The organism is Streptomyces fragilis (genome assembly GCF_003112515.1).
Classification (GTDB): domain Bacteria; phylum Actinomycetota; class Actinomycetes; order Streptomycetales; family Streptomycetaceae; genus Streptomyces; species Streptomyces fragilis.
Map to the genome: position 1 here is coordinate 224841 of NZ_BEVZ01000003.1, position 114924 is coordinate 339764.

Below are 114924 nucleotides of genomic sequence, written 5' to 3' on the forward strand. Positions count from 1 at the left end.
ATCGACTGGCATTCCGAACAAGAGAAGCGCTTATCTCTTGTTCCGTCCTTCTTTCGTCGTGCGTTTGGGTGCTTACACTCGCCGTTAGTCTCGATGCTCTCAATGAGCCGTTGGCACCTCTCGTTCTCTCGGTAAGCCTTGGCAGCCTCAATCCATTCATTGTTTAGTGCATCCCTGTTCAGCATTCTTGTTGTTCTCCTAATCTATTAGCGTGTAGTTCGATTCACCATGCGTCAGTATCTACAAGGGTCCTTGTATCCCTGAGAGGGATAGAAAGCTCTTCAACGTTCTCAGCCGCATACGTGTATCGCATATTGAAGTTGTTTCCCCAAAGGTCGTATTCTTCCTTGGCTGCTTCCTCTGCTACGGCAAGGATGTAAGCGTAAGGGTGTCCCTTTCGGTAAGTGATTCCATAAGCGGCAACGTTCTTGCTTACCTCTGCAATGTCATCACGCTTAAACCAAGCCTCAATGTCTAGCGGCTGGTCTTCCTCAATAGGCATGGTTTCCTCTTCCTTCTGTTCGTCGGTTGCTTCGTGGTCCGTATCGTCAGAGCAAGGCTGAGAAGGTGTCTCAGTGGCCGTCTGAGCCTCTGTCGTTCCTTCCTGGTCTTCCTGTACCTCTGTTGATTCCTGGGGGCTCTCAGCCTTTACCAGGGAGACAGGCTTAACCAAGCCATCCCAATCCCGCTTGATGCCGTGATGAACGCAAGAGGATGAAGCCTTAGCGCTTCTCTGTACGTCGTTGCCATGAAAGACCAGACACCTAACGGAAGATTCCTTAGTAAAGAATCCTTCCTCAATGGCAACCTTGATTGCCTTACAAATGGTGTTCTGTGAGGGATACCGAATCTCACCGGTCTTACGGTCTACGGTTGGTAGAAGGCTTTCTAGCTCACCCGTCGCAAATTCGGCATGACCAATACGGTTCATGCGTGCTTCGGCAAGAAAGACCAGTCGGGCAAAGAGTGGAAGTCTCATGCTTCCGGCTAGCCTCTGGTTAAATGAATCTGATACAGCGGCCCATCTCTGGTTACCGCCAAAGTTAATGTTGTTCTGCATATTTAGTCCTTAGTCCTTAGTCTCAGTGTTTTGTGCAAAAGAAATAGCCCCAAGGAAGGGACTAGCTTCCTTGGGGCTAAGAACACTGAGTAAGAACGCAAGGGAATATGCGCCTAGCTTGTAATTCTTCGAAAACCCTCCTGTCGGGCATCTAGTCCATGTCCGTTTGGCTTCTTTCGACTACTCTTTAAGTATACCACATTCTGTGGTTAGAGGAAGGCTTATCGAACCTTCTTCAATGTCACAACAAAGTAACAACTACTAACCTCCCACCACCCTTTGCCTCTTTATTCTTTGAGTGTTCTAACGCGTGCCGCGAAGCGGTATGCGTCATCCTTTGGATTGTCCAACTACTAAAAGATAGATACAGAGCACATTTCGGTTTCGCCTAGGGATAGAGCCATCGTTATATCCCTCAGAGGGATTGGCCGTATCCCTCACAGGGATATATCCCTCAGGAGGATAGATGAAGCCTTATCTCTAGCTGTTGTTGATTGGTTCAACCTTAGCATCCGAGAAGCCCTCTTGTCGAATATCCAGAGGCTTATTGATAAACGGCCCAATTTTTGCCGGCCTCCGGTTATGCCGGGAAATTAAAGCATTCCATCTGACGTTTTCTGAGGGCTTCCCTATGGGTCTGTGCTAACCTCTTGCCTCACGCAAGCAGAGAAGGGGGTCACAGTGGCCACTCACGCGGTACCCGTTGACGCATCCAAGAAGGATGAGCCGGGGGTCAAGGAAGTCACGACGCACATTCCTGGGGTTGGGCCTGTTCAGGCTTACTTCAAGGTGGTCACGACTGACGACTACGACGGAAAGACCGAGAAGGACGTAGAGACCTTCCGCTTCTCTTCCCCCATCCTGCTTGAGTCTGAGCAGGAAGTCATTGGGGAAGATGGAGAGCCGGAAAAGAATGACGACGGTTCTACCAAGCTTGAAGTGGTCAAGCTCTGGAAGACCGTTGCCTATGAAATCGACTTGGGAGAAGGAAGCCGAGACAAGCTCGTTGCTGCCCTTGCTCCGTTTGTCGAAAAGGCAAGAGAGGTTGCGGCTCCCATCACTGCCACTCCTGTGAGGCAGACGTCTTCCGGCCCTTCTCACGATTTGAACGCCATTCGTGAATGGGCCAAGAGTGCCGGGCACGACGTGAAAGACAAGGGCCGAGTTGCCGCTAAGGTGATTGAGGCTTACTACAACAGCACGGGTAAGCCCAACCCGGAAAGCACTTCGCGCCTTCTCTAAGCTAAAGGCGCAAAAGGAAAAGGCCCTAAGGAATCAAATCCTTAGGGCCTTTTCTGTATTCGCTTATCATTCGGGGACCTTAACCACAAAGGTTCCCTTGTTGGCCAGGGTCACCACCAGGCCGCGCTCCCGCAGCTCCTGTACGGCCCTTCTGGCCGTTCCTGGTGCCACGCCGTACTGAGACCCCATGTCCCGCTCGTTCGGCAGTCTCGCGCCGACTGAGAGCCGTCCGGCCCTGATGTCTGCCTCTACGGCGTCGGCAACGCGCACGTACACGTATCCGATGCTGTCGCTCATGGGTTGGACGCTAGGGCGCTGACCAGCACCATGCTTCCCTGGGTGGCTCCATGTGGCGCTATGGGGTGCCCTGTAGTGGCCTATAGCGGTAGCCTCTGAGCTGCACGAACGTAAGCGGCCCGGCAACCGAGCGACCGGCTACCGGGCCTAGTCCACGCTGACTAGGAGCGCAGACAGGTGCAGCATATCCAGGCTTTGAGGTGGTTCTAGTGACCACCATCGAAAACGGGAACATTCCCGTTCACGAGGTTGCCCGCAAAGAATGGGGTTGGCATCAGACCCCGGCATCGGTGAAGTTGGCCCGGCGGATTCTCCGTAAGTGGCTGGCTTCTCATCAGGTCAAGTTCTTTGAGGATGAAGCGCTTCTGTGCTTCTCGGAACTGCTGACCAATGCCATTCGTATTCCGTCGCCGGATGGTTGGACGGATACGGTTTGGTCGCTCTATCCGGATAGGCTCAGGATTCAGGTGAAGGACTATTCGCCTGATGCCCCTAAGGTCTGCTATCCGGATGATGAATGCGAATCCGGGCGGGGATTGTCTCTCGTTCATCTCGTGTCGGATGACTGGGGATATGAAACCTGCACCTTCCTTGACGGGAAAGGCGGGTATCTCCCCGGAAAGTACGTGTGGTTTGAGTTGAACGGCTAGCCACACAACCAAAGACCAGTAACCCCCGGATTTCCACGGTTCCCCCCGTCCGGGGGTTACTGCTTTTCTGAAAGGACAATGATGGAGCTGATAGGCATAGCCTTAGCCCTTTGGGTCTCTTACAAGTGGGGCCAGAAAGAGGCTTACCGAAAGGGATTTGCGGAAGGGGTGAAGAAAGCCAAGAACTACACCCTTGAGGTAAGCGTCAAGGAAAAGAAGTAGATACAAAGCCAGAGGCCCGGTTACCCATGAATCAGGTAACCGGGCCTCTGTGTTGCCCTGTGAGCCTCTGTCAGACCCTCCTAGGTCTCTCCGTACCCCTGAGGGCTCCTAGGCTGTCTGAGGGCCGCTCAGGCGAACCTAGCCATGACTGACTCGATGTCAGCCTCTTGGGTCTGGACGTAGTACCGGAGCGAGACGGCTACGTCGTGGTGCCGCATCTGCCGCCTCAGGACTTCCGGGGGTGCCCCCAGCTTCACAAGGTTCGTGGCGAACAGGTGACGCAAGGCATGGGGGTTCAACTCGATGCCCAATTCTTTCTTGGCCCGTCGCTTTACGCCCCTGTAGACCGTGGCGTGATTGATGGCTCCCAGTTCGTACGTGGCGTACTCCTCCGCAAACCATTCCGGCACAAAGACAGGGCCGGTGGTCTTAGCGGGGGTGATGTGATTCTGTGGAGTCCTCTGGCGGTCAATGTTGATGACATTGCCCTTTAGAGTCTGCTTGACCAGAGACTCACCAATCCTCATTCCGGCGAACGTCATGCCGTAGACGTGAGGACGGTATTTCGAATCCGCGAAAGCTTCCCTGACTTCCTGCACGGTCGGAAGGTCATAGACCTTTTGCTTCGGTGCAGGAGTAGGCACCTTGATTCCAAGACAGGCTTGGAGATTAACCGCGTGCTTCCTACGGGTGCTTGCGGTGATGATTCCCGAGAGTCGCCTACTCAGTTCCCGAACGGTTGCTTCCTTGACGGGAAGGTCTTCAATCTCCAAAACCCTGAGAGTCTGGAGATAAGACCGATAGGTGTTGTCCTTGATTGCCCGCTCTTCCAGCCGCTTATAGGCCAGAGCCAAACAGGTTCCACGCTTAGCCTGTCGAAGTTCCACGTCTACTACGAACCTTCCGCGACAGCGAATCCGCCGTGCACGAGTTCGAGCTGTACTACGACATCTAAGAACCGTGCAGGTCAGAGCCGGTGCGTAGGGCTCTGGACCGTAACATGACCGTGGGCCGTGTCCTTCCCCTGACGGGAAGGACACGGCCCACGGTCATGTGGGTGACCGCTTGCCGCGCGGTGGCCGTGCCGCCCCGCGGCCGAGCGGGTCAGCAGGTCCCGTCGTGCGAGTCCCGAAAGTGCCTCCAGTGGCCGCCGGAGACGACCTCGACGGTGCCGCCGGTCACCTTGACGGCGGTGTCGTCGTCGATCGCGTACGCCGGGCCCCGGAGGCCGGCGGCCCATTTCTCGGCCTCGGCCATGGTGTTCTCCGGCAGGTTCTCGTGGTCGAGATGCGGAAAGAGCGAGAAGTCGACAACGCCCAGCGTGCTGTTGTCGCCGGTGGGTGGCTTCCAGCTGTAGGACTCGACGAAGTCCTGCCCGATGTCGGGGGTCATCACCATGCTCCCGGCGCTCGCTCCGACGTAGACCGTCCCGTGCAGGGACGGCAGGAGGCGTTCCAGTCCGGATTGCCGCATCCAGTGGCACAGGTACAGGGCGTCGCCGCCTCCCACCAGCAGGGCGTCGGTCTCCCGGACCAGCGGGACCCACTGTTCCTCGTCGATGCTCGGAAGCGCGGTGAGCTCGAGCACCCCCAACGACTTCCAGCCCAGTTCGCACAAGGTGATGACGGACTGCCCCGTGATCAACCGGTACGCACTGCCGGGGCCGCCGGCCATGGCGTACGCCGCGGTGGGGACGCAGAGGGCGGAGGCCTCGGCGATCGGCTTGCCCAGCAGGTCGACCAGGGCGTTCTCGATGCTCGGGTTCGTGATGCCGGCGGACGTGAGCAGAAGTTTCAAGTCTCCTCCAGATGCGGGCGCGACGGGGCTCCGACGGGTAGACGCGGGATCGTCCCGGAACTCATCGCCGAGCCGGAGGTGACCGCGTCAGGCTGCCGCACGTTCGTCGCCGGACGGCGCCGGGTCGCGAGAACCGCACCGAAGCCCGTTTCTCGTGGCTCGGACGGTGGTCGTCGAGCCGGCAGCTCGCGCCGTCTGCGAAGGGCCTGCGCCGTGGCGCTCGGCGGGGTTGCGCAAACGAACCGAAAGTTTCGGAATGCGGCCGCTGCCTCGGAGGTCCGGTTGGGCGAAGATCAACGATCTTGATGAGAAGGAGGTCGCCCGGGAGGGGTCTAATCCCGTTGTGGGAGGGGTGGTTGAGGCGGGCTTCATCCTCGAATGTTTTCGAAACTTCGACCGAAACAATTGACACGGATCCACGTCTCTCCACACTGGTCATCAGTCGCCATCCCCCCACCCCTGAAGGAGGATTGACGGATGAACAGTCGCGTTCACCCCGTCGGCCGCACACGCCGCAGAGTCCCCAACGCGGTCCGCAGTGCCGCCATTCTCATCGTGGCTTTCTTTGCCTACGTGGCCGGCTTCGCCCCGGCGAACGCTGCCACGGTCGTCACGTCCAACAGCACCGGCACCCACGAAGGCAACTTCTACTCGTTCTGGCAGGAGGCCAGCGGCGGGTCCATGACCCTGAACTCGGGTGGCAACTACAGCGTCACCTGGAACAGCAACGCGAAGAACATCGTCGTGGGCAAGGGCTGGAACCCGGGCAACGCGACCGACTCCGTCACGTACTCGGGCTCGTTCAACTGCAACGGCAACTGCTACCTCGCCCTGTACGGGTGGTACCAGAACCCGCTGGTCGAGTGGTACATCGTCGAGAACTGGGGCAACTACAACCCCAGCACCGGCGCCACCCGGGTGGGCTCGGTCCAGTCCGACGGCAGCACCTACGACCTGTACAAGGCCACCCGCACCAACGCTCCGTCCATCGAGGGCACCAAGACCTTCACCCAGTACTTCGCGGTCCGTCAGGCCAAGCGCACCGGCGGCACCATCACCAAGTCGACCATCTTCAACGCCTGGAGGAACGCCGGCCTGCAGTTCGGCTCCGCCAACTACGAGATCATGGCCACCGAGGGTTACTACAGCAGCGGCAGCTCCAACATCACGGTGAGCCGTGGCGGCTCCAGCGGTGGCGGTGGCGGCGGTGGCGGCACCACCCCGCCGCCCACCAACCCGGGCAGCTGCGTGGCGACCCTGTCGGCCGGCGACAAGTGGAGCGACCGGTACAACCTCAACGTGTCGGTCAGCGGCGCCAGCACCTGGACCGTCACGGTCAAGGTCCCGTCGCCGGAGAAGGTCCTGTCCACCTGGAACATCTCGGCGAGCTACCCCGACGCCCAGACACTGGTGGCGAAGTCCAACGGCAGCGGCAACAACTGGGGCATGACCATCCAGACCAACGGCACCTGGACCTGGCCGACGGTCAGCTGCAGCAGCGGCTGAGCGACGGCCGAGCAGCGACCCGGCGCCGGCGGCGCGCCGGCCGGGTCCTGATCACCGAGCCGCCGGGCCCGACCAGGAGGCGGGCCCGGCCCGCCTGAGGAAAGGTGCCACCGTGGAGGGGCCGTCCGGGTGCTCGCGCACCCGGGCGGCCCTTACCGCCTGACCCGGCGCCACGCCCCCACAGACCAGTCCCGACCAGGAGACCCGCACATGCGCCATCCCTCCCCGCAGGCCGACCCGTCCGGAAGGGCCGGCGCCCGCGACGGTTACGTCGCCCTCACCTTCGACGACGGGCCGTCGCACCGGACCGCCGCGCTGCTGGACGCGCTGCGGGAGGCCGGGCTGCGGGCCACCATGTTCAACCAGGGCAACCACGCCGCCGAACGTCCCGACCTGGTGCGGGCGCAGGTCGCCGCCGGGATGTGGGTCGCCAACCACAGCTACAGCCACCCGTACATGACCGGGCTGGAGCCGGCGGAGATGGAGTCCGAGATCACCCGCACCCAGGAGGCCCTCGCGGCCGCGGGCGGCGGCACCCCGCGGCTGTTCCGCCCGCCCTACGGCGACACCGACGAGACCCTCGCGGCCGTGGTGGCGAAGGCGGGACTCACGGAGATCTGCTGGGACGTCGACACGCGGGACTGGGACGACGCGAGCGCCGACGCCATCGTGGAGGCGGTCGGCCGGCTCACCGACGGCCAGGTCGTCCTGATGCACGACTGGCCGCCCAGCACGCTCGAGGCGATCCCGCGCATCGGCGAGGTGCTGCGGGCGAAGGGGCTGCGCACCGGCATGATCTGCCCCGACACCGGCCGCGCTGTCGCCCCCGGGAACCGGGACGGGGCTGGGAACGGGGCCGGGAACGGGGACGGTGACAGGGCCGGGGACGGTGCCGGGAACGTGGACAGGGCCGAGGGCTGAGGGCCAGCGCACGACGGCACCCACCCCCGCACGGCGGCCGCCCCACACCCCCACGGGGGTGCGCCCCCACGCACGGGGGCGATCCCACACCCCCCAAAGGGGAGCGCCCGCACACACAGGGGCGGCCCCACACCCCGTACGGGGCAGCGCGGGGCCGCCGCAGGACCGGCCCGCGCTACGCCGCCCTCGGCCGCGGCACCGGCTCCCCGCGCCGCACCCCCGTGCCGGTGCGCAGGTCCCGCAGGATGGCCGCCGAGGCCCGGTGACCGGAGTGCAGGGCACCCTGCACCGTGCCGGTGTCGCGGTGGTCGCCGCAGACGTACAGCCCGGCCAGCAGCCGCACCGAGCGCCTAAGACCGTTCGACGGCCGCATGACGGGCACCGCCTCCACCGTGCGGTGCACCGCGAGCGTCTCCCAGGCCCGCGTCGAGACCCCGTACAGTCGCGCCAGATGGTCCCGGGCCGCTCCGTCCACGTCCTCGGGCGGCGTGCCCAGCAGGGTGGAGGAGATCAGCGCCCGGCCGGCCGGCGCACGGGTCGGGTCGACCTGGCTGACCACCGCCGTGTGCGCCACCGGCCCGCCGCGCTCGGCGTCCAGGAGCAGGAAGGCACCGGTGTCCGGCGCCTGGGTGGTGGTGTGGTGGACCACCGTGACCTGGTGGAAGTCCGGTACGCGCAGCCCCGGCAGCAGCTCCGCGGCGGTCCGCGCGTCGGTGGCCAGCAGCACCGCCCGGCACCCGAACTCGCCGTGCTCGGCCGTGGTCACCGAGGTGGTGGAGACGGACGTGACCCGCACCCCGGTGTGCACCGTGCCCGGCGGCAGGGCGCGCGCCAGCAGCTCCGGGAGCACCTCCGCGCCGCCCTCCGGCACGCACAGCCGCCCGGTCGCCCAGGCGCGCAGGGCCAGGTCGGCGCACCGGCTGGACCCGGACAGCTCCGGATCGCAGAGCAGCGCGGCCAGCAGCGGGCGCAGGAAGCCGTCCACGGCGGACGCGGGGACGCCGCGCGCCGTCAGGGCCTCCGCGGCCGGCATCCCGGCACGGCCCAGCAGCCGTTCCACGGGTGCGGCGGCGATCCCGGCGAGCGCCGAGGCGAGACGGGCCCGGTCACCCGCGCCGACGAGCGGCCCGGACCCGGCGGGCGGGACGGGCGTGTGCCACCCCGGGCGCGGACGGAGCCGGCCCAGGCGGGGCCGACGGGCCCGCAGGCCGGTCATCCGGATCGCGGCCACCGCCCCGGCGCGCGTCCTCGCCACAGCCGCGGGCCGGGTGGGCTGCGCGGGGAAGACGGGCGGCGCGGGGGGCGCGACCGTGGCGAGCGCGCCCCCCAGCCCCGAGGCCGCAGCGGGAACCTTCCACCGGCCCCGGTCCACGGCCGCCGTCCCGCCGTCGGCGCCCTCGCGCTCCCCTTCGTGCGCCTCGCACGCCTCCCGCGCGCCCCCCAGGACTCCCTCGGGTCCGCCGGCGTGATGACGGCGGCCCGCGCCGTGCACCAGGACCCCCGGTGCGAAGGGGCGCAGCACCAGGCCGTCCAGACCGGGGGTGGTGCACAGTTCGGGATACGAGGTGAACAACAACTGACCGATCCGGTCCAGTCGGAAGCCGTCGACCTTCTCCGTCGACATCCTGCCGCCCACGAACGGGGCGGCCTCCAGGACTGCGGTGCTGACGCCTGCCGCGGTCAGCCGCAGAGCCGCCGACAGTCCGGCGACTCCGGCTCCCACGACGACGACATCCGCCTTCTGTACGGGCTGAAGCACGTGCCCCTCCTCGAGGTTGCGCGGCCGCTGGAGACGTGATGCCCCCAACTTCCTCCCGGAATACCCGAGTTCGGTCCCAATCGAGGTTAGGTCCGGCCGTTCTCGAGCGCGCTGTGCGCACGGACCGGGCACGGTGGCACGCCGGTGGCACGCGCACGCGTACGCGCGCCCCGTCCCGCACCGGCCCTCGGTCCCGCCCCGGCCCCCGGTTCCCGCTCCGGGGCTCAGTCCCTCAGCGCCGCCCGTACCGCCGACTCCACGTCGGGGCAGGAGAAGGAGAACCCGGACTCCAGCAGCCGCGCCGGAACCACCCGCGCGCTGCCCAGCACGTCCTGGCTCATCCCGCCCAGCACCGTCCGCAGCACCGGGGCGGGCACCGCGAACACCGCCGGCCGCCGCAGCACCTTCGCCATCGCGGCGGTCACCTCCCGGTTGGTCGCCGGGGCGGGGGCCGTGAGGTTGAACGGGCCCTCGAGACCGGGGGTGAGGAGCAGGTGCCGCAGGGCGTCGATCTCGTCCCGCAGCGCCACGAACGACCAGTACTGCCGGCCGTCGCCGAGCCGTCCGCCGAGTCCCGCCCTGAACAGGGGGAACAGCCGCCCCCAGGCGCCGCCCTGCCGGGCCACCACCAGCCCGGTGCGGGCCAGCACCGTCCGCACCCCCGCCGCACGGGCCGGCTCGGCGGCGGCCTCCCACTCCACGGTCAGCTCCGGCAGGAAACCGCGTCCGGGCGGGGCGCCCTCGTCCACGGCGCGGTCGCCGGTCTCGCCGTAGTAGCCGATCGCGCTGCCGTTGAGGAACACCTCGGGCGGGGTGTCCATCGCGGCGATCGCCCCCGCCAGCGCGGTCGTCCCCCGCACCCGGCTGTCGCGGATCTCCCGCTTGTAGGCCTCCGTCCAGCGCCGGTCGCCGACGCCCGCGCCCGCCAGGTTCACCACCGCGTCGCAGCCGGCGAGCGCGGCGGGGTCCAGCCGGCCGGAGCTCGGGTCCCAGCGGATCTCGTCCCCGCCCCGCGGCTCCCGCCGCACCAGACGCCGCACCCGGTGCCCGTCCGCCTCGAGGGACCTGGCCAGCGCGCCGCCGATCAGGCCCGATGCCCCCGCCACGGCGACGGTCCGGCCGCGTTCCGTCCCGCCCTGTCCGCCTGCTCCACTCGCTTCCATGGGGCCATCGTGCAGGACGGGAGGCGCCCTGAGCCGTAGTCACGCCGGGAACCGCTTTCCCGGGGCGGCGGGTGCCGCCGTAGCATGCGGCCATGTCAACCAGCGCTGACCGCGGTCCCCTGATCCGTCCCGCCCGCGCGGAGGACGACGAGGCGTTGTCCCGTCTGGACCGCGAGACCTGGTCCACCGTCCACGCCGTGACGCCCCCGCCCCCGCCCGGCCGCCCCTTCTTCGGCGAGCGGCAGCCGGTCGGCGACATCCTGGTGGGCGAGCTCCACGGCGAGGTCGTCGGTTACGTCCGGGTGAGCCCCTCCACCCCGCTGGAGGCCAACGCCCACGTGCAGCAGATCCAGGGCCTGGCCATCGCCGAGCGGGCCCGCGGCCTGGGACTCGGCAAGGCCCTGATGCGCGCCGCCGAGGACCTGGCCCGCCGCCGCGGCGCCCGTCGCCTCACCCTGCGCGTCCTCGGCCACAACGCCCGTGCCCGCGCCCTCTACTCCTCCCTCGGTTACGCGGTCGAGGGCATCCTCCCCGAGGAGATGCTGCTCGACGGCAAGTACGTCGACGACGTCCTGATGGGCCGCTTCCTGTGAGTCCGCGCCACTGCCGACGTCAACGGGTCGTGGACTTCGGGCACAGGTCGTCGGCCCCGCGGAGGGCGCTCGGGCGCCGAACGCCGCATGGCCCTGCCGGGGCGGCAGGGCCATGCGTACGCGTCCGTCGACGTGTCAGTGGGAGTTGTCGTGGGGTTCACGGCTTCCGGACTTGGCCAGTCCACGGCTGATCATGTAGCCGACGGTCAGGATCACGACGTAGAGCCATGCCTGATCCGCGCGGAAGTAGTCGAGGTGGCCGTCCTCGGAGCCCACGACCAGGGAGGCGATCAGGACCGCCACGACGGAGGCGAGATAGGCGAAGAACTCCGTCGTCTTCAGCGCCGGCTTCGTCTCGGTCGACAGTCGGCGGGGTCGGGCGGCGGCGGGGTCCACGCCCGCGTGGTGGGTCGGACCGCCGGCCGGGTTCACACTGCTCATGGGGTGTGCATCCTGTCTGTCGCGCAAAGTACCTGATGCACTTCACCGGGGAGCGCGTCGGAATCGATGCTGTCCCTCCCGCAGATACCCGGGCCCAGGCAGATAAACGGAGCATAAGAATCCGGCTGGCGGGCAGCGGTGGCCGCGCCCTCCCGTCGCGTCGACCGGGCCCCCACCGGGATCACCGGGCACCGCCACACCGGAGACGTGCCCCGGCCGCCGCGCCGAGGCCGGTTCACCCGCGCGGCCCTCACCGATCGCGTCGGTCCCGGGCGGCGCGGAGAGTGGACGCATGCGCGCCTCCCGTATATCCGCCGAGGTCGTGGCCCGTGTCCGGGAGCTGGTCCGGAGGCTGGGCCAGGGCCAGGGGTCCCGTGGGCCGAGGCGGCGCGGCGGGCGTGGCGGGAGGCGGGGGCGGCCGAGCGCCGAGGTGGTGGCGCCGCCGCTGATCGCCGTGATGGTGCTGCTGTTCGTGCTGGCGCTGCAGGGGCAGGGCGAGGACCGGGCGATGCCGCGCGGGCCCGCCGCACCCAGCGGGCCCCGGTACGGGGCGCCCCAGCCGAAGATCGTGCCGCGGTCGGCCTGGCTGAAACCGGGCGACGAGCGGCACGCCCGGGAGGCCGGACAGGACCGGAAGCGGGAGCGGACCAAGCCGCCGCCGAAGTACGACGACAAGGTGGTCGCCGTCTTCGTGCACCACACCGACTCGCCCAACGGCTACGACTGCGCCGACACCCCCGGCATCATCCGCGCCATCAGCGCCGACCAGACGGCCGGCCGGCACTGGGACGACATCGGCTACAACTTCCTGGTGGACCGCTGCGGGACCCTCTACGAGGGCCGGGCCGGCGGCTCCGGGCGGGCGGTGACCGGCGCGCACACGCAGGGGTTCAACCACCGCACGGTCGGCGTCGCCGCCATCGGCACCTTCACCCAGGGCGCCGAGGTGCCGGAGGCGATGACCGAGGCCATCGCGCGGCTCGCGGCCTGGAAGCTGGGGCTGTCCGACATCGACCCGCGGGGCGACGTGCGGCTGGTGTCCAGCAACGGGCAGAGCCGGTTCGACAAGGGCGAGACGGCGGAACTGCCGGCGATCGCGGGCCACGACGACGGTTACCGGACGACCTGCCCCGGGGCGGCGCTCAAGGCGCACCTGCCGCTGATCCGGGAGCGCGCCGCGCAGCTCCAGGGGCGGCAGTCATGAGGACGGCGGGCGGCGAGGCGGCCCGCGGGACCACGGCGGGCGGGACCACGGCGGGCAAGAAGGCGGCCCGCGGGGTAGCGGCCGGCGCGAGTGCCGCCCGCGTGCGGGGCGGCGCCCTCACGACGCCCGCGAGTGCCGCCCGCCTGCGGGGCAGCGCCCTCACGACGCCGCGGGGACGGCCCGCATGAGGACGGCCCTCGGCTTCAGCCCTCGTCCCCCTCGACGAAGCGGTCCCACAGGCGCGGGAACCGCTCCGCAAGGGCCTCGTCGTCCCCCAGGTCGAGCGGCTCGCCCTGGGGCCGCGGGGGCGGGGCGGACAGGCCGAGGTCGGGGGTGACCAGACCGGTCAGCTGCTCGTACGCCTCGTCCGCCGCGTAACCCAGCTCCTCGCCGTCGCCGTCGACCTCCTCGTCGAAGTCGTCGAGGAGGTCGGCGAGGGCGTCCGGGTCGTGCAGCGCGCCCTCGAACACCTCACGGCCCTGGCCGATGAGCCAGCAGCGGAACCGGTCGAAGGCGTCGTCGTCGGCGCCGTCCAGCAGGATCGAGGCGGCGCCCCACAGGTCCTGACGGTAGGCCCGGTCGTAGCGCGACTCGAAGTGGCGGGCGAAGTCGAGCACCGCCTCCGGGTCGAGCCGCACGAGCCGCTCCACCAGGAGGTCGGCCTGCTCCTCCGGATCGCCCTCGGCCTCCTCGCGGGCGCCGTCCACCAGTTGCCAGAACTCCGCTTCGTCCATCACGGAACCAGCATCGTCCCTGGAACCGCCGGTCGCACCCGGGCACGACGGAGGGGGACGGCGGAATCCCGCCGTCCCCCTCCGTCGTCACTCGGTCAACCCCTGACCGGCACCGGACCTTTACAGGCCGTACCGCTCGCGGGCCTCCTTGACGGCCGTGGCCTTGACCTCGCCGCGGCGGGCGAGCTGGGCCAGCGCGGCGACCACGATCGACTCGGCGTCGACGCCGAAGTGGCGGCGGGCCGCGTCACGGGTGTCGGAGAGGCCGAAGCCGTCCGCGCCCAGCGAGGACCAGTCCTGCTCCACCCACTGCGCGATCTGGTCCGGGACCTGGCGCATGTAGTCGGACACGGCGAGCACCGGGCCCTGGGCGCCGGCCAGCGCCTGGCGGAGATACGGCACCCGCTCCTCGCCGCGCAGCAGGGCCTCGTCGGCCTCCAGCGCGTCGCGGCGCAGCTCCGTCCAGGAGGTCGCGGACCACACGTCGGCGGCCACGCCCCAGTCCTCGGAGAGCATCCGCTGGGCCTTGAGCGCCCAGTGGATCGCCGTGCCGGAGCCCAGCAGCTGGATGCGCGGGGCGTTGGCCGCCGGGGAGAGGCCGGCGGACTCCGCCGTGTTGAAGCGGTACAGGCCCTTGACGATGCCCTCGTCGATCCCGCCGACGGCCGGCTTGGCCGGCTGCGGCAGCGGCTCGTTGTAGACCGTCAGGTAGTAGAAGACGTCCCTGTCCTCACCCGGCGCGGCCTCGCCGTACATCCGGCGCAGGCCCTCCTTGACGATGACCGCGACCTCGTAGGCGAAGGCGGGGTCGTACGTCAGGGCGGCCGGGTTGGTGGCCGCGATGACCGGGGAGTGGCCGTCGGCGTGCTGCAGGCCCTCACCGGTCAGGGTGGTGCGGCCGGCGGTGGCGCCGACGAGGAAGCCGCGGCCGAGCTGGTCGCCGAGCTGCCACATCTGGTCGGCCGTGCGCTGCCAGCCGAACATCGAGTAGAAGATGTAGAACGGGATCATCGCCTCGCCGTGCGTGGAGTACGCGGTCGCGGCGGCGATGAAGTCGGCCATCGAACCGGCCTCGGTGATCCCCTCGTTGAGGATCTGGCCGTTCTTGGCCTCCTTGTAGTACATCAGCTGGTCGCGGTCGACCGGCTCGTACGTCTGCCCCTTGGGGGAGTAGATGCCGAGCGACGGGAAGAGCGACTCCATGCCGAAGGTGCGCGCCTCGTCGGGGACGATCGGCACCCAGCGCCGGCCGGTCTCCTTGTCGCGGACCAGGTCCTTGACCAGGCGGACGAACGCCATCGTGGTGGCGACGTTCTGCGAGCCGGAACCCTTGTCGAAGGAGGTGAACGCCTTCTCCGCCGGGGCCGGCAGCGGGGCCAGCGGGTGGACGCGGCGGGCCGGAGCCGGACCGCCGAGCGCCGCGCGGCGCTCCTGCAGGTAGCGCACCTCGGCGGAGTCGGCGCCCGGGTGGCCGTAGGGGACGACGCCGTCGACGAAGTCGCTGTCCTTGATCGGCAGCTCGAGGCGGTCGCGCATCGCCTTGAACTCGTCGGTGGAGAGCTTCTTCATCTGGTGGTTGGCGTTCTTGGACGCGAAGCCCTCGCCGAGCGTGTGGCCCTTGACCGTCTGGGCCAGGATCACCGTCGGGGCGCCCTTGAACTCCACGGCGGCCTTGTAGGCGGCGTACACCTTGCGGGGCTCGTGGCCGCCGCGGGAGAAGTGGAAGACGTCGAGGATCTTGTCGTCGCTCAGCAGCTTCGCCATCTCGGCGAGCGCCGGGTCCTTGCCGAAGAAGTCCTCGCGGATGTAGGCGGCGTCCCGGGTCTGGTACGTCTGCACCTGGGCGTCCGGCACCTCGCGCAGCCGGCGGACCAGCGCGCCCGTGGTGTCGAGCTGGAGCAGCTCGTCCCAGGCGGAGCCCCACAGCGACTTCACGACGTTCCAGCCGGCGCCGCGGAACTGGGCCTCCAGCTCCTGCACGATCTTGAAGTTGGCGCGGACCGGGCCGTCGAGGCGCTGCAGGTTGCAGTTGATGACGAAGGTCAGGTTGTCCAGACCCTCGCGGGCCGCCAGCGCGAGTGCCGCCGTCGACTCCGGCTCGTCCATCTCGCCGTCGCCGAGGAACGCCCACACGTGCGAGGCGGAGACGTCCTTGATCCCGCGGTTGGTCAGGTAGCGGTTGAACCGCGCCTGGTAGATCGCGGAGAGCGGGCCCAGGCCCATGGAGACGGTGGGGAACTCCCACAGCCAGGGCAGACGGCGCGGGTGCGGGTAGGAGGGCAGGCCCTCGCCGCCGGACTCACGCCGGAAGTTGTCCAGGTGCGCCTCGGTGAGGCGGCCGTCCAGGAACGCACGGGCGTAGACGCCGGGGGAGGCGTGGCCCTGTACGTAGATCTGGTCGCCGGAGCCGGGAGCCTCGGGGGACTCCTTGCCCTTGAAGAAGTGGTTGAAGCCGGTCTCGTAGAGCCAGGCCGCGGAGGCGAAGGTGGCGATGTGGCCGCCGACGCCGTACTTGCTGCCGCGGGTCACCATGGCGGCCGCGTTCCAGCGGTTCCAGGCCGTGATCCGGGCCTCCATCTCCGGGTCGCCGGGAACCTCGGGCTCCGCGGCGGTCGGGATGGTGTTGATGTAGTCGGTCTCGAGGAGCTTGGGCAGCGAGACCCCGGCCCCCTCTGCGCGCTCCAGGGTGCGGCGCATCAGGTACGCGGCACGGTGCGGGCCGGCCGCCTCGGCGACCGCGTCCAGGGAGGCCTGCCACTCGGCGGTCTCCTCGCGGTCACGGTCCGGGAGCTGGTCCAGCGCGCTAGGGGCGATGGCGTGGGGGTCGGTCATGTCGCCGCCTTCCTCAGTCGAAGGGGTGCGGTGCGCGCGGGTGCGCGCGGATGCGGGGTGCCCTTGGGTCTTTGGCAGGACAGGGCAGGGTGGAACCTCGGGTAAGAGGCCCGCGGCGACTGTAACCCCCTGATCGATGATCGATCAAAGGGATGAGCGGTAAAACTTGCCGAACCGGCGAAAGTCGGCACGCAGTGCCACGACATTGGCAGGGTCCACGACACCCGGTGCCGTGGAATCGCAGGTCAGAAGGGGTGGAGAACCGCTCGAATGGGGAGTGGGGTGCTCAGGCGGCGGCGTCCGGGCGGGGTGCGCAGCCCAGGACGTGGGCCTTCACGAGGTCGGCGATCCGGGGGTCGCGGCGGCGGAAGGCGGCCACCAGCTCCTCGTGCTCCTCCGCGAAGGACTGCTGCACGGTCCCCAGCCAGCGGATCGACAGGGCCGTGAACACCTCGATGCCCAGCCCCTCCCAGGTGTGCAGCAGGACCGAGTTGCCGGCCGCCCGCACCATCTCGCGGTGGAAGGCCACCGTGTGCCGCACCTGGCCCGCCGCGTCGGCCAGCCGGTCGGCCTCGTGCAGGGCCGCCACGTGCGGCTCCAGGACCGAGCAGTCGTCCCCGAGGCGCTCCGCCGCCAGTTCGGCCGCGATGGCCTCCAGGCCGGCCCGCACCGGGTAGCTCTCCTCCAGGTCGGCGGCCGTCAGGCTCCGCACCCGCACGCCCTTGTTGGGGGCGGACTCGATCAGCCGCAGCGACTCCAGCTCCCGCAGGGCCTCGCGGACCGGGGTCTGGCTGACCTCCAGCTCGGTGGCGATCCGCCGCTCCACGATGCGCTCGCCCGGCTTCCAGCGGCCGCTGACGATTCCCTCCACGATGTGCTCGCGGATCTGTTCGCGCAGCGAGTGGATGACGGGCGCGGTCATGGGGGCTCCTTCGGGCAGGGGCGACCTGCGGCCAGGGCCCCCGGGGGCGTGAGACGCTTAGACAATACGGCTGCGGAGCGTGTCTGCCGAGGCACATCCGGGCGCTGAGACGCAGGTGAGACGAGGCTTACACCACGCGACGGGCGCTGTGGCGAGGATCCCCCGGCCGCCCGGGAGCCCCCTTGACCCGCCTTTGACGTGCGCTTCACCCGGGCTTCACGCGACGGCGCCCCCGCCCGGAATCCCGGGCGGGGGCGCCGTCAGGCACGGGGCGTGGTCACAGGCCGAGCTCGACCTCGAACTCGCCGGCCTCCAGGATCGCCTTGACCGCGGTCAGGTAGCGGGCGGCGTCGGCGCCGTCCACCAGACGGTGGTCGTAGGAGAGCGTCAGGTAGGTCATGTCGCGGACCGCGATGACCGGACCGTCCTCGGTCTCGATGACGGCCGGACGCTTCACCGTGGCGCCGATGCCCAGGATGGCGACCTGGTTCGGCGGAACGATGATCGTGTCGAACAGCGCACCGCGCGAACCGGTGTTGCTGATCGAGAAGGTGCCGCCGGCCAGCTCGTCCGGGGTGATCTTGTTGGCGCGGACCTTGCCCGCCAGCTCCGCCGTGGCCTTGGCGATGCCGGCCAGGTTGAGGTCGCCGGCGTTCTTGATGACCGGGGTCATCAGGCCCTTCTCGGCGTCCACCGCGATCCCGATGTTCTCGGAGTCGAAGTAGGTGATCGTGCCCTCGGCCTCGTTGATCCGGGCGTTGATGACCGGGTGGGCCTTCAGCGCCTGGGCCGCCGCCTTCACGAAGAACGGCATCGGGGAGAGCTTGACGCCCTCACGGGCCAGGAAGGCGTCCTTGGCCTGGTTGCGCAGGCGCATCAGGCGGGTGACGTCGACCTCGACCACCGAGGAGAGCTGGGCCTGCTCGCGCAGCGCCTTGACCATGTTGTCGCCGATGACCTTGCGGATCCGCGGCATCTTCACGGTCTGACCGCGCAGCGGGGACGCCTCGAGGGCCGGGGCCTTCTTGGCGGCCGGCGCGGCCGGGGCGGCGGCGGCCGGAGCCTGCGCCGCGGCCTTGGCGGCCTCGGCGGCGGCCAGGACGTCCTGCTTGCGGATGCGGCCGCCGACGCCGGTGCCCTTGACGGAGCCCAGGTCGACGCCGTTCTCGGAGGCGAGCTTGCGCACCAGCGGGGTCACGTAGGCGTCGCTCGCACCGGTGCCGGAGGGCGCGGCCGGGGCCTGCGCGGCGGGGGCCGGAGCGGCCGGAGCCGGGGCCGGAGCCTGAGCCGGGGCGGCCGGGGCCGGAGCCTGAGCGGCCGGGGCCGGCGCGGGGGCGGCGGCCGCGGGAGCCGGGGTGGGCTCCGGGGCCGGGGCCGGGGCGGGAGCCGGGGTGGGCTCCGGAGCCGGGGCCGGGGCGGCCGGGGCCTCGGGAGCGGCGGCGGCCGGGGCCGAGCCCGGGGTGCCGATGACGGCCAGCTTGGCGCCGACCTCGGCCGTCTCGTCCTCGTTCACCACGATCTCGAGCAGCGTGCCGGAGGCGGGCGCCGGGATCTCGGTGTCGACCTTGTCGGTGGAGACCTCGAGCAGCGGCTCGTCGGCCTCGACGGACTCGCCGACCTGCTTCAGCCAGCGGGTGACGGTGCCCTCGGTGACGGACTCGCCGAGCGCCGGGAGCACCACGTCGGTGCCCTCGGCGGAGCCGCCGCCGGCCGCCGCCTCGGCGGTCGGGGCGGGGGCCGGCTCGGCCTGGTCCGGGGAGGGGGTGGTCTCCGGGGCCTGGACCGGCTCGGCGGCCGGCGCGGCCTCCTGGGCCGGGGCGGCCTGCTCGGCCGGGGCGCCGGAGCCGTCGTCGATCAGGGCCAGCTCGGCGCCCACCTCGACGGTCTCGTCCTCGGCCACCTTGATGGAGGACAGGACGCCGGACGCGGGCGAGGGGATCTCGGTGTCGACCTTGTCGGTCGAGACCTCGAGCAGCGGCTCGTCGGCCTCGACCCGCTCACCCTCGGCCTTCAGCCAACGGGTGACGGTGCCCTCGGTGACGCTCTCGCCGAGCGCCGGAAGGGTTACGGAAACCGCCATGGTTTCGGTTGCTCCTAACGAAAGTACGGAAGTCTGTTCGCGGTCGTCCGGCGGTGATCAGTCGTGAGCGTGCAGCGGCTTGCCGGCCAGCGCGAGGTGGGCCTCGCCCAGCGCCTCGTTCTGCGTCGGGTGCGCGTGGATGAGCTGCGCGACCTCGGCCGGCAGCGCCTCCCAGTTGTAGATCAGCTGGGCCTCGCCGACCTGCTCGCCCATGCGGTCGCCCACCATGTGGACGCCGACCACGGCGCCGTCCTTCACCTGGACGAGCTTGATCTCGCCCGCGGTCTTGAGGATCTTGCTCCTGCCGTTGCCCGCCAGGTTGTACTTGAGGGTGACGACCTTGTCCGCGCCGTAGATCTCCTTGGCCTTGGCCTCGGTGATGCCGACGGAGGCGACCTCCGGGTGGCAGTACGTGACGCGCGGCACACCGTCGTAGTCGATCGGGACGGCCTTGAGGCCGGCCAGACGCTCGGCCACCAGGATGCCCTCGGCGAAGCCGACGTGCGCGAGCTGGAGGGTGGGCACCAGGTCGCCGACCGCGGAGATGGTCGGGACGTTGGTGCGCATGTACTCGTCGACCAGGACGTAGCCGCGGTCCATCGCGACGCCCTGCTCCTCGTAGCCCAGGCCCTGCGAGACCGGGCCACGGCCGACGGCGACGAGGAGGACCTCGGCCTCGAACTCCTTGCCGTCCGCCAGGGTGACCTTGACGCCGTTCTGGGTGTACTCCGCCTTCTGGAAGAAGGTGCCCAGGTTGAACTTGATGCCGCGCTTGCGGAAGGCGCGCTCGAGCAGCTTGGAGCTGTTCTCGTCCTCGACCGGCACGAGGTGCTTCATGCCCTCGATGATCGTGACCTCGGAGCCGAACGACTTCCAGGCCGAGGCGAACTCGACGCCGATGACGCCGCCGCCCAGGATGATCGCGGACTGCGGGACGCGGTCCAGGACCAGCGCGTGGTCCGAGGAGATGATCCGGTTGCCGTCGATCTCCAGGCCCGGCAGCGACTTCGGCACGGAGCCGGTCGCCAGCAGGACGTGGCGGCCCTGGATCCGCTGCCCGTTCACGTCGACCGAGGTCGGGGAGGAGAGACGGCCCTCGCCCTCGATGTAGGTCACCTTGCGGGAGGCGACCAGGCCCTGCAGACCCTTGTACAGGCCCGAGATGACCTCGTCCTTGTACTTCATGACGGCCGGGACGTCGATGCCCTCGAAGGTCGCCTTGACACCGAACTGCTCGCTCTCACGCGCCTGGTCGGCGATCTCGCCGGCGTGCAGGAGAGCCTTGGTCGGGATGCAACCCTTGTGCAGGCAGGTGCCGCCGACCTTGTCCTTCTCGATCAGGGCGACGTCAAGGCCCAGCTGAGCCCCGCGCAGCGCCGCGGCGTACCCGCCGCTACCGCCGCCGAGGATCACTAGGTCGAAAACGGTGCTGGCGTCGTTCGCCACGTCACGTCCTCCATGCATGTGCGCCACGCCGGTCTCGTCCGACCGGTCGGCGGCTGGTCACGGCCGCTCTAAGTGCTTCGGCCCGGGTGGGGCCCTGTCCTGCCAAGGGTCCATCTTTGCACTTGTCGGAGCCCAACCGGACGCGGGGCCGTGTTGTGAGACGCGGCACAGTCCCCGGCGAGGCGGGTTCCGCATACCCCGCCACCGGACGCCCAAGGGGGTGGGGAGGGGTCCCGCGCCGCGGAACCCCTCCCCACCCCCGGTGGGTCGCGCCGGTCAGACCAGGTCGCCCGCGGCGGCCCGCTCGGCCAGACGGACCAGCGTGCGCACGGCGCTGCCGGTGCCGCCCTTCGGCGTGTAGCCGAACGGCTTGCCCTCGTTGAAGGCCGGGCCGGCGATGTCCAGGTGCGCCCAGGCGATGTCCTCGCCCACGAACTCGCGCAGGAACAGACCGGCCACCAGGCCGCCGCCCATCCGCTCGCCCATGTTGGCGATGTCGGCCGTGGCCGAGTCCATGCCGGCGCGCAGGTGCTCCGGCAGCGGCATCTGCCAGGCGTCCTCGCCGCTCTCCTCGGCCGCCTCGTGCACCAGGGCGCGGAAGGCGTCGTCGTTGGCCATGACGCCGAAGGTCCGCGACCCCAGGGCGACCATCATCGCGCCGGTCAGCGTCGCCACGTCGACGATCGCGTCCGGCTTCTCCAGCGAGGCGGCCCACAGGCCGTCGGCCAGGACCAGACGGCCCTCGGCGTCGGTGTTGAGGACCTCGACGGTCTTGCCGCTGTACATCCGCAGCACGTCACCCGGACGGGTGGCGGAACCGGACGGCATGTTCTCCGCCAGGCAGAGCCAGCCGGTCACGTTCGCCTCGATGCCCAGGCGCGCCGCCGTCACCACCGCGGAGAGGACCGCGGCGGCGCCGGACATGTCGCACTTCATGGTCTCGTTGTGACCGGCCGGCTTCAGGGAGATGCCGCCCGAGTCGTAGGTGATGCCCTTGCCGACGAAGGCCAGGTGCGTCTTCGCCTTCGACGAGGTGTACGACAGCTTCACCAGCCGCGGCGGACGGGACGAGCCGCCGCCCACGCCGAGGAGGCCGCCGTAGCCGCCCTTGGTGAGCGCCTTCTCGTCCAGCACCGTCACCTTGAGGCCGTGCTCCTTGGCGGCCTTCTGCGCGATCTCCGCGAAGGTGGCGGGGAACAGGTCGTTCGGCGGCATGTTGATCAGGTCGCGGGCGTGGTTCATCTCCTCGGCCACCGCGACGCCGCGCTCCACGGCCGCCTTGAAGGCGCGGTCGCGCGGCTTGCCGCCGAGCAGCACCGCCTCGCCCAGCGGGCCCTTCTTCGCGGCCTTGGAACCCTTGCCGCCCTTGGCGTCCTTGCCGGACTCCTTGTAGGCGTCGTACGTGTACGCGCCCAGCAGCACGCCCTCGGCGACCGCGCCGGCCGCCTCCGCGTCCTCCAGCGGGAGCGCGAACGCGGCCTTGGCCACGCCGGTCAGCGCACGGGCGGCCGCACCGGCGGCCCGGCGCAGCGCCTCGGCGCCCCAGGCCTCGTCCTTCTCCGGCTGCGCGCCCAGGCCGACGGCCACCACCAGCGGGGCCTTGAAGCCGGACGGGGCGGGCAGCTTGGTCACCTCGCCCTCGGCGCCCGAGGCGCCCAGGGTCTCCAGCAGGCCGGCCAGCGAACCGTCGTACGCCTCGGCGACGGCCTCGGCGCCCGCGGTCACGACAGGGCCGCCGTCCGGCTGCGCGCCCTTGGCGACACCGACGACGATCGCGTCGGCGCGCAGGCCGGCGACGGCGGCGGTGCTGAGAGAAAGATCAGTCACGGTGGTGATGTCTCGCTTCCGTTGAGAGTGGTGTGCGTCCGCAGGGCCGAGAGGATGGGCTCGGCCGGGCCCTGGGCTTCTGGGAGGAGCCTACGCGCGGGCCCGCGCCCGGGTCAGCCCAGGCACGGTCACCCCACGCACAGCACCAGCAGCGAGACGGTCGCCGCGGTCTCCGCCAGCGCGCCCAGCACGTCTCCCGTTACCCCTCCGAAGCGGCGTACACAGCGCCGCAGCAGCAACTCGGCCGCCAGACACCCCAGCAGCACCGCCGCCGCGGCGCCCAGCGCCGCGCCCGCGCCGTCCAGCAGCGCCCCGGCGGCGGCCGCGGCGAGGGTGACCGCGACGGCGACCGCGGCGGCCGCCGCCCGGGGCACCGTCCCGGCGACCACCGCGCCCAGCCCCTCCGGCCGGGCCGCGGGCACCCCCGCCCTGGCGCCCAGGGTCAGCGCCAGGCGCGCGGTCACGGCGGACAGCAGCGCGGCGAGCGCGCCCGGCGCGGGGGAGCGGCCGAAGGCCTCGGCCAGCGCCGCGACCTGCGCGGCCAGCGCCAGCAGCAGGGTGACCACCCCGAACGGGCCGATGTCGGAGCGCTTCATGACGCGCAGCGCCTCGTCGGCGGGTTTGGCGCTGCCCAGGCCGTCGGCGGTGTCGGCGAGGCCGTCCAGGTGCAGCGCCCGGGTCAGCACCGCGGGAACGGCGACGGCCACGACGGCGGCGAGCGGCGGGGCGAACCCGGCGGCGAGAGCGGCCACGCCGGCCAGGGCCGCCGCGGCTCCGACCGCCAGCCCGGCGAGCGGGGCGCAGAGCATGCCGTGACGGGCCGCCGTCCGGTCCCAGCGGCGCACCCGCACCGGCAGCGTGGTGAGGGTGCCCAGGGCGAACCGCGGTCCGTCGAGGACGCCGGGGCGGCCGGCGAGGCGTGAGGGGGTGGGGTCGGACATGCGGCGTGACGCTACCGGCCCCGCGCCCGCGGTCACCCGGCGGGGCGGGGACCGCGTCCCGGCCGGCGAACCGGGCCGGCCGGGAACCGGGGTCCCGGGCGGGGAGCGCGTCTCAGCCGGGGATGAGGCCCTCGTCGGTGAGGAGGGCGCGGACCTCGTCCAGGGTGGCGTCCGGGGCCGGGAGGATCAGCTCGGACGGCTCCAGGGAGTCGTCCGGCAGCGGTTCCCCCAGCTCGCGGACCTTGTCCAGCAGGGCCCGCAGCGTCCGGCGGAAGCCGGGGCCGTCGCCCTGCTCCATCTCCGACGACAGTTCGTCGTCCAGCGCGGAGAGTTCGGCCAGATGGCTGTCGGACAGCCGGACCTGACCCTCACCCATGATCCGAACGATCATCCCGGGCCTCCCTGAAAGCGGTCGGGGCTACTGCTCCTTGTGGAACCGAGGGGTGTCCTGCGGCTGCTCCTGCGTCCGGCCGCCGCCCTCGATGGCCTGCTGCTGCTCGGCGGGACCCGACAGCTCGGCCTTCATCCGCTGCAGCTCCAGCTCCACATCCGTACCACCGGAGAGCCGGTCCAGCTCGGCCTGGATGTCGTCCTTGGCGAGCCCGGACGGGTCCTCGAGCGCGCCCGAGGCGAGCAGCTCGTCGATCGCGCCGGCCCGCGCCTGCAGCTGCGCGGTCTTGTCCTCGGCGCGCTGGATGGCCAGGCCGACGTCGCCCATCTCCTCGGAGATGCCGCTGAACGCCTCGCCGATCCGGGTCTGCGCCTGGGCCGCCGTGTAGGTGGCCTTGATGGTCTCCTTCCTGGTGCGGAAGGCGTCCACCTTCGCCTGCAGCCGCTGGGCCGCAAGAGTGAGCTTCTCCTCCTCGCCCTGCAGGGTGCTGTGCTGCGTCTCCAGGTCCGTCACCTGCTGCTGCAGCGCGGCACGCCGGGTCAGCGCCTCGCGGGCCAGGTCCTCACGGCCCAGCGCCAGCGCCTTGCGGCCCTGCTCCTCCAGCTTTCCGGACTGCGAGCGCAGCTGGTTCAGCTGGAGCTCCAGACGCTTGCGGGAGGTCGCCACGTCGGCGACCCCGCGCCGCACCTTCTGCAGCAGCTCGAGCTGCTTCTGGTACGAGTAGTCGAGGGTCTCGCGAGGGTCCTCGGCCCGGTCCAGGGCCTTGTTCGCCTTCGCGCGGAAGATCATCCCCATACGCTTCATGACACCGCTCATGGGCTTCGCGCGCCCCCTTCTGACGACTTCCAGCTCCAGCTACTGCCGACACAACCCACGGTAAGGGCTGTCTCTCCATTACCGCACTGTCCGGCGGGCGATCCGGTCCTCCGCGAGGACGACCACGGACACGTCCGGTCCGGCCCAGGGAGGAGATCGTCCCCCCGGGTGTCAGGACGCGGGCCGTTGCGGGATCGTTCCCACCGGGGCGGTGGTCCATGCCTGGCGCCACCCCGTACCCTTGGGTTTTGTGTTCCGAAGCCGTGCCAACGCCGAGAAGGCCAAGGACGCCGCGCAGTCGCCGGTGAGCCAGGCCAAGCAGCCCCGTGACCCGCAGGCCCCGAAGGGCAGGCCGACTCCCAAGCGGAGTGCGGCCCAGTCCCAGCGCCGCAGCGTCGCCAACACGCCGACCAACCGCAAGGAGGCGGCGAAGCGGCAGCGCGAGGAGCGCCGGTCCGCCATGGAGCGCCAGCGCCAGGCACTCGCCTCCGGCGACGAGCGGTACCTGCCGGTGCGCGACAAGGGCCCGGTGCGGCGTTTCGCCCGGGACTACATCGACTCCCGCTGGTGCGTGGCCGAGTTCTTCCTGCCGATGGCCGTGATCATCCTGGTCCTGACGATCATCAGGAACCAGCAGGTCCAGTACATCGGCATGCTGCTCTGGCTGGCGGTCATCGTGATGATCGTCCTGGACTCGCTGGTGACCGGCCTGCGCCTGCGCAAGCGGCTCGCCGAGAAGTTCCCGGACCAGAACCGGCGCGGCGCCGTCGCCTACGCGCTGATGCGCTCGCTGCAGATGCGCCGGCTCCGGCTGCCCAAGCCCCAGGTCAAGCGCGGGGAGCGGCCCTGACCACCACCGGCTCCGACCGCGGCTCCGACCGGGTGCCCCGACAGGCGGCGCCCTTCGACTCCGACGCGGCCCGCGCCTGGCTGGGCAAGCTGGGCGGGCTGCGTGACGTCGTCCGCCAGGAACTGGTGGCGCGTCAGCTCGACGAACAGATCATCGGTCACTTCCCGGTCGGGAAGCGGCTGCGCGTGCTGGACGTCGGCATGGGCCAGGGCACCCAGGCGCTGCGGCTCGCCCGCGCCGGGCACCAGGTCACCGGCGTCGAGCGCGACCCCCTCATGATCGAGGCCGCGCGCCGGGCCCTGGAGGACGAACCCGCCGGGATCCGCGAACGTGTCCGGCTGGTGGAGGGCGACGGTCAGGAGACCGGCGTCCACTTCCTGCCGGGCGCCTTCGACATCGTGCTCTGCCACGGCGTGCTGATGTACGTCGAGGACCCGGACGCGCTGCTCGCGGGCCTGGGCCGGATGCTGGCCCCCGGCGGACTGCTGTCACTGCTGGTGCGCAACGGCGACGCCCTCGCCATGCGGCCGGGCCTGGCCGGGGACTGGGCCGGCGCGGTCGCCGCCTTCGACAGCGTGGACTACCGCAACCGGCTCGGCGTGAACGCCCGCGCCGACCGGCTCGACGCGCTCACCGAGTCGCTGGCCGGCATCGGCGCGCCACTGCGGGCCTGGTACGGGGTCCGCGTCTTCACCGACCTCGCGCCCGACGGCACCACCGTGCCCCCCGACCTCGAGGACCTCCTCGCCGCCGAGGAGCGCGCCGGCCGCACCGACCCCTACCGCCAGGTCGCCGCCCTGCTCCACCTCTGCGGCTCCCGGGGTCTCCCGGCGGCCTGAACCCCGGCAGCGGGCCCGTTCGGGGGTACAGGACGGGCCGCGGCCGGCCGGGGCGACGAGACTCGTCGGCATGGACGCATCCCCCACGCGCCGCGCCGGGACCGCACTCGCCTGCCTGCTCGCCCTCGCCGTCCTGCCCGCCTGCCAGGCGGCCGTCCCGCACACCGCACCGGGCCGCGGCCAGCAGGCGCGCGCCCCGCACGCGCCGGGGGACCTGGAGAAGGGCTACATCCGGGTCGTCCGCGACGTCCTGCCCTCCGTCGTCCAGGTGCAGGCCGCCGGCGACCTCGGCTCCGGCATCGTCTACGACGACCAGGGGCACATCGTCACCAACGCGCACGTCGTCGGGGACGAACAGCGGTTCCGGGTGACCACCGCCCAGGCCGGCGCGCCGCTGACCGCGCGGCTGGTGTCGTCCTTCCCCGAGCAGGACCTCGCGGTGATCAAGCTGGAACGGATGCCCGAGGGGCTGCGTCCCGCGAAGTTCGGCGACTCCTCCGAGGTGCAGGTCGGGCAGATCGTGCTGGCGATGGGCTCGCCGCTGGGCCTGTCCTCCAGCGTGACCCAGGGGATCGTCTCCGCCACCGGACGGACCGTCAGCGAGACCCCGGACGGCGGCGGCACCGGCGCGACCATCCCCAACATGATCCAGACCTCCGCCGCGATCAACCCCGGCAACAGCGGGGGAGCGCTGGTCGACCTGGACGGGGAGGTCATCGGCATCCCCACCCTCGCCGCCTCCGACCCGAGCCTCGGCGGCGACGCGGCGGCCGGCATCGGCTTCGCCATCCCGGCGTCCATGGTGCGCACGGTGGCCGACCAGATCATCGAGCAGGGGCGGGTCACCCACACGGGGCGGGCCGCGCTCGGCATCGTCGGCCGCACCGTGGTCGACGGGAACAACCGGGCCACCGGCGTCGCCATCGTCGAGGTGACCCGCGACGGGGCCGCGGCCGATGCCGGGCTGCGGGCCGGGGACGTCATCACCCGGCTGGGCAGCCGTCAGATCACCACCATCACCTCGCTCACCGAGACGCTGGCCACCATGCAGCCGGGCGACGAGGTGACCGTCGCCTACCGGCGGGACGGCGACGACCGCACGGCGCGGGTGACGCTGGGGGAGCACTGACGCTCCGGAGGGAGAGAGGCAGGGGGAGGGGGAGCGGCGGGAGCGGCCGTGGCCGCCCCCGGCCGTCCTGCCGGGCCGTCAGGCGCCCGCGTTCTCCGTGCTCGCGGCGTTCCCGCCGTCCGCCGCGTCCCCGGCCTCCTCGGCGCGCAGGCTCATCGGGCCGTAGATCTCCGCCTCGTCCTCGAAGAGCCGCACCTGCTCGGCGCCGCCCTCCAGCAGGTCCCGCCAGTGCTCGCCCAGCCAGGACTCCGCGTCGCCCTGGGTGGTGAACTCCTCCGGCTCCACCGCGGGGTCGACCTCGGTGCCGTCGGCCTTCTCGAACCGCCAAATCCATGCCACCACGTGCGCCTCCAGGGGTGCGGGTCCGTCGTGTGATGCCGTCGTCAGGAGCTTAGGGGGTGTCCAGGTCCTGATCGTTCCCGGCCGCGGGGCTCCTGCAACATCAGCCCCGTCACCGGGCGCGCCCGCACCCGGCGGAGGACGCCGCGCCGCCGAACAGACGGTGTGCGGGCGCGCGGTACGCGCGGCGGACGGGACAATCGGTACGTGGACGTCACTCTGCTCGGCACCGGAGCCCCCAGCGGGCTGCCCCGCCCCGGCTGCCCCTGCGCCGCCTGCGCCGTCGCCCTCGGCCCGGACGCCCGGGCCGCGACCTCGGTGCTCGTGGACGGCACCCTGCTGCTCGACCTGATCCCCGGGGCGGCCTTCGCCGCCGCCCGTTCGGGGCATTCGCTGAACGGGGTGCGGCAGGTGCTGCTCACCCACCCGCACGACGGCCCCGCCGTCGAGGTGCCGCCGGGGCTTCCGCAGCCCGGCCGGGTGCCGGACGGGCGGGAGCTCGCACTGCTCACCGGGCACCGGGTGCGGGCGCTGGCCATGGACGCCCCGGGCACCGGCTACGCGGTGACCGGGCCCGACGGGCACCGGCTCCTGTACCTGCCGCCGGGGTGCGCGCCGGCCGGGCTGGAGGAGACCGCCGAGCCGTACGAGACGGTGCTGGCCGACGTGGTCGGCCGCCCGGACGCGCTGGCCCGCCTGAGGGCGGCGGGCGCGGTCGGCCCCACCACGGACGTGATCGCGGTGCACGTCGACCACGACGTGCCGCCCGGTCCCGAACTGCGGCGCCGGCTGGCCGCGGCGGGGGCGAGGGCGGTGCCGGACGGGGAGACGCTGACGGTGGGGACGTACGGGAGCGTGCCGGACGTGCCGCGGCGCACGCTGGTGCTGGGCGGCGCGCGGTCCGGCAAGTCGGTCGAGGCGGAGCGGCGGCTCGAGGCGTTCCCCGAGGTGGTGTACGTGGCCACCGGCGGGACGCGGGGCGGCGACTCCGAGTGGGCGGAGCGGGTCCGGCTGCACCGGGACCGGCGGCCGGCGTCCTGGCGGACGCTGGAGACCTGCGACCTCGGTCCGCTGCTCGAGGACCACGACGGGCCGCCGCTGCTGATCGACTGTCTGGCGCTGTGGCTGACCGACGCGATGGACGCGGTCGGGGCGTGGGACGACGCCGAATGGGCGGGCGGCGGCCAGCGGGAGCTGCGGGCGCGGGTGACCGGGCTGGCGGAGGCGCTGCGGGCGACGCGGCGGACGGTGGTGACGGTCTCCAACGAGGTCGGCTCCGGGATTGTGCCGGCGACGGCGTCGGGGCGGCGGTACCGCGACGAGCTGGGGCGGCTGAACGCGGCGGTCGCCGCGGAGTGCGAACACGTCCTCCTGGTCGTGGCCGGCCAGCCCCTCCCGCTCCGCGGCGCCTTCTAGGGCCCGCCGGGGCGGGCAGGACCTCCCGCGTCACCCCGGGAGGCGGGCGCGCCCGGGCAGGCAGGGCCTTCCGCGTCAGCCCGGGAGGTGGGCGAGGAGGGGGTGCCAGGGGGTGGGGCGGCGGAGCGGGTGGTAGCCGGTGGCGGTCAGGGCGGTGGGAGCCTCGGGGGAGGGGTCGACCAGGAGGTGGCCACCGGGGCGGAGGAGCGGCCGGAGGGCGCGGAGTGCGGCCGGCCGGGGGCGCGCCCCACGAAAGCTGACCACGTCGTAACGACCCTTCAGGCGGAGGAGTACGTCGGTGTCCCCCGGCGCCCCCCGGTGCGCCTCCTCCACCCGCCCCGCCCGCCACGCCGCCTCCACCCGCGCCCCGACGTCCAGCCCGTCGAACGAGGTGTACGGGAACCAGGCCCGCGCCGCCTCGCAGAAGCGCCCGTACCCGCAGCCGACGTCCAGCCAGCTCTCCGGCTCCGGCGCGACCGCGAGCACCGCCCGCGCGGCGAGGCGGTACCGCAGCCGCTCGAGGGGCCCCGGCGGCCGGTCGCCGGGGGCCTGACCGGGCAGTGCCTCGCCCCGGCCGCCCGGCCCCACCGGTTCCTGCGACTGCGGTGCGGCGACCTCGGCCACGGCGGCTCCTCACCTCGGCGACGACGGTAGGAAGGACGGGGAACACCACGGGGGATCCCCCAGAACGAAAACGGGCAAACCGGAACGTAGGGCGTCCCGCTCCCGGGTGCAACGACGCCGCCCCGACGGGCCGGTACTGTTCCGCCAATGAGCTCGCTTAATCTCGACGACTTCACCGACCGGATCCAGCGTCCCCACGGCAGCGTGCGCCGTGACGCGGAGGCGCGCCGGGAGCGGCTGGCCGTTCCGGCCGGGTCGCTGGGACGTCTGGACGAACTGGGGGAGTGGCTCGCGGCCGCCCAGCACGCGGTGCCCGTGCGCCCCCTGGACCGGCCCAAGGTCGTGCTGTTCGCCGCCGACCACGGCGTGGCCGCGCTCGACGTGTCCGGGCGCCCGGCCGGCACCGCCTCCTGGCTGGTGCGCGACGTCCTGGAGGGCGTGAGCCCCGTCGCCGTCCTCGCCCGCCGCCAGGGCGTCCCGGTGCGGATCGTGGACATGGGCCTGGACTGCGAACCGGAGGCGCTGCCCGCCGAGGTGACCGCCCGTCGGGTGCGCGGTGGCAGCGGCCGGATCGACATCGAGGACGCGCTCACCGCGGAAGAGGCCGAGACGGCGTTCCGCGCGGGGATGGAGATCGCCGACGAGGAGGCCGACGCCGGCACCGACGTGGTCGTCCTGGGCGACCTCAGCGTCGGCGGCACGACGCCCGCCGCCGTCCTGGTCGCGGCGCTCTGCGGCACCGACGCCTCGGTGGTCACCGGGCGCGGCGGCGCCGGCATCGACGACCTGGCGTGGATGCGCAAGTGCGCCGCGATCCGCGACTCGCTGCGCCGGGCGCGTCCGGTGCTCGGCGACCAGCTGAAGCTGCTGGCCGCGGTGGGCGGGGCCGACCTGGCCGCGATGACCGGCTTCCTGCTGCAGTGCGCGGTCCGCCGCACCCCGGTGATCCTGGACGGAGTGGTGTCGGCCGCCGCCGCGCTGGTCGCCCAGCGGGCCGCCTTCCGCGCCCCCGACTGGTGGCTGGCCGGCCACAGCAGCGGCGAGCCGGCCCAGGCGAAGGCGCTGGACCGGATGGCGCTCGAGCCGCTGCTGGACCACGGCGTGACGGTCGGTGAGGGCGTGGGCGCGCTGCTGGCGCTCCCGCTGGTGAGGGCCGCCGCCGCGTTCGCCGCCGACCTGCCGGAGATCGGCGAGTCGCCCGCCCCCGCGAAGCCGGCGGAGCCCGGGGAGCCCGGGGAGTCCGCAGACCCCGCGGAGCCCGCGGAGCGCACCAGCGGGTGAGTCCGCAGGCCCCGCTCCCGGCGGAGGGCCCCGCGCGGGCGGGGCGGTGAACGTGGTGTCGCCTCCTCCGAGGGCGGTCGGGATGTCCGACCCTAGGAGGATGTGACGCTCGTCAAATAGGACCATGGGGTTACCGGGTCCCGACGAGCCATGGGTCAGGATGGAGGCGGCGGCGGTCCCGCCCCATGCCGGCGCCTCCCACGCACCGTGCCCTCACCTCGTAGAGAGACCCTGACCCTTATGTCCTGGCTGTCGAAATTCAGCCTCGCGCAGCGGGCCCTGATAGGGCTGATGTCGCTCATCGCGCTGCTCTTCGGAGTGATCGCGATCCCGCAGCTCAAGCAGCAGCTGTTCCCCTCCATCGAACTGCCCATGGTCTCGGTCATCGCGCCGTACCAGGGCGCGTCCCCGGACGTGGTGGAGAAGCAGGTCGTCGAGCCCCTCGAGAACGGCATCAAGGCCGTCGACGGCGTCGAGAGCCTGACCTCCACGGCGAGCGAGGGCAGCGCCGTGATCATGGCCTCCTTCGACTACGGCCCGGACACCAAGCAGCTGGTCGCCGACATCCAGCAGGCCATCAACCGGGCACGGAACACGCTCCCCGAGGGCGTCGACCCGCAGGTGATCGCCGGTTCCTCCGACGACATGCCCGCCGTGGTCCTCTCCGTCACCGCGGACATGGACCAGCAGGCGCTGGCCGACCGCCTCGACACCGCCGTGCTGCCCGAGCTGGAGAAGATCGAGGGCGTCTCCCAGGCTTCGGTCAACGGCGTGCGCGACATGCAGGTGACGATCACCCCCGACGACGCCAAGATGGCGCGCGCCGGGCTGAGCGCCGCCTCGCTGACCCAGGCGCTCCAGGCGGGCGGCGCGACCGTCCCGGCCGGCGCCTTCGACGAGGACGGCGCCAACCGCACCGTCCAGGTCGGCGGCGGCTACACCTCGCTGCAGCAGATCAAGGACCTGCGGATCGCCGGCCAGGCACAGGGCGCGGGTGCGGGCGCGGCCGCCGGAGCCGCCGGTCAGGGCGGCGGCAAGGCGGTCAAGCTCTCCTCGGTCGCCAAGGTCGAGGAGAAGCCGGCCGCGACCAACTCCGTCACCCGGACCAACGGCAAGCCCAGCCTGTCCGTGATGGTCACCATGGACCGCGACGGCAGCGCCGTCACCATCTCGAACGCCGTCGAGGACAAGCTCGACGACCTGCGCGCGTCGGTCGGCAAGAACGCCGAGATCACCGTCGTCAGCGACCAGGGCCCGGCCGTCGCCCAGGCGATCTCCGGCCTCACCACCGAGGGTGCGCTCGGTCTGCTCTTCGCCGTCGTGATCATCCTGGTCTTCCTGACCTCGGTCCGCTCGACCCTGGTCACCGCGGTCTCCATCCCGCTGTCCGTGGTCCTCACGCTGATCTTCCTGTGGACCCGCGACATCTCGCTCAACATGCTGACGCTGGGCGGTCTCACCATCGCCATCGGCCGGGTCGTCGACGACTCGATCGTGGTGCTGGAGAACATCAAGCGGCACCTCGGCTACGGCGAGGAGCGCAAGGAGGCCATCCTCAAGGCGGTCCGCGAGGTGGCCGGCGCGGTCACCTCCTCCACGCTGACCACCGTCGCGGTCTTCCTGCCGATCGGCCTGGTCGGCGGCATGGTCGGCGAGATGTTCAGCGACTTCAGCATCACCGTCACGGTCGCCCTGCTGGCCTCGCTGCTGGTGTCGCTGACCGTGGTCCCGGTCCTCTCCTACTGGTTCCTGCGCGCGCCCAAGGGCAGCCCGGACGACGCCGAGCAGGCCCGCGTCCAGGCGGAGGAGGCCGAGCGCCGCAGCCGCCTGCAGCGCCTGTACGTCCCCGTGCTGAAGTTCGCCACCCGCCGCCGCCTCACCAGCGTGCTGATCGCGGTCGCCGTGTTCGTGGGCACCCTGGCCATGACCCCGCTGCTCAAGGTCAACCTGTTCGACCAGAGCGACCAGGACGTCATCTCCGTCACCCAGAAGCTCGAGCCCGGCACCAGCCTCGCCGCCACCGACAAGGCCGCGGCCAAGGTGGAGAAGGCGATCGAGGACGTCGAGGGCGTCAAGAACCAGCAGGTCACCGTCGGCAGCTCCGGCTGGATGGCGGCCTTCGGCGGCGGCACCGGCACCAACCAGGCCAGCTTCCAGGTGATGATCGAGGACGACGCCTCCTACGAGGACGTCCAGAAGAAGATCGAGAAGAGCCTGGCCGGCCTCGACGGCGTCGGCGAGACCGAGATCGGCGGGGCCCAGATGGGCCTCGGCAGCCAGAACCTCGCGGTGGTCGTCAAGGCCGCCGACCGGGACGTGCTGGCCGACGCGGCCTCCGAGGTCACCGACGCGGTCAAGGGCATGGACGACGTCACCGAGGTCACCAACGACCTCGCGCAGTCGGTGCCGCGCATCCAGGTCCGCGCCAACGAGAAGGCCGCGGCCGCCGGGTTCACCGACCAGACCCTCGGCGGCATCGTCGCCCAGGCCGTCCGCGGCAACACCGTCGGCAAGGCCACGCTGGACCAGGCCGAGCGCGACATCGTCATCAGGGCCGCCAAGCCGGCCGACACGGTGGCCGAGCTGAAGAACCTGCGCCTCGGCCAGGTCAAGCTCTCCCAGGTCGCCGACGTCGAGCTGGTCGACGGCCCGGTGTCGCTGACCCGCATCGACGGTCAGCGCGCCGTGAACGTCACCGCGCGCCCGACCACCGACGACACCGGCTCCGTCGGCATCGAGCTGGCCAAGGTGCTCGACGAGCTGGACCTGCCCGCGGGCGCCACCGCCGAGATCGGCGGCGTCGTCGACCAGCAGGAGGAGGCGCAGACCAACCTCTTCCTGGCCATGCTCGCGGCCATCGCCATCGTGTTCATCCTGCTGGTGGGCACCTTCCGGTCGCTGGCGCAGCCGCTGATCCTGCTGGTGTCCGTCCCGTTCGCCGCCACCGGCGCGCTGGGCCTGCTGATCGCCACCGGCACCCCGATGGGCGTCCCGGCGATGATCGGCATGCTGATGCTGATCGGCATCGTGGTCACCAACGCCATCGTGCTGATCGACCTCATCAACCAGTACCGGGCCCAGGGGTACGGGGTCGTCGAGGCGGTGATCGAGGGAGGCCGGCACCGTCTGCGGCCCATCCTGATGACCGCGCTGGCGACCATCTTCGCCCTGGTCCCGATGGCGCTGGGCGTCACCGGCCACGGCGGCTTCATCGCCCAGCCGCTGGCGGTCGTGGTGATCGGCGGTCTGATCACCTCCACGCTGCTCACGCTGCTGCTGGTGCCGACGCTGTACGCCATGCTGGAGCTCCGCAAGGAGCGCCGCGCGGCCAAGCGGGCCGCGAAGCGGGCGGAGCAGGCCCCCGGCGACGGCGGCGACGACACGCCCGCCCCGACCGCGGAGCCCGAGCCCGTCCGGGCCTGACGCACCGCGACACGAAAGGCCCCCGGCGCCACTGGCGCCGGGGGCCTTCCCCGTGTCCCGGGACCTCGCGCGGGCACGCGCGGACCGCGCCTCAGCCGAGGTTCTCGCGGACCCCTCAGCCGAGGTTCTTGCGGACCTCGGAGGCGGCCTCCTCGCCGTAGGCCTCGGCGAAGCGGTCCATGAAGTGGGCCCGGTGCAGCTGGTACTCCTGGGTGCCCACCGTCTCGATGACCAGCGTCGCCAGCATGCAGCCGATCTGCGCCGCGCGCTCCAGCGAGACGCCCCAGGCCAGGCCGGAGAGGAAGCCGGCGCGGAAGGCGTCGCCCACACCGGTCGGGTCGGCCTTGCGGGTCTCCTTCGGCACGGCGACCTCGATCGGGGACTCGCCGTGCCGCTCGACGCGCACGCCGCGCGAGCCCAGCGTGGTCACCCGGTGACCGACCTTGGCGAGGATCTCCTCGTCGGACCAGCCCGTCTTCGACTCGATGAGGCCCTTCTCGTACTCGTTGGAGAAGAGGTACGTCGCCCCCTCCAGCAGGATGCGGATCTCCTCGCCGTTCATCCGCGCGATCTGCTGCGAGAAGTCCGCGGCGAACGCGATGCCCCGGGCGCGGCACTCCTCCGTGTGGCGGAGCATCGCCTCCGGATCGTCGGCGCCGATGAGGACCAGGTCGAGACCGCCCACCCGGTCGGCGACGGTCTTCAGCTCGATCAGCCGGGCCTCGCTCATCGCGCCCGTGTAGAAGGAGCCGATCTGGTTGTGGTCGGCGTCCGTGGTGCACACGAAGCGCGCGGTGTGCAGCGTCTCGGAGATGCGCACCGAAGAGGTGTCGACGCCGTGCCGGTCGAGCCAGGCGCGGTACTCGTCGAAGTCCGCGCCGGCCGCGCCGACCAGGACCGGGTTCGTGCCCAGCTGGCCCATGCCGAAGGCGATGTTGGCGCCGACGCCGCCGCGGCGGACGTCGAGCTGGTCGACCAGGAAGGAGAGCGAGACCGTGTGCAGCTGGTCCGCGACGAGCTGGTCGGCGAACCGGCCCGGGAAGGTCATGAGGTGGTCGGTGGCGATGGAGCCGGTGACTGCGATGCGCACGGCGGATTCTCTCCTGGCTGGCGGCGTGGTGACCTACCGATGGTAGGCGGCTCGGGCGGCCGGTTCGTCCCGAGTGCCCCTCCCGGGGGAACCGGGTCCTCCCCGCGCACGTCCCACCGGGGACTCCTGATGAGGGGCAGGGCCTGCGAGGGCCTACGAGGAAGAGGAGCAACGAGGTGAAGGACGACGCGCTGCCGGCCGGCGGCCCGGACGACGGCCGCGACCACGAACCGCACGACGTGACGGCGCCCCGCGACGGGGCCCGCCCGCACGGCGACACCGCCCCCGGACCACGGCACGACCCGCAGGGCGACACCGCACCCGGACCACCGCACGAGGCGCAGGGCGACACCGCCCTCGCACCACGGCACGACCCGCCGCGCAGGCGGCTCGCGGTGGCCGCGGTGGCGGCGGCGGTGCTGGCCGTGGCGGGCATCGGCACGTACGCCGCCTCCTCCACGGGCGGCCCGGCCGCCGCCTCGCCCGCCGGCCCGCCGGAACCCGAGCCCCTGGTGCTGGACGGCTACGGCGCCGTGCCGCAGGGCCTCACCTTCCGCGCCGCCGGGGAGCTGCCCGACGGCCCGGACACCGCCCCCGTGTACCGGCCCGAGGGCCAGGTCCCGCGGCAGCGGGTGGCCGCGCTCGCCGAGGCCCTCGGACTCGAGGACACGCCGCGCGAGGAGGGCACGGTGTGGAAGGCGGGGGAGGAGCTGACCGTCGACAGGAGGGCCCCCGCCTCCTGGACGTTCCACCGCGACCCGTCCGGCGGGAAGACCCCGGTGGACCGGGGGCGGGCGGAGCGGGCCGCCGCCCCCGTGCTGAAGGCCGCCGGACAGAGCGACGCCAGGGTGGCCGCCGGCGGCACCTTCGGCGCCGAGCGCACCGTCGACGCCGACCCCGTCGTCGGCGGGCTGCCCACCCACGGCTGGACCACCGCCCTGCGGGTGGGGCCGGACGCCCGGGTGACCTCGGGCGCCGGAGCGCTCGCCGACCCGGTCCGCGGCGACTCCTACCCGCTGGTGGACGCCGAGGCGGCGCTGAAGGACCTCGACCGGCTGAGCTCCGGGATCGGCCGGGCCCCGGAGCCCGGCTGCGCCAGCGCCGTGCCCGCGGAGCCCGGCGGCGACACGGCGCAGGAAGGCCCCGCGGGCCGCCCTTCCGCCGTGCCGCCGGCCCACGAGTGCACCCCCGAGGCGCCCCTCAAGCGGCGCACCGCCACCGTCGAGAGCGCCGAGTTCGGCCTGGCCGCGCACCTCGTGGACGGCCGGCAGACGCTGGTGCCGTCCTGGACGTTCGCGGTGCGCCTCCCCGACCGGGGCGGCCTGCTGCGCCTGTCCCACCCGGCCGTCGACCCCGCCTACCTGACCACGGGCGAGGAGCCGCCGGCCGAGCGTCCCAGCCCCCGCCCCACCGGCCCGGACGACGGAACGGCCGCCGGCCGGGCCCGGGTCACCGGCTACCGCGCCGAGGACGGCCGCCTCACCGTGGCCTTCGAGGCCGGCGTCTGCTCCGACTTCACGGTCCGCACCGAGGAGAAGGCCGGCCGGGTCGAGGTCACCGTCCTCGACAAGCCGTGGCCCGACCGGGTCTGCATCATGATCGCGAAGATCCACCACCGGACCGTCGAGCTCGAGCGCCCGCTCGGCGACCGCGCGGTGGTCGACTCCGACGGGCACCCCGTCCCCCGGGAGAAGGCCCCGCGCCCGACGCCGCGCTGACGCGCCACCGCCGTGGAACGCCCGAGGGCGGCGCCCCCGTCAGGGGAGCGCCGCCCTCGGTGCCGAGCCGGGTTACCGGCTCAGTTGAACGAGTCGCCGCAGGCGCAGGAGCCCGTGGCGTTCGGGTTGTCGATCGTGAAGCCCTGCTTCTCGATGGTGTCGACGAAGTCGATGGACGCGCCGCCCAGGTACGGGGCGCTCATGCGGTCGGTGACGACCTTCACGCCGTCGAAGTCCTTGACCACGTCGCCGTCGAGCGAGCGCTCGTCGAAGAACAGCTGGTACCGCAGACCCGAGCAGCCACCGGGCTGGACGGCGACCCGCAGCGCGAGATCGTCGCGGCCTTCCTGGTCGAGCAGGGCCTTGACCTTGGCCGCGGCGGCGTCGCTCAGGACGATGCCGTCGGTGACGGTGGTCTTCTCGTCCGATACGGACATCTATCTCTCCCGGGGTGTACGGAGACTGCTTGCCGACGATTCAACCCGCCCGGCCGCGGATTCATTCCGGGCGGCCCGGACGGACAGGCAATGCCTCGTCCTTCCCTCATGCTCGCACACGCCCGGTGCCCGACACAGTGCCCACCGGGCCGCCGGGGACGACCGGGATTCACGTCACATCGACGCAATCGGCCTGCCGGAAAGCGGGCGGCAGCGGTTATGATAGATAGCGTCATTTCGACGAAAAGGCTCGACCCGTCTCCCCGTCCGGGGAAACCCGCAGAACAGAAAGGGTGCGTGTAGTGACCACCGCCCAGCCCCAGGAGCTCGACGTCCAGCCGACTCCGCTCGCGCTGCTCCTCCTCGGCCGCGAGGCCGACCCGCGGAGCGAGCGGGGCGTCGAGTGCCCCGGCGACCTGCCGTCGCCGTCCGACCCGGACCTGGTGGAGCGCGCCCGCGCGGCCAAGGAGAAGCTCGGGGACAAGGTCTTCGTCCTCGGCCACCACTACCAGCGTGACGAGGTCATCCAGTTCGCCGACGTCACCGGCGACTCCTTCAAGCTCGCCCGCGACGCCGCGGCCCGCCCGGAGGCCGAGTACATCGTCTTCTGCGGCGTGCACTTCATGGCCGAGTCGGCCGACATCCTGACCAACGACGACCAGAAGGTCGTGCTGCCCGACCTCGCCGCCGGCTGCTCCATGGCCGACATGGCGACGGCCGAGCAGGTCGCCGAGTGCTGGGACGTGCTGACCGAGGCGGGCGTGGCCGAGCAGGTCGTCCCCGTCTCGTACATGAACTCCTCCGCCGACATCAAGGCCTTCACGGGCCGGCACGGCGGGCTGATCTGCACGTCGTCCAACGCGAAGCGGGCGCTGGAGTGGGCGTTCGAGCAGGGCGACAAGGTGCTCTTCCTGCCCGACCAGCACCTCGGGCGCAACACCGCGGTGCGGGACATGGGGATGTCGCTGGAGGACTGCGTCGTCTACAACCCGCACAAGCCGAACGGCGGGCTCACCGCCGAGGAGCTGCGCGCGGCGAAGATGATCCTGTGGCGCGGGCACTGCTCGGTGCACGGGCGGTTCAGCCTGGACTCGGTGAACGACGTGCGGGAGCGGATCCCGGGCGTCAACGTGCTGGTGCACCCCGAGTGCCGGCACGAGGTCGTCGCGGCGGCGGACCACGTCGGCTCGACGGAGTACATCATCAAGGCGCTGGAGGCGGCGCCGGCCGGGTCCAAGTGGGCCATCGGCACGGAGCTGAACCTGGTGCGGCGGCTGGCGAACCGGTTCGCCCCGGAGGGCAAGGAGGTCGTCTTCCTGGACCGGACGGTGTGCTTCTGCTCGACCATGAACCGGATCGACCTGCCGCACCTGGTGTGGGCGCTGGAGTCCCTCGCGGAGGGCAAGCTGGTCAACCGCATCCAGGTCGACCGGGAGACCGAGACCTACGCGAAGCTGGCCCTCGAGCGGATGCTGGCCCTGCCGTAACGGCCCGCGGGGGGCTCACGTCGGAGTGGCGTGAGCCCCCCGCCCCGCCGTCATCGTTCGCGGCGGACGAGGTAGGCGGTGCCGCCCTCCGGCCAGGGGGACTCGCCCAGGTACTCCTGGCCCCGCATCTCGCACCACGCCGGGACGTCCAGCCGCGCCGCCTCGTCGTCGGAGAGCACCCGCACCAGGCCCCCCACCGGCACGTCGCCGATCACCTTGGCCAGCTCGATCACCGGGATCGGGCACCGCCGCCCCAGCGTGTCGACGACCAGCACCGCCTCCTGCTCCGAGGTCCCGGAACCGGTCCCGGCGGGAGGGACCGCGACCGCCTCGTCCCCGCCCGCCGGCGCCCCCAGCTGCGCGCGGACCCGCGAGACCGCGTCGGGGAGCGCGTCGAGGAAGGCGTCCACGTCGGCCTCCGTCGTCCCCGGCGGCAACGACACCCGCACGTTCCCCTCGCTCAGCACCCCCATCGCCTTCAGCACGTGACTGGGCACCAGCGTGCTGCTCGTGCAGGAGGAACCGGAGGAGACGGAGAAGCCCGTCCGGTCCAGCTCGTGCAGCAGCGCCTCCCCGTCGACATAGAGACAGGAGAAGGTCACGGTCCCCGGCAGCCGCCGCACCGGATCGCCCACCACCTCCACGTCCGCCACCAGCTGAGGCACCCGCGCCCGGATCCGCTCCGTGAGCTCCCGCAGCCGCGCCGCCTCCGCGGCGGCCTCGGCCCGCACCGCCCGCAGCGACGCCGCCGCGGCCACCACCGCCGGAACGTCCTCGAACCCCGGCGCCCGCCCCGACTCCCGGTCGTCCGACGGTCCCGGCGCCGAGAAGCGCACCCCCTTGCGCACCGCCAGCAGCCCGACGCCGGCCGGCCCGCCCCACTTGTGCGCGCTCGCCGCCAGCAGCGACCACGGCCCCTCCACCGGCCCCCAGGCCAGCGACTGCGCGGCGTCCACCAGGAGCGGAACCCCGGCCTCCCGGCACGCCCCGGCCACCTCGGCCACCGGCTGGAGGGTGCCCACCTCGTGGTTGGCGGACTGCAGACACGCCAGCGCGGTGTCCTCCCGCAGCGCCGCCGCGAACGCGGAGGCGTCGACCCGGCCGCCCCGGTCCACCTCCACACGCGTCACCTCGCCACCGTCCGCCTCGTGCGACTCGGCGGCGTGCAGCACGCAGGAGTGCTCGACCGTTGACACGATCAGGTGACGTCCGGCCCGCCGTCGTCCGGCGAGCGCGCCCGCCACGCCGGTGTGCACGGCCCGGGTCCCGGAGGTGGTGAAGGTCAGCTCGTCCGGGCGGCAGCCCACCGCCTCCGCGGCGGCCTCGCGCGCGGCGTCCAGCAGCATCCGGGCCCGGCGGCCCTCCCGGTGGAGACGGGCCGGATCGGCCCACCCCTCGTCGAGCGATGCGAGAAGCGCCTGGCGGGCGACGGGATGGAGGGGGACCGCGGAGGCGGCGTCGAAGTACGGCACGCCCGAACGCTACCGGGCCGTCCGGCCCCGATCCACGAGGCCGGACGACCCCGCCGGACGGCCCCCGGAGCCACCCGCCACCCCTCGCCGCACCCGGGCGAAAGACCGTCGAACGGGTGAAAACGACGCGCCGTCACGGGCCCGGTGACACGACATCCGTCCACGTCGCCACCCCTTCGGGGTGTCGGGCGGCGCGTTGGGGGACCCTCCTCGCGCGACCCCAAAAAGCGTCCAGTAGGGTTTGGTCCGCATAAACATCCAAACCCCTGCCCGACGCAGGACGGCGACCGACCAGCGTTAAGGCCGCAGCCAACCAGCGCGGGCGAGACTCTCGGGAAGGCGCTACGTGAGTCCCAACGGCTCCGACCGCTCGCCGCGGCGCCCGATGCGGCGGAAGCTGCTGCAGGCACTGACTGCGGGCCTGGTCCTGGCGACCGCGACTGGTTGCACAACTTGGAGGGACTTCCCTCGCCTGGGCATGCCCACCCCGACCACCGACGAGGCCGAGATCGTCCTCTTCCTGTGGCAGGGCACGTGGGCCTCGGCGCTCGCCGTCGGCGTGCTCGTGTGGGGACTGATCCTGTGGAGCGCGTTCTACCACCGGCGCAGCCGCACCAAGGTGGAAGTACCTCCGCAGACCCGGTACAACATGCCTCTCGAGGCGCTGTACACGGTCGTCCCGCTCATCATCGTCTCGGTGTTCTTCTACTTCACCGCCCGCGACGAGGCCAAGCTCCTCGAGACCGCGGACAAGCCCGACGTGACGGTCAACGTCGTGGGCTACCAGTGGAGCTGGGGCTTCAACTACATCGAGGACGTCCCCGGTGTCACCGGTGACGCCAAGACCGACAAGAACCTGGACGCCATCCCGGAGAAGTTCCGGAAGGCGTTCCCGGACAACGCCGGCGGTGTCAACGACTTCGGCATCCCCGCGACCCGGAACGAGCAGACCGGCAACCCCGGTCCGACCCTCTGGCTGCCCAAGGGCCAGAAGGTCCGCTTCGTCCTCACCTCGCGGGACGTCATCCACTCGTTCTGGACCCTCCCGTTCCTGATGAAGCAGGACGTGATCCCGGGACACACCAACGTCTTCGAGGTGACTCCGAACAAGGAGGGCACCTTCCGGGGCAAGTGCGCCGAGCTCTGCGGCGTCGACCACTCCCGCATGCTGTTCAACGTGAAGGTCGTCTCCCCCGAGCGCTACGAGCAGCACCTCAAGGACCTCGCTGAGAAGGGGCAGACCGGTTACGTTCCCGCTGGCATCGCTCAGACGAGCCACGAGAAGAACCGGGAGACGAACGTACTGTGAGCATCCTCAACCAACCCCAGGGTGCCGCGCCGGGCTCGTACTACCAGGACGAGCTGCCGGTCCGCACCAAGAAGCCGGGCAACGTCGTGGTCAAGTGGCTCACCACCACCGACCACAAGACCATCGGCACGATGTACCTGGTCACCTCGTTCGTGTTCTTCCTGATCGGCGGCCTGATGGCGCTGCTCATGCGCGCCGAGCTGGCCCGCCCGGGCACGCAGCTGATCTCGAACGAGCAGTTCAACCAGGCGTTCACGATGCACGGCACGATCATGCTGCTGATGTTCGCGACGCCGCTGTTCGCCGGTTTCGCGAACTGGATCATGCCGCTGCAGATCGGCGCGCCCGACGTGGCGTTCCCGCGGCTGAACATGTTCGCCTACTGGCTCTACCTGTTCGGTTCGTCGATCGCGGTCGGCGGCTTCCTCACGCCGCAGGGCGCGGCGGACTTCGGCTGGTTCGCCTACAGCCCGCTGTCCGACGCCATCCACTCGCCGGGTCTCGGCGGTGACCTGTGGATCATGGGTCTGGCCTTCTCCGGCTTCGGCACCATCCTCGGCTCGGTCAACTTCATCACCACGATCATCTGCATGCGCGCCCCCGGCATGACGATGTTCCGCATGCCGATCTTCACGTGGAACGTGCTGCTGACCGGTGTCCTGGTCCTGCTCGCCTTCCCGGTCCTCGCCGCCGCGCTCTTCGCGCTGGAGGCCGACCGCAAGTTCGGCACCCACATCTTCGACGCCGCCAACGGCGGCGCCCTGTTGTGGCAGCACCTCTTCTGGTTCTTCGGGCATCCCGAGGTGTACATCATCGCGCTGCCGTTCTTCGGCATCGTCTCCGAGATCATCCCGGTCTTCTCCCGCAAGCCGATCTTCGGCTACATGGGTCTGGTCGGCGCGACCATCGCGATCGCGGGTCTCTCGGTGACGGTGTGGGCGCACCACATGTACGTCACCGGCGGTGTGCTGCTGCCGTTCTTCTCCTTCATGACCTTCCTGATCGCGGTCCCGACCGGTGTGAAGTTCTTCAACTGGGTCGGCACCATGTGGAAGGGCTCGCTGTCCTTCGAGACGCCGATGCTCTGGTCGGTGGGCTTCCTGGTCACCTTCCTCTTCGGTGGCCTCACCGGCGTGATCCTGGCCTCGCCGCCGCTGGACTTCCACATCTCCGACTCCTACTTCGTGGTGGCGCACTTCCACTACGTGGTGTTCGGCACCGTGGTGTTCGCGATGTTCGCCGGCTTCCACTTCTGGTGGCCGAAGTTCACCGGCAAGATGCTCGACGAGCGTCTGGGCAAGATCACCTTCTGGACGCTGTTCGTGGGCTTCCACGGAACCTTCCTGGTGCAGCACTGGCTGGGCGCCGAGGGCATGCCGCGCCGTTACGCGGACTACCTGGCCGCCGACGGCTTCACCGCCCTCAACACGGTCTCCACCATCGGCTCGTTCATCCTCGGCCTCTCCTTCCTGCCGTTCATCTACAACGTCTGGAAGACCGCCAAGTACGGCAAGCCGGTCGGCGTGGACGACCCGTGGGGCTACGGCCGTTCGCTGGAGTGGGCGACCTCCTGCCCGCCGCCGCGGCACAACTTCCTCACCCTGCCGCGGATCCGCAGTGAATCCCCGGCGTTCGACCTGCACCACCCCGACCTCGCGGCCTACGACGAGCTCGAGAACCGCGATGTCGAGTCCGCTGCTCTTGCTGGTGGAAAGGAGGCCGGCAAGTGAAGATCCAGGGCAAGATGTTCATCTGGCTGAGCGTCTTCATCCTGGCCGTGGCTGTCGTCTACGGTCTGTGGTCGAAGGAGCCCGCGGGCACCACGGCGCTCTTCCTGGCCTTCGGCCTGTGCCTCATGGTCGGTTACTACCTGGCCTTCACGGCCCGGCGGATCGACACCCTGGCGCAGGACAACAAGGAGGCCGACGTCGCGGACGAGGCCGGCGAGCTCGGCTTCTTCTCCCCGCACAGCTGGCAGCCGCTGCTGCTCGGCCTGGGCGGCGCCTTCGCCTTCGCGTCCGTCGCGATCGGCTGGTGGCTGATGTACTTCTCGGCCCCGTTCATCCTGGTCGGCCTCTTCGGCTGGGTGTTCGAGTACTACCGCGGTGAGAACCGCACCCAGTGAGTCCCCGTCTCCCCGGAGGCGGCCCCGCTGAGCACTCCCGGCGCCCCGGGTCTCCGCACGGAGGCCCGGGGCGCCTGCGTGTCGCGCCGCGCCCGGCGTCCGGCCGTCACCCGGAAGGAGCAGCACGCGCTGCCCGTGACCGCGCCGCTCCCTAGCGTGGTGGCATGAACCACACGACCGCGTCGCGCACCCGTCCCCGTGCCGCAGCCGGCGTCCTGCTGGCCACCGCCCTCTCGGTCACCAGCGCAGCCTGCGGTTCCCCCGACGAACAACCCCTCGCCGCCCCGGAGGCCTACCAGGCGGCCAACGGCATCGTCCTCAAGGGCCCGATAGGCAGCGGGCGCAAGGCCGACCCCGACAAACCCGTCGAGCTGACCGCCGACTCCTTCGAGGGCCGCATCACCGACGTCACCGCCGTCGACGCGGCAGGCCGGTACCTGGCCGGCGAGCTCTCCGCGGACGGCCGCCGCTGGCACAGCACCACGCCGCTGGCCGGCAACGCCCGGTACACGGTGCGGGTGAGCACCGTGGACGAGGACGGCGCGCCCGGACGCAAGGTGCTGAACTTCGCCACCGGCAAGCCGACGGCCAAGCACCTCCTGAACGTGAAGTTCGGCCCCAGGACCGGCACCTACGGCGTCGGGCAGCCCGTCACCGCCGAGCTGAACACCCCGGTGAAGAGTCCCGCCCAGCGGGCCGTGGTGGAGCGCGCCCTGCGGGTGGAGTCCACGCCCGCCGTGGCGGGCTCCTGGCACTGGGTGGACGACAAGGAGCTCCACTTCCGCCCCAGGGAGTACTGGCCCGCCCACGCCACCGTCCGGGCGCGCAGCAACCTCGAGGGCGTCAAGGTCGGCGACCGGCTGTGGGGCGGCCGCGGCGAGCCGGTGGAGCTCACCATCGGCGACAAGGTGGTGGCCGTCACCGACGCGGGCTCCCACCGGATGACCGTGTACAAGAACGGCGAGGAGATCAAGAGCCTCCCGGTGACCACCGGCAAGCCCGGCTTCGACACCCGCAACGGCGTCAAGGTGGTGCTCGCCAAGGAGCGCTTCGTACGCATGCGCGGCACCAGCATCGGCATCGCCGAGGGCAGCGCCGAGTCGTACGACCTGCCGGTGCACTTCGCCACCCGGGTGACCTGGAGCGGCGAGTACGTGCACGCCGCGCCCTGGTCGGTCGGCTCGCAGGGCGTCGACAACGTCAGCCACGGCTGCACCGGCATGAGCACCGAGAACGCCGAGTGGTTCTTCGACAACGTCAAGGAGGGCGACGTGGTCGAGGTGGTCAACTCCCAGGGCGACATGATGGAGACGTTCGGCAACGGCTTCGGCGACTGGAACCTGGACTGGGACAAGTGGAAGTCCGGCTCCGCGCTCGGCGGCTCCGCCGGCGCCCCCACCCCGGCGGACCGGGCGCGGCTGTCCCCGCAGTCGCTCTGACGGCACACGCGGCGCCGGGAGGCCGCGGAACGCGGAAGGGGTGGCCCCGGCCGTGACAGGCCGGGCCACCCCTTCCCGTGGTCCCGAGGGCCGCGCTCAGCCCGCCAGGGCCGCCCGGCGGCGCAGCAGACCGGCCAGCGCGTCCGCCAGCTCCACCGGGTCGACCGGCATGGTGACCGCCGCGTCGGCCCGGCTCCAGGTGGCCAGCCAGGCGTCCTGGGGGCGGGCCATCAGCAGCAGCACCGGCGGGCAGCGGAAGATCTCGTCCTTGATCTGACGGCAGACGCCCATCCCGCCCATGGGGACGGCCTCGCCGTCCAGGACGCAGACGTCGATCCCGCCGTTGTCGAGCTCACGCACCACCGCCTCCGGCGTGGCGCACTCGACGAACTCCACGAGCGGCACGTCCGCGGCCGGCCGGCGTCCGGCGGCGAGCCGGACCTGCTCCCGGGTGTTGGCGTCGTCGCTGTAGAGCAGCACCGTCGCGGTCGCCTGCATCCGTGCCTCCGCAAGATTGGGAACGTCGGGTACCGATGCCGCGGATGCTACTCCTCACCACCCCCTCGCGGCACCGCTCTTCACACGTGTTCGCGACGGCCGCCGCGCGCCGCGCCGGGTCGTGCGAGCGGGCCGTACGGCTCCCACCACCGGGCCGTACGGCCCAGTCCTGGGGCCCAGACACTCCGAACGGCACCCCCGGGAGTGAGGGCGGGATAAGCGACCGACATAATGTCGGTCGTGGCGACAGCAACGACAGTAGAAACCGGGCACGCGCACCCGTCGGTCAACCGGCCGAACCTCACCAGCGTCGGAACCATCATCTGGTTGAGTTCCGAGCTGATGTTCTTCGCGGCCCTCTTCGCGATGTACTTCACCCTGCGATCGGTTACGGGTACCGATCACTGGACGGAAATGGCCGACCTGCTGAACTTCCCGTTCTCGGCGGTCAACACCACGATCCTGGTGCTCTCCTCGCTCACCTGCCAGCTCGGCGTCTTCGCCGCCGAGCGGGGCGACGTGAAGAAGCTCCGCTCGTGGTTCATCGTCACCTTCATCATGGGTGCGATCTTCGTCGGCGGTCAGGTCTACGAGTACTCGGCCCTGGTGGCGCACGAGGGCCTGACGCTCTCGTCCGACCCGTACGGCTCCGTGTTCTACCTGACCACCGGCTTCCACGGACTTCACGTGACAGGCGGCCTCATCGCCTTCCTGTTCGTCCTGGGCCGTACCTACGCGGCCCGGCGGTTCACCCACGAGCAGGCGACGGCCGCGATCGTCGTGTCCTACTACTGGCACTTCGTCGATGTCGTCTGGATCGGCCTCTTCGCCACGATCTACATGATCAAGTAGTCGGGCGGGCCGTACCCGGCCGCTCCCATTCCAGAAGCATCGACGCAGAAGATCCTGACACCGGGGTAATCCGTGAAAAAGCTCTCCGCACGACGACGCCATCCGCTGGCGGCGATCGTCGTCCTCATCCTCGCGCTGGCGGCCACTGGGGGGCTGTACGCCGCGTTCGCGCCCGCGGGCGAGGCGCAGGCCGAAGAAACAGCCCAGTCCCTCGCCATCGACGAGGGCAAGAAGCTCTACACCGTGGGCTGCGCCAGCTGCCACGGCACCGGCGGTCAGGGCACCTCCGACGGTCCTAGCCTGGTCGGCGTCGGCGCGGCCGCCGTCGACTTCCAGGTCGGCACGGGCCGCATGCCCGCGCAGCAGCCCGGCGCCCAGGTCCCCGACAAGCCGGCCCTGTACGACCAGGCCCAGATCGACCAGCTCGCGGCGTACGTCGCGTCGCTGGGCGCCGGCCCGGCGGTTCCGACCACCGAGCAGTACGACCCCGCGGGCGCGGACGTCGCCCGGGGCGGTCAGCTGTACCGCACCAACTGTGCCCAGTGCCACAACTTCACCGGTGAGGGCGGCGCCCTGACCCACGGCAAGTACGCCCCGGACCTCTCGGGCGTGGCTCCCAAGCACATCTACCAGGCGATGCTGACCGGCCCGCAGAACATGCCCTCCTTCCCGGACACGACCATGCCGGAGCAGGAGAAGAAGGACATCATCGCGTACCTCCAGGCGGTCAACGGCGAGGACTCCGTGAGCCCCGGCGGTCTCAAGATCGGTGGCTTCGGTCCCGTCGCCGAGGGCCTGTTCGGCTGGGTGTTCGGTCTCGGCGCCCTGGTCGCCGTCGCCATCTGGGTCGCCGCTCGGACCGCAAAGGCCAAGAAGTCATGAGTAGCCACGACATTTCCGAAGACAACCTGCCCCACAAGCAGGCCCACGCACACGGTGCGCTGGGGGTGGCGGACAAGGACAATCCGTTCGCCGACCCAGGGCTCCCGCCCCACGAGCACCGCATCCAGGACATCGACGAGAAGGCCTCGAAGCGCTCCGAGCGCATCGTCGCCGCCCTCTTCACCCTGTCGATGCTGGCGACCATCGGCTTCATCGCCGCCTTCGTGGCGCTGCCGGTCGACAAGATCGTCTACATCTTCCCGCTGGGTCACATCAGCGCGCTGAACTTCTCGCTGGGCATGACGCTGGGCGTCGCGCTCTTCGCGATCGGCGCGGGCGCGGTCCACTGGGCCCGCACCCTGATGTCCGACGTCGAGGTCGCCGCCGAGCGCCACCCGATCGAGGCCTCCCCGGAGGTCCGCGAGCAGGTGTTCTCCGACTTCCGTGACGGCGTCACCGAGTCCGGCATCGGCTTCGGCCGGCGCAAGCTCATGCGCAACACGCTGCTGGGCGCGCTGACCCTGGTCCCGCTCTCCGGCGTCGTGCTGCTGCGCGAGCTCGGCCCGCTGCCCGGCGAGAAGCTGCGCCACACCATGTGGTCCAAGGGCAAGCTGCTCGTCAACGTGAACACCGACGAGCCGCTGCGTCCCTCGGACATCGCGGTGGGCTCCCTGACCTTCGCCATGCCGGAGGGTCTGCACGAGCACGACCACGACTTCCAGAAGGAGATCGCCAAGGCGGCCCTGATGCTCGTCCGGCTCGAGCCGAACGACATCAAGGACAAGCGCGAACTCGAGTGGTCGCACGAGGGCATCGTGGCGTACTCCAAGATCTGCACCCACGTGGGCTGCCCGATCTCGCTGTACGAGCAGCAGACGCACCACGTGCTGTGCCCCTGCCACCAGTCCACCTTCGACCTCGCCGACGGCGCCCGAGTCATCTTCGGTCCCGCCGGTCACGCCCTGCCGCAGCTCCGCATCGGCGTGAACGACGAGGGGTACCTCCAGGCGCTCGGCGACTTCGAGGAGCCCGTCGGTCCGGCCTTCTGGGAGCGCGGAGAATCATGAGTAATGCAGCCAGCAACGAGTCCTCCCGCTCCCGCGGGAAGGCCCCGGCCGGCGAGCGCGTAGCCGACTGGGCCGACGGCCGGCTGGGGATCTACTCCCTGGCCAAGGCCAACATGCGCAAGATCTTCCCCGACCACTGGTCGTTCATGCTCGGCGAAGTGTGCATGTACAGCTTCATCATCATCATCCTCACGGGTGTGTACCTGACGCTGTTCTTCCACCCGTCGATGGCCGAGGTGGAGTACCACGGCTCGTACGTGCCGCTGCAGGGACAGCTGATGTCCCAGGCGTTCGAGTCGACCGTGAACATCTCGTTCGAGGTGCGCGGCGGTCTGCTGATCCGGCAGATCCACCACTGGGCGGCGGTCGTCTTCATCGCCGGCATGCTCGTCCACATGATGCGCGTCTTCTTCACCGGCGCGTTCCGCAAGCCGCGTGAGGTCAACTGGCTGTTCGGCTTCCTGCTGCTCGTCCTGGGCATGTTCACCGGTTTCACCGGTTACTCGCTCCCGGACGACCTGCTCTCCGGCACCGGTATCCGCTTCATGCAGGGTGCGATCCTGTCCATGCCGATCGTCGGCACGTACCTGTCGATGTTCCTCTTCGGCGGGGAGTTCCCGGGCACCGACATCATCGCCCGGTTCTACTCGATCCACATCCTGCTGCTGCCGGGCATCATGCTGGGCCTGATGGTGGCCCACCTGATCCTGGTCTTCTACCACAAGCACACCCAGTTCGCGGGCCCCGGACGTACCGAGAAGAACGTCGTGGGCATGCCGCTGCTGCCGGTGTACATGGCGAAGGCCGGCGGCTTCTTCTTCCTGGTGTTCGGCGTGATCGCGGCCATCTCCGCGATCGCGACGATCAACCCGATCTGGAACATCGGCCCCTACCGGCCGGACCAGGTGTCGACCAACGCGCAGCCCGACTGGTACATGGGCTTCTCCGAGGGCCTGATCCGCATCATGCCGGGCTGGGAGATCAACTTCTGGGGCCACACCCTGGTCCTGGGCGTCTTCATCCCGCTGATGGTCTTCGGTCTGGTCCTGGTCGCGATCGCGGTCTACCCGTTCGTCGAGTCCTGGGTCACCGGCGACAAGCGCGAGCACCACATCCTGGACCGCCCGCGCAACGCCCCGACGCGCACCGCGTTCGGCGCCGCCTGGATCGCGCTGTACTTCGTGCTCCTCGTCGGCGGTGGCAACGACCTGTGGGCCACCCACTTCCACCTGTCGATCAACGCGATCACCTGGTTCGTCCGGATCGGCATGTTCGTGGTGCCGGTGCTGGTGTTCATCGCGACCAAGCGCATCTGCCTCGGCCTGCAGCGCCGGGACAGGGAGAAGGTGCTGCACGGCCGCGAGACCGGCATCATCAAGCGCCTGCCGCACGGTGAGTTCATCGAGGTGCACGAGCCCCTCTCGCAGGAGCAGCTGCACACCCTCACCGCGCACGAGCAGTACAAGCCGGCCGAGATCGGCCCGGCGGTCGACGAGAACGGCGTGGAGCGCAAGGTCAAGGCGTCGGAGAAGCTCCGCGCCAAGCTGAGCCACGCCTACTACGGCGAGGGCAACCAGATCGAGAAGCCCACGCTCGAGGAGTTCAAGGAGATCGAGGCCGGCCACGGTCACCACTGAGTGACCAGGCCCGCCACCCCGGTCGCCGACTGATCAACTGATCGCCACGGCAGGAGCCCCGTCCGTCACCCGGACGGGGCTCTTCGCCGTTCCCGGGATCGATAGGGTGGGAAGTGCCCCGTGGACCGGGGCGCCACGTGAACCCGCGGTCCCGGGCGGGCCGCAGGACCGAGACGATCAGGAGCGGCAGATGAGCGCTGTGACCCCCGCTGGAGGCGACAACGCGGCGGGCCGTTCCTGGCCGGCCGTCCTCAACGGCCTGCTGGAGGGCCGCGACCAGAGCGCCGAGGACACCTTCTGGGCCCTGGACCGGATCATGCGCGGCGAGGCCACCGACGCCCAGATCGCCGGCTTCGCGGTCGCGCTGCGGGCCAAGGGCGAGACGGTCGAGGAGATCACCGGCCTGGTGCGGGCGATGTACGCGCACGCCCGGGTGATCGACGTGGCCGGCCCCACCGTGGACATCGTGGGCACCGGCGGCGACGGCGCCAAGACGGTCAACATCTCCACCATGTCCGCGATCGTGGTGGCCGGCACCGGGGTGAAGGTGGTCAAGCACGGCAACCGGGCGGCCTCCTCCGCGAGCGGTTCCTCGGACGTGCTGGAGAAGCTCGGCGTCAACCTGGAGCTGACCCCGCAGCGGGTCGCCGAGGTGGCGGACGAGGCGGGCATCACCTTCTGCTTCGCCGTGAAGTTCCACCCGGCGCTGCGCCATGTGGCCGCCGCCCGCGGCCAGTTGGGGATCCGCACCACCTTCAACTTCCTGGGCCCGCTGACCAACCCGGCCCGCGTCAAGGCGCAGGCCATCGGCGTCGCGGACCTGCGGATGGCGCCCATCATGGCGGGCGTCTTCGCCGAGGCGGGCAACTCCGCGCTGCTCTTCCGCGGCGAGGACGGCCTGGACGAGCTCACCGTCACCGGTCCCTCCCGGGTGTGGGTGGTGCGCGACGGGCAGGTCCGCGAGGAGCTCTTCGACCCGCGCGAGGTGGGCGTCGAGTACGCGCCGATCGAGGCGCTGCGCGGCGGCGACCCGTCGCACAACGCGGACGTCGCCCGGCGTCTGCTGGCCGGCGAGCGGGGCCCGGTGCGCGACGCCGTCCTGCTGAACTCCGCGGCCGCACTGGTCGCCCTGGAGCCGGGGCAGGGGACGCTCGCCGAGCAGATCCGGGCCGGCATGGACCGGGCCGCGCACTCCCTGGACTCCGGCGCCGCCCGGCAGACCCTGGAGCGGTGGGTCATGGCCAGCAACGCCTGAGCCCGCCAGGGGAGTTGGGGGCACATTCGTACGAGGCGCGGTCCGCATGGCGGACCGCGTCTCGCGTGTGTGCGCGGGCTGTGGCAGGATGCGGACCAGGTCATGAGTGACAGCCATCAGGCCCCGGCCGGCTGTCCGGCAACCCTCCGTCCGTGGCGGGGTGCCCCGGGTGAGGACCAGGCCGTGGACAGCAAGGTCCACGGCAAGCGCGGACCTCTCGCGATTTCAGGGGTCCTGGTCGCCGAGGAGTTTTCCATGAGCCGACGAATGCGACGGGCCTGACCGGCCGGGGCGCGCCCTTCCACACCGCTGTCCGCGCCGCGCCCCGTCGGCAGGCCTTCGAGCCCTGTCCTCCCCCTCTTTCCGCGTCCGCGCCCGCCGGCCTGTGCCGCCGCCGAGCCGGCCGGGACGCCGTCCACCGGCGACCCGGCCGCCGCTCGCGTGCCGCCGCCCGCCGAGGCCGCGGACTGGCTCACAGGAGTTCGCCGTGTCCGCTTCCGCCACCACCGCCGTCCGCCCCGCCCGCCGTTCCGTCTCCGCCGCCCGCTCCGCCGCCGCCGTCCGGGCGGCCTCCGCCGCCACAGCCGCCACCGCCGCGCCCGCCGGGGAGCTCGCCGGGCTCCCCGAGCCGCTGCCGGTGCTGGGGCTGGACGTCACCGTGCCGCTGGCCGACGGCCGTCGCCTGCAGTACGCGGCGCTCGACCAGGCCGCCAGCGCGCCCGTGCTGCGGCAGGTGTGGGACGAGGTCGCCGAGTACGTGCCGTTCTACGGCAGCGTCCACCGGGGAGCGGGACACCTGTCCCGGCTGTCCACCGAGCTCTTCGAGGACGCCCGCGAGAGCGTCGCCCGGTTCCTCGACTGCCGCGAGGACGACCAGGTCGTCTTCACCCGCGCCACCACCGACTCCCTCAACCTGCTGGCCTCCGCCCTGCCGGAGGGCTGCCGGGTCTACGTCTTCGAGACCGAGCACCACGCGGCGCTGCTGCCCTGGCGCGGCGCCGAGGTGACCTTCCTGGACGCCCCCGCGTCCCCCGCCGAGGCCGTGGCCCGGCTGCGGGAGGCGCTCGCCGCCCGCGAGGACGACGGCCCCGCGCTGGTCTGCGTGACCGGCGCGTCCAACGTCACCGGTGAACTGTGGCCGGTGCGCGAACTCGCCGCCGCCGCGCACGCCCACGGGGCGCGGATCGTGCTGGACGCGGCCCAGCTGGCGCCGCACCGGCCGGTGTCGGTGCGCGAGCTGGACGTGGACTGGGTGGCCTTCTCCGGGCACAAGCTGTACGCCCCGTTCGGCGCGGGCGTGCTGGCCGGGCGGACCGACTGGCTGGACGCCGCCGAGCCCTACCTGGCGGGCGGCGGGGCCAGCCGCCGGGTGCTGCGGCGGGAGGACGGCGGCCTGGACGTCGAGTGGCACACCGGGCCGGCCCGGCACGAGGCCGGCTCGCCCAACGTGGTCGGCGTGCACGCACTGGCCTCCGCCTGCCGGGCGCTCGCCGAGGCGGACCTCGCCGTCCTCGCCGCCCGCGAGGAGGCCCTGCTCGGGCGGCTCCGCGAGGGCCTGGCCGCCCTGCCCCGGGTGCGGGTGCTGTCGCTGTTCGGCGACCAGGCGCCCCGGGTGGGCGTGGTGTCCTTCGTGGTGGACGGCCTCGACGGCGCGGACGTCGCCGAGCACCTGGCCGCCTCCCACGGGATCGGCGTGCGGGCCGGGCTGTTCTGCGCCCACCCGCTGGTGCGCCGCCTGCTCGGGGAGGGCCCCGACGCGGCCGCGGAGTGCGGGGCGGGCGGCGCCTCGCCGCTGGACGCCGTCCGGGCGAGCTTCGGCGTGGGGACGCCGGTGGAGCACGTGGACCGGCTGCTGGGAGCGCTGGCCGAGCTGACCGGCGCGACGTCCTGACGGCCGCCCCGCGCGGGGGCGGGCCCGACCCGCTCCCGGCCGCCGGGGGCCTGCGTCAGGAGTCGAGGCCGATGGCGAACGCGGCCTCCAGGTCGTGCTGCGAGTAGGTGCGGAACGCGACGTGGGTGTCGGTGCCCAGGACGCCGGGGATCTTGCTGATCCGCCCGGGGATGACCTCCGCGAGGTCGTCGTGCTCACGCACCCGCACCATGGCGATCAGGTCGTAGGTGCCGGTCACCGAGAAGACCTCGCTGACGGATTCCAGGGAGGCGATGTCCTGCGCGATCTCGGGGATCCGGTCCACGCTGGTCTTGATGAGCACGATCGCGGTGATCACGGTTGGTTCTCTCCCTGGGTGGCCGTCGCTGGTGGATTCACTGTAGTCGTCCCCCGGAACGCCGTCCGGGCGGCGGCGAACCCCAGCCCGAAGCCCACCAGGTGCGCCAGGTACGCCACCCCGGGCCCCTCCCCGGCGCGCTCCGCGCCCAGCCACTGCAGGGCCGCCCAGAACGGCAGCACCACCCAGGCGGGCAGCCGCACCGGCAGGAAGAAGAGGAACGGCAGCAGACTGGTGACGCGGGCCCGGGGAAAGAGCTGGAGGAACGCCCCGAGCACCGCGGACACCGCGCCGGACGCGCCCACCAGGGACTGCCCGGACGAGGGGTCGGCGAGCGCGTAGCCGACCAGCGCCAGGCTTCCGCAGCCGAGGTAGAAGAGGGCGAACCGCACGCTGCCCATGCGCTGTTCGGTCATCACGCCGAAGACCTGGAGGAAGAGCAGGTTGCCCAGCAGATGCAGCCACCCCCCGTGCACGAACAGCGCGGTCAGCGGCGTCACCAGCGCGTCCGGGTCGCCGGCGAGCAGTTCGGCGGGCACCACCCCCCAGCGCCGGAAGCAGGCCCGCTGCGCCGCCGGCAGGTCCTCGCCGGTGCCGTACAGGGGGTTGAGGCCGGAGGCCGGTCCGATCAGGAAGAGCAGCACGCACAGCGCCGTCAGACCATGGGTGACGGGCGCCGGCCGGCTCCGGACCGCCGCGGCGAACGCCGTGCTCCAGTCGCGGATCATGCACGAAGTGTGACGTACCGGATGCGGCGGGCGGGCGTCGCCTCGCCGCCGTGGACACGCGAGCGACCGGCCCGCGAATGGCCGTAGGGTTACCACGCACAGGCATCCACCGGTACACACAGGTACACGCACAGGCTCCGGCGCCCACGACGGGCGCCTCGACGGCCCCGGAACGAGAAAGGGCGTAGCCCGCGATGACGGTTCCCCTCCCCACCGAGACGACCCGCTGGCGGTGCACGCTCTGCGGCAACCTCACCCGCTTCGACGTCACCCGCTCCTCCAAGGTCGTCGAGTACGTCCACCTCGACCTCGCGGGGGCGCCCACGGTGGAGGAACGCGAGGTGGTCAGTGAGACCATCGAGTCGGTCCGCTGCCGCTGGTGCAACGCGGTGGACAAGGTGGAACTGGTGGACAGGCCCGGCGCCGGCTCCTGAGGGAGCGGCCCGGGCTCCTAGGACGACGGACGACAGGCGAGGTGTGACGGATGGCCGGTGACGGAGGCGGGAGGCCGGACGACGGCGCCGCTGAGGTGCTCGACCGTCCGCTGCCCGACGGCGTGCGGCGCCGGGTCGTCCAGATCACCGCGGACGCCTTCGGCTCCCTGACCGTGGCCGAACTCCCCGCGCAGCTGCGGCAGTACGCCCGCTTCACGCCGAGCCGGCGGGCCAAGTTCGCGGGCAACGCGATGGCGGCCGCGCTGGAGGGCGAGAGCCAGTTCCGGCAGCGCGTGGGGGAGAAGTTCCGCGAGGCCCAGCCGGAGCTGGCCGCCGCCCTGGAGACGGGCGCCCCGCCGCCGGCCGCGGACCCGCTCGACGTCGCGGCCGCCGCGTACGTGCTGCGCCCGTCCGGCTGGGTCAAGCTGGTGACCGCCGCCGGCGAGGAGGCGCAGCGCGCCGAGGCGGAGCGCGCCGACGAGGAGACCCGGGCCGAACTGGAGCGGCTGCGCGCCGAGGCGGCCGCCGCCCGCGAACAGGTCCGCTCCGAGACGGAGCGGCTGCGCGCCGAGCTCGAGGCGGCGCGCAAGGAGGCCGAGTCGCTGCACCGCAAGCTGCGTTCGGCCCTCAGCGACGTCAAGCGCGGGGAGGCCGCGCAGCGCAAACTCCGCGGCGAACTCGACGAGGTGAGGGCGCAGGCCCAGGCCCAGGTGTCCGCGGCGGAGAGCGAGAGCCGGCGGCTCAAGGCCCGGCTCGGCGAGACCGAGGCGGCCCTGGAGGCCGGCCGCAAGGCGGTCCGGGAGGGCCGCAGCATCGAGGACATGCGCGCCCGGCTGCTGCTGGACACCGTGCTGGAGGCCGCCCAGGGCCTGCGCCGCGAACTGGCCCTGCCGCCCGTGTCGGTGTGGCCGGCCGAGACGGTCGACGCCGTGGAACCGGGCCGGATGACGCCCAAGGACATCGCCGCCCGGGCGCTCTCCGAGGACGACCCGGCCATCCTGGACCAGCTGCTCGCGCTGCCCCAGGTCCACCTGGTCGTGGACGGCTACAACGTCACCAAGACCGGCTACCCGCAGATGCCGCTGGAGCAGCAGCGCCTGCGGCTGCTGGGCCAGTTGTCCACGCTGGCCGCGCAGACCAACTGCGAGGTCACCTGCGTCTTCGACGGCGCCGAACTGGTCGCGCCGGTGCTGCTGGCGCCCCCGCGCGGGGTGCGGGTGCTGTTCTCCAAGCCGGGGGTCACCGCCGACGAGCTGATCCGCCAGCTGGTGCGCGCCGAACCCTCGGGCCGGCCGGTGGTGGTCGTCTCCACCGACCGCGAGGTCGCCGACGGGGTGGCCCGCGCCGGGGCCCGGCCGGTCGCCTCCGCGGTGCTCCTCAGACGCTTCAGCCGGAGCTGACGCGGCCCGCACCCCTTCTGCCGCTTCCCGGCGGCTTTGGGCCCGTTGACCGTTTTCGGCCGCGACGCACAGTCATCCGGACATCACCGCAGGTGAGTTGCGGGAGAACTTCGCAGGCGGTGGCGAGATTTTACGTACGAGGATTTGAACTGATCACAAGAAGGTCACTAGGTTTAGCCATCGAACCTTCGCTCGGGTGATCGCTCAGAGGGAGTGACGGCGGAGGCTCACCGCCCGCCAGGTGTGCTCTCCGGCAGGCGGCTGATGGCAGAAGGAGACCGCCCACGTGGCGTCCCACCGTCGACCTAAGCAGCCGAGCCGCGCACGTGTCACCGTGCTGACCACCGCAGCGGCAGCCGCCGTCGTCCTCGGCGGCAACTCCGCCCAGGCCGCGCCCGCCAAGCCCAGCAAGGGCGAGGTGAAGGAGAAGGTCGACAAGCTCCACGAGCAGGCGGAGCAGGCCACCGAGAAGTACAACGGGGCCAAGGAGAAGCAGGAGAAGCTCGAGAAGGAGATCGACGCTCTCCAGGACAACGTGGCCCGCGGCCAGGACGACCTCAACGAGCTCCGCGACGCGATCGGCATGGCCGCCGCCGCCCAGTACCGCAGCGGCACCATCGACTCCTCGATGCAGCTCTTCCTCTCCGCCGACCCGGACGACTACCTCGACAAGGCGTCCACCCTGGACCAGCTGAGCAACCAGCAGGTCGAGGCCCTCGCCGAGATCCAGGACAAGCAGCGCGAGCTCACCCAGCAGCGTCAGGAGGCCGCCACCAAGCTGGACGACCTCGCCGAGACGCGCGAGGAGCTGGGCAAGAAGCGCAAGGAGGTCCAGGCCAAGCTGGCCGAGGCCCAGAAGCTGCTCAACTCCCTCACCGCCGCCGAGCGGGCCGAGATGGCGAAGGAGGAGGCGGCGGACGCCGCGAAGTCGGCGGGTCTGACCGGCGGCAAGTCCGCCTCGGGCCGCGCCTCGGCCGCCTTCGCCGCCGCGCAGTCCAAGATCGGCTCGCCGTACGTCTACGGCGCCACCGGTCCGGGCTCCTTCGACTGCTCCGGCCTCACCTCGTGGGCGTACGGCCAGGCCGGCGTCGGCCTGCCGCGCACCTCGCAGGCGCAGGCGAGCTACGGAACCCGCCTGTCGATGGACCAGCTCCAGGTCGGCGACCTGGTGATCTTCTACAGCGACCTGCACCACGTCGGCCTCTACGCCGGCAACGGCCAGGTGCTGCACGCGCCGCGCACCGGCACCGTCGTGCGCTACGAGTCGATCAACAACATGCCGTTCCAGTTCGGCGTGCGGGTCTGAGCCCCGCCCACCGCACGAAACCTCCTCGCCGTCACCCGGTCGGATGAAACCGGGTGACTCGTGTCGACCCCGCGCCCCGCCGATGACCTGCGTCAGAGGCGGGGCGCGGGCATGTTCGCCCCCGGAGGTCTTTGGAGGGGACCCGGCGACGGGACTACTGTCTGGCGCGTTTCCCCCGACACCGTGGGAACCGGTCCCGTCACAGCCGGTGACGGTCCGTCCGGTCCGTGAGGCCCGCGTCGCGCCGGCCTCGAAGGGAGTGCGGTCCTCCGTGGGTCGTCACCGCCGCCTCGCACCGCGCCGCCCCGTCCCCGCGGGCCGCGCCCCCTCGGCGCCCGGCGCCGCCGGAATCACCGCCGCGGTCCTCTCGGTCGCCGCCACCGCCCTCGGGGTCGCCCCCCAGGCCACCGCCGCCCCCGGCGCGCCGGACGGGCCCCGGGACGCCCGCTCCGAGCTGGACCGGCTGTACACCGAGGCCGAGCAGGCCACCGAGGCCTTCAACCACGCCGACGAGCGCGCCGAGCGGCTGCGCGAGGAGGCCGGCCGGGCCCAGGACCGGATGGCCCGGCAGCAGGAGCGGGTCAACGAGCTGCGCGAGCAGCTGGGTTCGCTGGCCGGCGCCGAGTACCGCTCCGGCGGCATGGACCCGTCGCTGGCCCTGCTGTTCTCCTCCGACCCCGACGACTACCTCGACAAGGCCGCCGTGCTGGACCGGATCGGCTCCCGCCAGGCCGGCAAGCTCAGCCGGCTGCGCGGGGCGCTGCGCGAACTCGGCCAGCAGCGCCGGGAGGCCGTCGCGGACCTCGCCGAACTCGAGCGGGTGCGCAAGGACGTGACCGCCCGGAAGAGGGTCGTGGAGGGGAAGCTGAGACGGGCCCGGGAGCTGCTGCAGACGCTCCCCGAGGACGAGCGGGCCGCCTGGGACCGGGCCGCCCGGTCCGGGCGCGACCTGCCGCCGCTCGGCGAGGGCACGACGGTCTCCGGGCGGGCCGCGGCGGCGCTCGCGGCGGCGCGCGCCGCGCTGGGGCGGCCGTACGTCTGGGGAGCGAACGGGCCGAGCGCCTTCGACTGCAGCGGGCTCACCCAGTGGGCCTGGGGCCGGGCCGGCGTCTCCCTGCCGCGGACCTCGCAGGCGCAGCGGACGGCGGGGCAGCAGGTGCCGCTCTCGCAGGCGCGGCCCGGGGACCTGGTGACGTACCGGTCCGACGCCAGCCATGTCGCGATCTACGCGGGGAACGGGCAGGTGATCCACGCGCCGCGTCCGGGCGCGGCGGTGCGCTACGACCCGGTGGGCATGCTGCCCATCGCCTCCGTCACCCGGCCGTGACGGCGGGTGTCACCCGGCCCTGAGCGCCTCCGCCACCCGGCGGTGACGGCGGGTGTCCCCCGGTCCTGAGCGCCTCCGCCACCCGGCGGTGACGGCGGGTGTCCCCCGGTCCTGAGCGCCTCCGCCACCCGGCCTTACGATCGGGCGGGTGACCAGGAACCGGGCGCTGTGCGCCGCCGTCGCGCTCGGCGCGCTGCTGGCGGCGTGCGCCCCCGCCCCGCCCGACGCGCAGCTCCTGCTCGACCGCCAGGCCAGGGCCCTGCGCGACGGCGACCGCGCCGCCTTCACGGCCACCGGCGACCCCGCCGCGTGGAAGCCCCTGCACGCCCTCCCGCTCGCCGCCTGGCGCTACCGGGTGACAGCTCGGCAGGGGGAGGACGGCGCCACCGTGCGGGCCGAGCTGCGCCACCGGCTGGAGCGGGACGCCGGGACCGTCACCACGCGCCGCGTCCTCACCCTCGGGCGGGACGCCGACGGCTCCTGGCGCGTCACCGCGGACCGGCCCGCCCCCGGGGAGCCCGAACAGCTCTGGGACCAGGACGCCGCCCTCCGCACCGCCGCCACCGCGCGGACCCTGGTGGTCGCCTCCGGCCCGGCCGACCCCGCCGCCTGGACCGAACCCGGGGACACCGCCGCGCGCGCCGTGAGGGCCGCCTGGGACACTGCGGTGCGGCCCGTGATCGTCGTCCCGGACTCCACCGACGCGATGGCCCGCCTGCTCGGCGCCCCCACCGGGACGTACCGGGACACCGCCGCCGTCACCACCCCGGGCGAGGCGCCGCGGGTCGTGGTCAACCCCGAGGCGTGGAAGGCGCTCGGCGAGGAGGCGCGGCAGGTGGTCCTCACCCACGAGACCGCGCACGTCGCCCTGCGCGCCCGCACCACCGCACGCACCCCCATGTGGCTCTCGGAGGGCTGCGCCGACTGGACCGCCTACCGGACCTCCCGGCAGGACCCCGCCCGCACCGCGCCCGCCCTCGCCCGTGCGGTGCGCGAGGGCGACGTCCCGCACCGGCTGCCCGCCGACGGCGACTTCGCCTTCGGCGGCGACGCGGGGACGGTCGGCCGGGCCTACGAGGGGGCCTGGCTGGCCTGCCGCCTGGTCGCCGGCCGCTGGGGCGACCGGGCCGTCCGCGACCTCTACGAGGCCGCCGGGACCGACGGCGAGGGGGCCGCCCTCCGGCGCGTCCTCGGCGTCGGCCGCGCCGAGTTCACCGCCCTGTGGCGCGCCTCCCTCCGCCAGGACCTGGGCGGCTGAACCCCGCCCGCGGGACGCGGCGGCGGTGGCGCGGTCAGAGCAGGTCGCGGAGGCGGTCGGCGAGGAGGTCCCAGCGCCACCGCTCCTCGACCCAGGCGCGGCCCCGCTCGCCCATCCGGCGCCGCAGCTCCGCGTCGCCGAGGAGCGTGACGATCCGCTCCGCGGCGTCCGCGGGCGAGCCGCCGGGGACCACCCAGCCGGTCTCCCCGTCGAGGACGGCGTCCGGGGCGCCGCCGGAGTCGCCGGCCACCACCGGGAGGCCCGTCGCCGACGCCTCCAGGTAGACGATGCCCAGGCCCTCGACGTCCAGCCCGCCCCGCCGGGTCCGGCACGGCATGGCGAACACGTCGCCCGCCCCGTAGTGGGCCGGCAGCTCCGACCACGGCACCGAGCCGGTGAAGACCACCGAGCGCTCCACTCCGGTCTCCCGGGCCAGTTTCCGCAGGTCCTTCTCGTACGGGCCGCCGCCGACCACCAGCAGCACCGCGTCCGGCTCGGCGGCCAGGACCATCGGCATCGCCCGGATCAGCGTGTCCTGCCCCTTGCGCGGCACCAGCCGCGACACGCAGACCACCACCGGCCGGTCGGTGAGACCCAGCCGGGCGCGCACCTTGTCGCCGCCGGAGCCCGGGTGAAAGGTCCTCTCGTCCACGCCCGGCGGCAGCTGGACCATCCGCGCGGCCGCCTGGGGGGTGAGCGCGTCCGCGATCCGCGAGCGCGTGTACTCGCCCAGGTAGGTGATGACGTCGGTGGACTCACCGATCCGCCGCAGCAGTTGCCGGGCCGCGGGCAGCTGCGCCCAGCCCGCCTCGTGGCCGTGGGTGGTGGCGACCAGCCGGGTGGCGCCCGCCTTCCGCAGCGCTGGGGCCATCAGCCCCAGCGGGGCCGCGGCCCCGAACCACACCGAGGTGCAGCCGTGTTCACGCAGCAGGCCCACGGCCCTGCGGGTGGCGCCCGGGGTCGGCAGCAGCATCGTGGTGCGGTCCCGCACCACCCGGAACGGCTGCTCGGCGTCGAACTCGGCGGTGGCCTCGGCACCTTCGCGGCCGCGCTTCCAGGTGGACGCGTACACCACGAACCGCTCCGGATCCAGGCGCAGCGCGATGTTGTGCAGGAACGCCTGGATGCCTCCGGGGCGCGGAGGGAAGTCATTGGTCACGATCAGCGTCTTGTGCATCGCGGACGACCCTATCCAACGGGCGCATGGGGAATCATGGCCGCATGCAGACCAAGGGCCCCACGCACCCCCCGTCCGCCACCGCCCCCGCTCCCGACCCGGCGCCCACCCCGGCGGCCGCCACCTGGGCGCTGTGGGCCCTGTGGCTCGCCTCGCGGGCGGTGCTGCTCCTCCTGGTCTTCAAGGTGTGGGTGATGCCCGGGCCGGACGTCACCTCCGACGTCCACGTGACGTACCAGAACTGGTACCGGGTGCTGAGTGAGGGAACGTTCCCCCAGACGGACATCACCTGGCAGTACCCGCCGGCCGCCGCGCTGGCGATCCTCTCCCCGGCGGTGCTGCCCTGGCTGGAGTACGCGCACGCGTTCTTCGTCCTCGCCTTCCTGGCCGACGCGGCCGGCTTCGCGCTGCTGCTGCGCGCCGGGCGGGGGAGCGGGCGGTCCCGGCACGGCGCCTGGGTGTGGACGGCCGGCGTGCCGCTGCTCGGGCCCACCGTGTACGCCCGCTACGACGTGATGGTCACCGTCGTCGCCGTCGGCGGCCTGCTCGCCCTGGCCCGCCGGCCCCGGCTGGCGGGGGCGCTGATCGGGTTCGGCGCGATGCTCAAGGTGTGGCCCGCGCTGCTGCTGGCCGGTGTGCTGCGCAGGACCACCTGGGTGTGGACGGTGGTCACCGCGGCCGTGGTGGCGGCCGCTTTCGCGCTGGCGATGCCCGGCGCCTTCGCCTTCCTCACCTTCCAGCGCGACCGCGGCACCGAGGTCGAGTCGCTGGGCGCGCTGGTCCTGCACGTCGCCCGCCAGTACGGGTGGCAGGGGCAGGTGCTGCTCAACTACGGCTCGATGGAGTTCATCGGCCCGCACGTGGAGACGGTGAGCCGCGGGGCGATGGTGCTCACCGTGGCCGTCTTCGGCTGGCTGCTGTTCTGGCGCTGGCGGGCCCGGCCCGGCGCGCTGGGGGCGTCCTCGGAGCGGATCGTGTGGGGACCGGCGGTCCCGGCGCTGGCGGCTCTGGTGGCGGTCCTGATGTTCACGGTCACCAGCCGGGTGATCAGCCCGCAGTACCTGGTGTGGCTGGTGGGCGTCGCGGCGGTGTGCGTGACCTTCCGCGGCAGCGGGGTGGGTCCGGCCGCCTGGGTGCTGGTCGCGGCCAGCGGGGTGACGCTGGTGGAGTTCCCGCTCTACTTCGGCGACGTCGTGAGCAGCACGCCGCTCGGGCTGGTGCTGCTGTTCCTGCGCAACGGACTGCTGGTCGCCGCGACCCTGATGGCGGCGGACCGCCTGTGGGAGCTCACGGTGGGCGGCGGGGACCGCTCCGCCCCGGCGCCGGAAGGGGCCGGCGGCTCCGACGACGACCGGGAACCGCCGCGGGAGTCCCTGCCGACCGGCTGAGCCCGCCCGCGGACGTCGCCCACGGGCCGGCCGGGCACGCCGGTCAGGCCGCGGGCACCCGCAGGGCCGCCAGGACCGGGAGGTGGTCCGTGGCGGCGCGGAGGTCGGCCGGGGTGACACCGGGCAGGCCGGTGGGGACGCCGCAGCCGAGGACCTCGATCCCCGGGGTGGTGAAGAGGGCGTCGATGCGCTGCACCGGGTCGTGCGCGGGGGAGGTGAACTCCCCGCCCCAGGGGGCCGCCGGACGGCAGTCCCGCAGCTCGCCCGCGACCCGGCGGAAGGTGCGTCCGCCGGGCCGCTCGTTGAGGTCGCCGCCCGCCAGGACGTGCGGGACCCCCAGCGAACGGACCCGCTCCAGCAGCATCCCGCCCTGCTCGTACCGCTCGGCGGACTGCAGGGAGAGGTGACAGCTGAGGACGCCGAGCCGGGCGGAGCGCCCGAACCGCACCACCGCCGTCGCGAACCCCCGCCGGTGCAGACCGGGCGTCAGCGGCAGCAGCACGTCCTCCGTGCGTTCGGCCACGGTCCGCAGGGAGCACAGCAGGGCGGGCCCGGCGGCGGGGGCGCCGCCGGAGAGCACCACCAGGCCCGACTCCCGGGCCAGCCGCGCCAGCCGCCTGCGCCAGCCCGCGAACCGCGGGGCCTCCTGCACCAGCACCAGGTCCGGAGCGCAGGCCCGGATCACCCGGGCCAGCGCCGCCGTGTCGTCGCGCATCGACCGCACGTTGTAGGACAGCGCCCGGACCACGGCCGACCCGTCGGCCTCGGTCCGGGTCGCCGGAAGCGGGGGAAGCGCGTCGGCCGTCACCGGGCGCGGGCCTACATCGGGGCCGCGGGCTGCCGGGCCAGGTCGGCCGCGCCCACCAGGCCCGCCTTGCCGCCCAGCGTCGCCGCGTTCACCTCGGCGACCGGACGCCAGCCGCCGCCCACCAGCCAGCGCCGGTAGGACTTGCGGACCGGCTCGAGCAGCAGCTCGCCCTCGTCGGACAGGCCGCCGCCGATGATGAAGGCCTCCGGGTCGAAGAGCGAGGCCAGGTCGGCCAGGCCCGCGCCGACCCAGCGGGCCAGCTCCCGGTAGGAGTCCACGGACACCCGGTCGCCCTGCCGGGCGGCGGTGGAGATGTGCTTGCCCTCGATGCCCTCGGGCGTGCCGTCGCCCAGGGAGAGCAGCAGCTCCGCGTTGCCCGGGGTGGCCGAGGCGCGCTGCTTGGCGTAGCGGACCAGGGCGCGCCCGGAGGCGTACTGCTCCCAGCAGCCCTGCTTGCCGCAGCCGCACAGCAGGCCGTCCGGCACCATCCGCATGTGGCCGAACTCGGCGGCCACACCGAAGTGACCGCGGCGCAGCTTGTCGCCGATGATGATGCCGCCGCCCAGGCCGGTGCCCAGGGTGATGCAGATGACGTTGCGGTTCTCCCGGCCCGCACCGAACCGGTACTCGCCCCAGGCCGCCGCGTTCGCGTCGTTCTCGACGACGACGGGGAGGTCCACGCGGGCCTCCACCTTCGCCTTGAGCGGCTCCTGGCGCCAGTCGATGTTGGGCGCGAAGTAGACCGTCGACCGCTGCCGGTCGACGTAGCCGGCGGCGCCGATGCCCACGCCGACGATCTGGTGGCCGGCCCGGGCGCCGTCCACCGCGGACGCGATGGCGTCGACGATGGCCTCGGCCGTGTCGGGGGTCGGCACCTTGAAGGTCGAGAGGATGTTGCCATCCTCGTCGACGACTCCCGCCGCGATCTTGGTGCCGCCGATGTCGACGCCGATGGTGAGTCCCATGTGTCCCTCGGTAAATGGTCGTGCCCGCTGGGGCTTACGGTACCGGAGGGCGATCAGTCCACGTCGATCCGCTGTCCTCCGGCGGGCCCGCCGTCCTCGCCGTCGTCCCTCGGACGGTCGGCGGAAGGGGCCTGGGAGGAGCCGCCGGGACGGTCGGCGGGACGCTGCTCACCTGCGGTCCAGCGGCGTTCCTGGGACTGCACGGCACTGCGGTAGGCGGCGAGGAGCTCGGAGCCGGCCGCGGCCAGATGACGGAAGACCTCAGGGTTGCGCTCCACCACCGGCTCCACCGCGGCCCTGGCCTGCCGCACGACCTGCTCGGCGGCGCCCAGCAGCTGCGCCTGCCCCTGGAAGGAGGCCAGCCGGTCGGCGACCGCGGAGGCCAGCTTGCGCAGTTCCTCGGCCGCCGAACCCGTCCCGTCGTCGCCGCCCCGGCGCTCGCGGTGGCGTTCCCGCTCGGCCCGCAGGTCCTCGGCGCAGGCGTCGGCCCAGGCGTCGGAGTCGCCGGTGCGTCCCTCTGGCTTCTCGCTCATCCCGGACCCTTCTCCCGTTCTCGCTCGCCCCCGCGTCGGTGGAGGGCTCGGACACCTCCGACCGTACTCCCCGCGCCCGGGCGCCGTTCAGCGCTCCGCGGAAGGCCACACCGCGGGGTCCGGGACGAACCGCACGGCGAGCACGCCCTCGCGCAGCGCCGCCCCGGTCACCGCGCAGCGGCGCAACGCCGGGGGCAGGGGGAGGGCCCGGCGGAAGCGGCCCGCGGCGAGCAGCAGCTCGTCGCCCCGGCGGACCAGCTCCAGCTCCTCGCGGACCGCGCCGGGCAGCGGGATCCGCCAGACCAGGGAGCCGTCCTCGGCGCTCCGGTCCTCCACCGGCCGCTCGACGGAGCACGACCCGGCCGCCCCGGCGGCGGACGCCGCGGTGACGGCGGCGCCCGGCACGCCGAGGGCGGTCAGGTCGTCGGCGCCGCGCGGCTCGCGGCCCAGGTGCGGGACGGCGTGGACGGGCAGGCCCGCCGCGGTCCACTCGTCGAGGGCCTTGCGCTGCTGGGCGGCCAGCACGGTCAGCCAGGTGTCGGGGCTCGCGTCGGGCACCACCCGGGTGGCCAGCAGCGCCCCGGGGCGCAGGCCGTACAGGGCGAGGCCGAGCACGGCGGCGCGCACCGCCTCGACGGCGGACGGTCCGGGTTCGGCGGTCAGCCGCACCTCGGCCCGCCCCAGCAGGTCCTCGACCTGCGCGAGCTGCTCGTCCCAGCGGGCGGCGGACTCGTACAGCCGCTCCGACGGCATGGGCACCCCGGCCAGCCGGCCCAGCAGCGGCCGCAGCGCACGGGCCGCCTGCCGCTCCTGCGGGAGCAGCCGGCGCAGGTAGCGGCGCAGCTCGCCGGGCAGCGCGAGCAGGGCGAGGGCCTCGGGGGCGGCGGGGAGGTCGACGACCAGCAGGTCGTGGGCGCCGGAGCGGGCCGCCTCGCGCACGGCCGCCAGGACGGCGAGCTCGCGGGCGCCGGGCAGCGGGGTGATCTCGTCGCGCTCCAGCGGGCGCGCGCCGAGCAGGTCCAGGGCGGCCCCGCCCTGCTCCTGGAGGGCGGTGAGCACGTCCCGGAACCCCTCGGCGGAGTCGGTCAGGCGCACGGCGAGGCCGGGGACGCCGCCGGGCACCAGCCCCGCGGGCAGGGCGTCGTCGCAGGTCAGCAGGAGGGTGCGGGCGCCCTCGCGGGCGGCGCGCAGGGCGGTGGCGGCGGCCACCGTGGTCCGGCCGGATCCGCCGGGACCGGTGATCAGCAAGATCCGCATGAGCGGGGGAGACCCGGTCCTAGGCCGCCTTCGACTCGACGCGCTTCTTCAGGCCGGCCAGCGCCCGGTCGATGATGACCTTCTCGGCCTTGCGCTTGATCATGCCCAGCATGGGGATCTTGACGTCCACGGTGAGGGTGTAGGTGACCTCGGTGGAGCCGTCGCCCAGGTCGCGCAGGGCGTAGGTGCCGTCCAGGGAGCGGAGCATCTGCGACTTCACCAGGGTCCAGGACACCTCGTCGGCGCCCTTCCAGGTGTAGGCCAGCGTCTGGTCGTCCTTGATCGCACCGGCGTCCATCACCAGCCTGACCTGCTCCGCGCGGCCCTGGGCGTCGGTCGCGACGACCTCGGCCTCCTTCACCTCACCGGTCCACTCGGGGTAGCGGGCGAAGTCGGCGATCACCTCCATCACAGCGGCCGGTGCGGCCCCGATGGTGATGTTCGAGCTGGTGTGTTCCGCCATCGCCGTAGCTCCTCCAGGTCCGGCCGGGCAGGTCTGCGGATGCAGGCTACCGCGCGCGGGCCAACGGGCCCGAGCCGCGTCGGGGCGGGCGGCTCAGAACTCCAGCGCCCACGGCCGGCCGGTGCTCGCGAAGTGACCGACGTTCACGCACTCCGTGGACCCGACGCGCATCCGCTGCCGCAGCGGCTGGTGGACGTGACCGAAGAGCGAGTAGCGCGGCCGTGTGCGGCGGATCACGTCCAGCAGGGCGCGGCTGCCGCGCTCGAAGCGCCGGGCCACCGTGTCGTAGACCAGGTCGGGGACCTCCGGCGGGATGTGCGTGCACAGCACGTCCACCTCGCCGAGCGCGGCCAGCTTGGCCTCGTACTCCTCGTCGTCGATCTCGAACGGGGTCCTCATCGGGGTGCGCAGGCCGCCGCCGACGAAGCCGAAGGTCCAGCCGCCGATCTCCACCCGCTGCCCGTCCAGGACGGTGGTGCCCTCCCGGGCGTACTCCGGCCACAGACCGGGGACGTCGACGTTGCCGTAGGTGGCGTACGTCGGGGCGGGCATGGCCGCGAACAGCTCGGCGTACTGCCGGCGGACCGCCCGCTCGATCAGCACCGACCGGTCCTCGTCCTGCGCCGCCCACAGTCCGGCCTGGAACTCGCGCGCCTCCTCGAAGCGGCGGGCGGTGCGCAGCGCGACGATGTGCTCGGCGTTCTCGCGGCCGAAGAGGTCGCCGAAGATCCCGCGGGAGTGGTCGGCGTAGTCCAGGAAGAGGATCAGGTCGCCGAGGCAGATCAGCGCGTCGGCGCCGTCCTTCGCCCTCGCCAGGTCACGGGTGTTGCCGTGCACGTCGCTCACCACGTGGACGCGGGTGGCGCGGGTGCTGCCGGTGCCGGCGCCGGGGCGTCGGACCCGGTCGCCGAGGGGTGTCGCTGCCATGCCGACGAAGCCTAGGCGTGTGGTGCAACCGTGAACAGAGGCGGTCGGACCTGCGGTTACTCTGGCACCTCGAGAATGGCGTGGACTACTGTGCGCAACGGAACACCAGTCGTGTGACGCGGCGAACATCGGAGCCGGACGCTCTTTCGGAGCGAACATACCCAGGAGTAACGTCCGGTCGGTCCCGTAGTGCCAGGTCCAGGGGCGGACCATGTCCGTACCCTTTCCGGCACGCGCCCCAGCCATGGACCGCACCGTCGCACTCACACAACGTCGTGGCGTCGGCGCCAATGAGGAGCAGCAGTCTTGCGCGAGTTCAGCCTTCCGGCTCTCTACGAAGTCCCCGCGGACGGCAACCTGACCGATCTGGTCCGCAGAAACGCCGCGCAGCACCCCGGCACCGCGGTGATCGCCCGCAAGGACGACGCCGGAGCCTGGCAGGACGTCACGGCCGAGCGGTTCCTCGCCGAGGTGAACACCGCGGCCAAGGGCCTCATCGGGGCGGGCGTGCAGCCCGGCGACCGGGTGGCGCTGATCTCCCGCACCCGCTACGAGTGGACGCTGCTGGACTTCGCGATCTGGAGCGCGGGCGCGGTCACCGTGCCGGTCTACGAGACCAGCTCCCCCGAGCAGATCCAGTGGATACTCGGCGACTCCGGCGCCACCGCCGTCGTGGTGGAGACGCCGCTGCACGAGGCGAGCGTGGAGCAGGTCCGCGGGGCCCTCCCGGCGCTCAAGCACGTCTGGCAGCTCGACGACGGCGCCGTCGAGGAGCTCGGCCGGCTCGGCCAGGACGTGTCCGAGGACACCCTCGAGGAGCGCGCCCGCTCCGCCAAGGCCGACGACCCGGCGACCATCGTCTACACCTCCGGCACCACCGGCCGCCCCAAGGGCTGCGTGCTCACGCACCGCAACTGGTTCGCGGAGGCCGGCAACGCCGTCGAGCGCCTCGGCCCGCTGTTCGACACCGGCCGCTGCTCCGTGCTGCTGTTCCTCCCGCTCGCCCACGTCTTCGGCCGGCTGGTCGAGGTCGCGGCGATGCTCGCGCCGATCCGCCTGGGCCTGGTCCCCGACATCAAGAACCTCACCGACGAGCTGGCCTCGTTCCGCCCGACGCTGATACTCGGCGTCCCGCGGGTCTTCGAGAAGGTCTACAACTCGGCCCGCGCCAAGGCGCAGGCCGACGGCAAGGGCAAGATCTTCGACAAGGCCGCGGCCACCGCCATCGCCTACAGCCGCGCCCTGGACGACCCGTCGGGCCCGTCCTTCGGCCTGCGCGTCAAGTACAAGGTCTTCGACAAGCTCGTCTACTCCAAGCTGCGCGCGGTCCTCGGCGGCCGCGGCGAGTACGCGGTCTCCGGCGGCGCGCCGCTCGGCGAGCGGCTCGGCCACTTCTTCCGCGGCATCGGCTTCACCATCCTCGAGGGCTACGGCCTCACCGAGTCCGCCGCGGCGACCGCCTTCAACCCGTGGGACAAGCAGAAGATCGGCACGGTCGGTCAGCCGCTGCCGGGCTCGGTCGTCCGCATCGCCGACGACGGCGAGGTGCTGCTGCACGGCGAGCACATCTTCAGCGGCTACTGGAACAACGAGGCGGCCACCGCGGAGGCGCTGGAGGACGGCTGGTTCCACACCGGCGACCTCGGCACCCTCGACGAGGACGGCTACCTGCGGATCACCGGCCGGAAGAAGGAGATCATCGTCACGGCCGGCGGCAAGAACGTCGCCCCCGCGGTGATCGAGGACCGGATCCGGGCGAACGCGCTGGTCGCCGAGTGCATGGTCGTCGGCGACGGCAAGCCGTTCGTCGCCGCGCTGGTCACGCTGGACGAGGAGTTCCTCGGCCGCTGGTGCGCCGAGCACGGCAAGCCGGAGGGGACCACCGCGGCCGAGCTGTGCGACGACGCGGACCTGCTGGCGGCGGTCCAGTCGGCGGTCGACGACGGGAACGCGGCGGTCTCCAAGGCGGAGTCGGTGCGCAAGTTCCGGGTGCTGCCGGCGCAGTTCTCCGAGGAGTCCGGGCACCTCACGCCGTCGCTCAAGCTGAAGCGGAACGTCGTCGCGAAGGACTTCGCCGACGAGATCGAGGCGCTCTACCAGCGCTGACGCCCACGCGTACTACGCCTACGGGGCCCGGGTCCAGGTGACCCGGGCCCCGTCGCGTCAGGTCCCGTACGCCCGGGGCACAGGCACAGGTCAGACGACGGCGCCGCGGCCGGGGTCGTCGTCGTCGGCGTCGGGGTCCATGCGCATGACCAGGGCCACCGCGCCGCCGAGGAAGCCGCCGACGCACAGCGTCGTGAGCCACCAGGACATGTGCCACCCCAGCAGCACCGCGAGCAGCAGCAGCACCGGCCCGCCGATCACGCCGAGCCAGGCGAACCTGGCCGTCGCGTCCGCCTCCGGAAGCGGCGGCGGCTCCGGCGGGACGAAGTGGTCCTCCTCCGCCGGCTCCGCGAGCTCGAAGTCCCGCGGACCGGCCGGCGGCGCCGTCGCCGTGGCCCCCGCGCCCACGCCGGGCGCGAACGTCACGGACCCGCCCAGCGGCCGCGGCTCGGAGTCCGGCTCCGGCTCGGCCCCCGCCTCACCCTCCGCGGCGGCGGTGGCGGCACCGGTGCCGGCGAGCCCCGCGTCCCCGCCCTCGTCCGGTTCCGGCAGCGCCAGGTCCCGCACGGGGCGGTACGGTCTCACCCCCGGCGGGTCCGGCGGCTCCTCGCCGTAGGAGGCGACGATCGCCTCCCAGGCGGCCTTCTCGTCGAACGCGGGAAGGTCGGGGTCCTGCTCCTGGTCCGGGTCCCGCCCGGCGCCGTCCTCAGCCAACGGGGGCCGTCCCTTCCCGGTCGCCCGGATCGCCGGGCCCCGCGCCCCGCGCCCCGGAAGCCAGTCGCTCCACGAACGCCGCGCTCCGCTCGAAGATCCGCTCGGCGTCGTTGTCCAGCGTCGCCACGTGGTAGCTGTCCTCCAGCACGACCTCCGTGGTGTCCACCGAGGAGACCCGCGCGAGGATCCGCGCCGAGTCCGCCGGAGAGACCACGTGGTCGACCGCGCTGTGCAGCAGCAGGAGCGGCTGCGTCACCTGCGGCAGCTCGCCGTCCAGCATCCGCAGGAACACCGCCAGCGAGTACGCGGCGTGCAGCGGCACCTTGGCGTAGCCGGTCTCCAGCACGCCCTGCTTCTTGATGTCGCTGGTCAGCCCCTTGGTGGCCGGCACCAGGTGGCGCACCACCGGCAGCACCCGGGCGGCCGCCCCGTGCACCTTGTTCACCGGGTTGACCAGCACCAGCCCGCTCACCGCGTCGCCGTGCTTCGCGGCCAGCCGCAGGGCGAGCGCTCCGCCCATCGACAGGCCGCACACGAAGACCTTCTCGCAGCGCGCGGTGAGCTCCCGCAGCGCGCGGTCGACCTCCGCGTACCAGTCCTGCCAGCCGGTGACCTGCATGTCCTCCCACCGCGTGCCGTGTCCCGGCAGCAGCGGCAGGGACACGGTCAGGCCGCGCCCGGCGAGGTACTCCGCCCAGGGACGCATGGACTGCGGCGAACCGGTGAAGCCGTGACAGAGCAGCACGCCGATCTCCCCGCCGTCGTGGCGGAACGGCTCGGCTCCGGGAAGGACCGGCACCTTCGGTCTCCTCGTGACTGAGTCGTGCCTGCGGGTACCCGCACGGCACAGGGGTGGAGTGGGTACTTCACCGTACGCGACCGTGCCTGCACCGGCCAGGGGCGTCGAGCGTTTGCCGCGGCCTCGGGATAAGGTTCGGACCCGATGCACAGGAGGGCAGTCGGGTGATCTACGAAATAATGAAGGCGATCATCGGGGCACCGGTGAAAGTCGCGTTCAGGCCTTGGGTCGAGGGCCTGGAGAACGTCCCGGCCGAGGGGCCCGCGATCCTCGCGAGCAACCACCTGTCCTTCTCGGACTCCATCTTCCTGCCCGTGATGCTCGACCGGAAGGTCACCTTCATCGCCAAGGCGGAGTACTTCACCACCCCCGGCGTCAAGGGACGCCTCACGGCCGCCTTCATGAAGGGCGTCGGCCAGCTCCCGGTGGACCGCGAGGGCGGCCGCGGCGCCGGCGAGGCCGCGATCCGCAGCGGCATCAAGGTGATCGAGAACGGCGGCCTCTTCGGCATCTACCCCGAGGGCACCCGTTCGCCCGACGGCCGCCTGTACCGCGGCAAGCCCGGCGGGCTGGCCCGGGTGGCGCTGGCCACCGGCGCCCCCGTCATCCCGGTCGCGATGATCGACACCGAGAAGATCCAGCCGCCCGGCCGGGCGATGCCCAAGCTGATGCGCCCGGGCATCCGGATCGGCAAGCCGCTGGACTTCAGCCGCTACCAGGGCATGGACAACGACCGGTTCGTGCTGCGCGCCGTGACCGACGAGGTCATGTACGAGCTGATGAAGCTCTCCGGCCAGGAGTACGTCGACATGTACGCCACCGCCGCCAAGCGGCAGCTGGCGGAGGCCGCCAAGGCCGCGAAGGCGGCCGAGCGCGCGGAGGCAACTGCCGGGGCCAAGGCCTCGGACGGCAGCTGACGGGCCCCCGGCGCGGCCCGCGCCGGGGACGGGTCGTACGGGGGAGACCGGCCGGGAACGGTGCGGTGGCACGGGGGAGACGACGTGACGGGGGAACCGCGCGGCAGGATGTCGGTCGAGCAGCCGCTCTGGCAGGCGCTGACCGCCTACCGGGTGCTGACGATGCTCTACGCCGTCGGCCTGTTCGCCTCGGCCTACCACCAGTTCGTGCGGCCGGGCCTGGCCGTCGGCTACTACGTGGTGCTGGCGGTGTGGACGCTGGCCACCGTGCGCAAGGTCTCCGACGCCCGCAGCTGCACCCGCGCCTTCCTGGGCGTCGACCTGACCATCGCCGTCGTCGGCATCCTGCTCACCCCGCTCGCCGACTCGGCCTCCCGCATCCACGCCGGCGGCCCCACCCTGCCGTCGATATGGACCGCCGGATCGGTGCTGGCCTTCGCGGTCAAGGGCGGCTGGCGGTGGGCGGCCTTCGCCTCCACCCTGGTGGCCGCCGCCAACCTGGTGGAACGCGGCGCGCCCACCCGCGACACCCTGCACAACGTCATCCTCGTCTGGGTCGCCGCCATCGCCATCGGCTACGTCGTCGAGGTGGCCCGCGCCTCCGAGCGGACACTGGCCCGCGCCCTGGAGATCGAGGCCGCCACCCGCGAGCGGGAGCGGCTGGCCCGCGACATCCACGACGGCGTGCTCCAGGTGCTCGCCATGATCCGCAGACGGGCGGCCGACGGCGTCACCGGCGGCGGGGCGGACACCGTGGAACTGGTGCGGCTGGCCGGCGAGCAGGAGTCCGCGCTGCGCGCCCTGATCTCCCGCGGACTGCCCGGCCCCCGCGACGCCGTCCCGCGCGCCCTGCCGGCCGGTGGCCCGCGCCGGGACGCGGGCCCGGGCGACGCCGAGGAGGACCCCGACGCCCCCGTCGACGTGCGCGCCCTGCTGGCAGGGCACGCCACCGGCCCCCGCATCGCCCTGGCCGAGCCCGGCACCCCGGTGGAACTGCCGGCCCGCGTGGCGCGTGAACTGTCCGCCGCGGTCGGCGCCGCGCTGGACAACGTCCGGGCGCACGCCGGCGAACAGGCGCGGGCCTGGATCCTGCTGGAGGACGAACCCGACCAGGTGATCGTCACCGTCCGCGACGACGGCCCCGGCATCCCGGCCGGCCGGCTCGACGCCGCCGAACGGGAGGGGAGACTGGGGGTCGCCCAGTCCATCCGCGGCCGGCTGCGCGACCTGGGCGGCACCGCGGAGCTGTACTCGGTCCCCGGCCAGGGCGCCGAGGTCGAGTTGAGGGTCCCGAAGGCCTGACGGCCTGCGCACACGAGGAGAGCTGAACCGATGGGGGAGAGCCCGTTGAAGGTGATGGTGGTCGACGACCACCCGATGTGGCGCGACGCGGTCGCCCGGGACCTGGCGGGCGCCGGGCTCGAGGTGGTGGCCACCGCCGGCGACGGCGAGCAGGCCGTGCGCAGGGCCCGCGCGGTCCGGCCCGACGTGCTGGTGCTCGACCTCAACCTGCCGCTCAAGCCGGGCGTCGAGGTCTGCCGCGAACTGGTGGGCGCCGACCCCTCGCTGCGGGTGCTGGTGCTCTCGGCCAGCGGCGAGCACGCCGACGTGCTGGAGGCGGTGAAGTCCGGAGCCACCGGCTACCTGGTCAAGTCCGCGTCCACCGAGGAACTGCTCGACGCGGTCCGCCGCACCGCCGTCGGCGAGGCCGTCTTCACCCCCGGCCTGGCCGGACTGGTGCTCGGCGAGTTCCGGCGGCTGGCCGCCGGCCCGCCCGAGCCGGCCCCCGCCACGCCCGCGCCCCGGCTCACCGACCGCGAGACCGAGGTGCTGCGCCTGGTCGCCAAGGGACTGTCGTACAAGCAGATCGCCGAGCGGCTGGTGATCTCCCACCGGACCGTCCAGAACCACGTCCAGAACACCCTCGGCAAGCTCCAGCTGCACAACCGGGTGGAACTGGTGCGCTACGCCATCGAGACCGGCCTGGACGAGGACTGACCGGCCCGGCCGGGGCCGATGGGCCCTGGCCGAGAAGGACCCTCGGCCGTTCGCGACCACGGGCGAGGGCTCGTAGGGTCGGCTGCATGGAGATCCTCGCGTTCGGAGTCCAGTACGACGAGAAGCCGCTGCTGGAGGCGGCGTTCGCCCAGGCGGTGAGTCCGCTCGGGCACGAACTGCGCTGCCTGGACGTCAACCTCGACGCGGACACCGCCGCCCTGGCCCTCGACCACGAGGTGGTGGTCAGCCCCGTCAACGCGGTGCTGGACCGCGAGGTGCTGCGGGCGCTCGCGGCCGGCGGGACCCGGCTGATCGCCCAGCGCTCCACCGGCTTCAACAACATCGACCTGCCCGCCGCCGAGCAGCTGGGCATGACCGTCGCGCGGGTCTCCGCCTACTCGCCGTACTCGGTCGCCGAGCACGCCTGGGCGCTGGCCCTCGCCTGCGACCGGCACATCGCGCGCGCCGCCCGCCGCACCCGCGACTTCGACTTCCGCATCAGCGGCCTGATGGGCCGCGACCTGCACGGCCGCACCGCCGGAGTGATCGGCACGGGGAAGATCGGCGCGGCCTTCGCCCGGATCGCCCACGGCTTCGGCATGCGGCTGCTGGGCTGGGACATCAACGAGAACCCCGAGTGCCTGGAACTGGGCATGACCTACGTCCCGGCCGCGGAGCTGCTGGCCCGCTCCGACCTGATCACCCTGCACGTGCCGCTCACCCCCGAGACCCAGCACCTCATCGACGCGGACGCGCTGCGGACCATGAAGGACGACGCGATCCTGGTGAACACCAGCCGCGGCGGCCTGGTGGACACCGCCGCGCTGGTCGCCGAACTGCGGGCCGGCCGCTTCACCGGGGTGGGCCTGGACGTCTACGAGGCGGAGGAGGGCCTGTTCTTCCTCGACAAGTCGCTGGACTTCGTCGACGACGACACCCTGGCCCGCCTGGTCACCTTCCCCAACGTCCTGGTCACCGGCCACCAGGCCTACTACACGGCCGACGCGGTGGCGCAGATCGCGCACACCACCGCGTCGAACGTGGTGGACTACCTGGCCGGCCGCCGCTCGGAGAACGTGCTCGCGCCCAGGCCGTCCGCCTGACCGACGGCACCGCCCGCCGGGCCTGCCTGAGCGATGGCGTCGCCCGCCGTGCCCGCCGGGCCGCCCGCCGCGCGCACCACTGCCGTGTGCACGACGTGGTCCAGCAGTTCGCGCACCACGTCGATGCCGCGCACGGTGAGCACCGACTCCGGGTGGAACTGCACCCCGGCGAACCCGGGTCCGCGCAACGCGTGCACCTCGCCGTCCGCGTCCACGTCCCGGACCACCTCCACGCCGTGCGCGGCGAGCTCGGCGGCGGCCGCGTCGTCGCAGCGGGCGACGAAGCTGTTGTAGAAGCCGACCGTCTCCGGCCGCCCGAACAGGTCGAGCGTGGTCTGCGCCCCCTGGTACGGCACCCGCTTGCGGACGATCTCCAGGCCCAGCTCGGCCGCGATCAGCTCGTGGCCCAGGCACACGCCCAGCACCCCGTGCGGACGGTCCCGCAGCACCTCGGCCGTCAGGCCGCGCAGGAACCGCATCCGCGGGTCGGCGGCGTCCCCCGGATCGCCCGGGCCGGGGCCGAGGACCACCGGCCCCGGATGGCCGAGCACCGCCTCGCGCAGCCCCGGCTCGTCGAAGCGGCGCACGGTCACCGTCAGGCCGAGCGAGCGCAGCAGGTGGGCCAGCATCGCGGTGAACGTGTCCTCCGCGTCGACCACCAGCGCGTGCCCGGTGAGCGCGGCCGCGCCGGCCTTGCCGTCCTCGGGACGCTCGCGCATCCGCAGCCAGAACGGCGCCAGCCCCGCCCGCCGGGAGTCCAGCGCGGCCCGCACCCGCGGGTCCTCGCCCAGCCGGGGTGCCGCCCGCTCCTCCCGCGGCCGCCCCGGCCGCACGCCCAGCGCGGCCAGCACCCCGGCCGCCTTGGCGTGCGTCTCGGCCACCTCGCCGGCCGGGTCGGAGCCGCGCACCAGCGTCGCCCCGACGCCCACCCGCAGCGTGCCGTCGGCGGCGACGTCCGCGGTGCGGATCAGGATGGGGGAGTCCAGCGTCTGCGCGCCGCCCGCGTCCCGGCCCAGCAGGGCGAGCGCGCCCGCGTAGTAGCCGCGGCCGTCCCGCTCGTGCCGCTCGATCACCCGGCAGGCGTTCTGCACCGGCGAGCCGGTCACCGTGGCGGCGAACATGGTCTCCCGCAGCACCTCGCGGACGTCCAGCGTGGAGCGGCCGCGCAGCTCGTACTCGGTGTGCGCCAGGTGCGCCATCTCCTTGAGCCTCGGCCCGACCACCACCCCGCCCACGTCGCCGACCGTGCACATCATCTTGAGCTCCTCGTCCACCACCATGGACAGCTCCTCGGTCTCCTTGGGGTCGTCCAGGAACCGCAGCAGGTCCTCGGGGGTGGGTCCGCCGACCGGGTAGCGGTAGGTGCCGCTGATGGGGTTCATCACCACGGCCTGCCCGGACATCCGCACGTGCACCTCCGGGCTGGCCCCGACCAGCGTGCGGTCCCCGGTGTGCACCACGAACGTCCAGTACGCGCCGCGCTCGCCCTCCAGCAGCCGCCGGAACAGGGCCAGCGCGTCGGCCGCCCCGAAGCCGTCGATCCGGCCGCGGTAGGTGCGCCGGATCACGAAGTTGGCGCCCTCGCCGCGCCCGATCTCCTCGCGCAGCACGCGCTCGACGGTGCGCGCGTAGGAGGCGTCGTCCTGGTCGAAGCCGCCGTCCTCGACCCGCACCTCGTGCGCGGGCAGTTGGTCCAGCGCGTCGGCGAGCGGGATCTCGTACGACTCCTCGGGGGTCAGCGCCAGCAGCGGCGTGCCGTCGTCGCGGACGTCGAAGCCGCGCTCGCGGATCTGCCGGAACGGCACCAGGGCCAGCGCCCGCTCCGGCAGGTCGGCCAGCTTCTCGTACTCGGCCACCGGACCGACCAGCACCTCGACGAGGTCGTGGTCACGGCCGGGGGCGCGGCGGCGCAGCAGGGCGAACGGGCGGCCGTCGCCGGACAGCAGCGAGAGGTCCATGGCGTTCGTGTCGTCCATGTCGGGTGCTCCTCCGTGGGGGAAGTGGTGGGGAGGAGCGGCCCGGTCGCGAGAACTCGCAAGAACACCGAAGGCCGCCCCTCGGGCGGCCTTCGCGAAGTCTGGATACGCGCAGTCAGTGGGCCGCCGAAGGGACGGTCCACCACCAGTTCCGGTGCTGCGCGTGTGCTGACACGGCCCGAACCCTACCGGAGCGCGGCGGCGGGTGTGCGGGGAATGGACGCGTCGTCCCACAGTGTGGGCTCCCGTCGGCGTGCCCGGGGCGAGCCCGTACCCTTGCTGACGTGACCGTGAACCTTGAGAGCCCTGCTACCTTCGTGCCCACCTGGCGAGACCTGCCCGCTGCCCAGCAGCCGGAGTATCCCGACCAGGAGGCCCTGAGCAAGGTCGTCACGGAGCTCGAGAGCTACCCGCCGCTGGTCTTCGCCGGCGAGTGCGACCAGCTGAAGGCCCGCATGGCGGCCGTCGCCAAGGGGGACGCGTTCCTGCTCCAGGGCGGCGACTGCGCGGAGTCCTTCGACGGCGTGGGCGCCGAGCAGATCCGCGCGAAGCTCAAGACGCTGCTGCAGATGGGCGCCGTCCTCACCTACGCGGCCTCGGTGCCGGTGGTGAAGGTCGGCCGGATCGCCGGCCAGTACTCCAAGCCGCGCTCCAAGCCGATGGAGACGCGCGACGGCGTGACGCTGCCGGTGTACCGCGGCGACTCGGTGAACGGCTTCGACTTCACCGAGGAGTCCCGGATCCCCGACCCCGAGCGCCTGAAGCGGATGTACAACGCCTCCGCCTCCACGCTCAACCTGGTGCGCGCCTTCACCACCGGCGGTTACGCCGACCTGCGGCAGGTGCACGCCTGGAACCAGGACTTCGTGAAGTCCTCCCCCTCCGGCCAGCGCTACGAGCAGCTCGCCCGGGAGATCGACAACGCGCTGAACTTCATGCGGGCCTGCGGCACGGACCCCGAGGAGTTCAAGACCGTCGAGTTCTACGCCTCGCACGAGGCGCTGCTGATGGACTACGAGACCGCCCTGACCCGGGTGGACTCGCGCACCGGCAAGCTCTACGACGTCTCCGGCCACATGGTCTGGATCGGCGAGCGGACCCGGCAGATGGACCACGCGCACATCGAGTTCGCGTCGAAGATCCAGAACCCGATCGGCATCAAGCTCGGCCCCACCACCACGGCCGAGGACGCGCTGCAGTACATCGAGCGCCTCGACCCGGAGCGCGAGCCGGGCCGGCTGACCTTCATCGTCCGCATGGGCGCGGACAAGGTCCGCGACAAGCTCCCCGAGCTGGTCGAGAAGGTCACCGCCTCCGGCGCGACGGTCGCCTGGGTGACGGACCCGATGCACGGCAACACCTTCGAGGCCGCCTCCGGCCACAAGACCCGCCGCTTCGACGACGTGCTCGACGAGGTCAAGGGCTTCTTCGAGGTCCACAAGGAGCTCGGCACCCACCCCGGCGGCATCCACGTGGAGCTGACCGGCGACGACGTCACCGAGTGCGTGGGCGGCGGCGACGAGATCTTCGTCGACGACCTGCACCAGCGCTACGAGACGGCCTGCGACCCGCGGCTCAACCGCAGCCAGTCGCTGGACCTGGCGTTCCTGGTGGCGGAGATGTACCGCTCGCAGTGACCGGCTGACGACGGCATGACGATGGGGCGCGGATCACAGGGATCCGCGCCCCATCGGTCTTCCCGGGCGCAAAGCCGTGGGTTAGGTTAGGTTTGCCTCACAAGCGGAACGGATGGTTCCGATCCCGTGCGGCGCGACCGGCCAGCGATCCCAGGACGGGGGTGGAGCGACGTGTACGTGTGCAGCTGCTTCGGCGTGACCGAGGAGCAGGTCAAGCGCCACGCCGAGAACGGTGCGTGCACCCCCCGCCAGATCGCCTCCGCCTGCAAGGCCGGCACCGACTGCGGCGGCTGCGTCAAGCGGATCCAGGCCATCCTCGGCCGAGGCTCCTGCCCCCGCCGTGAGCTCATCGAGCAGGGCCGCCCCTCCGAGGCGCTGGCCGCGCCCGGCGGGCTTCCCGCCGAAGGCCCCGGGGAGGCCGGTGCTCCCGGCCGGGGCGTCGAGCCGCTGCCCCGCCCGGCCGTCCTCCCGCACGCCCTTCCCGACGCGGCCTGAGGGCCGCCGAGGTCTGAGGGTCGACGCCTGAGGGTCGACACCTCCTGGGGGCCGCCCGGGGGGTCGGCTCGTCCCGCGGCCGTCTCAGCTCGTCCCGCGGCCGTCTCAGCCCGCCTGGGAGTCCGGCTGGCTCTGCTCGATCACCGTCGAGATGTACAGCGACTCGCCCAGCTTCTCGATGAGCTCCAGCTGGGTGTCCAGGTAGTCGATGTGGTGCTCCTCGTCCGCCAGGATCGCCTCGAAGATGTTCGCGGACGTGATGTCGTTCTTCGCGCGCATCACCTCGACGCCGCGCCGCAGCCGGTCGATCGCCTCCACCTCCACCTGCTTGTCCGCCTCGAACATCTCGGTGAGGCTCTGGCCGACGCGCACGTGGAAGAGCCGCTGGTAGTTCGGCAGCCCGTCCAGCATCAGGATGCGCTCGGTGAGCACCTCCGCGTGCCGCATCTCGTCGAAGGACTCCGCGCGGGTGTACCGGGCCAGCTTCGTCCAGCCCTTGTGGTCCTGGATCTTGGAGTGCAGGAAGTACTGGTTGATCGCCGTCAGCTCGGCGGTCAGCTGCTCGTTGAGGAACTCGATGACCTCGGGGTCGCCCTGCATGCGGCGGGTCCTTCCAGACGCGGATCGATGGGACGGGTGCTGCGAGACTGCTGCGCCCGCATGATGACAACCAGCCGTCGTCACGTCCAGTAAGTGCACACTTACCCGTCTTCGATACCTTTTGCCCCCCGGTCGGCCGAGGCGGTTCCTCCGGCCCGTGACGGGTCTGTCAGGATGGGTGACATGGGTCAGCCGGAGGAACACGCGTCCGGGGAAGCGGCACAGCCGGAACTTCCCCCGCCGGGACTTCCCCAGCCGGAACTTCCCCCCGGGCAGCGGCTGCAGCGCGGCTGGCCGGTGACGCACTACGGCCCGGTGCCCCGGTTCCGCCCGGAGCGGTGGGAGTTCCAGGTCTTCGGCGCCACCGCGGACGGGTCCAAGCACTCCTGGACCCACACCGAGTTCGGCGCCCTGCCGCGCAGCACCGTGGTGGCCGACCTGCACTGCGTCACCCGCTTCAGCATGATCGGCGCCGAGTGGAGCGGGGTGCCCGCCCGGGTCGTCCTGGAGGCCGCGCCGCCCGCCCCCGACGTCACCCATGTGATGGTGTGGGCCGAGTACGGCTTCAGCTCCAACATGCGGCTGTCGGACTTCGCCGACGAGCGGAGCATCTTCGCCACCCACAAGGACGGCGAGCTCCTCACCGCCGAGCACGGCTTCCCGCTGCGGCTGATCGTCCCCCACCTGTACGCCTGGAAGGGCCCCAAGTGGGTCCGCGCCGTCGAGTACATGACGACTGACCGGCGCGGGTTCTGGGAGGAGCGGGGGTACCACAACGTGGGCGACCCGTGGAAGGAACAGCGGTACTCCTACCAGGAGGAACCGGGTGAGGGCCCTGACCTCTAGGCCCTGTCCCGGGCCGCCCGCCGGGAACGGATCCGGACCGTCGGGCCCCGGAGCCGCTGACACCCGCCTGTCACGCCGCTGACAGCGCGCGCCGTCGCCTCCGGCGATCTGGTGGACTGAGCGCCGAGCACTCGTCCACCGGAAGACCGGCACGCCGGCAACCGCCAAGGAGCGACGACCGCGACATGAACGAATCCTCTCCCCCCGCCCTCCCGGGACCGATACGGACCACGTCGCCCACCGCCCCGGAGGGGCCGGACGGCTTACCCGATCCGCGCCGCTGGTGGGGGCTGGTGTTCATCGCCCTCGCCCAGCTGATGGTGGTGCTCGACTCGACCATCGTGAACATCGCGCTGCCGTCCGCGCAGAGGGCGCTGGACATGTCGGACGGCAGCCGGCAATGGGTGATCACCGCCTACACCCTCGCCTTCGGCGGTCTGCTGCTGCTCGGCGGCCGGATCGCCGACGTGGTCGGCCGCAAACGCACCCTGGTCATCGGGCTGGTGGGCTTCGCGGTGGCCTCCGCGCTCGGCGGCGCGGCCCAGACGCCCGGCATGCTGTTCGCGGCGCGGGCCCTGCAGGGCGTGTTCGCCGCGCTGCTCGCTCCGTCCGCCCTCTCCCTGATGACCACGACGTTCACCGACCCGCGGGAGCGCAGCAAGGCGTTCGGCGTCTTCGGAGCCCTGGCGGCCGCCGGCGGCGCGATCGGCCTGCTGCTCGGCGGCGTGCTCACCGAGTACGTGGACTGGCGCTGGTGCCTGTACGCCAACATCCCGATCGCCCTGGTCGCGGTGGCCGGCACCCTCCTGCTGCTGCGCGACCGCCCGGGCACCCGGGCGGCGAAGCTCGACGTGCCCGGCGTGGTCCTCGGCTGCGGCGGCCTGGTCGCGGTCGTGTACGGCTTCTCCGAGGCCGAGGCACGAGGCTGGGTGGACGCGAGGGTGCTGGCGCTGCTGCTCGGCGGGCTGCTCCTCCTCGCCTGCTTCACCTACTGGCAGACCCGGACCCCCACCCCGTTGCTGCCGCTGCGGGTGCTGGCCGACCGGAACCGGGCGGGCAGCTTCCTCACCATGAGCTTCGGCACCATCGGCGTGTTCGGCGTGTACCTCTTCATGACGTACTACCTGCAGGAGGTCCTCGGCTACTCCGCCCTGGAGGCCGGGCTGGCCTTCCTGCCGATGTCCGCGGCGATCATGACCGGCTCGACGCAGGTCGCGGCACGTCTGCTGCCGCGCGTCCCGCCGCGGCTGCTGCTGGTCCCGGGAGTGCTGCTCGGGGCCTCGGGCCTGACGCTGCTCGCCCTCGTCGAGGCGGACTCCGCCTACGCGACGCACGTCCTGCCGGGGATGCTGCTGATGGGCCTCGGCATGGGGATGACCTACATGCCGATCTTCGCCACCGCCACCCTGGGCGTCCGCCCGCAGGACGCCGGCGTCACCTCGGCGATGGTCAACACGACGCAGCAGGTGGGCGGTTCACTGGGCACGGCGCTGCTCAACACCATCGCCGCCTCCGCCACCTCCACCTACCTGGACGCCCACCGGGCGGGACCGGCCGAGGAGGCCCGCGTGCTGCGGGACGCTGCGGTGCACGGCTTCTCCCAGGCCCTGTGGTGGACCGTGGGGGCGATGCTGCTCGCCGCGCTGGTGGCCGGCCTGCTGGTGACGGCCGGTCCGGCGTCCCGGAGCGGCGCGGCACCGGGGCCTCCGGCGTCCCCGGCGCCACCGGGGACCTGAGCTGGGTCCGCGGGGGCGCGCCGGTCGGCTCACGCCGCTCGGTTCGGCGGGGTTCGGGTCACCAGGCCCTGCCGTCACCGTCGCTCGCGCGGACCCTCCGACTCCCGCAGCTTCTTCAGCCGCTCCACGTCGGCCGCGTGGCCCTCCTTGCCGCCGGGCGTCTCGATCACCAGCGGTACGCCCTCGGTCGCCGGGTGCCGCATCAGCTCCCGGAACGGGTCCTCGCCGATGTGCCCCTCGCCGATGTTGGCGTGACGGTCCTTGTGCGCGCCGACGACGTCCTTGGAGTCGTTGGCGTGGATCAGCTTTAGCCGCCCCGGCCCGACCGTCGCCACCAGCTCGTCCAGCGTCTGCCGCATGCCGTGCGGGCCGGTCAGGTCGTGCCCGGCGGCGAAGATGTGGCAGGTGTCCAGGCAGATCCCCAGCTTGGGGTGCGCGTCCAGGGCCTCGAAGTAGGCGCCGAAGTCCTCCGCCCGCGAGCACAGCGACGACCCCTGCCCGGCGGTCGACTCGATCAACAGGAACGGGTCGTCGTCATGCGTCAGCTCGTCCAGCAGCGGCAGCATGCGCTCCCGCACCTGCTTGAGGGCCACGGACCGGTGCCGACCCCCGGTCGCGCTGCCGGTGTGCACGACAACCCCGAGCGCCCCGATCTCCCGCCCCCGCCGCAGCGAGTGCCGCAGCGACTCCACGGAGCGCTCCACTGTGGCCTCGGTGTGGGACCCGAAGTTGATCAGGTACGGGGCGTGGACGTACGCCGGTATCGACTCCTCCGCGCACGCGGCGCGGAACGCCTCGTCCTGCGCGGGATTGCCGGTGGGGGTGGCCCACCCGCGGGGGTTGGCGACGAAGACCTGCACGGTCTCGGCGCCGAGTTCGCGGGCGTAGGGGAGGCCAACGGTGCTGAGGCCACCGGCGACGGGAACGTGGCTGCCGACGGGGTTCCGGAACGCGTGCTTCACCCATCCAGAGTGGCACGACGGCCGTCTTCTCTGCCTATCCCTCGCTGTGGCATCCGCAGAAATATACGAGAGGCTGGCGGCGCTGCACCATACCTGATCGAGGCAATAGTGCGGAGCTGGCCGTGTCACTGCAGCAACCAGGGGCACAGTCGGTCCACGAAGTGCGATCCGTAGTAACCTCTCGGGGTAGGTCTGGTCTCGTGCAGTCACGGTGGTCCCAGTGTTTACAATACATCTGTGACGAACTGGAGCATCTACCACGGCAACGCGCTGGACGCGTACCACACTTGGGAAGCCCCGCAAACGATCATTAGCGACGGCGCCTACGGTGTCGGAGGCTTTCCTGGAGACCCCCGGACCCCCGATGACCTCGGTGAGTGGTACCGCGAGCACATTGAAGCTTGGAGCCGTCACGCAACACTGGCGACGACGCTCTGGTTTTGGAACACAGAGGTAGGCTGGGCGAACGTCCACCCGGTACTAATTGCTAACGGGTGGCAGTATGAGTTTTGCAATACTTGGAATAAAGGAATTGGCCAGGTAGCCGGTAACGTGAACAGCAGGACGATTCGGAGATTTCCGGTCGTCACTGAAGTTTGTGTCTTCTATACACGTGTCCCCCGACTTCCCGTCTCCGCTGGATCAAAACATCTAGTACACATGAAGCAGTGGCTGCTGTCTGAGTGGAAGCGTACTGGGATGCCTGCCAGACGGGCAAATGAGGCCTGTGGTGTGAAGAATGCCGCCACGCGCAAGTATTTCGATCAAGGATGGCTCTGGTACTGGCCGCCTGTCGATATCATGATGAAGCTCGTTGAATACGCGAACGAGTATGGAGATCCTGACGGCGCCCCATATTTCAGCTTCGACGGTGAAAAGCCCGTGACGGCAGAGCAATGGGAAGCCACTAGAAGCGTTTGGAACCATCAGCATGGCGTCACGAATGTGTGGGATCATCCTTCTCTCCGCGGCGAAGAGCGGTTCCGGGGAAGCATGGTGCGGTCAGCCCCCCGTACGTATAAGCCCACCACGATGAGTGCCAGCCATCTTAACCAGAAGCCCCTCGCCCTTATGGAGCGTGCGGTCAAAGCAAGCACTCTCGAAACTGATGTGGTATGGGAGCCCTTCGGAGGGCTTTGTTCGGGCAGTGTTGCCGCAGTCAACCTCGGCCGTCGGTCGTTCGCGGCCGAGGTTGATCTAGGATTTTATAAGTTGGCTACAGAGCGCTTGACCGCCCAGCAGCGGAGTCTATTCTAGCCCTCGTGACAACATGCCATCATAAAGGTCACGTATAACTCTCTCGGCTCGAGTGCGTGGCCCAACAGCCGTTCCATTAAGGTCGCGGAATATCGACTTCCATTGCGAAATGGTAAGCCCCAGGTATTCTTCGGTAAGCATTGCCGATTTAAATTCCTCAATGTGAGGATTGTCGATGCGGTCAATCTTGGCGAAATTAGTATCCATTCTGTAAATGAGTTTATTTTTCAGTTGCGCGGCTTCCTCCTGCGCTTCCCGTGAAGGCGGGCTCCCGGTGAAGGGATGCAGCCGGTAGTGCTCCTGTATAGCCCTGAGCTCTCGCACATCGCAGTCGCTGTCTTGCAGTCGGTAGCCGTTGACGTTGCTCTGCTGCAAGTTGTTTGAACGACGTGAAGTGTCTTGCGGTTCAATGATCAAATATTCAGGAGGGTTATGGTAATGGAAGTCGCGACTTGCGGCGATGTCCGCTCCGGGAACTCCTAGGACTCCAAGAATTTTCGGCTTCCCGAAAATCATGTGACTCATGCACCAGGCCACAATCACCACGTCGATGTTTTTTCCTGCTAGAAGATTTTGCGACTCTTTGAATCGGCCAGTAATTTCGGTACTGAGAACATACCAAGCCTTGATTTCGATCCCGGTGCCAGTAACACGCCCGTCATCCAAGAGGAGTGCATCCGGAAATCCGGGATCTTGGCGCATCCAGGAAAATCCAGTGTTGGCATGTGCGTCGAGGAAATGTACGATGCGTTGCTCCATCAAGTTCCCAACCATGGGGGACAGCTTGCTGACGATTTTTGCTAGAAATGGTGCCTCGCTTACTCCGACGCTCTTGATGTCAATTGCATCTATATCTTCACCCGCCAGATCACCAAGGAGGTGACGTGCTAGTTCTAGCTGCTTCAGGTGTCGCTCACGGTCCGTCATGTTCGGCACTATAGCCACATGGAACGTTGATTGGGCACCCAGTTTCCTTTTTTGTTACCCGTCATCCGCTGTCGTGGTGAGGACTGGTGAGGTAAGTAGCAGCGGAGGCGGTCAGTCAGTCGCTCGTCAGACGGGACTGCAAACGCCGCGGGGCTGCCCCGGACGCCACCCGGGGCGGCAAGAGGGTGGCCCAGACTGTGCAAAATGCAAAGCCGGAAAAGCACATGCAGTATCGAAGGCCCCGGGTGGTTGAGCTTGAGTCCAGTGAGCCCTTTCCAGTTCCTCGATGCCCACCCAGACGTCAAACAGTTTCCCGTCCCTCGCCGACCCCTGCGAATAGGGACTGTCCGGCGGGTCATGGTCTGAGTCATCAACAGATCGCGGCGGCGGTGACGGGGCCGTGGAATGCGTGGGTTCGCCTGTCGTAGCGAGTGGCGACGGCGAGGGAGTTCTTCAGCCGGTTGACGGTCCGCTCGACCTTTGTCGCGGCGTCGGTAGTGGTCGCGGTTAAAGTCGGTGAGCCTGCCGCCCGCGCTGCCCCCGCGTCGACGGTTGGCCCGTTGGTCTTCGGTTCCAGGATGGTGTGCCGGATCTGACATCTTCGCAGGTAGCGGCGATCAGGTCGCGAGCTGTAGGCTTTGCCGCCGCTGACGTGGCCGGGTCCGGTGCTGTTCGCTCAGTAGGCGCGGAACGCAGATTTGGGCTAGAATTGCGAATCTTAGGTGCGGCATCGCCACTGGCCCAGCGTGAGCAGGGTTACCAAAGGGCGGCAGCCGGCCTCACCGGCGAGGTGGATTGCACGTCAGTCCACCCCAGGACCGTCCGACTCCCTCGTCGGGGCGGTGGTGCCGGGGCGTTGTCCTTTTTTCGGAACCCGCGACTTGGCCTTGCGGGCGCTGGACGCATGCTGGTGGGCCCTGCCTGAGGTCGAGTCAACGCCGATCATGCCCAAGCAAGTCGCCCGGCCAGGTCGGCGTCGGCCTAGACTGCCTGCACCGTGGAGTATCCGCTGCCTTGCTGTCCGTAGCACGGGCATTGTCGGAGCGGGAGACCGCCCCGATCCGGCGAGGCTGCTGGAGGGGGCGGCTGAACTGTCGGGCGTGAGAGCCCCGTTCGCGATCACGCGTCCACACGTGATCGCGTTCATCACGCCGACGGCGGCATCCGCCCTGCGCTCCGGTCCTGCCCCAGATGTGACGGGAACGATCAGTTAAGTTGAGTCTGCAAGAAGACCCCCGATGCTCTTCAGGTGTCTTGACTCGCGGAGGCGTCTTGCGGCGCAAGCGCGCTGCGGTGGTGCGGATCGGCAGTCTTGCAGGCTCATCGCGCCTACCCCTACAGGGGCAAGTTCTCGCCTCGGCCTCTTTGTTGGCGGCGGGGCTTCGTGGTGTCTCTCCTGCAACTCCCGACGCATTCGTGTCGTGGTGACCGATACCCGCCCTGAGGCCGCTGCCCGCGCCCCGAGTCCCGGCCTTCCTCCGCTGGATGCAGACTAGTCCGAGGCCGAGGTTTGCCCTGGCGGCCGGAAACAGGCGGGTGCGCCCTCCGGGGCCCGACGTCGCCGCGCGGCGGGGCGGGGGTCGAGGTGGGTGATGACGTGCTGGTGGAAGCGGTCGACGGCCTCGTCGACGCTGCGGATGAAGCCGGACTCGGCACTGCCCCGGCCGCTGCCCATGCTCTTCAGGAGCGACAGGCGGAACCCGGTGATGCGCGCGCCGTTGCCCGGCAGCAGGTCGCCGGGTTCGGGGCGCAGGCGTTCGAGCGTGCCGCGCGGGCCGGGGGTGTCACCGTCGAGGAGGGTTTCGATGTGCAGGTCGGCGGGGGCTTCTGCGAGCTGCTTGACCAGGCGTTTGGCGCGGGAGAGGGGGTAGCCCTGCTCGTCCGCCGGCAGGTCCATCGACGTGCGCAGCTTCGCGGTGCGCAGGTCGGCGGTGACGGTCAGGACGCCCGGCGTTCCATCGATGCGGAGTTCCGCGTGGAGCCGGCCCTTAGCGCAGAGGTCGTCGGCGAGGGCGGCGCGCCGGCTGTCCGGGTCGACGCCGCGCTTGGCGCGCTGCACCGGCAGCACCTTCTGCCCGAGCTCGCCACCCAGGCGGAGGCAGATCTGCCGGATGAGGCGTTCCCAGCTCTCGACGACGGCGACGGCGCGGCCGTCGCCAGGCACGAGCGTCTCGTCGTCGATGCCCTTGCGTACGGGCACCCATGCCGGACCCATGTTCTGGAAGCCGTGGCAGCCGGAATTCTCGTGCCGGAGGTAGTGGAGAAGTTCCTGGAGGAGCCATGCGTGGGCGGCGTTGACGACGCCTTCGTGGCGGATGAGCATCTGCGCCTGGTGCGCGACCTCCGTCCACGAGAGGTGCCAGAGGGCGACCTTGTTCTTCCTGCGCCGGTCGATCTTCACCTCGACGACCGGGCGGCCGTCCAGGGCGACGTCGTTGGACAGGGTGATCACGGCCTCGTAGCCGCGGCGGGCGGCGATGTCCGCGTAGGCCTGGACCTGCTCGGGCTTGAGCGGGTTGCCGTTCGTCTTGGTCTCCACCAGAGCGGTCCAGATCCGGCCCGCGCGTTCGACGCGGATGACGCCGTCGGGGCGCTTGGGGGTCTCGCCGTGCGGCAGCGTGACCTCGGTGAAGGTCTCCATCCGGCCGGCCGGGGCGCCGAAGGCGGCGGTGAGCCTGCGGCCGAACTCCGGGACCTGCGCCATCACCGAGAGGAGCACGGACGTCGCGCGCATCTCGCGCTCGCGGTCGCTCTTCACGGAGGACGCGGGGAACAGTCGGGACTGCTGCCAGTTCTCGTTCTCCGCGAGCGATTTGCGCATCGTCTCGGGGATCGTGACCTTGCGCTTCGCCGTCCGCGGGCGGCGCGTCACGGCGGGCTTCGCGGCGGGGGTGGTGAGTGCGGCGGGTGTGGTCGTGGGGGCCGAGGCCGGGGCGGCCGGCTCTTCGGTGCGAGGGGCGGGGAGCGGGGCGGCGTCGGCTTCGGGGGCGGCTGCGGTCACCGTCTGCGCGGCGGTGACGTCCACGGGCGCGTCGGAGGGCTGCTCCGGCTCCTCGGGGTCGTCCTCCGGGCTGTCGTCGATGTCGATGCCGAAGTCGGTGGCCAGGCCGCCGAGGCCCGTCTCGTAGCCCTGGCCGATGGCGCGGAACTTCCACTCGCCGGCCCGCCGGTAGAGCTCGCCGAAGAGGAACGCGCTCTCGACGCTCGCGTCGGGGATGGAGAAACCGAGCAGTGGCTCACCGGCCCGGTCGGCGATCGTCAGCCGCAGGTCGTCCAGATCGCCGAAGCGGGCGCCCTCGTACCGGCTGGCGGCGATGACGACGCGTTCCACCCGCTCCGGGACGGCCGTGAGGTCCAGGCTGATGCGGTCCTCGCTGCCGTCGCCCGTGGGCGTCTTGCCGAGCAGTTGGACGCTGCCGTCCGGGGCGGCCGGATGGTTGTAGAAAAAGAAGTCCTGGTCCCCGCCGACCTTGCCGTTCTCGTCCAGGAGCAGCACCGACACGTCGGCGTCCCCGTCTCCGGACGTGCTGCACCAGCCGAGGCTGACGACGACGGAACCGGCGTCCTCGCTGAGCGAGGAGAGCGCGACGTTGGCGCCCTTGATCATTTCGTGCATGAGTGCCCCCACGTACTGGCCGGCGCGTCTCTCCCCTTGATTCGTGCCGACCCGTCGATACACACGACGTCCCCACGCCGTGCTGAAGAATCGGGTCCGGCATTCGTATCACCCCGGATCCGGCGGGCGCCGCCCTACCCTTGAGTAGCTTGCAGATGTACGGCGTACGTGAGTGAGAGGGCGGCGAAGTCTGTGTGATTCCGGCGTTCAGTGGGGGCGGGATGGCAGGCCCCACGGACGGCGTGGAAGGGCGGGCTCTCATCGGCTCGCGAGGCATGGCGACGGCAACGTCGTCATCACGTCCCGAGCCGACCGGCACAGGGTCGGAAGGACTTCCCGACCCGGGCGGCGGCCTCCTCGATCAGCTTCAGATCACTGGCCTCGGCGTAGACGCTCGGGCGCTTCAATGCCACACCGTGATGGTGCGGATCCGGGACCCATCGTCCTGGTGACTGAAGAACCGCATGGGTTCGAGTGTTGCTCAGTGGTCGTCCGGCCAAAGTCGGAACGAGGTGTGTCCCGACAGCGGCCGGAGGGCGCGGAAATGGCGACGGTCCAGGGTCAGAATGGCGTCCGTGCTGTACTCGGCGGCCATGACGGCGTTCATGGTGTCCGTCAGGCCGATCTGCGGGTAGCGGCGCATGGTCACTACTGCGGTGGACAGATGCGGTTCGATCTCGGGCACGGCGTATCGCCGTACGGCGACGCGGTCACGGATGTGGGCCAGCGCGTCGCACGCGGCGCGGGGCCCGATCCTTGTGGTCATCAAATAGTCCAGCTCGGCCAGCACCAGCGGCGTCACCACGAGATGGGCCGCGGAGGACACCGCCTCGCGGCAGCGTCGGTGCTCCGCGTCGGTTCCGTCGTAGTACGCGAACAGTCCCGACGTGTCGGCGATCAGTACGGTCACGCCCCGAAACCTTCCAGGTAGTCGCCCCGCCCCGCTGACCAGTCAACGGGCGACTCGCTGTGGAACACCGGAGCGTCGGGGTCCTCGCCCATAGGGTCCGTCGGATACGGGGAAACCGGGGCGTCCGTACCGGACACCGGGGACAGTATGGCGACGGGCCGCCCGTTCTTGGTCACCGTGATGCGCTCGCCCCGCTCTGCGGCAGCAAGGATCTTTGAGGCGTTCTGGTTGAATTCGCGGGCCGTCGTCTCCATGTAGTACAGCGTAGTACGCCGCTTGAGGAGACGGTGACCAATCCTGTGCCACTACGGAGAGTGGTGGGGACGCAGGTCGCCGGGCTCGGGGTGCAGGCGAAGGCAGATCTGCCGGATGAGGCGTTCCCAGCTCTCGGCGACGGCGACGGCGCGGTTGCCGCCGGTCACGAGCGTCCCGCCGGCGCAGCGTCCGCAAGGCTTAGAGGTCGTCGGGGAGGACGCGGAAGTGACGCCCGCTCCGCGTGAGCGCGCTCGATCTCCCGGCGTTCGGCCTCGGCGGCGGCCAGTTCATCCTCGGTGACCGGGCCGTACTCCGACTCGAGCCAGTCGACGAGTTCCCCGAGCCGGCCCTGGCCCCGCTGCTGCTCCACGGCATGCGTGACACAACGGCTGGTGTCGCCAAGACCGGCCTCGGCCTGGAGTCTCCGGAAGTGGGGCGGTGTGCTGCTTCGCCGGCGTGCCGTCCGTCAGCGGATCTTCACGGTGACCGTCGACCCCTTGGGGGCCTTGTCGCCGGCGGAGGGGGACTGGGACTTCACCGTGTCGGCGAAGAGGCCCAGCAGGCCGCGGTCCTCGTCGACCTCGAAGCCCGCGTCCTTCAGCTTCGCCGTGGCCTCGTCGACGGACATCCCGGTGACGTCGGGGACCTCGATCATCTCGGGGCCCTTGGAGAGGGTGAGGGTGATCGTGTCGCCCTCGCCGGCGCGGCCCCCGGGCTCGGGGGACTGGCGGGCGACCTGGCCGCGCTCGTGCGGGGAGTGGATCTCCTCCGGGTCGATGCGGACCTTGAGGCCCGCGGCCTCGAGTTCCGTCCGGGCCTCGTCGAGCTCCGCCCCCGTGACGTCGGGGACGTCCACCGGCGCGCCCTTGCTGACGACCAGGGCGACGGCCGTGCCGACCCGGCGCTCCGTGCCGGCCTCCGGCTCCGTGGAGATCACCGAGCCGCGCGGGACGCCCTCGCTGAACGCGCGGGTGACCATGCCCGGCTTGAGGCCCTGGTCCTTCAGTGCCTCGCGGGCCTGGTCGAGGGGGCGGCCCTCCACGGAGGGGACCTTCACCACCTCGGGGCCGGAGGAGATGACGAGGGACACCGCGCCCCCGCCGCGGACCCGCTCCCCGACACCGGGGTCGGTGGAGATCACCGTGCCGCGCTCGACGGTGTCGCTGAAGCGGCGGGAGACGTCGCCGACCTCCAGGCCGGTCTCCGACAGCCGGTCACGGGCCTGGGCCTCGGTCTTGGCGAGGAGCGGGGGGACCTCGGTGAACTGGCCGGAGTTGATGTACCAGACGCCGCCGCCCAGGCCGAGGAGCAGGAGCACGCCCAGGAGCAGGGCCAGCGGTCCACGGCGGCCCATGCTGCGCCCACGCCCGCGACCGCGCGCGTCGGAGGACGGCAGGCCCCCGGAGGCGAGCCGCGTGGTGCGGTGGACGACGGCGGTGGCCTCGTCGTCCTCGTTCACCGCCAGGGGCCGCGGCATCAGCGGGCGGGAGAGGACCGACGTGCGGTCCTCGGAACGGTCGTGCTGCTCGGCGCGGGCCCGCGGCGGCACGGCGTCCAGCTGGGCCTCGGTCAGCGTGGCGCGGGCCGCCAGCACCTGGGCCAGCAGCTCGGCAGCCGTGGACGGACGGTCCGCGGCGGCACGCGCGGCAGCCGCGACGACCAGCTCGTCCAGCGGTCCGGCCAGCCCCGGCACGAGGGCCGACGGCGGCGGGACGTCCTCGTTGAGGTGCCGGAACAGCACCTGCGCGGGGGAGTCGCCGCGGTGCGGCTTGTCCCCGGTGAGCATCTCGTAGAGCACGATGCCGCAGGCGTAGACGTCGACCCGGGGGTCCACGACGCCCTGCTCGATCTGCTCGGGGGCCAGGTAGGAGACGGTGCCCATCACCGAACCGGTGGTGTCGGTGACCGTGTCCACCGCCCTGACCAGGCCGAAGTCGGCGACCTTCACCCGGCCGTCGTCCCCTATGAGGACGTTCTCCGGCTTCATGTCGCGGTGGACGAAGCCGGCCCGGTGGGCGGCCCCGAGGGCGGCCAGCACCGGCTCCAGGATGTCCAGCGCGGCCCGCGGCTGCAGCGCGCCCCGCTCCCGCAGCACGTCGCGCAGGGTGCAGCCGGCGACGTACTCCATCGCCAGGTACACGTACCCCCCGTCGGTCCCCTGGTCGAAGACCTGCACCACGTTGGGGTGCGCCAGGCGGGCCACCGACTTCGCCTCGCGGATGAAGCGGTCGACGAAGGCGGCGTCGTGCGCCAGCGTCGGGTGCATCACCTTGAGCGCGAGCACGCGGTCGAGGCGGGTGTCCAGCGCGCGGTAGACGGTCGCCATGCCGCCGGCCGCGATCCGCGCGTCGACCCGGTAGCGGCCGTCGAGCAGGCGGCCGAGGAGCGGGTCCTGAAGGGTCGTGTCCACGATGGGAGTCTACGAGGGGTGCGGCGGGGCCGGAGCCGCCCGGCGGAAGCGGAACCCCGGCCGCGCGCCCCCTCGGAACCTGAACCGTGCGCCCCTCAGAACGCCGGGCGCTCCGGATCGAGCTCGGCCAGGCCCTCCGTGGGGGAGGAGGCGTGGGCGAAACGGCGGGGCGGGATGCGCCCGGCCAGGCGGGCCAGCCGGCCCGCCTCCACCCCGTGCCGCATCGCCCGCGCCATCCGCTCCGGATCCCGCGCCCTGGTCACCGCGGAGGCGAGCATCACACCGGCGCAGCCCAGCTCCATGGCGAAGGTCACGTCGGACGCGGTACCGGCGCCGGCGTCGAGGATCACCGGGACGCCGGCCGCCTCCACCATCAGCTCGAAGTTGTGCGGGTTGCGGATGCCGAGGCCGGAGCCGATCGGCGAGCCCAGCGGCATCACCGCCGCGCACCCGACGTCCTCGAGCCGCCGGGCCAGCACCGGGTCGTCGCTGGTGTAGGGCAGCACCGTGAACCCGTCGTCGACCAGAGTCTCGGCGGCCTCCAGCAGCTCCACCGGGTCCGGGAGGAGGGTGCGCTCGTCGGCGACGACCTCCAGCTTCACCAGGGAGGTGCCGAGCGCCTCGCGGGCCAGCCGGGCGGTCAGCACCGCCTCGCCCGCGGTGAAGCAACCGGCCGTGTTGGGCAGCACGCGGATGCCGAGCCGCTGCAGGACCGAGAGCACCGAGCCGTGGCTCGCGGGGTTCACCCGGCGCATGGCCACCGTGGTCAGCTCGGTGCCGGAGGCCACCAGGGCACGCTCCAGCGCGTCGAGACCGCTCGCACCGCCGGTGCCCATGATGAGCCGGGAGGTGAGCTTCAGGTCGCCCAGCAGCAGCGGGTCGTCGTCCTGCGGGGTCCACGCCTCCACGTCAGCCTCCCTGCACGGCGGTGAGGATCTCGACCCGGTCGCCGTCGGCGAGCGGGGTGCCGGCCCACCGGTCGCGGGGCACCACCGTCTCGTTGACGGCGGCCGCCACACCGGACCTGGAGGGGGTCAGCAGCGCGACGACGGCGTCCAGCGCGGTCCCGGGGGCCAGCTGCCGGGGGTCGCCGTTGACCCGGACGGTGATCGGCGCGCTCATGCGGCGACCTCCTTGCCCGCCGCAGCCCTTTCGCCCGCCGCAGCCCTTTCGCCTGCCGCGTCGTCCACGCGTGCCGCGTCGTCCTTGCGTGCCGCGTCGTCCACGCGTGCCGCGGGCTGCGCGCCCGTCGCGGCCGCCGCGTGCGCCGTGCCGCCCCCGGTGTCAGGGGCGGGCTGCCAGGCGCCCGGCCGGCCCCCGGCGGCGGCGAAACGATCCGCCGCGAAGGCGCGGGCCCGCTCCGGCAGCTCCCCGGTGGCGAGCGTCTCGGCCATCAGGTCCCCGGTGACCGGGGTGAGCAGCACCCCGTTGCGGTAGTGACCGGTGGCCAGCAGCAGGCCGTCCAGCGCGGTGGGACCCAGCAGCGGCGCGTTGTCGGGGGAGCCCGGCCGCAGCCCCGCAAGGGTCTCGGTCATGGGCAGCTCGGTGATGCCGGGCAGCAGCTCCCGGGCGTCCCGCAGCAGCGTGTACACGCCGCCCGCGGTGACCGTCGTGTCGAAGCCCAGCTCCTCGCTGGTCGCCCCCACCACCAGCTCGCCGTTCTCCCGCGGCACCAGGTACACCGCGCTGCCGCGCACCACCGCCCGCACCGTCCGCGACAGGAACGGCGCGTACACCGGCGGGACCCTCAGCCGCAGCACCTGCCCCTTGACCGGCCGCACCGGGGGACGGACCTCCTCCGGCACCCCCTCCAGCTCACCGCTGAGGCTCCCGGCGGCCAGCACCACGCGAGCGGCGGACAGGGGGGTGCCGTCCTCCAGGACCACGCCGTCGGCCCGCCCGCCGGTGACCCGCAGGCGGACCGCCCGCTGCCGGTGGAAGACCACCCCGGCCCGCTCGCAGGCCAGCCGCAGCGCGGAGGCCAGCAGCCGCGGATCGGCCTGGTGGTCGCCGTCCACCCGCAGCCCGCCCCGCACGCCCGGCGCGAGCATCGGCTCCAGCCGGCGGCACTCCCGGCCGGACAGCCACTCGGAGGACAGCCCGTGGAGCCGGTGCAGGTCGTGCAGCTCGCGCAGCTCCGCCCGGTCGTCGGCGTCAAGGGCGACCGCCAGGGTGCCCGAGGGCCGGTAGCCCACGTCCGTCCCGGACGCCTCGGCGAGCTCCGCGGCGAACGCGGGCCAGCGGCGCGCCGATTCGAGGTTGAGGGCCAGCAAGTCCTGCTCGCCGTGGTGGTGTTCGGTGACCGCGGCCAGCATGCCGGCGGCCACCCGGGCCGCCCCGCCGCCGGGATCCGGATCCACCACCGCGACGGCCGTGCCGCGCTCCGCGGCCCGCCAGGCGGTCACCAGGCCGATGATGCCGCCGCCCACCACCAGTACGTCGGACGTCATGGCGTCCAGCTCCTCCCTTCGCCGGAATGACCCGGATCAGGTTCGTACGGTCGGAGGCCGCCAGCCTCCCTCTCAGCCCGGTGCGTCCGGGCTCCCGCGGGTGCCTTACCGTCGCCACCCTAGCCCCTGCTTCGCAGACACTGAAAGAGAGTCACCCGTGCCCCGCTCCCTCGACGGCCTGCTGATGGCCCCCGTGCACGACCAGGACCCCGGCCAGGTCGGCTCCGCCACCCGCTTCCGCTACCACGAGAGCGAGGGCCAGGTGTGGGCCACCTATCAGGGTGGTGACATCGCCCGCGGGTACCTGGTCGGGACCCGCGAGGAGGACCGCGTCGACTTCCGGTACGTCCAGCTGACCGTGGACGGCGCCACCGCCTCCGGCCACTGCGTCTCGCGGATCGCCGAACTGCCCGACGGGCGGATCCGGCTGGAGGAGACCTGGGAGTGGGAGTCGAGGCCGGGCAGCGGCACCAGTGTCGTGGAGGAGATCCGTCCGGAGTCCGGCCGTCCGATGTCTATGGTGAGGGAGTGAGCGAGGGCGTGAACGATCAGAGGCGGGACGGGGCCGGACGACGGGTGGTCGTCGCCGGCGCCGGCATGGCCGGTGTCCGGACGGCGGAGGCGCTGCGCGAACAGGGCTTCACCGGCCCTGTGACGCTCATCGGCGCGGAACCGCACCCGCCGTACGACCGGCCCCCGCTCTCCAAGGGCGTCCTGCTCGGCGGGGCCGAGGGCGACGGCTCGGCCGTCTTCGACGTCGACTTCGCCGGCCTCGACATCGACCTGCGGCTGGGCTGCGAGGTCACCGGGGTGCGCGTCGCCGACAAGGAGATCGACACCGACCAGGGACCCGTGGGCTACGACGTGCTGGTCGCCGCCACCGGCGCCCACCCGGTCCGGCTGCCCGGCACCGCCGGCGCCGAGGGCGTGCACGTCCTGCACAACCTCGACGACGCGCTGCGACTGCGCCCGGTGCTGGAGCGCAACGACTCCGTGGTCGTGGTCGGCGCCGGATGGATCGGCGCCGAGTTCACCACCGCGGCCCGGGCGGCCGGCTGCGAGGTGACCGTGGTCGAGGCCACCGGACGCCCGCTCTCCGGCGCGCTGCCCGCGGAGATCGCCCGGCCGATGGCCCGGTGGTACGCCGAGAGCGGCGCCACCCTGCTCACCGACGCCCGGGTCGAACGGGTCGAGCCCGGTGCGGTGCTGCTCGCCGACGGCCGGCGGCTCGAGGCGGACGCCGTGGTCGTCGGCATCGGCGCACGGCCCGCCACCGCCTGGCTGGCGGACGCGGTGGAGCTGGGGCCGCAGGGCGAGGTGCTCGCCGACGCGCGGCTGCGGGCCTCCGCGCCGGACGTCTACGCGGTCGGCGACTGCGCCTCCTTCCCCTCCGCCCGCTACGGGGAGCGGCTGCTGATCCACCACTGGGACAACGCGCTGCAGGGCGCCCGCACGGTGGCCGAGGGCATCCTCGACGAGACGCCCGCCGCTCCGTACGACCCGGTGCCGTACTTCTGGTCCGAGCAGTTCGGGCGGTTCGTGCAGTACGCGGGCCACCACGCGGCGGCGGACACCACGCTGTGGCGCGGCGCGCCCGAGGACCCGGCGTGGAGCGTGTGCTGGCTGCGCGAGGGGCGGCTGGTCGCGCTGCTGGCCGTGGGCCGGCCCCGCGACCTGACCCAGGGCCGCAAGCTGATCGAGTCCGGCGCCCTGGTCGACCCGGACCTGGTCCGCGACCCGGACCGGCCGCTGAAGGCCGCCGCCCGCCGTTGACGCGGTACCACGGACGGACCATTGGGGAGGGGGCCCGACTTCCCCCTCCCGGTCCCGGATGGCACGCTTGGTCCTGTGACCGAGATTGACGCGAACATCGATGCTCTCGTTCCCGAGTGGCTCACCCTCCCCGACATCGCAGAGAAGCTGGACGTCGAGGTGACGCGCGTGCGGCAGCTGGTGAAGGAAGGCCAGCTGATCGCCGTGCGCCGTGGTGAGAACCGCGCGCTGCACGTCCCCGCCGCCTTCATCGACGGGGACAAGGTGGTCAAGGGCCTCACCGGCCTGCTGACCCTGCTGCGGGACGACGGCTTCACCGACGAGGAGATGCTGGAGTGGCTCTTCACCCCTGACGAGTCCCTGCCGGGCACCCCCGCCCAGGCCCTCAGCGAGAACCGTGGCACGGAGGTGAAGCGCCGCGCCCAGGCGCTCGCCGTCTGACCCCTACGCACCACCGACGGCCGCCCCCACCGGGGGCGGCCGTTCCAGTGCCGCTCCCTGACAGGGGCGGCTGTTCCGGTGCCGCTCCCTGACAGGGGCGGTCGTTGCTATGCCGCTCCCTGAGGGGGGTGGCTGTTCCGGTGCCGCTCCCTGACGGGGGCGGCTGTTCCGCACCGCGCCCCGCCCGCCGTTCCGCGGAGCCGGGCGCCTCCACCACCACGATCCGGGGGGACCGCACCGTGTCCGAGACCGTCACCGACCTCCGCGCCGCCACCACCGCCACCGACGCTCCCGCCGCCGGCCCCCGCGCCGCCGCCACCGACGCCCGCGCCCGGCTGGCCGCCGCCCGCCTCTACCTGTGCACCGACGCCCGCCGCGACCGCGGCGACCTCGCCGCGTTCCTGGACGCCGTGCTGCCCGCCGGGGTGGACATCGTGCAGCTGCGCGACAAGGGCCTGGAGGCCGCCGAGGAGCTCGAGCACCTGCGCACCGTGGCCGAGGCCTGCGCCCGCCACGGCAAGCTGCTCGCCGTCAACGACCGGGCCGACGTCGCCCACGCCGCCGGGGCCGACGTGCTCCACCTGGGCCAGGGCGACCTCCCGGTGCCCGCGGCCCGCGCGATCCTCGGCCCGGACGTCCTGATCGGCCGCTCCACCCACTCGGCCGCACAGGCCGAGGCCGCCGCCACCCAGGAGGGCGTCGACTACTTCTGCGTCGGCCCCTGCTGGCCCACGCCCACCAAGCCGGGCCGCCCGGCCGCCGGACTCGACGCCGTCCGCAGGACCGCCGCGCTGGGCGTGGAGCGGCCCTGGTTCGCCATCGGCGGCATCGACCTCACCACCCTCGACGAGGTGCTGGACGCCGGCGCCCGCCGCGTCGTCGTGGTCCGCGCGATCACCGCGGCCCCCGACCCGGCCGCCGCCGCCGCGGAACTCGCCGCCCGCCTGCGCGACCGCTGACCTCCCGGTCCGTCGTGGGCGGCACGGCTGTCCGGGGATCGGACATCTTTGGGACAGGGGCCGCGGCCTGGCTAATCTGCGAAGTATGGCCCTAGGAACCGCGTCAACCCGGACGGACCGCGCGCGCACCGTGCGTGACATGCTCGCCTCCGGGCAGCAGACCGTCTCGTTCGAGTTCTCCGCGCCCCGGACGGAGAAGGGCGAGCGGAACCTGTGGAGTGCGCTCCGCCGGGTCGAGGCCGTCGCGCCGGACTTCGTGTCGGTGACCTACGGCGCCGGCGGGTCCACCCGCGCGGGGACGGTCAAGGAGACCGAGCAGATCGTCTCCGACACCACGCTCACCCCGGTCGCGCACCTGACCGCCGTCGACCACTCGGTGGCCGAACTGCGCAACATCATCGGTCAGTTCGCCGACGCCGGGATCCGCAACATGCTGGCGCTGCGCGGCGACCCGCCCGGCGACCCGATGGGCGAGTGGGTCGCGCACCCCAAGGGCCTGCACTACGCCGCCGAACTCGTGGAACTCATCAAGGAGTCGGGGGATTTCTGTGTAGGTGTGGCGGCCTTCCCCGAGCTGCATCCGCGCTCCCCGGACTGGGAGTCGGAGATTCGGCACTTCACCGCCAAGTGCCGTGCGGGGGCGGACTACGCCATCACCCAGATGTTCTTCCAGCCGGAGTCGTACCTGCGGTTCCGCGACAAGGCGGCGGCGGCCGGCTGCGAGACGCCCATCATCCCCGAGGTGCTTCCGGTCACCAGTGTCCGTATGCTGGAGAGGCTGCCGACTCTGAGCAACGCCGTGATTCCCGCCCGGCTGAAAGAGCGGATCCTCACAGCCAAAGACGATCCGGCCGCTGTACGCTCCCTGGGAATCGAGTTCGCCACGGAGTTCTGCGCGCGGCTGCTGTCCGAGGGTGTGCCCGGACTGCACTTCATCACGCTCAACAACTCCACGGCCACGCTGGAGATCTACGAGAACCTGGGCCTGCACCACCCGGTGCGGGGTTGGACCGGGAGCGTCTGAGTCGGTCAGACCGCCCCGGTCCGAGGGAGAGGGGCGTTACATGGGCTGGACGGTCCTCTACATCGCGTTCGGCATCGTCGCACTGTGGCTGCTGGGCGAGGTGTTGCTGCAGTACAAGGCCAAACTGCGGTGGCGCGTGCTCGCGTTCGCGGGCTTCCTCGGCGTCGTCATCGGTGTGCTGTTCGCGTCGGTCGCGATGATCGGCCTGGGCGCGCTCGCCTTCGCGGTGGGGCAGACCTTCGTCACGCTGTCGTTCCGCAGCGGCTTCTCGCAGGGCTGGGCACTGCCCGCCGCCCGCCGTCGCGCCGGCCGGGACGAGGAGGAGTGGGAGGAACTCGGGGGCGACGACCGCGAGAAGCGCGACGACAGCGACGCGCGCGGTGACCGTGACGACCTCGGCGGACATCAGGACGACGAGCGGCCGGCCGCGCCCTCCGTGGACGACTACCAGGCCGCCGCCGGCGCCACCGCGTACCCGTCGCAGACGGCTCAGGAGGACACCGGCTCGTACGGCGGGTACGACAACTCCGGTTACGACACCGGCGGGTACCCCGCCGCGGCGTCCGCCGGAGCCGACGGGCAGCAGGAGTACGGCTCCTACGACACCTATGCCGGCACCGGATACGACCAGCAGCAGTACCAGGCCTACGCGGACCCCTACGCGACGCAGGGCGGCCAGTACGGATACGACACGACGTACGGCGGCCAGCAGCAGGGCTACGGGCAGCAGGGCGGGTACGACGCGGCCTCGTACAGCGGCTACACCGACACCACGCCGCCCGGCGGAGTCTGGGTCCCGCAGCAGCGGGGCGCCGACGACCCGTACGGGACGGAGCAGCCGCAGCAACAGCCGTACCCCTACGGGTACGACGAGCAGTACCGGTACTGAGCGGTCGTGAACGTCCGAGGGCCGGACCCCAGCCGGGGTCCGGCCCTCGGACGTTGCGGCGCGGCGCCGCCGGTACGCCGCCGGCCCGTACGTCGCGCCGTCGGTACGCGGCGCCGCCGGTGTGCCGCTTGCCCGGTACCTTGCGCCGCCGGTACGCCGGTACGCCGTGCCGCGGTACGCCGTGCCGCGGTACGCCGTGCCGCGGTACGCCGAGCGCCGAGGAGCGCCGGGTCGTCGGATGTGCCCGCCTCGTCGGCGGGCGTCCGCGCTGAGGTGTGCCCGGCTCAGACGGAGCCGCGGAAGTCGGGGCCCTCGACGATCAGGCCGGTGACCAGCGCGCCGGACATGCCGGCGTGCGGCAGACCGCCGCCGGGGTGGGACCAGCCGCCCGCCCGGTACAGGTTCACCAGGCCGGTGGTGTTGCCGGGACGGAGCAGCGCGGCCCCTCCGCCGGCCAGCGCGGGGGCGGGAACGCCTTCCGCGCCGGTCTCCCGCCGGACGTCCGCCGGGGTGCGGACCTCGTGCCACAGCAGCCGCTCGCGCAGCCCCGGCACGGCGGCCTCCGCGGCCGTCAGCATCAGCCGCGCCCGCAGCTCCGCCTCCCGCGCGTCCGTACCGGCCGGCACCGTCGCGGTCAGGACCACGGACTCGTGGGCGTCGTCGGGCCGCAGCGCCGGGTCGCCGGGGCGCAGCACGGTGACCGTCGGGACGACGGAGGACCGCTCGCCGGCCGGGGGAGCGCCGGTGAGCGCCTCCAGCTCCGCCTCCCGGTCGGGGGAGTGGACCACCGTCCGGTGCACCGCGTCCGCCTCGCCCGCGCCGCGCAGCGCCAGCAGCACCGTGAGCCGGCCCGGCACCGGTCCGCCGGCCGGACCTGGCGCGACCTCGCCCTCGGCCGCGGTCGTGTGGGGGCCCGCCACGAGGTCGGGGCGCACGCCCACCACCACGTGGTCCGCCTCCTCGAGCGTGCCGTCGGCGAGCTCCACACCGGCCGCCCGGCCGTCCTTCTCCACCACGCGGACCGCCTCCGCGCCGAAGCGGAACTCGACCCGCCGGGCCAGGCAGCGCTCGTACACCGCGCGGGCCAGCTCGCGCAGCCCTCCGCGGACGTACCAGAGACCGAAGGCGTGCTCCATGTACGGCAGCACCGCGGCGCTCGCCGGGGCGGTCCGCGGGTCCAGGCCGTACGCGAGGGCGTGACTCTCCAGCAGACGCGCCAGCCGCGGATCGCCCAGCTCCCACTCGCCCACCTGGGCGAGGGTGGCGGCCCGCCGGGTCCGCAGCAGGCGCCGGTGCGGCACCGACGGGTACGGCTCACGACCGGCCAGCACGTCCCAGTTGGGCCACAGCGGCTCCTCCAGGAGCGGGCGGCGGGTGCGGTCCCAGGCCTCCCGGCCGCGGACCAGGAACGCGCCCCAGCGCTCCCCGGCGCCCCGGCCGACGCTCTGCTCCAGGGCCGCCACCACGCCGGCCCGGGAGGCGTTGGGCAGGTCCACCCGGGTGCCGTCGGGGAAGAGGTGACGGGCCGAGGGATCCGTCTGGACCAGCTCGACGCACTCCTCCAGCGGCTCCCTGCCGGTCTTGACGAACAGGTCGCGGTACACGGCCGGCAGCGGGAGGAGGCCCGGACCGGTGTCGAAGGCGAAACCGTCGCGTTCCCGGCGGCGCAGGGCGCCCCCGTAGGTGTCCGTCCGCTCGTACACCGTCACGCGGTGGCCGGCCACGGCCAGGCGCGCGGCGGCCGCCATGGCGCCCATGCCGGCGCCGATCACTGCTACCCGTCCCATGCGGGGGAGTCTAGGCCGCGCGGACCAGCGCGTTCCTGCGGGGACGGGCATGCCGAAGGGGCGCCCGCCTCGGCGGACGCCCCTGAAAGCTGTCGGTCAACGGTCCGGCTGGTCGTCCCGGCGGCGCTGCCAGCGCTGCTCGATGCGATCCATCACGGACCTTTTACGGACCGTCGCCGCGGCTCCGGGTGTGCCCGGGGCGTCGGCCGGCTGCTCGCCGGACCGGGGGCCCTTGCGCCAGCCGGTGACGGCGAGAACGGCGCACCCCAGCATGACGAGGAAGCCCACCACGCCGATCCAGATCTGCTGGGCGACCATTCCGGTCATGAGGAGCGCGATACCTACGAGGAAGCCCGCTACCGCCTGGTAGACCCGTCGCCGGGTGTACGTGCGCAGCCCGCTTCCCTCGAGCGCTGTCGCGAACTTGGGATCTTCGGCGTACAGCGCTCGCTCCATCTGCTCGAGCATGCGCTGCTCGTGCTCCGAGAGCGGCACGGGAGTCCTCCTCATCGTGCAGTCGCCGGGGCGACCGGGGGTCCCCTCCAGGATAGGCAGGGAATCGCCCCCGTGAAACCCGCCCCTCTACGCCATTCGGCAACCGGTTCCGGTCATGGCGGGGCCGGCCCGTGGAACGTTCATTCCCCGCGGGCCCGCCTGTCATGCCGGGCGGTCTGCCCCCGATCATACGGGTCTCGCGGCCGGTCGGCAGGGGTCACGACGGAGTCCGTCCGGAGCCGCGCCGCTGATCACGGCGGGGATGCCGGCCGGAAGGCGGTGCGGGACGCCGGACGCGGGGTGGCCGGGACCCGGCGTCGGCACGGGTCCGGACGGTCCCCGGCAGCCCCGCGGGGCCCTGTGCGGCACCGCGGGAGCCGCCCGGGAACGGTACCCGGCCGTGCGAATTGGCCAGGTTGTGACGGTCACGACACCGCTGTCGCCGCCGTGACGGTCACGAGGCCGGTGTGAACCGCCGTGACGGTCAGGACGCCGCTGTGACCGCCGACACCGCTGTGGCCGCCGTGACGGTCACGACGCCGGGGGCGCCTCGGCCAGCACGTGGAGCTGGGTGGCCACCGAGTGGAAGGCCTCCAGCGAGGCCACCGCGGACTCCAGGCGCAGCAGCGCCTCCCGGGCGCCGGGCTCGGTGTCGACCAGGACGCCGGGGACCAGGTCGGAGAAGACCCGCACACCGTGCACCGCGCCCACCCGCAGGCCGCTCCCCTCGACCAGCGTGGTCAGCCGGTCGACGGTGAAGCGGTGCGGGACCGGATCCTGCTCGCCCCAGCGGCCGTCCGGGTCCTCCAGCGCCTGCCGGGCCTCGTTGAAGTGGCCGGCCAGGGTGCGGGAGAGCACCGCGCCGCCCAGGCCCGCCGCGAGCAGGCTCAGCAGCCCGCCGGGGCGCAGCGCCGCGGCCACGTTGCGCAGCCCTTCCGCGGGGTCGTCGACGTACTCCAGCACGCCGTGGCAGAGGACCGCGTCGTAGGAGGAACGGTCCACGACGTCGAAGAGGCCGTGGACGTCCCCCTGAACCCCTCTCACCCGGTCGGCCACTCCCGCCTCGGCGGCACGGCGCTCCAGGGCGAACAGGGCGTCGGGGCTCGGGTCGACGACGGTGACCCGGTGCCCGAGCGCGGCGACCGGCACGGCGAACCTGCCGCTGCCGCCGCCGGTGTCGAGGACGTCGAGCGACGGGTCGCCGCCGGACTTGGCGCGGCGGTCCAGGGCGTCCTTCAGGACCTCCCAGACCACGGCGGTACGGAGAGAAGCGCGGGGGCGCATCGGGTCCGACACGGCGATTGACTCCTCGGCGGGCGATCGGTGGCCGCCCGCCCACGGGAGCGCGGGGGGCCGGCGAATGCCCCCACCCTAATGGGCGTCCGGGCCGGTCAGCCCTGTCGCCCGCTCCACCAGACGCAGGAACGTGGAGACGTCGCGTATCAGGTCGTCGGCCTCCCGCGCGGAGACGGCGTGCGGCAGGTCGGCCTCGGCCCGCGCGCGGCGTTCGGCACCCGCGGCGAAGAACGAGGCCCACTCGCTCAGCTCCGGCGCGGCTTCCGCGAGGACCTCCCAGGCGCTGCGTATCGGCGTCCGGCGGCCGCGGCGGGGCTCGGGCAGCTGGTCGACGCGCACCGCGAGCACGGCGGCGGCACCGCGCAGGGCGGCCAGGTGGGCCGCGGCGTAGCGCTCGTTGGGCGTGGTCAGGAGCAGAGCGCCGTCCAGCCCCCGGCGGGCACGGTCGAGCAGATCGAGGCCGGCGGGCGGTGCGGACGCCCGGCGGGCCACCGGGTGGGTCATGGCGAACCTCCTGTCGTCGTACGACAGCATCTGTCCTGTCTGGTCCCATCTTGGGGTCTGCCACTGACAATCGCGCCGACCTGCGGTTTTGCCCGACGGGCGGGTTCGGGTTAGTTTTTGCACTGACCAGTCAGTGCAAAAAGCTGAGGTGCATGCGTGTGAGCCGGCAGGGGGACGGGCAGCCGCCCGGATCGGGCGTCGCCGCCCGGGGACTCGGAGTGAAGGGGCCCAGGGGCTGGGCGTTCAGGGGCGTGACCTTCGAGGCCGGTCCCGGCTCGCTGGTGGCCGTCACCGGCCCCACGGGGTCGGGCCGCACGGCGCTGCTGCTGGCCCTCACCGGGCGGATGCGCACGGCCGAGGGCACGGCCCGGGTGGCCGGGCTGGAACTGCCCCGGCGGATGGCGCGGGTCCGCCGGGTGTCCGGGGTGGCCCACATGCCCGGCGTGACGGACCTCGACCCCGCCCTGACCGTCGCGGAACACCTCCGCGAGCGGGCACTGGTCGGCCGCCGGTACGGGGGACCGGCGGCCGACCTGGTGCGCGGACTGCTGCGTTCGCCGCGGGCGCGGGCGGCCGAGGACGCGGCCCGCGCGGACGCGGCGCTCCGGGCCGTGGGGCTGGTGCCCGGCGACCTGCCGAAGGAGGACCGCACGGCGGTGCGGGACCTGTCCCGGGCGCAGGAACTGCGGCTCTCGGTGGCACTCGCGCTGCTCGGCCGCCCCGGGCGCCCCGAGGTGATCGCGGTGGACGACGCGGACCTCGGCCTGTCCGGTCCCGAGCGGGAGGAGGCGGTCGCGCTGCTGTCCTCGCTGGCCGCCGGCGGCACGACCGTCCTGGCCGCGTTCCGCGAGGCCCCGGGTGAGGCGGACCTCGTGGTCCCGGTCGGTGAGCCGGCCGCCCCGGAGGACCTCCCGCCCGCGTCCGGACGCCTCCGCCGCGTGGTCCGCCGCGGCGCCCCTGCCGCCGCTGTTCCGGTGGCCGCGGGCGACGAGTCCGTGGGCCCCGACGACACCGCCGGACCCGCTGGCCCCGGGGGTCCTGGCGGCCTCGGTGGCCTCGGTGGCGGGACGGCCGCGGATCCGGCGGCGCCCGACGCCGCGGCCGCCGCCGACGACGCCAAACACGGTCGAGCGGACCGGAACGGTGCTGCGGCGCCCGGCCGGACCGCGCCCGGCCGGACCGCGCCCGGCCGGACCGCGCCCGGCCGGACCGCGCCCGACGAGACCGGCCCTGACCGGGCCGCGTCCGATGAGACCGTGCCCGACGGGGCCGGATCTGACCGGACCGCGCCCGACCGAACCGGCCCTGACCGGACCGCGCCCGACCGAACCGGCCCTGACCGGGCCGCGTCCGGCGGGACCGTGCCCGACGGAGCCGCTTCCGGCGAGACCGGCCCTGACCGGGCCGTGCCGGAAAAGACCGTGCCCGAAGAGACCGACCTCGAGGGAACCGCCCCCGCCGCGGCCGGACCGGGCGACGCCGACGAGGACACCCCCCAGTCCGGGAAGGCGGCGAACGACGCCCCCGGAGAGGACCCGCAGGAGGCCGTCGAGGCCCCGACCACCGAGGAGGACGCGGATGCGCACCCCGCGACTGGCCGCGCTTGAGCTGCGGCGGTTCGGCCGGGGTCGGCTGACCCGGGCCGCACTGGTCTCCATGATCCTGCTGCCGCTGCTGTACGGCGCGCTCTACCTGTGGTCCTTCTGGGACCCCTACGGCAACCTCGACCGCGTCCCCGTCGCGCTGGTCAACCAGGACCGCGGCGCCACCGCCGAGGGCGAGAGGCTGACGGCCGGTGACGACATCGCCGACGGCCTGCGCGACAGCGGGACCTTCGACTGGCGGCAGGTCGGTCCCGAGGAGGCACGCGAAGGCGTGGAGAGCGGCCGGTACTACCTGTCGCTCACCATCCCCGCCGACTTCAGCGAGCGCATCGCCTCCGGAGGGAGCGACGATCCCCGGGCCGGGGCGCTGAAGGTGCGGACCGACGACGCGAACAACTACATCGTCGGCCAGATCTCCCGCACCGTCTTCGCCGAGGTCCGCACCGCCGCCTCCACCAAGGCGACCCGCGGCTTCCTGGACCACATCTTCGTGTCCTTCTCCGACATCCACGACGCCACCGAGGAGGCCGCCACCGGCGCCGACGACCTGGCGGGCGGCATCGAGAAGGCGAAGAAGGGCTCCCAGGACCTGGCCGGCGGGCTCGGCGACGCCCGGACCGGCAGCGAGGACCTGCACAAGGGCCTGACCCGGCTGCACGGCGGCAGCAAGGACGTGGCCGACGGCGCCCGCCGGGTGGCCGCGGGCACCGGGACACTGGCCGGCAAGGTCAACGGCGTCGCGGACACCGTGCGCCCCTTCCTGGAGAAGAACGAGCAGACCATCGCCAACACCGCGCGCCTGGTGGCGGACGCCGCCGGCGAGGTCCGCGCGAACCTCGACGCCCTGGCCGACGCCGCGCCCGGGGCGGCCCGCGACGCCGCCGCCTCCTCCACGACCCTCACCGACGTCCACCACACGCGCTGCGAGGTCTCCCCGCTGCCCGACCCGGCCTGCCCCGACCTGAAGAAGGCCGCCGACGCCGCCGCCGACACGGCCGCCGTCGCCGGGGACGTGGACGAACTGGTCGCCGGCCAGAAGGACCACCTCGCCGCACTCGACAAGCACCTCGCCACCCTCGAGAAGCAGGCGGACGCCCTCGCCGGCCGGGCCCCCCGGCTCACCGAGGACCTCGACGACGCCGTGCGCAGGATCAACGCACTGGACCGCGGCGCGAAGGCGGTCGCGGCCGGGGCCAAGGACCTCCACAAGGGACTCGGCCGCGCCGAGAAGGGCGCCGCGAACCTCGACGAGGGCGTCGGCGCGCTGAAGAAGGGCGCCGACCGCCTCGACGGCGGCATCTACCGGCTGGTCGACGGCTCCGGCGAACTCGCCGGCGGCCTGCACGAGGGCGCCGGGAAGATCCCCGACCTCGACACGGCCGAACGCGACCGCCGCACCGAGGTGATGGCCGACCCCGTGCGCCTGGCCAACTCCAAGCTCCACCAGGCCGACAACTACGGCACCGCCTTCGCGCCCTACTTCATCCCGCTCGCCCTGTGGGTCGGCGCGATGGTCGCCTACATGCTGATCCAGCCCCTCAACCGCCGGGCCCTGGCGGCCGGGGCACCGGCCTGGCGGATCGCCGTGGCCGGCTGGCTGCCGGTGGCGGCGCTGGGCGCGCTCCAGGTGACCGCGCTGATGTCCGTCCTGCACTGGGGGATCGGCCTGCGGACGGCCCGCGGCGCGGCCACCGTCGCTTTCCTGCTGCTGGTCACCGTCTGCTTCGCGGCGATCGTCCAGTGGCTCAACGCCCGCTTCGGCGCGGCCGGCCGGATCCTGGTGCTCGCCCTGCTCATGCTGCAGCTGACCTCGGCCGGCGGCACCTACCCGGTGGAGACCAGCCCCGGCTTCTTCGGCGCGATCCACCCCTACCTGCCGATGAGCCACGTCGTCGAGGCGCTGCGCCGGCTGATCACCGGCGGCGACACCGCCCCGGTCCTGCAGGCCTGCGCGGTCCTGCTCGCCTATACCGCCGGAGCCCTCGTGCTGACCTCGGTCGCGGCCCGGCGCAAGCAGGTGTGGACCTTCGACCGCCTGCGCCCGGAGCTGAGTCTGTGAGAATCGACGGCATGAAAAGCAGCACCGGCCGCCGTGCCGCCACCAAGCAGAAGCTCTACGAGGCGGCCGTGACCCTCATCGCCGAGCAGGGCTTCTCCGCCACCACGGTGGACGAGATCGCCGAGCGGGCCGGGGTCGCCAAGGGCACCGTCTACTACAACTTCGCCAGCAAGTCCGTGCTCTTCGAGGAGCTGCTGCGGCACGGGGTCGGGCTCCTGACGGCCTCCCTGCGCGAGGCCGCCGAGCAGACCGCGCGCAGCGGCGGCAGCCGGGTGGACGCGCTGGACGCGATGATCCGGGCCGGCCTGGTCTTCATCCACCGCTACCCCGCCTTCACCCAGCTCTACGTCGCCGAGCTGTGGCGCACCAACCGGGCCTGGCAGGAGACGCTGATGGTGGTCCGGCAGGAGGCCGTCGCGGTGGTCGAGGGGGTGCTGCGGGACGGCGTCGAGGCCGGGGAGTTCAGCGACGAGATCGACGTCTCGCTGACGGCGGCCGCCCTGGTGGGCATGGTCCTCGTCGCGGCGCTGGACTGGCTCGCGTTCCAGCCGGAGCGGTCGCTGGACGACGTGCACGGCGCGCTCTCCCTGCTGCTGCAGGGCCGGGTGACCGGACGGCGCTGACCCCCGTCGGAGGGCTCCGCCACGGGGCTCCGCCACGGGGGCGCCGCCACGGGCGGCCCCGGGCCGGGCGGCACGCGCACCGGTACCGCCGCCCCGTGTCGGCGGTACCGGCGGCGCGGTGCCCCGCTCCCCCGGGAACACTCTGCCGCCCGCAGGGTCCCGCCCCATCCGGGCGGATACTCATCCCCCGGCTGAGTACGCGTACTCAGCCGCGCCCGCCGCGGGGCGCGTCTACCATCACGGGCGTGTCCGTACTTCCCCTGGTGTTCACCAGCGGCTGGGCCAGCGGCGTCAACGCCTACGCGGTGGTGTTCCTGCTCGGCCTGTTCGGCGCGGCCGGACTGACCGAGGAGGTGCCGCAGGCGCTGCAGCGGACCGACGTCCTGGTGGCGGCCGGGGTGCTCTTCCTCTGCGAGGCCGTGGCCGACAAGATCCCCTACCTGGACTCGGTGTGGGACGCCGTCCACACGGTGGTGCGGCCGCTGGCCGGAGCGGTGGTGGGGGCGCTGCTCGCCGGGCAGAGCGGGTCGCTGCCCGAGCTCGCGGCCGGAGCGGTCGGAGGCTCGACCGCGCTGATCAGCCACCTGGTGAAGGCCGGCACGCGGATGGCGGTCAACACCTCGCCCGAACCGTTCAGCAACGTGCTGGTGAGCGTCGCGGAGGACCTCGGCGTGGCGGGCGTGGTGACCCTCGCGATCTTCCACCCGGTGGCCGCGGCGATCATCGCGGGCGCCCTGCTGCTCGCCGGCCTGGTCGCGGTCCTGCTCCTCGCCTCCCGCATCCGCCGCTACCTCCGCCGCCGCGCCCAACGCCGCGAGGAACGCCGCCGGGCCGCCCGCCTCTGAGCCCGGGGAGCCACGCGCCCCGAGGCGAGGCGGAGCAGGGCCCGGAACGGGAGCGGACCGGGCGTCCGACCCGGCCCCCGGGCCTCACCTCGTCCGCCTCACCCCGCCCGTCTCAGCCCCCGCCTCACCCCGTCCGTTTCGCGAGACGTGACCGCCACGCCTTCGACGTCCACGCCCCCGAGGCCCACACCCCCGAGACGCGCCGGCGCAGGCGGGCCACCGCGCGTGCCGCCGAGCGGGGGGCGAGGGTGGCGCGCAGGCGCGCGGGACCGGTCGCCGCGGCACGCAGCGCCTCCACCACCGCCCGGGCGTCGGCGGCCGTCCCCGGCACCGCCTCGGCCCGCGGCGCGTAGAGCACCCGCTCGACCGCCGTGGCCACCCGGTGCACCGCGTCCGTCCTCGGCCCGTCCAGCCCGCCCACCCGCGCGATGCGCTCCGCCGCCCGGCGCGGCGTGAGCGAGTCGTCCGGGACGGTGCCGAGGTCCCAGGCGGTGTCCGTGACCTCGCGCCACAGCCGCAGCGTGTGCGGGGCCACGTCCGCCCCGCCCCGCGACGGAGGCCCGAGCCGTCGCCTGCGCACCCGCGTGCGCCACAGCATCGGCGACAGCGGCGCCAGCACGACGACGAGTGCGACCAGCGACCACAGCAGGACCTGGGGCCAGCGGGGTCCGCCGCCGCCTGCGGCCGCCGCCGGCTCGTCCTCGTCCGGGCAGGCGTCCAGACGTCTCCGCTCCGGCGTGCAGCTCTCGCTGCTGGACGGCTTCGGCTTCGGCGCCGTCAGCTCGTCGTCCTCGGCAGCAGCCGAGGGCGTCGGCGTCGCACCGCCCGGCGTGGTCTCGGGCCGCGTGTAGTCCGGGACCGTGCCCCGCGTCGGCGTGGGCTCGAACCGGGTCCACCCCACGCCCTCGAAGTACAGCTCGGGCCAGGCGTGGGCGTCCCGGAGGTTCACCTCCATGCTCCCGTCGCCCCGCTCGGCGCCCGGTGCGAAGCCGACCGCGACCCGCGCCGGTATGCCCAGCGAACGCGCCATGGCGGCCATCGCGAAGGAGAAGTGGACGCAGAAGCCCTGGCGGGCTTCCAGGAACCGGGCGATCGCGTCCGGGTCCTCGCCCAGCTCGACCTCGGTGTCGTAGGTGAAGCCACCGGTGACCGAGAACCAGTCCTGCAGCGCGACCGCCTGCTCGTAGGCGTTGCCCGCGTCCTCGGTGACCGCGCGCGCCGTCTCGCCGACCTCGTCGGGCAGGGTCGACGGGAGATCGGTGAAGTTCCGCAGCTCGGGACCCGGCGCCGGGGCGGAGGCCAGCTGCTCGCGCGTGGGCAGGACCTCCAGGCTGGAGACCTCCCAGGTCTCGCCCTCCGTGGTGGCTCCGGCGTCGGCGCTGACGGTCAGGTTCAGCGGGTCGAGCCGCCACCGGCCGAGCGCCTCGGCCCAGGTGGCCGGGTAGGGCATCGGCAGGTGCCGCTGCTCGTACCAGTCGGCGGCCGTGATCCGGCTGGTCACCTCCTTGCGCCGCACCTGCGCGCCCAGGCCCGGCGGGTCGGGGAAGCGCGGAGGGAGCAGCACGGTCCGCCGCGGCGAGGCCTTCCAGGTGGTGCCGTCGAACTCGTCCAGGGAGACGATCCGCAGGTACATGTCGCCCGCTCGCCGCGACGTGGTGCGCACGGTCAGCACGGTGCGGTCGTCGGAGTCGTTGAGGTTGTCGCGCAGCGCGACCAGCAGGTCCACCGAGTTGCCGTTGCCGCGCCCCCCGGTCCCCGTGCCGCTGCCCGAGCCCAGGCCGCCCACCAGGCTGGTGCCCAGCGAGGGGAGCGCGGCCGGGGCCAGCAGCGCGACCCCCAGCGCGGCCGCCCCGATCCTGCGCCCGGTCCGCTGCCCGCCGCCCCGCGAGGCCGCTCCGGCCCCGCCGAAGGTGCGGCCCCACCGGGTGAGCCGCTCCCGGCCGTCGGCCAGCAGCAGCACCAGATAGCCGACCGCCGCCGCGCCGAACGCGAACGCTCCGGCGCCGCCCTCCTCGGCGAGGCCCGCGGCCACCGAGTACAGCGCCAGCAGGGGCAGTCCGGCCGGGGCGGCCAGCGCGTAGGTCACCGCCAGGGTGTCCACCAGCACCGCGATCAGCAGCACGCCACCGACCAGCAGCAGCCCGATGCCGTCGGTCAGCGGCGCCGGGTTCGCGTACTCGGTGACGTCCACCAGCCCCTGCCGCGCCAGGGCCGCCAGGCGCGCCACCGCCCCGGGGCCCGGCAGCAGCCAGGCCACCGCCTGCTCCCGGGCGAAGAAGAAGGACAACAGGGCCACGGCCGCCACCAGTTCGACGGCGACCACCGTCGGCCGGGGCGCGGAGAACCGCCGGGCCGCCGCGCCCACGCCCGCCAGCAGGGCGACCGCGATGACGGCCCGCGTGTACCAGGTGCCGTCCTCGGTGAGCGGTATCAGCGCCATGGCCGTCAGCAGCGTCGCCGCCGCGGCGGCCAGCGTCGTCCTCGTCCGCACGCTCATCGCCGCTCACCGCCGTCCACGAGCCCCGCCCGCTGCTGGTCCGCCTGCCGCCACACGGCTGCCATCGAGGCTCCGCGCGGCGCCCGCACCACCGTCCAGCCCGCCTCGCGCAGCACCCGCTCGGCGTCCGGCGGCGCGACGGCCGCCCCGGCGCCCACCGGGAAGTCCGGCTCGGCGTCGTCCTCGTCCTCCGGGAGGAAGGCGAGGGCGCCACCGGTGCGGTGCCGCATCCGGGCGACGGTGCGCGCCTGTTCCTCGTCGAGCGCGCCCAGGAACGCCACCAGCAGTCCGTCGCCGCTGCGGCGCAGCACCTCCTGCGCGGGCGTCAGATCCTCGCCGTCGGAGTGGCCGATCACCGACAGGGTGTCCATCAGCAGGCCCGCCGCCTCCGCCGTCCCGGCGCCGGCGCCCCCGGAGGCGGCCCCCGCCTCACCCGGCACCTGGCTCCCGGCGTCGGTCAGCAGCCGCACCGAGTACCCCCGCTGCAGCATGTGCGTGAGCACGGAGGCCGCGCCGGACACCGCCCACTCGAACGCCGAACCCGGCCCGGCGCCCAGGTAGGCCGCCCGCCGGGTGTCCAGCAGCACCGTGCACCGGGCGCGGTGCGGCTGCTCCTCCCGCCGGACCATCAGCTCGCCGTACCGCGCGGTGGAGCGCCAGTGGACCCGGCGCAGGTCGTCGCCGTACCGGTAACCGCGCGGCAGCACGTCGTCCTCGCCGGCCACCGCCATGGAACGCTGCCGCCCGTCGCCGAACCCCAGGGCCCCGCGGCCCAGCCGCACCGGCGGCAGCGCCTCTACCCGCGGCACCACCGTCAGCATGTCGTGCGCGGCGAACGAGCGGGTCAGCTCGCACATCCCGAACGGGTCCGCCACCCGCAGCTCCAGGGGACCCAGCGGATAGCGGCCGCGCAGGTCGGAGCGGACCCGGTAGGACACCTCGCGGTGCCCGCCCGGCTCGATGCGGTCCAGCACGAACCGGGGCCGGGGCCCCAGCACGTACGGCACCCGGTCCTGCAGCATCAGCAGCCCGGTGGGCAGCCGGGAGACGTTGTCCACCCGCAGCCGCACCCGCGCCTCGGCACCCGTCGGCACCCGCGCCGGCGTCAGCCCGCGCGAGGACGTCACCCGGTGCCGGGTCCGGTGCACGGCGACGGCGCACAGCAGCGGCAGCGCCGCCAGCAGCAGCCCCACCCGCAGCAGGTCCTGCTGCCCCAGCACGTACGCGCACACCCCCGCCGAGACCCCCGCGGCGAGGAACGAACGCCCCCGGGTGGTCAGCCCCGCCAGCGCCACCCGCATCCCGCCCGGGCCGCGCGCGGCCCGCCGGCCCCCCGGCTCCATCACAGGCCCCGCACGCCCGGCGCGGCGGGAACCGGAGTGTGCGCCAGGATCTCCCGCACCACCGCCTCCGCCGTCCGCCCGGCCAGCTGGGCCTGGGCGTTGGGCAGCAGACGGTGGGCCAGCACCGCCTCGGTCAACGCCTGCACGTCGTCCGGGAGCGCGAACTCCCGCCCGGCCAGCGCCGCCGCGGCCTTCGCCGCGCGCAGCAGGTGCAGCGTGGCGCGCGGCGAGGCGCCCAGTCTCAGGTCCGGGTGGACGCGGGTGGCCGCGACCAGCTGCACCGCGTAGCGGCGGACCGCCTCCGAGACGTGCACCTCGCGGACCGCCTCGATCAGCTTCACGACGTCGTGCGCGTGCGCCACCGGCTGCAGGTCCTCCAGCGGCGGCGCCCCGCCGTGCACGTCCAGCATCCGCAGTTCGGCCTCCGCGCTCGGATAGCCGACGGAGACACGGGCCATGAACCGGTCCCGCTGCGCCTCCGGCAGGGGATAGGTGCCCTCCATCTCGACCGGGTTCTGGGTGGCCACCACCATGAACGGGCTGGGCAGCGGATGGGTCTGGCCGTCGATGGTGACCTGCCGCTCCTCCATGGACTCCAGCAGCGCCGACTGCGTCTTGGGGGAGGCCCGGTTGATCTCGTCGCCGATCACCATCTGGGAGAAGATCGCACCCGGCTTGAACTCGAAGTCCCGCCGCTGCTGGTCCCAGATGGAGACGCCGGTGATGTCCGACGGCAGCAGGTCCGGGGTGAACTGGATGCGCCGCACCGAGCAGTCCACCGAACGGGCCAGCGCCTTGGCGAGCATCGTCTTGCCGACGCCGGGCACGTCCTCGATCAGCAGGTGACCCTCGGCGAGCA

Annotated in this window: 99 protein-coding genes, 3 pseudogenes and 2 riboswitches (1 of these 104 cut by a window edge); of the genes and pseudogenes, 50 read left to right on the top strand and 52 right to left on the bottom strand. The window is 72.3% G+C overall.

Going from position 1 to position 114924, the window contains the following annotated elements; translation table 11 throughout:
- Nucleotides 1–223 precede the first annotated feature (223 nt).
- The gene (locus tag Sfr03f_RS30250; RefSeq protein ID WP_159105627.1) at nucleotides 224–1060 is read right to left on the bottom strand and encodes a hypothetical protein; all 837 of its coding nucleotides are present in this window, start codon (nucleotides 1058–1060) and stop codon (nucleotides 224–226) included.
- A 681-nt stretch (nucleotides 1061–1741) separates the two neighbouring features.
- Here Sfr03f_RS30250 and Sfr03f_RS11610 point away from each other — a divergent pair.
- Complete coding sequence (locus tag Sfr03f_RS11610) at nucleotides 1742–2302, top strand: histone-like nucleoid-structuring protein Lsr2 (RefSeq protein WP_108954074.1); 561 nt, start codon at nucleotides 1742–1744, stop codon at nucleotides 2300–2302.
- A 66-nt stretch (nucleotides 2303–2368) separates the two neighbouring features.
- Here the strand turns inward: Sfr03f_RS11610 and Sfr03f_RS11615 are convergent, their stop codons facing one another.
- A complete protein-coding gene (locus Sfr03f_RS11615) occupies nucleotides 2369–2599 on the bottom strand; it encodes a GntR family transcriptional regulator (RefSeq protein WP_108953762.1) in 231 nt (76 codons plus the stop codon).
- A gap of 209 nt (nucleotides 2600–2808) precedes the next feature.
- Between Sfr03f_RS11615 and Sfr03f_RS11620 the strand changes: the two genes are divergently transcribed.
- Nucleotides 2809–3249, top strand: coding sequence for an ATP-binding protein (locus Sfr03f_RS11620; protein ID WP_159105628.1), 441 nt, complete (start codon nucleotides 2809–2811; stop codon nucleotides 3247–3249).
- A gap of 350 nt (nucleotides 3250–3599) precedes the next feature.
- Here Sfr03f_RS11620 and Sfr03f_RS30255 read toward each other — a convergent pair whose 3' ends face one another.
- Together Sfr03f_RS30255 and Sfr03f_RS11630 are read right to left on the bottom strand one after the other, a co-directional pair.
- Nucleotides 3600–4358, bottom strand: a complete 759-nt coding sequence (locus tag Sfr03f_RS30255) for a tyrosine-type recombinase/integrase (RefSeq protein WP_159105629.1) — start codon at nucleotides 4356–4358, stop codon at nucleotides 3600–3602.
- 217 nt (nucleotides 4359–4575) lie between these two features.
- Nucleotides 4576–5268 carry a Type 1 glutamine amidotransferase-like domain-containing protein gene (locus Sfr03f_RS11630; RefSeq protein WP_108953765.1) on the bottom strand — a complete coding sequence of 231 codons (693 nt, stop codon included), beginning with the start codon at nucleotides 5266–5268 and terminating at the stop codon, nucleotides 4576–4578.
- A 477-nt stretch (nucleotides 5269–5745) separates the two neighbouring features.
- On the opposite strand from Sfr03f_RS11630, the gene Sfr03f_RS11635 reads away from it, so the two are divergent.
- Nucleotides 5746–6774, top strand: a complete 1029-nt coding sequence (locus tag Sfr03f_RS11635; protein WP_108953766.1) for a glycoside hydrolase family 11 protein — start codon at nucleotides 5746–5748, stop codon at nucleotides 6772–6774.
- 246 nt (nucleotides 6775–7020) lie between these two features.
- Nucleotides 7021–7647, top strand: a pseudogene (locus Sfr03f_RS11640) (polysaccharide deacetylase family protein); the annotation flags it as partial.
- 223 nt (nucleotides 7648–7870) lie between these two features.
- Here the strand turns inward: Sfr03f_RS11640 and Sfr03f_RS11645 are convergent.
- Both Sfr03f_RS11645 and Sfr03f_RS11650 read right to left on the bottom strand, forming a co-directional pair.
- The gene (locus Sfr03f_RS11645; RefSeq protein WP_108953768.1) at nucleotides 7871–9454 is read right to left on the bottom strand and encodes an FAD-dependent oxidoreductase; all 1584 of its coding nucleotides are present in this window, start codon (nucleotides 9452–9454) and stop codon (nucleotides 7871–7873) included.
- 224 nt (nucleotides 9455–9678) lie between these two features.
- The gene (locus Sfr03f_RS11650; RefSeq protein WP_108953769.1) at nucleotides 9679–10617 is read right to left on the bottom strand and encodes a TIGR01777 family oxidoreductase; all 939 of its coding nucleotides are present in this window, start codon (nucleotides 10615–10617) and stop codon (nucleotides 9679–9681) included.
- A gap of 92 nt (nucleotides 10618–10709) precedes the next feature.
- Here Sfr03f_RS11650 and Sfr03f_RS11655 point away from each other — a divergent pair, with 92 nt between their 5' ends.
- A complete protein-coding gene (locus Sfr03f_RS11655) occupies nucleotides 10710–11210 on the top strand; it encodes a GNAT family N-acetyltransferase (RefSeq protein ID WP_108953770.1) in 501 nt (166 codons plus the stop codon).
- 135 nt (nucleotides 11211–11345) lie between these two features.
- Here the strand turns inward: Sfr03f_RS11655 and Sfr03f_RS11660 are convergent, their stop codons facing one another.
- Nucleotides 11346–11651, bottom strand: coding sequence for a hypothetical protein (locus Sfr03f_RS11660; RefSeq protein ID WP_108953771.1), 306 nt, complete (start codon nucleotides 11649–11651; stop codon nucleotides 11346–11348).
- 292 nt (nucleotides 11652–11943) lie between these two features.
- Here Sfr03f_RS11660 and Sfr03f_RS11665 point away from each other — a divergent pair, with 292 nt between their 5' ends.
- Nucleotides 11944–12855 carry a peptidoglycan recognition protein family protein gene (locus tag Sfr03f_RS11665; protein WP_108953772.1) on the top strand — a complete coding sequence of 304 codons (912 nt, stop codon included), beginning with the start codon at nucleotides 11944–11946 and terminating at the stop codon, nucleotides 12853–12855.
- Between the two features lie 203 nt (nucleotides 12856–13058).
- Here the strand turns inward: Sfr03f_RS11665 and Sfr03f_RS11670 are convergent, their stop codons facing one another.
- The 9 genes from Sfr03f_RS11670 to Sfr03f_RS11715 form a co-directional block, all read right to left on the bottom strand.
- Nucleotides 13059–13589: a DUF4240 domain-containing protein gene (locus Sfr03f_RS11670; RefSeq protein ID WP_108953773.1), complete on the bottom strand. Its 531-nt coding sequence runs from the start codon at nucleotides 13587–13589 to the stop codon at nucleotides 13059–13061.
- Between the two features lie 120 nt (nucleotides 13590–13709).
- Nucleotides 13710–16421: a pyruvate dehydrogenase (acetyl-transferring), homodimeric type gene (gene aceE / locus Sfr03f_RS11675; protein ID WP_108953774.1), complete on the bottom strand. Its 2712-nt coding sequence runs from the start codon at nucleotides 16419–16421 to the stop codon at nucleotides 13710–13712.
- A 286-nt stretch (nucleotides 16422–16707) separates the two neighbouring features.
- On the bottom strand, nucleotides 16708–17343 hold the full coding sequence (locus Sfr03f_RS11680) for a GntR family transcriptional regulator (protein ID WP_108953775.1): 636 nt from the start codon (nucleotides 17341–17343) through the stop codon (nucleotides 16708–16710).
- Between the two features lie 277 nt (nucleotides 17344–17620).
- Nucleotides 17621–19423 carry a 2-oxoglutarate dehydrogenase, E2 component, dihydrolipoamide succinyltransferase gene (sucB, locus tag Sfr03f_RS11685; RefSeq protein WP_108953776.1) on the bottom strand — a complete coding sequence of 601 codons (1803 nt, stop codon included), beginning with the start codon at nucleotides 19421–19423 and terminating at the stop codon, nucleotides 17621–17623.
- Between the two features lie 57 nt (nucleotides 19424–19480).
- On the bottom strand, nucleotides 19481–20869 hold the full coding sequence (lpdA, locus tag Sfr03f_RS11690) for a dihydrolipoyl dehydrogenase (RefSeq protein ID WP_170145065.1): 1389 nt from the start codon (nucleotides 20867–20869) through the stop codon (nucleotides 19481–19483).
- 276 nt (nucleotides 20870–21145) lie between these two features.
- Nucleotides 21146–22696, bottom strand: a complete 1551-nt coding sequence (locus Sfr03f_RS11695) for a leucyl aminopeptidase (RefSeq protein WP_108953777.1) — start codon at nucleotides 22694–22696, stop codon at nucleotides 21146–21148.
- A gap of 128 nt (nucleotides 22697–22824) precedes the next feature.
- Nucleotides 22825–23637 (bottom strand): adenosylcobinamide-GDP ribazoletransferase, encoded by an 813-nt coding sequence (gene cobS / locus Sfr03f_RS11700; RefSeq protein ID WP_108953778.1) that lies wholly within the window; start codon nucleotides 23635–23637, stop codon nucleotides 22825–22827.
- 112 nt (nucleotides 23638–23749) lie between these two features.
- Complete coding sequence (gene pspAA, locus Sfr03f_RS11710) at nucleotides 23750–24028, bottom strand: PspA-associated protein PspAA (RefSeq protein WP_108953779.1); 279 nt, start codon at nucleotides 24026–24028, stop codon at nucleotides 23750–23752.
- 27 nt (nucleotides 24029–24055) lie between these two features.
- On the bottom strand, nucleotides 24056–24844 hold the full coding sequence (locus tag Sfr03f_RS11715; RefSeq protein ID WP_108953780.1) for a PspA/IM30 family protein: 789 nt from the start codon (nucleotides 24842–24844) through the stop codon (nucleotides 24056–24058).
- A 218-nt stretch (nucleotides 24845–25062) separates the two neighbouring features.
- Between Sfr03f_RS11715 and Sfr03f_RS11720 the strand changes: the two are divergent.
- From Sfr03f_RS11720 to Sfr03f_RS11730, 3 genes and pseudogenes are all read left to right on the top strand, one after another.
- A pseudogene (locus Sfr03f_RS11720) lies at nucleotides 25063–25694 on the top strand (DUF3043 domain-containing protein).
- A 125-nt stretch (nucleotides 25695–25819) separates the two neighbouring features.
- The gene (locus tag Sfr03f_RS11725; protein WP_108954076.1) at nucleotides 25820–26533 is read left to right on the top strand and encodes a class I SAM-dependent methyltransferase; all 714 of its coding nucleotides are present in this window, start codon (nucleotides 25820–25822) and stop codon (nucleotides 26531–26533) included.
- Between the two features lie 70 nt (nucleotides 26534–26603).
- The gene (locus tag Sfr03f_RS11730) at nucleotides 26604–27662 is read left to right on the top strand and encodes a S1C family serine protease (protein ID WP_108953781.1); all 1059 of its coding nucleotides are present in this window, start codon (nucleotides 26604–26606) and stop codon (nucleotides 27660–27662) included.
- A gap of 78 nt (nucleotides 27663–27740) precedes the next feature.
- On the opposite strand, the gene Sfr03f_RS11735 is transcribed toward Sfr03f_RS11730, so the two are convergent.
- Nucleotides 27741–28004 carry a hypothetical protein gene (locus Sfr03f_RS11735; RefSeq protein ID WP_108953782.1) on the bottom strand — a complete coding sequence of 88 codons (264 nt, stop codon included), beginning with the start codon at nucleotides 28002–28004 and terminating at the stop codon, nucleotides 27741–27743.
- Between the two features lie 204 nt (nucleotides 28005–28208).
- Between Sfr03f_RS11735 and Sfr03f_RS11740 the strand changes: the two genes are divergently transcribed.
- Nucleotides 28209–29417, top strand: coding sequence for a bifunctional adenosylcobinamide kinase/adenosylcobinamide-phosphate guanylyltransferase (locus Sfr03f_RS11740; protein WP_108953783.1), 1209 nt, complete (start codon nucleotides 28209–28211; stop codon nucleotides 29415–29417).
- 75 nt (nucleotides 29418–29492) lie between these two features.
- On the opposite strand, the gene Sfr03f_RS31685 is transcribed toward Sfr03f_RS11740, so the two are convergent.
- Nucleotides 29493–30041: a methyltransferase domain-containing protein gene (locus tag Sfr03f_RS31685; protein ID WP_108953784.1), complete on the bottom strand. Its 549-nt coding sequence runs from the start codon at nucleotides 30039–30041 to the stop codon at nucleotides 29493–29495.
- Nucleotides 30042–30188: 147 nt separating this feature from the next.
- Between Sfr03f_RS31685 and cobT the strand changes: the two genes are divergently transcribed.
- Both cobT and Sfr03f_RS11755 read left to right on the top strand, forming a co-directional pair.
- Nucleotides 30189–31322, top strand: a complete 1134-nt coding sequence (cobT, locus tag Sfr03f_RS11750; protein ID WP_108953785.1) for a nicotinate-nucleotide--dimethylbenzimidazole phosphoribosyltransferase — start codon at nucleotides 30189–30191, stop codon at nucleotides 31320–31322.
- A 240-nt stretch (nucleotides 31323–31562) separates the two neighbouring features.
- A complete protein-coding gene (locus Sfr03f_RS11755; protein ID WP_108953786.1) occupies nucleotides 31563–34745 on the top strand; it encodes an efflux RND transporter permease subunit in 3183 nt (1060 codons plus the stop codon).
- A gap of 115 nt (nucleotides 34746–34860) precedes the next feature.
- On the opposite strand, the gene Sfr03f_RS11760 is transcribed toward Sfr03f_RS11755, so the two are convergent.
- Nucleotides 34861–35835 (bottom strand): carbohydrate kinase family protein, encoded by a 975-nt coding sequence (locus tag Sfr03f_RS11760; protein WP_108953787.1) that lies wholly within the window; start codon nucleotides 35833–35835, stop codon nucleotides 34861–34863.
- 176 nt (nucleotides 35836–36011) lie between these two features.
- Here Sfr03f_RS11760 and Sfr03f_RS30260 point away from each other — a divergent pair, with 176 nt between their 5' ends.
- Nucleotides 36012–37553, top strand: coding sequence for a hypothetical protein (locus Sfr03f_RS30260; protein ID WP_159105630.1), 1542 nt, complete (start codon nucleotides 36012–36014; stop codon nucleotides 37551–37553).
- An 80-nt stretch (nucleotides 37554–37633) separates the two neighbouring features.
- On the opposite strand, the gene Sfr03f_RS11770 is transcribed toward Sfr03f_RS30260, so the two are convergent.
- The gene (locus Sfr03f_RS11770) at nucleotides 37634–37990 is read right to left on the bottom strand and encodes a HesB/IscA family protein (RefSeq protein WP_108953788.1); all 357 of its coding nucleotides are present in this window, start codon (nucleotides 37988–37990) and stop codon (nucleotides 37634–37636) included.
- 302 nt (nucleotides 37991–38292) lie between these two features.
- On the opposite strand from Sfr03f_RS11770, the gene nadA reads away from it, so the two are divergent.
- Complete coding sequence (gene nadA, locus Sfr03f_RS11775) at nucleotides 38293–39477, top strand: quinolinate synthase NadA (protein ID WP_108953789.1); 1185 nt, start codon at nucleotides 38293–38295, stop codon at nucleotides 39475–39477.
- A gap of 50 nt (nucleotides 39478–39527) precedes the next feature.
- On the opposite strand, the gene Sfr03f_RS11780 is transcribed toward nadA, so the two are convergent.
- Nucleotides 39528–40949 (bottom strand): cysteine desulfurase/sulfurtransferase TusA family protein, encoded by a 1422-nt coding sequence (locus Sfr03f_RS11780; RefSeq protein ID WP_108953790.1) that lies wholly within the window; start codon nucleotides 40947–40949, stop codon nucleotides 39528–39530.
- Between the two features lie 346 nt (nucleotides 40950–41295).
- Here Sfr03f_RS11780 and ctaC point away from each other — a divergent pair, with 346 nt between their 5' ends.
- From ctaC to Sfr03f_RS11800, 4 genes are all read left to right on the top strand, one after another.
- Entirely contained in the window at nucleotides 41296–42258 is a 963-nt protein-coding gene (ctaC, locus tag Sfr03f_RS11785) for an aa3-type cytochrome oxidase subunit II (protein ID WP_108953791.1), read from the top strand.
- Entirely contained in the window at nucleotides 42255–43988 is a 1734-nt protein-coding gene (gene ctaD / locus Sfr03f_RS11790; RefSeq protein ID WP_108953792.1) for an aa3-type cytochrome oxidase subunit I, read from the top strand. Before ctaC ends, ctaD begins: the two co-directional genes overlap by 4 nt.
- Nucleotides 43985–44383: a cytochrome c oxidase subunit 4 gene (locus tag Sfr03f_RS11795; RefSeq protein ID WP_108953793.1), complete on the top strand. Its 399-nt coding sequence runs from the start codon at nucleotides 43985–43987 to the stop codon at nucleotides 44381–44383. Before ctaD ends, Sfr03f_RS11795 begins: the two co-directional genes overlap by 4 nt.
- Nucleotides 44384–44547: 164 nt before the next feature.
- Entirely contained in the window at nucleotides 44548–45822 is a 1275-nt protein-coding gene (locus Sfr03f_RS11800; RefSeq protein ID WP_108953794.1) for a L,D-transpeptidase, read from the top strand.
- Between the two features lie 96 nt (nucleotides 45823–45918).
- Here the strand turns inward: Sfr03f_RS11800 and Sfr03f_RS11805 are convergent, their stop codons facing one another.
- Complete coding sequence (locus Sfr03f_RS11805; protein WP_108953795.1) at nucleotides 45919–46320, bottom strand: response regulator; 402 nt, start codon at nucleotides 46318–46320, stop codon at nucleotides 45919–45921.
- Nucleotides 46321–46551: 231 nt separating this feature from the next.
- On the opposite strand from Sfr03f_RS11805, the gene ctaE reads away from it, so the two are divergent.
- The 6 genes from ctaE (at nucleotide 46552) to Sfr03f_RS11835 (ending at nucleotide 53904) form a co-directional block, all read left to right on the top strand.
- A complete protein-coding gene (gene ctaE, locus Sfr03f_RS11810) occupies nucleotides 46552–47172 on the top strand; it encodes an aa3-type cytochrome oxidase subunit III (protein ID WP_108953796.1) in 621 nt (206 codons plus the stop codon).
- 72 nt (nucleotides 47173–47244) lie between these two features.
- Nucleotides 47245–48054: a cytochrome bc1 complex diheme cytochrome c subunit gene (qcrC, locus tag Sfr03f_RS11815; protein ID WP_108953797.1), complete on the top strand. Its 810-nt coding sequence runs from the start codon at nucleotides 47245–47247 to the stop codon at nucleotides 48052–48054.
- Nucleotides 48051–49121: a cytochrome bc1 complex Rieske iron-sulfur subunit gene (qcrA, locus tag Sfr03f_RS11820; RefSeq protein ID WP_108953798.1), complete on the top strand. Its 1071-nt coding sequence runs from the start codon at nucleotides 48051–48053 to the stop codon at nucleotides 49119–49121. The genes qcrC and qcrA overlap by 4 nt, the downstream gene beginning before the upstream one ends.
- Nucleotides 49118–50758 carry a cytochrome bc1 complex cytochrome b subunit gene (gene qcrB / locus Sfr03f_RS11825; RefSeq protein WP_108953799.1) on the top strand — a complete coding sequence of 547 codons (1641 nt, stop codon included), beginning with the start codon at nucleotides 49118–49120 and terminating at the stop codon, nucleotides 50756–50758. The genes qcrA and qcrB overlap by 4 nt, the downstream gene beginning before the upstream one ends.
- A 190-nt stretch (nucleotides 50759–50948) precedes the next feature.
- The gene (gene trpD, locus Sfr03f_RS11830; RefSeq protein WP_108953800.1) at nucleotides 50949–52013 is read left to right on the top strand and encodes an anthranilate phosphoribosyltransferase; all 1065 of its coding nucleotides are present in this window, start codon (nucleotides 50949–50951) and stop codon (nucleotides 52011–52013) included.
- Between the two features lie 98 nt (nucleotides 52014–52111).
- A riboswitch (SAM riboswitch) is annotated at nucleotides 52112–52228 on the top strand.
- Nucleotides 52229–52644: 416 nt separating this feature from the next.
- Entirely contained in the window at nucleotides 52645–53904 is a 1260-nt protein-coding gene (locus Sfr03f_RS11835) for an aminotransferase class V-fold PLP-dependent enzyme (protein ID WP_245967544.1), read from the top strand.
- Between the two features lie 55 nt (nucleotides 53905–53959).
- On the opposite strand, the gene Sfr03f_RS11840 is transcribed toward Sfr03f_RS11835, so the two are convergent.
- Nucleotides 53960–54241, bottom strand: coding sequence for an Lrp/AsnC family transcriptional regulator (locus Sfr03f_RS11840; RefSeq protein ID WP_108953802.1), 282 nt, complete (start codon nucleotides 54239–54241; stop codon nucleotides 53960–53962).
- A complete protein-coding gene (locus tag Sfr03f_RS11845; protein ID WP_108953803.1) occupies nucleotides 54238–54969 on the bottom strand; it encodes a rhomboid family intramembrane serine protease in 732 nt (243 codons plus the stop codon). The genes Sfr03f_RS11840 and Sfr03f_RS11845 overlap by 4 nt, the downstream gene beginning before the upstream one ends.
- A gap of 194 nt (nucleotides 54970–55163) precedes the next feature.
- On the opposite strand from Sfr03f_RS11845, the gene Sfr03f_RS11850 reads away from it, so the two are divergent.
- From Sfr03f_RS11850 to Sfr03f_RS11870, 5 genes are all read left to right on the top strand, one after another.
- Nucleotides 55164–55403 (top strand): hypothetical protein, encoded by a 240-nt coding sequence (locus tag Sfr03f_RS11850; RefSeq protein WP_108953804.1) that lies wholly within the window; start codon nucleotides 55164–55166, stop codon nucleotides 55401–55403.
- A 50-nt stretch (nucleotides 55404–55453) separates the two neighbouring features.
- A complete protein-coding gene (locus tag Sfr03f_RS11855; protein WP_108953805.1) occupies nucleotides 55454–56803 on the top strand; it encodes an NYN domain-containing protein in 1350 nt (449 codons plus the stop codon).
- 286 nt (nucleotides 56804–57089) lie between these two features.
- Nucleotides 57090–58109 (top strand): C40 family peptidase, encoded by a 1020-nt coding sequence (locus Sfr03f_RS11860; RefSeq protein WP_108953806.1) that lies wholly within the window; start codon nucleotides 57090–57092, stop codon nucleotides 58107–58109.
- 271 nt (nucleotides 58110–58380) lie between these two features.
- Nucleotides 58381–59436: a C40 family peptidase gene (locus Sfr03f_RS11865; RefSeq protein WP_372514414.1), complete on the top strand. Its 1056-nt coding sequence runs from the start codon at nucleotides 58381–58383 to the stop codon at nucleotides 59434–59436.
- A 148-nt stretch (nucleotides 59437–59584) separates the two neighbouring features.
- Complete coding sequence (locus tag Sfr03f_RS11870; RefSeq protein WP_245967526.1) at nucleotides 59585–60694, top strand: hypothetical protein; 1110 nt, start codon at nucleotides 59585–59587, stop codon at nucleotides 60692–60694.
- 34 nt (nucleotides 60695–60728) lie between these two features.
- On the opposite strand, the gene Sfr03f_RS11875 is transcribed toward Sfr03f_RS11870, so the two are convergent.
- Nucleotides 60729–61871 carry a glycosyltransferase family 4 protein gene (locus tag Sfr03f_RS11875; protein ID WP_108953809.1) on the bottom strand — a complete coding sequence of 381 codons (1143 nt, stop codon included), beginning with the start codon at nucleotides 61869–61871 and terminating at the stop codon, nucleotides 60729–60731.
- 44 nt (nucleotides 61872–61915) lie between these two features.
- Here Sfr03f_RS11875 and Sfr03f_RS11880 point away from each other — a divergent pair, with 44 nt between their 5' ends.
- Nucleotides 61916–63259: a glycosyltransferase 87 family protein gene (locus tag Sfr03f_RS11880; protein ID WP_108953810.1), complete on the top strand. Its 1344-nt coding sequence runs from the start codon at nucleotides 61916–61918 to the stop codon at nucleotides 63257–63259.
- A 43-nt stretch (nucleotides 63260–63302) separates the two neighbouring features.
- Here Sfr03f_RS11880 and Sfr03f_RS11885 read toward each other — a convergent pair whose 3' ends face one another.
- The 6 genes from Sfr03f_RS11885 to Sfr03f_RS11910 form a co-directional block, all read right to left on the bottom strand.
- The gene (locus Sfr03f_RS11885) at nucleotides 63303–64067 is read right to left on the bottom strand and encodes an endonuclease/exonuclease/phosphatase family protein (RefSeq protein ID WP_108953811.1); all 765 of its coding nucleotides are present in this window, start codon (nucleotides 64065–64067) and stop codon (nucleotides 63303–63305) included.
- Nucleotides 64068–64078: 11 nt separating this feature from the next.
- Nucleotides 64079–65032, bottom strand: a complete 954-nt coding sequence (locus Sfr03f_RS11890; RefSeq protein WP_108953812.1) for an ROK family glucokinase — start codon at nucleotides 65030–65032, stop codon at nucleotides 64079–64081.
- Nucleotides 65033–65085: 53 nt separating this feature from the next.
- On the bottom strand, nucleotides 65086–65565 hold the full coding sequence (locus Sfr03f_RS11895; RefSeq protein ID WP_108953813.1) for a DUF5304 family protein: 480 nt from the start codon (nucleotides 65563–65565) through the stop codon (nucleotides 65086–65088).
- 87 nt (nucleotides 65566–65652) lie between these two features.
- The gene (locus Sfr03f_RS11900; RefSeq protein WP_108953814.1) at nucleotides 65653–66822 is read right to left on the bottom strand and encodes an ArsA family ATPase; all 1170 of its coding nucleotides are present in this window, start codon (nucleotides 66820–66822) and stop codon (nucleotides 65653–65655) included.
- Nucleotides 66823–66841: 19 nt separating this feature from the next.
- Nucleotides 66842–67285: an SRPBCC family protein gene (locus tag Sfr03f_RS11905; protein ID WP_108953815.1), complete on the bottom strand. Its 444-nt coding sequence runs from the start codon at nucleotides 67283–67285 to the stop codon at nucleotides 66842–66844.
- Between the two features lie 93 nt (nucleotides 67286–67378).
- Nucleotides 67379–68212: a metallophosphoesterase family protein gene (locus Sfr03f_RS11910; protein ID WP_108953816.1), complete on the bottom strand. Its 834-nt coding sequence runs from the start codon at nucleotides 68210–68212 to the stop codon at nucleotides 67379–67381.
- A 306-nt stretch (nucleotides 68213–68518) separates the two neighbouring features.
- On the opposite strand from Sfr03f_RS11910, the gene Sfr03f_RS11915 reads away from it, so the two are divergent.
- Nucleotides 68519–70318 (top strand): AMP-dependent synthetase/ligase, encoded by a 1800-nt coding sequence (locus tag Sfr03f_RS11915; RefSeq protein WP_108953817.1) that lies wholly within the window; start codon nucleotides 68519–68521, stop codon nucleotides 70316–70318.
- A 90-nt stretch (nucleotides 70319–70408) separates the two neighbouring features.
- On the opposite strand, the gene Sfr03f_RS11920 is transcribed toward Sfr03f_RS11915, so the two are convergent.
- Nucleotides 70409–71062, bottom strand: coding sequence for a hypothetical protein (locus Sfr03f_RS11920; RefSeq protein WP_372514421.1), 654 nt, complete (start codon nucleotides 71060–71062; stop codon nucleotides 70409–70411).
- Entirely contained in the window at nucleotides 71025–71831 is an 807-nt protein-coding gene (locus Sfr03f_RS11925) for an alpha/beta hydrolase (RefSeq protein WP_108953819.1), read from the bottom strand. The genes Sfr03f_RS11920 and Sfr03f_RS11925 overlap by 38 nt, the downstream gene beginning before the upstream one ends.
- 179 nt (nucleotides 71832–72010) lie before the next feature.
- On the opposite strand from Sfr03f_RS11925, the gene Sfr03f_RS11930 reads away from it, so the two are divergent.
- The 4 genes from Sfr03f_RS11930 to Sfr03f_RS11945 all read left to right on the top strand — a co-directional run bounded on the left by Sfr03f_RS11930 (nucleotide 72011) and on the right by Sfr03f_RS11945 (nucleotide 75849).
- Complete coding sequence (locus Sfr03f_RS11930; protein WP_108953820.1) at nucleotides 72011–72748, top strand: lysophospholipid acyltransferase family protein; 738 nt, start codon at nucleotides 72011–72013, stop codon at nucleotides 72746–72748.
- A gap of 108 nt (nucleotides 72749–72856) precedes the next feature.
- Nucleotides 72857–74050 (top strand): MacS family sensor histidine kinase, encoded by a 1194-nt coding sequence (gene macS / locus Sfr03f_RS11935; RefSeq protein ID WP_108953821.1) that lies wholly within the window; start codon nucleotides 72857–72859, stop codon nucleotides 74048–74050.
- A gap of 30 nt (nucleotides 74051–74080) precedes the next feature.
- Nucleotides 74081–74746 carry a response regulator gene (locus Sfr03f_RS11940; RefSeq protein ID WP_108953822.1) on the top strand — a complete coding sequence of 222 codons (666 nt, stop codon included), beginning with the start codon at nucleotides 74081–74083 and terminating at the stop codon, nucleotides 74744–74746.
- A gap of 86 nt (nucleotides 74747–74832) precedes the next feature.
- A complete protein-coding gene (locus Sfr03f_RS11945; protein ID WP_108953823.1) occupies nucleotides 74833–75849 on the top strand; it encodes a 2-hydroxyacid dehydrogenase in 1017 nt (338 codons plus the stop codon).
- On the opposite strand, the gene Sfr03f_RS11950 is transcribed toward Sfr03f_RS11945, so the two are convergent.
- Nucleotides 75795–77807 carry an anthranilate synthase family protein gene (locus Sfr03f_RS11950; RefSeq protein WP_108954077.1) on the bottom strand — a complete coding sequence of 671 codons (2013 nt, stop codon included), beginning with the start codon at nucleotides 77805–77807 and terminating at the stop codon, nucleotides 75795–75797. The two genes, Sfr03f_RS11945 and Sfr03f_RS11950, sit on opposite strands and share 55 nt — an antisense overlap.
- Before the next feature lie 302 nt (nucleotides 77808–78109).
- On the opposite strand from Sfr03f_RS11950, the gene Sfr03f_RS11955 reads away from it, so the two are divergent.
- On the top strand, nucleotides 78110–79462 hold the full coding sequence (locus Sfr03f_RS11955) for a class II 3-deoxy-7-phosphoheptulonate synthase (protein WP_108953824.1): 1353 nt from the start codon (nucleotides 78110–78112) through the stop codon (nucleotides 79460–79462).
- Nucleotides 79463–79633: 171 nt separating this feature from the next.
- Nucleotides 79634–79957 (top strand): (2Fe-2S)-binding protein, encoded by a 324-nt coding sequence (locus tag Sfr03f_RS11960; protein WP_108953825.1) that lies wholly within the window; start codon nucleotides 79634–79636, stop codon nucleotides 79955–79957.
- A gap of 105 nt (nucleotides 79958–80062) precedes the next feature.
- On the opposite strand, the gene bfr is transcribed toward Sfr03f_RS11960, so the two are convergent.
- Entirely contained in the window at nucleotides 80063–80557 is a 495-nt protein-coding gene (gene bfr, locus Sfr03f_RS11965) for a bacterioferritin (RefSeq protein ID WP_108953826.1), read from the bottom strand.
- 183 nt (nucleotides 80558–80740) lie between these two features.
- Here bfr and Sfr03f_RS11970 point away from each other — a divergent pair, with 183 nt between their 5' ends.
- A complete protein-coding gene (locus Sfr03f_RS11970) occupies nucleotides 80741–81403 on the top strand; it encodes a sulfite oxidase-like oxidoreductase (protein ID WP_108953827.1) in 663 nt (220 codons plus the stop codon).
- Between the two features lie 185 nt (nucleotides 81404–81588).
- Entirely contained in the window at nucleotides 81589–83139 is a 1551-nt protein-coding gene (locus Sfr03f_RS11975) for an MFS transporter (RefSeq protein WP_108953828.1), read from the top strand.
- 74 nt (nucleotides 83140–83213) lie between these two features.
- On the opposite strand, the gene Sfr03f_RS11980 is transcribed toward Sfr03f_RS11975, so the two are convergent.
- The gene (locus Sfr03f_RS11980; RefSeq protein ID WP_108953829.1) at nucleotides 83214–84101 is read right to left on the bottom strand and encodes a deoxyribonuclease IV; all 888 of its coding nucleotides are present in this window, start codon (nucleotides 84099–84101) and stop codon (nucleotides 83214–83216) included.
- A gap of 237 nt (nucleotides 84102–84338) precedes the next feature.
- Between Sfr03f_RS11980 and Sfr03f_RS11985 the strand changes: the two genes are divergently transcribed.
- Nucleotides 84339–85358: a DNA methyltransferase gene (locus tag Sfr03f_RS11985; protein ID WP_108953830.1), complete on the top strand. Its 1020-nt coding sequence runs from the start codon at nucleotides 84339–84341 to the stop codon at nucleotides 85356–85358.
- Here Sfr03f_RS11985 and Sfr03f_RS30265 read toward each other — a convergent pair.
- From Sfr03f_RS30265 to thiO, 9 genes and pseudogenes are all read right to left on the bottom strand, one after another.
- Entirely contained in the window at nucleotides 85350–86285 is a 936-nt protein-coding gene (locus Sfr03f_RS30265; protein ID WP_159105631.1) for a hypothetical protein, read from the bottom strand. The genes Sfr03f_RS11985 and Sfr03f_RS30265 overlap by 9 nt on opposite strands.
- Nucleotides 86286–86655: 370 nt before the next feature.
- Nucleotides 86656–87266, bottom strand: a pseudogene (locus Sfr03f_RS30605) (transposase family protein); the annotation flags it as partial.
- Between the two features lie 511 nt (nucleotides 87267–87777).
- A complete protein-coding gene (locus Sfr03f_RS11995) occupies nucleotides 87778–89892 on the bottom strand; it encodes a TerD family protein (protein WP_170145078.1) in 2115 nt (704 codons plus the stop codon).
- A gap of 490 nt (nucleotides 89893–90382) precedes the next feature.
- Complete coding sequence (locus Sfr03f_RS12000; RefSeq protein WP_159105632.1) at nucleotides 90383–90811, bottom strand: PIN domain-containing protein; 429 nt, start codon at nucleotides 90809–90811, stop codon at nucleotides 90383–90385.
- The gene (locus Sfr03f_RS12005) at nucleotides 90808–91065 is read right to left on the bottom strand and encodes a type II toxin-antitoxin system Phd/YefM family antitoxin (RefSeq protein ID WP_108953833.1); all 258 of its coding nucleotides are present in this window, start codon (nucleotides 91063–91065) and stop codon (nucleotides 90808–90810) included. The genes Sfr03f_RS12000 and Sfr03f_RS12005 overlap by 4 nt, the downstream gene beginning before the upstream one ends.
- Nucleotides 91066–91532: 467 nt before the next feature.
- The gene (gene pknB, locus Sfr03f_RS12015; protein ID WP_108953834.1) at nucleotides 91533–93476 is read right to left on the bottom strand and encodes a Stk1 family PASTA domain-containing Ser/Thr kinase; all 1944 of its coding nucleotides are present in this window, start codon (nucleotides 93474–93476) and stop codon (nucleotides 91533–91535) included.
- Nucleotides 93477–93571: 95 nt separating this feature from the next.
- The gene (locus Sfr03f_RS12020) at nucleotides 93572–94384 is read right to left on the bottom strand and encodes a thiazole synthase (protein ID WP_174721570.1); all 813 of its coding nucleotides are present in this window, start codon (nucleotides 94382–94384) and stop codon (nucleotides 93572–93574) included.
- 1 nt (nucleotide 94385) lies between these two features.
- Nucleotides 94386–94586, bottom strand: a complete 201-nt coding sequence (thiS, locus tag Sfr03f_RS30780) for a sulfur carrier protein ThiS (protein ID WP_108954079.1) — start codon at nucleotides 94584–94586, stop codon at nucleotides 94386–94388.
- 8 nt (nucleotides 94587–94594) lie between these two features.
- Nucleotides 94595–95926 carry a glycine oxidase ThiO gene (gene thiO, locus Sfr03f_RS12030; protein ID WP_245967527.1) on the bottom strand — a complete coding sequence of 444 codons (1332 nt, stop codon included), beginning with the start codon at nucleotides 95924–95926 and terminating at the stop codon, nucleotides 94595–94597.
- Nucleotides 95923–96034: riboswitch (TPP riboswitch) on the bottom strand. Its footprint overlaps the gene before it by 4 nt.
- 49 nt (nucleotides 96035–96083) lie before the next feature.
- On the opposite strand from thiO, the gene Sfr03f_RS12035 reads away from it, so the two are divergent.
- The 6 genes from Sfr03f_RS12035 (at nucleotide 96084) to Sfr03f_RS12060 (ending at nucleotide 101012) form a co-directional block, all read left to right on the top strand.
- Nucleotides 96084–96458, top strand: a complete 375-nt coding sequence (locus Sfr03f_RS12035; protein ID WP_108953835.1) for an avidin-fold protein — start codon at nucleotides 96084–96086, stop codon at nucleotides 96456–96458.
- 8 nt (nucleotides 96459–96466) lie between these two features.
- Nucleotides 96467–97699, top strand: a complete 1233-nt coding sequence (locus Sfr03f_RS12040) for an NAD(P)/FAD-dependent oxidoreductase (RefSeq protein ID WP_281262833.1) — start codon at nucleotides 96467–96469, stop codon at nucleotides 97697–97699.
- 75 nt (nucleotides 97700–97774) lie between these two features.
- A complete protein-coding gene (locus tag Sfr03f_RS12045; RefSeq protein ID WP_108953837.1) occupies nucleotides 97775–98140 on the top strand; it encodes an Rv2175c family DNA-binding protein in 366 nt (121 codons plus the stop codon).
- A gap of 335 nt (nucleotides 98141–98475) precedes the next feature.
- Entirely contained in the window at nucleotides 98476–99099 is a 624-nt protein-coding gene (thiE, locus tag Sfr03f_RS12050; protein ID WP_245967547.1) for a thiamine phosphate synthase, read from the top strand.
- An 85-nt stretch (nucleotides 99100–99184) separates the two neighbouring features.
- Nucleotides 99185–100123: a methylenetetrahydrofolate reductase [NAD(P)H] gene (metF, locus tag Sfr03f_RS12055; protein WP_108953838.1), complete on the top strand. Its 939-nt coding sequence runs from the start codon at nucleotides 99185–99187 to the stop codon at nucleotides 100121–100123.
- 40 nt (nucleotides 100124–100163) lie between these two features.
- Nucleotides 100164–101012, top strand: coding sequence for a hypothetical protein (locus Sfr03f_RS12060; protein ID WP_108953839.1), 849 nt, complete (start codon nucleotides 100164–100166; stop codon nucleotides 101010–101012).
- Between the two features lie 284 nt (nucleotides 101013–101296).
- Here the strand turns inward: Sfr03f_RS12060 and Sfr03f_RS12065 are convergent, their stop codons facing one another.
- From Sfr03f_RS12065 to Sfr03f_RS12080, 4 genes are all read right to left on the bottom strand, one after another.
- A complete protein-coding gene (locus Sfr03f_RS12065; RefSeq protein ID WP_245967528.1) occupies nucleotides 101297–102799 on the bottom strand; it encodes a phytoene desaturase family protein in 1503 nt (500 codons plus the stop codon).
- A gap of 96 nt (nucleotides 102800–102895) precedes the next feature.
- The gene (locus Sfr03f_RS12070; protein ID WP_108953841.1) at nucleotides 102896–103294 is read right to left on the bottom strand and encodes an SCO2097 family morphological protein; all 399 of its coding nucleotides are present in this window, start codon (nucleotides 103292–103294) and stop codon (nucleotides 102896–102898) included.
- Between the two features lie 531 nt (nucleotides 103295–103825).
- Nucleotides 103826–104590: a methyltransferase gene (locus tag Sfr03f_RS12075; protein WP_170145067.1), complete on the bottom strand. Its 765-nt coding sequence runs from the start codon at nucleotides 104588–104590 to the stop codon at nucleotides 103826–103828.
- A 75-nt stretch (nucleotides 104591–104665) separates the two neighbouring features.
- Nucleotides 104666–105124 (bottom strand): SAV_6107 family HEPN domain-containing protein, encoded by a 459-nt coding sequence (locus Sfr03f_RS12080; protein ID WP_159105633.1) that lies wholly within the window; start codon nucleotides 105122–105124, stop codon nucleotides 104666–104668.
- Between the two features lie 128 nt (nucleotides 105125–105252).
- Between Sfr03f_RS12080 and Sfr03f_RS31690 the strand changes: the two genes are divergently transcribed.
- From Sfr03f_RS31690 to Sfr03f_RS12100, 4 genes are all read left to right on the top strand, one after another.
- Nucleotides 105253–106701, top strand: a complete 1449-nt coding sequence (locus Sfr03f_RS31690) for an ATP-binding cassette domain-containing protein (RefSeq protein WP_359288629.1) — start codon at nucleotides 105253–105255, stop codon at nucleotides 106699–106701.
- On the top strand, nucleotides 106673–108757 hold the full coding sequence (locus tag Sfr03f_RS12090) for a YhgE/Pip family protein (RefSeq protein ID WP_108953843.1): 2085 nt from the start codon (nucleotides 106673–106675) through the stop codon (nucleotides 108755–108757). Before Sfr03f_RS31690 ends, Sfr03f_RS12090 begins: the two co-directional genes overlap by 29 nt.
- A gap of 11 nt (nucleotides 108758–108768) precedes the next feature.
- Nucleotides 108769–109380, top strand: a complete 612-nt coding sequence (locus tag Sfr03f_RS12095; RefSeq protein WP_108953844.1) for a TetR/AcrR family transcriptional regulator — start codon at nucleotides 108769–108771, stop codon at nucleotides 109378–109380.
- Nucleotides 109381–109625: 245 nt separating this feature from the next.
- Nucleotides 109626–110225, top strand: coding sequence for a DUF4126 domain-containing protein (locus Sfr03f_RS12100; RefSeq protein ID WP_108953845.1), 600 nt, complete (start codon nucleotides 109626–109628; stop codon nucleotides 110223–110225).
- Between the two features lie 124 nt (nucleotides 110226–110349).
- Here Sfr03f_RS12100 and Sfr03f_RS12105 read toward each other — a convergent pair whose 3' ends face one another.
- The 3 genes in view from Sfr03f_RS12105 to Sfr03f_RS12115 are tightly spaced (each overlapping or abutting the next) and all read right to left on the bottom strand, a layout consistent with a single transcriptional unit that may run on beyond the window.
- Complete coding sequence (locus Sfr03f_RS12105; protein ID WP_108953846.1) at nucleotides 110350–112722, bottom strand: transglutaminase TgpA family protein; 2373 nt, start codon at nucleotides 112720–112722, stop codon at nucleotides 110350–110352.
- Complete coding sequence (locus tag Sfr03f_RS12110) at nucleotides 112719–114065, bottom strand: DUF58 domain-containing protein (protein WP_108953847.1); 1347 nt, start codon at nucleotides 114063–114065, stop codon at nucleotides 112719–112721. The genes Sfr03f_RS12105 and Sfr03f_RS12110 overlap by 4 nt, the downstream gene beginning before the upstream one ends.
- Nucleotides 114065–114924: the 3' portion of an AAA family ATPase gene (locus Sfr03f_RS12115; RefSeq protein WP_108953848.1), read on the bottom strand. Its footprint extends 124 nt past the window's final position; the window shows 860 of its 984 coding nt (coding positions 125–984); its start codon lies beyond the right edge, outside the window; the stop codon is at nucleotides 114065–114067. Before Sfr03f_RS12115 ends, Sfr03f_RS12110 begins: the two co-directional genes overlap by 1 nt.

Coding starts and splice junctions, on each gene's coding strand:
- Sfr03f_RS11660 (WP_108953771.1), bottom strand. CDS start 11,651: ATGAGCAGTGTGAACCCGGCCGGCGGTCCGACCCACCACGCGGGCGTG.
- Sfr03f_RS11880 (WP_108953810.1), top strand. CDS start 61,916: ATGCAGACCAAGGGCCCCACGCACCCCCCGTCCGCCACCGCCCCCGCT.
- macS (WP_108953821.1), top strand. CDS start 72,857: ATGTCGGTCGAGCAGCCGCTCTGGCAGGCGCTGACCGCCTACCGGGTG.
- qcrA (WP_108953798.1), top strand. CDS start 48,051: ATGAGTAGCCACGACATTTCCGAAGACAACCTGCCCCACAAGCAGGCC.
- Sfr03f_RS11855 (WP_108953805.1), top strand. CDS start 55,454: ATGGCCGGTGACGGAGGCGGGAGGCCGGACGACGGCGCCGCTGAGGTG.
- trpD (WP_108953800.1), top strand. CDS start 50,949: ATGAGCGCTGTGACCCCCGCTGGAGGCGACAACGCGGCGGGCCGTTCC.
- sucB (WP_108953776.1), bottom strand. CDS start 19,423: ATGGCGGTTTCCGTAACCCTTCCGGCGCTCGGCGAGAGCGTCACCGAG.
- Sfr03f_RS11800 (WP_108953794.1), top strand. CDS start 44,548: ATGAACCACACGACCGCGTCGCGCACCCGTCCCCGTGCCGCAGCCGGC.
- aceE (WP_108953774.1), bottom strand. CDS start 16,421: ATGACCGACCCCCACGCCATCGCCCCTAGCGCGCTGGACCAGCTCCCG.
- Sfr03f_RS11805 (WP_108953795.1), bottom strand. CDS start 46,320: ATGCAGGCGACCGCGACGGTGCTGCTCTACAGCGACGACGCCAACACC.
- Sfr03f_RS11900 (WP_108953814.1), bottom strand. CDS start 66,822: ATGCGGATCTTGCTGATCACCGGTCCCGGCGGATCCGGCCGGACCACG.
- Sfr03f_RS11655 (WP_108953770.1), top strand. CDS start 10,710: ATGTCAACCAGCGCTGACCGCGGTCCCCTGATCCGTCCCGCCCGCGCG.
- Sfr03f_RS12090 (WP_108953843.1), top strand. CDS start 106,673: ATGCGCACCCCGCGACTGGCCGCGCTTGAGCTGCGGCGGTTCGGCCGG.
- Sfr03f_RS11875 (WP_108953809.1), bottom strand. CDS start 61,871: ATGCACAAGACGCTGATCGTGACCAATGACTTCCCTCCGCGCCCCGGA.
- Sfr03f_RS11665 (WP_108953772.1), top strand. CDS start 11,944: ATGCGCGCCTCCCGTATATCCGCCGAGGTCGTGGCCCGTGTCCGGGAG.
- Sfr03f_RS30265 (WP_159105631.1), bottom strand. CDS start 86,285: ATGACGGACCGTGAGCGACACCTGAAGCAGCTAGAACTAGCACGTCAC.
- Sfr03f_RS11615 (WP_108953762.1), bottom strand. CDS start 2,599: ATGAGCGACAGCATCGGATACGTGTACGTGCGCGTTGCCGACGCCGTA.
- Sfr03f_RS11730 (WP_108953781.1), top strand. CDS start 26,604: ATGGACGCATCCCCCACGCGCCGCGCCGGGACCGCACTCGCCTGCCTG.
- Sfr03f_RS11715 (WP_108953780.1), bottom strand. CDS start 24,844: ATGAGCGGTGTCATGAAGCGTATGGGGATGATCTTCCGCGCGAAGGCG.
- metF (WP_108953838.1), top strand. CDS start 99,185: ATGGCCCTAGGAACCGCGTCAACCCGGACGGACCGCGCGCGCACCGTG.
- Sfr03f_RS12005 (WP_108953833.1), bottom strand. CDS start 91,065: ATGGAGACGACGGCCCGCGAATTCAACCAGAACGCCTCAAAGATCCTT.
- Sfr03f_RS11895 (WP_108953813.1), bottom strand. CDS start 65,565: ATGAGCGAGAAGCCAGAGGGACGCACCGGCGACTCCGACGCCTGGGCC.
- Sfr03f_RS11890 (WP_108953812.1), bottom strand. CDS start 65,032: ATGGGACTCACCATCGGCGTCGACATCGGCGGCACCAAGATCGCGGCG.
- Sfr03f_RS11670 (WP_108953773.1), bottom strand. CDS start 13,589: ATGGACGAAGCGGAGTTCTGGCAACTGGTGGACGGCGCCCGCGAGGAG.
- Sfr03f_RS11910 (WP_108953816.1), bottom strand. CDS start 68,212: ATGGCAGCGACACCCCTCGGCGACCGGGTCCGACGCCCCGGCGCCGGC.
- Sfr03f_RS11635 (WP_108953766.1), top strand. CDS start 5,746: ATGAACAGTCGCGTTCACCCCGTCGGCCGCACACGCCGCAGAGTCCCC.
- Sfr03f_RS11680 (WP_108953775.1), bottom strand. CDS start 17,343: ATGACCGCGCCCGTCATCCACTCGCTGCGCGAACAGATCCGCGAGCAC.
- Sfr03f_RS11845 (WP_108953803.1), bottom strand. CDS start 54,969: ATGATCCGCGACTGGAGCACGGCGTTCGCCGCGGCGGTCCGGAGCCGG.
- Sfr03f_RS11770 (WP_108953788.1), bottom strand. CDS start 37,990: ATGTCCGTATCGGACGAGAAGACCACCGTCACCGACGGCATCGTCCTG.
- Sfr03f_RS11950 (WP_108954077.1), bottom strand. CDS start 77,807: ATGGACCTCTCGCTGCTGTCCGGCGACGGCCGCCCGTTCGCCCTGCTG.
- bfr (WP_108953826.1), bottom strand. CDS start 80,557: ATGCAGGGCGACCCCGAGGTCATCGAGTTCCTCAACGAGCAGCTGACC.
- Sfr03f_RS11945 (WP_108953823.1), top strand. CDS start 74,833: ATGGAGATCCTCGCGTTCGGAGTCCAGTACGACGAGAAGCCGCTGCTG.
- Sfr03f_RS12060 (WP_108953839.1), top strand. CDS start 100,164: ATGGGCTGGACGGTCCTCTACATCGCGTTCGGCATCGTCGCACTGTGG.
- Sfr03f_RS12095 (WP_108953844.1), top strand. CDS start 108,769: ATGAAAAGCAGCACCGGCCGCCGTGCCGCCACCAAGCAGAAGCTCTAC.
- Sfr03f_RS12065 (WP_245967528.1), bottom strand. CDS start 102,799: ATGGGACGGGTAGCAGTGATCGGCGCCGGCATGGGCGCCATGGCGGCC.
- Sfr03f_RS11975 (WP_108953828.1), top strand. CDS start 81,589: ATGAACGAATCCTCTCCCCCCGCCCTCCCGGGACCGATACGGACCACG.
- Sfr03f_RS30250 (WP_159105627.1), bottom strand. CDS start 1,060: ATGCAGAACAACATTAACTTTGGCGGTAACCAGAGATGGGCCGCTGTA.
- Sfr03f_RS12080 (WP_159105633.1), bottom strand. CDS start 105,124: ATGCTGTCGTACGACGACAGGAGGTTCGCCATGACCCACCCGGTGGCC.
- thiO (WP_245967527.1), bottom strand. CDS start 95,926: ATGACGTCCGACGTACTGGTGGTGGGCGGCGGCATCATCGGCCTGGTG.
- qcrB (WP_108953799.1), top strand. CDS start 49,118: ATGAGTAATGCAGCCAGCAACGAGTCCTCCCGCTCCCGCGGGAAGGCC.
- cobT (WP_108953785.1), top strand. CDS start 30,189: ATGAGCTCGCTTAATCTCGACGACTTCACCGACCGGATCCAGCGTCCC.
- Sfr03f_RS11930 (WP_108953820.1), top strand. CDS start 72,011: ATGAAGGCGATCATCGGGGCACCGGTGAAAGTCGCGTTCAGGCCTTGG.
- Sfr03f_RS11995 (WP_170145078.1), bottom strand. CDS start 89,892: ATGATCAAGGGCGCCAACGTCGCGCTCTCCTCGCTCAGCGAGGACGCC.
- Sfr03f_RS12110 (WP_108953847.1), bottom strand. CDS start 114,065: ATGGAGCCGGGGGGCCGGCGGGCCGCGCGCGGCCCGGGCGGGATGCGG.
- ctaE (WP_108953796.1), top strand. CDS start 46,552: ATGTCGGTCGTGGCGACAGCAACGACAGTAGAAACCGGGCACGCGCAC.
- pspAA (WP_108953779.1), bottom strand. CDS start 24,028: ATGATCGTTCGGATCATGGGTGAGGGTCAGGTCCGGCTGTCCGACAGC.
- Sfr03f_RS11755 (WP_108953786.1), top strand. CDS start 31,563: ATGTCCTGGCTGTCGAAATTCAGCCTCGCGCAGCGGGCCCTGATAGGG.
- Sfr03f_RS11940 (WP_108953822.1), top strand. CDS start 74,081: ATGGGGGAGAGCCCGTTGAAGGTGATGGTGGTCGACGACCACCCGATG.
- Sfr03f_RS11905 (WP_108953815.1), bottom strand. CDS start 67,285: ATGGCGGAACACACCAGCTCGAACATCACCATCGGGGCCGCACCGGCC.
- cobS (WP_108953778.1), bottom strand. CDS start 23,637: ATGTCCGACCCCACCCCCTCACGCCTCGCCGGCCGCCCCGGCGTCCTC.
- Sfr03f_RS11970 (WP_108953827.1), top strand. CDS start 80,741: ATGGGTCAGCCGGAGGAACACGCGTCCGGGGAAGCGGCACAGCCGGAA.
- Sfr03f_RS11850 (WP_108953804.1), top strand. CDS start 55,164: ATGACGGTTCCCCTCCCCACCGAGACGACCCGCTGGCGGTGCACGCTC.
- Sfr03f_RS11650 (WP_108953769.1), bottom strand. CDS start 10,617: ATGGAAGCGAGTGGAGCAGGCGGACAGGGCGGGACGGAACGCGGCCGG.
- Sfr03f_RS12105 (WP_108953846.1), bottom strand. CDS start 112,722: ATGAGCGTGCGGACGAGGACGACGCTGGCCGCCGCGGCGGCGACGCTG.